We start from the raw sequence: 86910 nt of genomic DNA, 5'->3' as shown, positions 1-86910 counted from the left end.
ACCGAGTGATCTGGCGGAAAAGCTGACGTGCGAACCGGAAACCGACATTCGCCACTGCGCAGCGAGTCCGGAACTTTGGGCTCGGAGGAGACATTCTCCGCGTCTCAGCACAAAATTGGGGAGCAGATGGCTGCTAAGCGGGACGTAGCGGCCGTCCAGTATTCTCTACTGCATCGACAAAAACGGGAATTTGGGATATCGCCGCACTATGAGGAGTTATATCGTAGACACAGCCGGGACAGTTTTATTCTTCACTGCGATCGCAGCTCTTAGCGAACTTCTTATCGCTGGTATGGACCCCATACAGGTTTTGACCGCGCGAATGATTATGATACCGGTCATGATGATTACGGCGCGGCCCTTTGGACTTTGGCGGGATTGGTTTTTTCTGAAGTTTCGACCGCTACGTAGGATGTCCAATGTCTTCTGTGACATCATCGCTTTCACCACATTTCAAGTGCCAGTCTATATGGCGACCCTTGTGGTGGCAGGCGCGTCCATTTCTGAGATCGGCGCGGCCGTCAGTTCATCTATCGTATTTATGATCCTCCTTAGCCGACCTTTTGGAATTTATCTCGATACCCTGAGAAACCTGGCTGGAACTTCCGTAAAGTAGGGCTCGGACTCGACCTTCGCTGCGGTTTCGGTCATGGGCAGCAATGCGGGACGGAGCGGGCTTTCGCTGCATCGGCGACGAAGGTCCGCTTCAATAGGCCATGCCCAAGCGAACCAGACTGCGTGCAACCGGCGACGTCGTATCAGTCAGGTGAAGAGGAACTGATCCTCCGTAAGGGTGTGCGCGTCGAGTCCGTAGACCGTGAGCGTAGTCACATCGTCGAACTCAAATTCGGTTCGCCCTCGTGAGCCCGATGCGAAGGCTAGTACATCGGTAAAGGTCTCGATGCCCTCGATGTCGAAGGCGATCTGATCGCCTTGCCCAAAGCCGTAGACTCGGTCCCTTCCACCGCCGTTGGCGAAGACCAGCACGTCGTCTCCGCTGCCGAGGAAGATGCGATCGTCACCCGCTCCACCCGCCACGCTGTCATTTCCCAACCCTGCGAAAATGCGGTCGTCGCCAGAGCCTCCGAGCAAGGTATCATCACCGCCTTGGCCGTAGAGCCGGTCGTCGCCTTGCCCACCGACGACGATGTCACCGCCATTCTGCCCAAAGAGCCGATCGTCGTCCGCTCCGCCCGAGAGCAGGTCGTTGCCTTTGCCGCCGTAAAGCGCGTCTTCGCCTCGATCTCCGAAGAGCCGATCATCTCCGTCTTGGCCGAACAACCGATCGCGCCCGCCCTCGCCGCTGATCTCGTCCGCGCCGCCGCGCCCGAACACTATGTCGTCGCCAGCGTCGGCAGCGATCAGGTCGGCGTCATCGTCGCCGAAGATGCGGTCGCGTCCACCCGTGCCTATAGTAGCATCTTCTTCCCGCCCGGCCTCAATGAAGACGCCCGCATCGGCGAAGTTGAACTCCTCAATGGTTAGGAAAACCTCGCCATTCACGTTCGTGAAGGCGAAGAAGCCGTCTGCGTCGAGATCCATTGTGGCTCGGCCGTCGCGCATACCCGGCTCCTGTTCCAAAGAAGCTATCCGATAGGTCAGCGCGAGGGGCATTGTGATGGTCCTATTCGAGGGCTGGAGAAGGCTGATTGGTGAGGAAGCATCGTAGAAGGGCGTCCGTGCGCTGCCGTATATCGCGCCATGCATCCAGATGGAGACGGCGGAACGTGAGCTGCGCTGTGAGGACGTCGCGCGTAACGCGACCCGTGCAGATCGGGACCCGGCCATCTTGACAGTTCGCGAGGAATGTCACCGTCCCGTCTTCGACGGCGACGAGGGTCTGGCCAAGGAGCGCTCCGGGAACGGCTTGTAGGCCGTCAGGCATATCCGTCGCCGAACTGCCGTCTGACGGATCGCCCGTCTTGATGGCCGACGCGGCTGCATCCGGGCCCACCACCGCTGCAAGATGCTCCTCCAGGGGGACGCCGGGCCCGAGAAGGATGGTGCCCCGATCCTCTTGCGGCACCGAGGTCTCGAGCCTGAAGGAGGAGGATGGCCCGTCCGCGAGGTACATCGGTGCGAATGAAGGTATCTCGACGAAAAGGCGCGCCGCTCCATCGGTGCCGTCGCGAGCGTAGCGCTTGCGCTCGAAAGGCCGAATGTATCCCTCGGGCACAGCGACTTGCACATCGGGACCATCGAGAAAACGCTCGAACCCCATAGGAAAGACAAGGATCGGCTCGTCGGAGGTGTGATAAGGGCAAGCCGATGAAGCGATATCCTCGGCGCCGAGGGGCGAGGCCATCAACGACAAGGCCGCAAGTGTGATGTGGATGACCTGTTTACCCAACGCCGGTGTCCTCGATATATCTGCCGGAAATATAAGCCTGACGGATCGCAAGTCGAGGACAAACCTGCACCGGCGCGTATCGGAATCGACTGGTCCAAACCGACCTATTTCCAGGCCACGGCCCGATCGGCTGCGCTCTTACAAAGCCTCTTAGTGGAACATTTAGACCGTTACAACGGGGTCGTTCCAGCGCTTCGAAACGGAACAGATGGCGGGCCTGGGCCCATGTGAAACGTCTGAAGCGGTCGTTCACTCGCTCCGCAGCATTGGTGACTTTGGGCTCGAAGCCGACCTTCGCCGCGCGCTGCACGAACGACCGCTGTCAGCTTAGCGTAGGATTTCACACTCTCCCGCAAACGACCCGAGCAGGGGCACACGGGCCAAAACCGACCGGATCGACGCGGAACTGATTGCGCGTTTCGTGGCTTTCAGACCTGATGCCGGGCGAACCCTCCCACATGGAAAGTTACGTCTTCTCAGAGCCTTGACCTCTAAGCGGGCGCAGCTGGTTAAAACCCGAAAACGCCTTCTTGGGCAGATCAAGGCGCAGGGGAAGCTCGGATCAACCGAGATGTTTGCAGCCATGGACGAAGACTTCAAAGGCTTGCTCGACAGGCAAATTGCCGGGCTCGAAGCTCAGATTGAAGATATCATCGCGGCCGATGCGAGCCTTGCCATGACTGCCGATATCCTGCGTTCCGTTCCTGGAATCGGCCCAGTTGCCAGCACAATGTTAATTGCAGAAATGCCAGAACTCGGTCAGATCAGTGGCGAGCAAGCTGCTGCCCTGACAGGCTTGGCCCCCATTGCACATGACAGCGGGGCGATGCGAGGCAAGCGTGCAATTGGAGGCGGTCGGCGGCTGCTGCGACATGTCATGTTCCAGGCTGCTCTCGTCGCCAGCAATCACAATCCAGTCCTGAAAATCTTCGCCGGTCGTTTGCGGGCCGCAGGAAAGCCACACAAGGTCAGCATTACAGCTGTCGCTCGAAAGCTCGTCACAATCGTCAACGCCCTCTGTAAATCAAGCCAGAAATGGACCGTTCCAGAAAGTTGAAGATACAGTTGCTAGACCGTGTAACCGGAACACCGCTTACCGTGTTTTTCTCCTATTCTGAAAATGAATTAGTCACGTGCTGCAGAGCACAAAACTACAAGACAAGACCTGCAAAAACTTTTGAAAGTGCGATTGCCCAGAAGATGAGCGCCGCGATAGCCCACAGACTCAGTTTTCGGTTCGGACGCTTCGCATTCGAAGCCTTGATGTCAGCTATAACCTTCTTAAATTTTCTTATCAACATAAAATCCTATTGGTGAACTATATAATTGAAATTAATATCCTTTTCCTGTTTGTTAAAATATGTAAACGTTCGCCGCGAAGCCTTCGTTCCCTAAAAAATTCAGCTCAAACGGATTGCTTTCGACGAGTTGCTCAGCGTCTGCAGAGCCCCTTCTTGGGGGTCTGCTCCGGCTCAGTGCCAAATCCTACGTTAAGGAATATTTGTCCTTGACGCTGGCACCCTTTGCGGAATTTACATTGAGACAGGAGCTGAGATGCACGACTTCGCTATCTGAGAGCCTATTTTACATCCGTTTCACAAACCTGCGTTTGTGAAAGCCGCCATTCGCCGCGATGTGCATCAAATCACACAGTGCGGGACTTTGCTGCCGTTCGAGTTTTGGCTGTTAAGGTCCGCTTTATGCGGTTTGCGATAGCCGTCATTCGTCCTTGGGGCTACCTGAGATATTCGCGGTTCCGATTGCGCGACCAAGTTCACCCGAAAGCAGCGGCTTCGAAAGCATTGCGTCCGGACGAATCGCTGCTTTCTCTTCGTCGGTCACTTGGTGCAGGCTCCCGCTCACGATGATGGACGGAATATCCATCTCACGACGAAGCACCAACGCTACATCCTGCCCGCGGCTCCCATCGGCAAGCTGAAGATCGACGATTGCAAGATCAGGAACGGAATCTCGGGCCATCTGGATCGCCTTTGACGCAGTCGCGGCGATGCCGACGACGTCATGTCCCATTTCATCAAGCTGCCCTTCCAGATCAAGCGCGATGAAGATGTTGTCTTCAACCACGAGAACTTTCAGAGTGGCGGTTCCCTCATTCGGGAAAAAGGATTTTTGTCCGCCAACCATTCTTACTCTCTATCTCGATTGTTCCACCCAGTTGCGATGCCATTCCCTCAATCAAACGCTGACCGAGACCTGACGATGGTGGCCTAATGTCCGAACGATCGGTAGCCCGGTTTGTTCCGTCGTCTGCAACCTCAAGAGTGATTAAGTCGTCGCCGTTACGCCGCAGACTGATGGTCACGGTGCCTTCTTCATCTGGTTCAAAGGCGTGCTTGAACGAGTTGGTGACCAGCTCGTTCACCGCCAGAGACAGCGTGACGGCCTTGTCGGTTGCAAGCTGGATTGGATCCACGTCGAGTGTGATCCGGACACCCCCGCCTTCACCTGAAAGCGAAGCGTGAAGGTGCTCTTTCAACCTTTCCAAGTATCTGTCGATCTGGACCGAACTGACGTCTTCGTCCTCGTAGAGCGAGGCATGGATCGCCGCGACGGCGTTCACGCGTGCCGTAGCGGCCTTGAGCGATGCGCGCGCGGCCGCGTCCTTGGTCGCAGATGCCTCCAGGTTAAGAATGCTCGCAACCATCTGGAGAGAGTTCTTCACCCTGTGGTTAACCTCTGCGATCAGCACGTCACGCGCTTGGACCGCCTCGCGCAGGCTCTCTTCGCGTTCGCAGATCGATGTCGCGTCAAGCACGATGCCGACGATCCTGACATGCTGCGTATCCGGATCTCGAACAGATTCGCCGTGCCCAATGGCCCATCGCACGGTTCCGTCGGGGCGCATTATCCGGTAGTCGAGATGCAGGTCCGACCCAATGGTGCGACCGGCGCGCTCAATCTCGGCTATGGTCGCCCCATGGTCATCGGGATGGATGCGGTCAAAGAACTCCTGTGCCGTTGTGACAGTCTCTCCTGGTTCAAAGCCGAACAGGGCATCCAATTGCGGCGAGCGGGTCAGCCTCCCGGAAGCCGGGTCGAACTCGAAGTAGCTGAGCTCCGCACCGCGCATTGCAGCCCTTCGCTTCGCAGCGTCAGCGCGCTCCCCCAGAATGCTCCGCGTAACGTCTTCTGCTGTATGGATCACGTGGGTCACCCGTTCCGGCTCGGATGCGTCGGCGAAGACGGGTGAGGTCAGGATGCGCCAATATCTTGTGCCGTAGCGACCGTCGGCTTGCTGGACATCGTGCTGTCGCAACGGCATTTCCTGTGCCTCTCCAGTCGCGACAACTGCGTCTGTCGAGGCCTGCAATTCCGCCTCGGCGTCCGAGTTCGGATCATCTGGATTAGCTGGGAAGGCCTCGAAAACCCGGTTCCCGATTAGTTCTTCGGGCTGGCGGCCCAGCATGGCGCAATAACGTTGGTTCGCCGCGACGATCCGGAGGTCCGGCGTGAACACCATCTGCGCCGTCGGCGCTGCGTCGAAAAAAATGCCCAGATCGATACCGCTGACTTCATCCATTCTAGTGCCCTCCAGCAGCACGATTTAGCGAGAGCTCAGCACAAATATGCAAGCTTCAGCGTGATGTTGGAAAAACGGATACCAAACAGACTCTTGAGTGAGCAAGACGCATTCTTAGGGCTGCTATATAGCTTTTCGGTTGTCAGTAGCCCTCAAAGATGAGCACTGGTCTTGCTGCGACAAGTTCCAAAGGCCGGTTCAAGGGGTGTCAGCTGAGGTGGCTAATTGGCAGCTGAGGCATGCTCGCGGCTCGGTTGATGTCGGCTTTCAGCGCTTCCAACCCGTTTGTGCTTCGCGCAGCAATTGGGAGGTATGGGCTCACTGCCGACCTTCGCTGCACTTGCAAACGAAATCAGCGTCAAACCGGAGGGCGAGCGGCGGCACTGCGGGACGGAACCGACCTCGAGGCGCTAATTACTTAAAGAGAACGTTGCGATATGAGACGCGTTCGCAACAGTCCCGAATGCGGCATTAGTCACATCGGACATGGTCAATTCGACTTGATCACGGCGCGGTAAATCACGCGTCGCGGTTCCTTGAACGGGCGCACCATCGGCAAACACATCATCGGTGATGATACTGACCGTTTCACGCAAATCATTGTTCAAAACGGCGCTCAAGATAGGTTCCAAATTGTATGTTTGGTATTTAGTCATCTCTTCGGGCAAGGCATCCCAAATGGCGCGCGCGGCAACGGGGTTGGTGAGATAGCTCACATGGTAGGCCGCCCCTTCCTTTCGAACACCAATCGAAAACGGCGCTGTAATGCTAGGCGCGTTCCCGTCATAGGCAACGATGTCGGATTGAACCCGGAAACGGGCGAATGTTTTGAATTCAACAGAATCACAACCGATGAACTCAGCGCCGTCAAACTGGGATTGGACAGCCACCAAAACAGTATCGGCTGTTTCCTTGCATTTCTTCTCGGAGCCGGCTTCCATACCAATCACCAAGGGCGCAGTGACCGCTTCGGCCTCGGTTGCGGCAACAAGGTCGCTGGTAAACAAATCGGTACCAATTTGGGTTTTACAGGCTTCCAACAAGAAGCAAGCAGCAATCAACGCAATTCTTTTCATTCTAATATCTCCGGTAAAAATCAACCTTTGGGTGCAGTAATACAGCGGGGCAAGCACATGTCCAGTAAACAGGAAATCCACCAAAGTAGACCGTCGTACACGGCCCACCACTGAGTGCTTTAGGGCTCGTTCCTGCCATTAGTCGCACTGAGCACTGAGACCTGCTTGGCGGGACGTAGGCGACATTGATGTCGCTTTGTGGAGCGTCCGCTTTTACTCGACCGGTGTTCCAAATACCGCGATTGCAACGCCTAACAGTGCCACACCGCCAAAGAGGGTTGCTTTCGCAAGGTGATTGCCTCGCCATGCACGGATAGCCGCGATGCCGGCCTGTAGAGCATAATAAAGCGCAAAGGCCCGCGAGGCATAGCTGATTATCTCGAAGATATTTGCGGTCCATGTCAGCAAGACCCCAATGCCAACCAGTAGCGCATACGCCACACGCTCCTTAATCGCACCTTTGGAAACCTCGGTAATCAGGCCACCCGACCCGCTGGTGTCCGCAATTGCTGCGCTGAATTGGGCGCTGAGCGCAGCGACAACCAGCAATAGCGGCAAAATCGGTGCGACAATCTGCATCAAATCAATAATCGCCGTCTCGTCTAAAGACAGAGGATCACTTTCGAACGCATAGGTCAGAAGCACAATGTAGATGCAGTAAATGACTGTAGATATCCACTGTGCCAACTGCATCGACTGGATACGCATTCGCGCATCGTAGGTCGATCCAAGGTAGCGTGACGTTTCGAAACCTTGAACAGTTACGATCAAACCCGCCATCAGTGTAAGGCTCGCCCATCCGGTGACCCGCGGCGCATCGAACTGCAATGCACCTCGGCCTGTGGCCTCGCCAAAATGCACCATGAGGCCGAGCAAAAGACCCGCGATGATCATCAGTTTCAGACACACTGAAACCTGCTCCATGCGTTCAAGCGCTGAAAAGCCTCGGGTCAATCCTGTGAAGAGAATCAATGTGAAGACCGCCGTGGTCAGTAACTTCGCGTGAAACTGGTCGTCAAGCTCCGTCAGGCTCACTCCAAATGCACCAAACAGGTTGAGGTAGTAGGCAACAGACACAATGAACGCGAACGCAAGCACGATGGACGCCATGGTTTCAAGTCCGTCGGTCAATCGTGATGCGGCAGGTCTCGTTTCAATGTCGGCAATATTAAATCGGATCGCGCTTCCAAATAGATAGGCCACCATACACAGGCCAACCATGACCAGCGGTGCATACCCCCCGTAACTAACATCAAGGATTGGCCCAAGAACCAGAAAACCGCTACCGATAATCGAAGCCAAAGGCGTTATTGTCGCGCGCCAGACAATAGAATTGGCAACACGGGGCCAAACCAATATCGCCCCAGCGAGCGTGACTGTTGCGAGGATGGCAGCGTTCAGCATGGGCCGACAAAAGCAGATAGGATGGAGCGGAGCAACAGCAGTAATGTCCTGAAAAGTGGACATTCATGCATCATGCAGCATCAGTGGATAAGGGCTCAAAGCCGACCTCGGATGCGGCGCAGCATCATATGGTATGATGTCTTGTCAACGTCGGGTTGTCGATGTGGGAGGGCGTGGTGGATCGGAGGATCCATCATGGAAACATCAAACTTACCGGCCATCCGCGCCTTACGCCCAGCCTGGAACAAAGGCCGGATCGTCGGCCAGAAAAGGCCGCTCAAGCCCAAACACGTCTGGGCGATCAGGGTGCGGCTGGAATTGGCCGAGAACCACCGTGATCTGGCCCTCTTCAATCTTGCCATCGACAGCAAGCTGCGCGGCTGCGATCTGGTGAAAATGAGGGTGGTCGATGTTATGGCATCCGGCCAAATCAAGGAACGCGCGTCGGTTCTTCAGAGCAAGACCCAGAAACCTGTGCGCTTCGAAATCTCCGAAGGCACCCGTGCATCGCTGGCAAGATGGATGCGGGAGCCGCTGATGGTCGGATCCGAATACCTCTGGCCTGGGCGTTTTCACTAACGGCTTCACATCTCTACCCGCCAGTACGCGCGCATTGTGCGTGACTGGGTGACATCCATTGGTCTGGAGGCAAGCGCCTATGGCACGCACTCGATGCGGCGAACGAAAGTCACGCAGATTTACAAGAAAACAGGCAACCTAAGGGCGGTCCAACTGCTGTTGGGTCACACCAAGATGGACAGCACTGTCAGGTACCTCGGCGTCGAGCTTGAAGATGCGCTGGTGATCGCCGAAGCTATCGAAATCTAAACCGCTGGGCCGTCGCCACAGACGGCCCATACCGGCCTTTCGGTACACCATGCGCTGCCGCAGTGCAGCGATCAAGTTTATGAGTTCATATTCGCGGGGTGCCAACGCAACCCCTATTGCCCAGGTGACTAAAATTGAGTGCGAGGAAATGCCTCGAAACGTGCGTTCACCAACCTCAAGAATTGGCCGGCGACGCGTGAAGGCTGACGGGTCGCGGGAAGCAGCAGATCGTAGCGAAAGGGCTGGGCCGGTGACAGTGGTCGCACGACGCAGCGTCCGAGTTCGGCAAAATGTCTCGCAGTCACTGGCTCCACGATCGAAACTCCCGCGCCTGCCGCGACCATCTCGCAAATCGAAGCGGACAATTGCGCTTCGGCGACAATCCGGGGGCGGGCGTCGCGAAGTGATAGAAAGGCATCTGTCTCCGACCGTGTGCCAATTTCTGCCCCAAGTGCGATGAAGGGCCGTTGATCGAAGTCCTTAGGCTCAAGCACGGTTTTTCGTTCAAGCTCATGTCCGGGCGGAAGCACAGCCAGCATTGCCCCCGTAAACAGCGGACGGCGCAGAACGGCGGGATGATCATTATCCAGAGCTGCAAAGCCGAGGTCGAACTGTTGCGAACTGAGATGGCGTAGCACCGCTTGGGAACTGCGCGTGCGTAGTGACACGGCGATGCCCGGCTCTTCGGCGATAAACTCGGCGATAACATCGGGAAGGAACTTCAGCGCGAGGGCCGGCATTCCAGCGATGAGCAAGCTACCTGTCCGGAAATCTCGGATATCTTCGATCACCCGTGAAATTTCCGCCATGCCGACAAAAGATCGCTCGACCTCTTCATAGAGCGCCCGGGCTTCCGGAGTGGGCACGACCTGCCGCCCCTGGCGCTCAAACATACCGAAACCGGCCGCATGCTCCAGATCTGCAATAAGCTTGCTGACAGAGGGCTGTGTCGTCCCAAGCACCTGCGCGGCGGAGGTGACCTTGCCGGTCTCCATCACAGCGCGGAAGGCTTCAATTTGTCGATGTGTGAGCCGGCCGATCATGGTGATATATAACCTCAGAGAATGAATAATGAAAATATTACGATTATTCTTATGTGATCAACCCTGCGATCTTGGACTCGGAGGAATCACATGCAGCACAGCGACCCTGAAATCACAATCGTCGGCGGCGGCCTTGTCGGCCTATCTGTCGCGCTCGGTCTGCTTTCGGCCGGAAGGCGAGTGCGGGTGCTGGACGGTGCTGACGGGGACGCGCGGGCTTCGCAAGGGAACTTCGGGCTTATCTGGGGACAGGGCAAGGGCTGGAATTTCGCGCCCTATGCGAACTGGACGATGGATGCGCTGGCCGCCTGGCCGGGTTTTGCGCGCCAGCTGAAGGAGCTTTCGGGCATTGATGTGGCTTTGGATCAGTCGGGTGGGTATGAGTTCTTTACCGATTCAGCCGAGATGGCCGGTTTTGCAGCGCAGCTTGAACAGCAAGCCGCCCACCTAAACGACCGTGCCAGCTTTGAAATTCTGACCGGAGATGACCTGCGCAGTCAATTGGGGGGCATCGGGCCGAAAGTCGTCGGAGCGAGTTTTTCGCCCCGTGACGGACATGTGAACCCGCTTCGCTTTCTTCGGGCCCTCCGCTGTTCCGTGCATGTCTTGGGCGGATGCGTGACCATGGGCGCGACAGTTTCCACGATCACGCCACAGCCGGACGGTGGCTTCTTGCTTACCTTGGCGAATGGTCAATCCCTTGGGGCCGAGATTGTTGTGCTCTGCGCCGGACTTGGCTCAACCGCTTTGGCCAGGGGGCTCGGGTTTGAGACTCAGGTAAGGCCGCAACGTGGCGAGCTCCTGATTACCGAAAAACTTGGTGATCGGTTGCCGTTCCTTTCCAGCACCATCCGTCAGGTCGACGAAGGTGGTATCCAGATCGGTGGCACCAAGGCGGAAACAGGGATGGACGACAGCGAGAGCCTTGACGTCATGGCAGGCCTCGCGCGCCATGCGGTGACCGTGTTCCCCGCGCTTGAAGGCGTGCGGGTCGTCCGCGCTTGGGGCGCGCTGCGGGTAATGTCTCCTGACGGCTACCCCGTCTATGCCAAGTCTGCGGCGCACCCTGGCGCCTTTCTTGTGACCTGTCACAGCGGTGTCACGCTCGCACCTCTGCACGCCAGCGTCCTTGCCGAATGGATTCTGAACACATCTCCCACCCCTGATATGGAGGCTTTCGATGAGCGTCGCTTCGCGCTTTCGCACGCTGCCTGACACGGGAGACTGCGTGCAATTTTACCTTGACGATCTGCCGGTCACGGCCCCCGCCGGTGTGACGCTGGCGGCAGCGCTGTTGGCGCATTCGGGAGATTGGACGCGGCAAACCGCACAGGGCGCGCCGCGCACGGCGTTTTGCATGATGGGCATCTGTTTCGACTGCCTCGTGAACGTTAATGGCACGCCTAATACCCAGGCATGCATGACGCCGGTGCGCGAAGGGATGGTAGTGCGGCGCCAGTTGGGTCTGCGCAGCCTGAACGGCGGCCAACATGACTGATGTGGACCTCATCGTCATCGGGGCCGGACCGGCGGGCATGTCAGCGGCCGCTGTGGCGGCGCGCAGCGGACTTCGGGTGCTGATGCTGGATGAACAGCCGCAGGCCGGCGGGCAAATTTACCGCCACGTCGCGCAGAACCAGGGCCGCCGTAGTTGGCTCGGCACGGCCTATGCGCAGGGGGCGGGCCTTGTTGAGGCGCTTGAACATCCGAACATCAAGTTGCTGTCAGGCGCGACCGTTTGGAAGGTGGACAAGGGGCCGCGGGTTACGTGGTCGCGCGGCGGGGCGAGCCAGACATCCTCGGCGGCTCATGTGCTACTTGCGACCGGCGCGCAGGAACGTCCGGTGCCCTTTCCGGGCTGGACGCTTCCGGGCGTCATGCCCGCTGGTGCAGCACAGATCTTGATGAAAACCGCCGGCATGCTCCCCCAAAATGCCGTGCTCGCAGGCTCGGGACCGTTGCTCTACCTCGTCGCGGCACAGATGATTGACGCCGGCTGCGCGCCGCAGGCGCTTGTCGAAACACAGACCACCCGCGGACTCCTCGGCGCGATGCGGCATTTGCCCCGGGCGATGTTCGGGGCGGCGACCCTGCTGAAGGGACTGGGCCTGATCGCGAAGATCCGCCGGGCGGGCGTGCCGCGCTATACGGCTGCTTCGGACTTCCGAGCTACTGCGGAGAGGAGCGGTGATATCCGCTTTTCCTTCCGCGCCGCGGGAGAGGCACAATCTCTCATCTGCGGCCTGCTGCTGACCCACCAAGGGGTGGTGCCGGGAACGCATATCACGCGGGCGGCGGGTATTTCGCACAGCTGGAACAAGGATCAGGGCGCCTACCAACCCGAATGCGACCGCTGGGGCGCCACCAATCAACCCGGTCTGCATACCGCAGGCGACGGCGCCGGAATCGGAGGGGCGGAAGCCGCCGCGGCGGCGGGTGAACTGACGGCGCTGAACATCCTGCGTCAGCTTGGCAAATGCGACGCCGATGCGCGCGACCAGCGTGCGGCGAGCCCGCGAGCCGCCCTGTTCCGCGCCCGAGCCATCCGCCCGTTTCTTGATGCCGCCTATGCTCCCCCGGCAGAGATCCTCGCCCCGGCAGACGACACGATTGTTTGCCGCTGCGAGGAGGTTTCCGCCGGCGCTGTCCGTCAGGCGATAGGCGAAGGTCCTCACGGGCACCGGCAGATCAAGACCTCTTTGCGTTGCGGCATGGGGCCCTGTCAGGGCCGCATGTGCGACGCCACCCTACGCGGTCTCCTGAGCGTCGAAGCGAAGGGCAACCACCCGATCACGCCGCCGCGCGCGCGCAGCCCGATCAAGCCGATCGCCTTGGGCGAAATGGCCGCACTTTCACCCATCAAGGAGGACCCGGCATGAGCGCTCCCGCCGCCCTGAAAATCAAGGATTTGCACAAGAGCTTCGGCTCCCACGAGGTCATTAAGGGTATCTCGCTCGAGGCACAGAAAGGCGAGGTCATCGCGATCCTCGGTGCCTCTGGTTCAGGAAAGAGCACGTTCCTACGCTGCATTAACCTGCTTGAGACCCCGAATTCCGGTGAGGTCTGGCTGCGCGGCGAACAGATGCGCATGACGAAGAACCGCCGGGGCGAGATCGTCCCGGCAGACCTGCGGCAGGTCGAGGGCATGCGCGCCCGTTTGGCGATGGTATTTCAGGGCTTCAATCTCTGGTCGCATATGACCGTAATGGACAACATCATGGAGGGCCCGCTTTACGTTCAAGGTATCTCGAAAACCGAGGCGCGCGGGAAAGCCGAGGCCCTGCTTGCAAAGGTAGGTCTGTCTGACCGGGCGGACTACTACCCGGCGCATCTTTCCGGTGGCCAGCAGCAACGGGTGGCGATCGCCCGGGCGCTGGCGATGGACCCCGACGTGATGTTATTCGACGAGCCGACCTCGGCCCTGGACCCCGAACTGGTTGGCGAGGTCTTGGGCGTCATGCGGGATCTGGCCGAAGAAGGCCGCACCATGCTTGTGGTGACCCATGAGATGGGCTTTGCCCGCGATGTCTCCACTCGAACCGTGTTCCTGCATCAGGGCGAGGTCTGCGAAGCGGGTCCGCCGGCAGAGCTGTTTTCCAACCCGCAAACCCCCGAGTTTCAAGCGTTCTTGTCACGCATGAACTGACCAACCACAGAGAGGACCAAACCATGTTTCGTAGAACCATCCTGAGCACCGTCGCGGCCGCCGCACTGGCCGCCATCGCCTTACCGCTTGCCGCCCAAGACACGCTGCGCATCGGCGTCGAGGGGGCCTACCCTCCGTTCTCCTCCAAAGAGTCCGATGGCACGCTGGTGGGCTTTGACATCGACATTGCCAAAGCGCTCTGCGTCGAAATGCAGCGCGAATGCGAGCTGGTCGAGCAGGAGTGGGACGGCATGATCCCGGCCCTGAAGGCGCGCAAGTTTGATGCCATCGTCGCCTCCATGTCGATCACCGAAGAGCGCAAGCGCCAGATCGATTTCTCCGAAAAATACTACCAGACCCCGGCGCGACTGGTTGCCCCGAAGGATGCCGGTTTCGAAGGCACTCCCGATGGACTGGCCGGCAAGCGCATCGGTGTCCAGCGCGGTGCCACTCACCAGTGCTACGCCGAGAAGATGTTCCCCGAGGCCGAGATCGTGCTCTATGGCTCTCAGGACGAAGTGTTTCGTGACTTGGCGCTTGGCCGGGTGGATGCACAGCTGTCCGACAGTCTTATCGCGCAGGAAAGCTTCCTGAGTTCCGATGAAGGCTCGGACTACGCCTTTCTCGGCGGCGATCACACCGATGTCGACTGCTACGGTGAAGGCGTTGGCATCGCCGTGCGCAAGGGTGAGGATAAGCTGCGTGAAGACTTCAGCGAGGCCATCACTGCGCTCCGCGAGAACGGCACCTATGCCGAGATAAACGACAAATACTTCCCCTTCGACATCTACGGCGGTCGCCCTGAAGGGCAATGACCTGAAGAACAAGCTTTGCTTTGGGGCGGCAGAGCGCCGCCCTGATGATCCAACGGAGGACACGCGATGAACCTGCTCTTGGACTACCAAGACCAATTGATCGACGGCACGATCATGACCATCAAGCTGGCGTTGACATCGCTGGTGATCGCGCTGATCTTCGGCCTGCTGGGCGCTTGGGCAAAACTCTCATCCAATCGCGCGGCGCAGCGGCTGGCCGGCGCCTATACGACCGTCGTGCGCGGCGTGCCCGATCTGGTGCTGATCTTGCTGGTGTTCTTCGGCGGACAGGTGACCCTTAACAATCTCGGCGCGGCAACCGGGATTTGGGGCTATGTGGAGGTCAGCCAGTTCGCGGCTGGTGCGGGCACCATCGGGGTGATCTTCGGCGCCTATTTCACCGAAACGTTTCGCGGCGCCATCATGGCCATTCCCCGTGGCCAGATCGAGGCGGGGATCAGCTGCGGAATGCGCAGATCGCTGATTTTTCGCCATATCATCTGGCCCCAGATGATCCGCTTTGCACTGCCGGGCTTCACCAACAACTGGTTGGTGCAGCTCAAGACCACGGCGCTGGTGTCGGTCATCGGGCTTCAGGATCTGGTTTACAATGCCTTCACCGCCGGCCGCTCGACCGGCCAGCTTTTCACCTTCATGGCGGCGGCCTTTGTTATCTATCTGCTGCTGACCGGCGTCTCCGATTTAGCTCTGCGCGCGCTGGAGCGTCATTACAACCGTGGCGTGGTGAGGGCGTGATCATGGAAACTGTGCTGACCTATATTCCACTCGATGTTGCCCTCATTGCTGCTAACTTCGACCGCTTCCTCTATGGCGTCTGGGTGACGCTCAATCTGACCTTCTTGTCGCTTGTGCTGGGTGGACTGTTGTCGATCCCTATGGCGATTGCCCGCGCTTCAGGGCATGCGGTCCTTAACCCGCTCGTCCAAGGTTACACCTATGTATTCAGAGGCACGCCGCTTCTGGTGCAGACCTATCTCATATACTACGGCGTCGGGCAGTTCGAGGTGATCCGCCAGAGCTTTCTCTGGGACCCCATCCTGTCGTCGGCTTGGTGGTGCGCACTCATCGCCTTCACGCTCAACACTGCTGCTTACACGACCGAGCTACTGCGCGGCGCCATCGCAGATACGCCCAAGGGCGAGGTCGAGGCAGCCATCGCCACGGGGCATTCCTATCGTTCGCGCATGCGTCGTATCATTCTGCCCTCGGCCTTTCGCCGCGCGATCCCGGCTTATTCAAACGAGGTCATCTTCATGCTGCACGGATCGGTCATTGCCAGCACGATCACGCTTCAAGACATCCTCGGCGTCGGGCGCTGGCTTAACGGGCGCTATTATCTCGCCTACGAAGGCTTCATCACCGCCGCTGTGCTTTATTTCCTGATCGTTCTTTGCATCACATGGATCTTCCGCAGCATCGAACGCCGCTATCTGCGCCATCTAACCCGCCGCGCGACGACTGCTTCATCCGATGCGGTCGCCCTTCCTACAGCTGAAAGAATATGACCATGATCGAACGCCACCAGACCAATCAGCGCATGAGTAGAATCGTCAAGCACAATGGGGTCGTCTATCTCTGCGGACAGGTCGGCGATGGTGCCACCGTTGCCGAGCAGACCGAAGATTGCCTTGGCCGCGTCGATAGGTTGCTCCGCGAAGCAGGTTCTTCGCGTGAGCATATATTGCAGGCGATCGTCTGGCTGGCCGACATGGCTGACTTCGACGAAATGAACGCCGTTTGGGATGCTTGGGTGCCACGAGGATCTGCCCCGGCGCGCGCATGCGGCGAAGCCAAGCTGGCCGATGCAGACCTTAGGGTCGAGATAATCGTCACCGCCGCGGTGATTGAGTCATGACAAGTTTGCATTGTGACATACGCCACGTGCTGCACTAAGAGCCTATATCTAAACAAACTGATACTTGACTAATTGCCAAAGAGCGAACTTGCGGTCGCAGCGAACGACCGCTTTCCGCCGTTCACTTCGGCAAAGTTCATACTCAATCCTCAAATATCTGCGCAATGATTAGAATTTCGGCTGGTGTCACATCGCCGATGACGATGTACGGTCCAAATTCATCCATGCTCAATTCAATTCGGACCCGAAGGGCAGTTGATATCTTTCGCAGCACCGAGTGCTTAGCGTGAAGCTTCAGCCGCGGAGGCGGCCCGCCAGCAACTCGGCTCCGGACATCGTGGTCGTTCATGCCTAGCCTAAGATTTTCCGAACGACTATACGCTGATCCTGACGTGGCCTTCAATCTTCCCGATCCGAGCCTCAGACTCCTGTGAGGTGCTGATCGGGCACCCGCCACCAAGTAGGAGGCTTGGTGTTGCCCACAGGAAGCCAGAATACCTTTAGTAGCTTTCGCAACGTGGCGCGACGATGCCTTAACAGCCTTACAAGGAAATGGTTCAGTTCCAGTTGGATTGAAGGGTGAAGCTTGGGTTCGCGAGTGCAACCCGTGGTGAACAGTATAGTGCATAAAGCACCTCCTTTAGAAAGATTGATTTGAGCTGGGTGTTGTAGCGAATGAGGTTTCTGCCAGCACTCAATGTAATGGAGGCCGGTTGATCGCCTGTTCGACAGAATCCACCATTCTTGCAACTGATCGTAGGCTTATAAGATGCGGAGCTCTGATCGCCTCGATAACCTCCTTCACAGCATCAACAGCTTCGGCAGGTAGGTCTCGTTCGGCGCCCAACCGATCCGCAAATCCAAGCAGATGCTTCACTGAAAGCGACGGGAACTTTAAAGGCGGACAGCGGCTGAGAAACGGTGCTGGCAACCCCTCCACGCTGTTTGCAGTCATGATCCATGTAATCCAGGACATATCAAAGGAGACGCGGAAATATGGGCACGGCCATTGCACGGCGGTAGAGCGCTCCAGAAATGGCAAGAGGCCTTCGGATAAATCAAACCGCTGCCCTCGCAGCGACTCGACCGTACCAGCCTTCTCAACCTCATCGACGACAATGACAGGGTTCGCGACACCGCTGGCTATGATGGATTCCAAAGGCTTTCCCGGCCCGGCGGATCCCCAACCACGCTGGGACCCAGTGACTGAGAATGAAGCGGGTTCAGCGGTAGCTTCAATAACGGACGTCGGCACCATCAGATGCTGCGCTAACGACCGAGCCCAATAGGTTTTCCCAATACCGGGTGGCCCCACTAAGAGCAGAGGTCTCAAACGCGGTGCTAGATCACCGTTGCGCACCGAGGCGCGCATATCCTGCCAAATCGTCTCTGTTGCAGCTGCCATCCAAGGCATTTCGGAATGGATGGCGGAAGCAATTTCGTCTGCACGGTGTTCGGTTTCGACTGAAATAAGCTCTACGCCGTGGCGGAATACTTCCAACCTCTGACGGTCTTTGTCGGTTAGATGATCCATGCCGGATCTACGAAAAACCGCATCTTTGTAGGCGACTACCTTCCGTCGGATATTTATCCGATCTCGATCAGAAACATGATCGTCTCCTTCGAGTTTGCCTCTCTTCTTCCGCAAATTGATCAGGTGACGTTTTAGGCGGGCTTCGATGTCAAAAACTGACGGAGCATCGGGATCAGGGAATCTGACACCGGCAAATCTGATACGGGGCATTTGATGTCCTCTCTAGGTCGGTTCGCCGATAAGTCAGCGACCAACATTCGACAGCGATGGGCTGCCTTGGGTTAAACGAGAAGATCCGGATCTCTGAGAACGTTATGAGAACATAAACTCATCCACGTCAACCACGGCACCCAAGATGCGATGCATCAACAAAAGATGCCGACCCTCTCGGGCCGGCATTTCAAGACATTATAAATTTCAGTAGGTTAGCTAGGAGTGGAAGAAATAGTGTGAGAAAGTGGAAGGCAATTCGGTCAAAATGGCTCTGAATTGCCTGTCATTCCATCAGCAACTGGACTAAGCCATCTAACCACTACACTTACTATGCCCGCAGCTCCCGCAGGTCATGCAGCCCTCGACCATCCGCATGTCGAACTGACCGCAAGACGGGCAGGATTTGCCGCGCGGGGCGTCGAGGCCGACGACCTTCGCCTGCGGGTCGGTCTTCAGACCCATGCCCTCGCCAGCGATGAAGCCGGTGGCGATCATGTGGCGCTCGATCACGCCGCCGATGGCCGCGAGGATCGAGGGGATGTATTTACCCTGCATCCAAGCCCCGCCGCGCGGGTCGAAGACGGCTTTCAGCTCTTCCACCACGAAGGACACGTCGCCGCCGCGGCGGAACACGGCCGAGACCATGCGCGTCAGCGCCACGGTCCAGGCGAAATGCTCCATGTTCTTGGAGTTGATGAAGACCTCAAAGGGGCGACGATGGCCGTTCAGCACGATGTCGTTGATGGTGATGTAGAGCGCGTGCTCGCTATCGGGCCATTTGACCTTGTAGGTGTTGCCCTCCAACTCGGCGGGGCGGTCCAGCGGGTCGGACATATAGACGATCTCGCCGCCTTCGCTGACCTGATCAGGGCTGTCGGCGGGGGCCTTGTCGCTCTTCTCGGAAGAGACGCTCAGAACCGAACCGGTCACGTCGTTGGGGCGATAGGTGGTGCAGCCTTTGCAGCCTGTGTCCCACGCCTGCATGTAGACGTCCTTAAAGGCATCAAAAGAGATGTCCTCGGGGCAGTTGATGGTCTTGGAGATCGAACTGTCGATCCACTTCTGCGCTGCGGCCTGCATCTTGACGTGATCGGCGGGCGGCAGGGTCTGGGCGTTGACGAAATAGTCGGGCAGCGGTGCATCGCCCTTCAGCTCGCGCCACATCTGCACGGCGTAGTCGACGACCTCTTCCTCGGTCCGGCTGCCGTCTTTTTGCAGCACCTTGCGGGTGTAGGCATAGGCAAAGACCGGCTCGATCCCCGAAGACACGTTGCCCGCGTAGAGGCTGATCGTCCCGGTCGGCGCGATGGAGGTCAAAAGCGCGTTGCGGATACCGTGTTCGCGGATCGCTTCGCGCACGTCATCGTCCATCTGCTGCATGGTGCCGGAGGCGAGGAATTTCTCAGCATCGAACAGCGGGAAGGCCCCCTTCTCTTTCGCCAGGTCCACGCTCGCCAGATAGGAGGCGCGGGCGATGGCTTTGAGCCATGCCTCGGTCTGCGCCGCCGCCTCATCAGAGCCATAGCGCAGGCCGACCATCAACAGCGCATCGGCAAGGCCGGTGACACCCAGACCGATGCGGCGCTTGTTCTGCGCCTCGGCAGCCTGTTCGGGCAGCGGGAAGTTCGACACATCGACCACATTGTCCATCATGCGAACGGCGGTGGCGACCAACTCGCTCATCGCGTTTTGGTCGAGATGGGCGTCGTCCTCGAAAGGCTGGGCAACCAGACGGGCAAGGTTGATCGAGCCCAGAAGGCAGGCGCCATAGGGCGGCAGCGGCTGCTCACCACAGGGGTTGGTGGCGGCGATGGTCTCGCAATAGTTCAGGTTGTTCGCGGCGTTGATGCGGTCGATGAAGATCACGCCCGGCTCGGCGTAATCATAGGTCGCCTGCATGATCTTGTTCCACAGATCGCGCGCCTGCACGGTCTTGTAGACCTTGTCGCCAAAGACGAGGTCCCAAGACCCGTCGGCCTTCACGGCCTCCATGAAGGGGTCGGTGACCAGCACGGACATGTTGAACATGCGCAGGCGCGCGGGGTCGGACTTGGCGGCGATGAAATCCTCCACATCCGGATGGTCGCAACGCATGGTCGCCATCATCGCGCCGCGGCGCGAGCCTGCGGACATGATGGTGCGGCACATGGCGTCCCAGACGTCCATGAAGGACAGCGGGCCGGAGGCATCCGCCGAGACGCCCAGCACATCCGCGCCGCGCGGGCGGATGGTGGAGAAGTCATAGCCGATTCCCCCGCCCTGCTGCATGGTCAGCGCGGCCTCTTTCAGCATGTCGAAGATGCCGGACATGCTGTCGGGCACGGTGCCCATGACGAAGCAGTTGAACAGCGTCACGCGGCGCGCGGTGCCGGCGCCTGCGGTGATGCGGCCCGCGGGGAGGTATTTGAAATCCTCCAGCGCGTTGAAAAACTTGTCTTCCCAAACGTCCGCCTTCGATTCGACCTGCGCGAGGTCGCGGGCGATGCGGCGCCATGTGTCCTCCACCGTGACGTCCTTCGGGGTGCCATCGGCCCCTTTAAAACGGTATTTCATATCCCAGATTTGTTCGGCGATCGGGGCGGTAAAGCGGGACATGGGGTAACTCCTGAGGTCAGTGGCAGGGGCTCTTATTAACTAGGCTCCGCCTGAGAGAAAACCGGAAAATTACCCTCCATCATACAAGAATTTGCATGTGATTGAAATCCAACTACCTTATATGGCGTGGACCAAAGGAATCGCTGGGGGGCGATGTGACCGGTAAAACGAACCTAATAAAGCTTTCGGTCGGCACCGAAGGCGTCGAAAGCCTTGCCAAATGGCAGGCGCGCAAGGACGTGCGCACGCATGACGGGCTGCCGCGCCATGTGACCCGCATGTGGCCCAAGCGCGAGGCCGAAATTCTCAACGGCGGCTCGATCTACTGGGTCATCAAGGGCGTGATCCAAGCCCGCCAGCGCATCGTCCGGCTGGAAGAGGTCACCCGCGCCGACGGCATCCGCCGCTGCGCCATCGTGCTCGACCCCGAGATCATCCGCACCCAGAACAGCCTGCGCCGGGCCTTCCAAGGCTGGCGCTACCTCAAGCCCGAGGACGCGCCGCCCGACCTGCCCGAGGGCCGCGAGGCCGAGGCGGAACTGCCCGTGGAATTAAACCGCGCACTGGCCGAGATCGGCGTGCTCTGAGCTTCAGTCGGCGTAGAGCCCCTCGATCTGATCCCCATAGAGTTCGTAGACCTTGGCCCGGCGCACCTTCATCGTCGCGGTCACCTCGCCGTCGTCGTGGTCAAGCTCCTTGCGCATCAGCCAGACCTTCTTGACCTGCTCGACCCGCGCCAAATCGCGGTTTTGCTTGGCCACCTCCGCGTCGATCAATTCCTGCACCTTGGGGTGCTCGGCCAGCGAGCGGAAAGTGGTATAGGCGATCCCCTGCCCCTCGGCCCAGAGCCGGACCGTGTCCATGTCGATCTGCACCAGTGCTGTCACATAGGGCCGCTTGTCGGCCACGGCGACCACCTCCTTGATGAAGGGGCTGGCCTTGATGACATTCTCGATATGCGCAGGCGCGAGGTTCTTGCCCGCCGCGTTGATCATGATGTCCTTCTTGCGGTCGATCAGCGTGATCGAACCGTCGGCTTCCTCGCGGCCCACGTCGCCGGTGTGCAGCCAGCCGTCACGGAGCGTCTCGGCGGTGGCCTTGGGGTTCTTGTAATAGCCCTTGAAGATGGTCCCGCCCGAGAACAGCACCTCGCCATCCTCAGCGATCTTGGTGCGCACCCCGCTGACCGGAAAGCCGATGCGCCCGTCGCATTGGCCCCATGAGCGCTGGATCGTGCCCACGCCCGAGGTTTCGGACATGCCCCAAGCCTCGCGGATATTCACGCCGATGCCGCGCATGAAACCTAAGAGCTCGGCGCTGATCGGCGCGGCGGCGGAGATCGCGAAACTGGTCCGACCGAGGCCGAGATAGCTGCGGATATGACGGTAGATCAGCGCGTCCCAAAAGGCGTGGGCTAACCGGTCCCCGGCGCTCCATTTGTCGCGTCGGATCATGCCGCGCCGCTGCGCGCCCTTCAGCGCCATCAGCGTCATCGGCCCCTTGATCTTACCTGCGGTCTGCGCCTGCACCAGGACGCCCGCCTGCATCTTCTCCCAGATCCGCGGCACGCCGAAGAAGACCTGCGGCGCGATCTCCCGCAGGTCGAGCGTGATGGTCCGAAGGCTCTCGCCGAAGTTCATCACGAATTGCTGCGCCAATCCGTTGATCACCGTCACCGCCTGTTCCGCGATGTGGCACAACGGCAGGTAGCTCAGCACATCCGTCCCGGGCGGGTAGTCCCCGAAAACATCCCGCGCCACACCCACGCCCGCGTGGATGTTGCCATAGGAAATCTCCGCCGCCTTGGGCAGGCCGGTGGAGCCCGAGGTAAAGACCATCATCGCCGTGTCGTCGGGCTCGATCCCCGCTTGCCGCGCCCGCAGGTCGTCGGCGAGACCCGATAGCCGCGCCCGGCCCCGCTCAAGCAGGTCGTCGAAACTGATCAGCCCCAGCAGATCCTCGCCCCGCGTGCCCTTGGGGTTGAAGATCACCAACTGCCGCAGCTGCGGCACCCGGTCACCCAACTCCTTGATCTTGTCGAGCTGTTCCTGATCCTCGATGAAGAGCACCGTGCTGTCCGAGGCGTTGATCAGATGCTCCAGTTCCGCCGCCGGGCTGGTGGGATACATGCCCACGACCACGCCCGCCGCCGCGTTGATGCCGAACTGCGCCTGCACCCATTCGCTGCGGTTCTCGCTCAGGATGCCGACATGATCGCCCGCCTTCAGACCCAGATCGACAAGCCCCGCGGCGGCGGCCTGCATGATCTCCTGCAGCCCGGCCCAGGTGATCTCGTTCCAGATGCCGAATTCCTTTTGCCGCATGGCCACGCCCGTGGGGCGGTTCTGGGCATGGTTGTGCACCATGCGCACCAGCGGCGCGAAATCGCCCTTGAACTCGTCGAATGCCATCTCGGGCCTCCTTAGCTGAGCCAGCGTTTGCGGCGCTTGTAGTGTTTCACGTCACGGAAGGACTGCCGCGCACCGCCCTCTTCGCCCATGCCGAGGTAGAAAGACTGGATGTCCTTGTCGCCGCGCAGTTTTTCGACATCGCCCTCCATCACGATCTGGCCGCTTTCCATGATGTAGCCGTAGTCGGCGACCGAAAACGCCACGCCCGCGTTCTGCTCCACCAGCAGGATCGCGGTGCCGTCCTCTTGGTTCAGCCGCTTGATCGTGTCGAAAATCTCAGCCACCACCTTGGGGGCAAGGCCGAGCGACGGCTCGTCCATCAGGATCAACTCGGGCCGCGCAATCATCGCCCGGCCAAAGGCCAGCATCTGCTGCTCACCGCCTGAAAGATAGCCCGCGATCTGCCGCCGCCGCTCCTTCAGCCGCGGGAAAAACGCATAGACCTTGTCGTAATCGGGTTTCGCCTGCCGCCGGTCCAATGCGTATGAGGCGGCGATCAGATTGTCCTCCACCGTCATCTCGCTGAAGATCCGCCGCCCCTCGCGCACGTGGAACAACCCCTGCTGCACCAATCGGTCCGGCTGGATCGACATGATCGACTGCCCCTTGAAGGAAATCCGCCCCTCGCCGACCTCGCCGTTCTCAAGCGCCAGCAGGTTGCTCGCCGCCTTCAGCGTCGTGGTCTTGCCCGCGCCATTGGTGCCCAAAAGCGTGACGATCTTGCCGTCCGGCACCTCAAGCGACAGCCCGCGCAGCGCCTGCACCGTGTGGTGATACGTCACTTCGATGTTCTCGATGGTCAGCACCGCGGGCCCTCTCTCTTTTTGGCCAAAAAATACTTCGGGGGTCCGGGGGCAGCGCCCCCGAACCTCCTTCGTTTACACCGTGAACCAGTCCGATTTCGGCGTGAACAGCCCGTCCTCGGGGTTGTAGCCATAGACACGGCCGGTCCCGATGGCGTTGTTCTCCATGCTCACCGGCCCGCCAAAGAAGCCGCCCGAATCCCAGTTTGAGATGCCCGAGAGCTTCTCGGCGATATTGTCCGGCGTCAGTTCCAGCCCGGCCTCGGCGGTGTCGCGGAAGGCCTTCATGGCGATTTCCAGCCCGCACATGGTCTGGATCGCCCAAGTCGACATGTAGTTCTCCAGAGGCGTGCCCGCGAACATTTGCTTGCTGAGTTCGGCGTACTGCTGGTAGCGCGGCGCGTCTTCGCGGTCGTAGAAATAGCGGTAAGGCATGACGCCTTCGTAGCCCGCAAGGAAGGGCCCGGCCTCGGCGGTGATGCGGTCGGCGATGAGCTTCTCCATACCCCAGAAGGTGCCCTTGAACTTGACCGGCAGGCCAAATTGCCGCGCGCCGCCGATGAGCTGCGGCCAGACGCCGGTGACATAGCCCTGCAGGATGCAGTGATCCGCGCCGGATTGCGCCAGCTTGGTGACATGGGTGGGAATGTCCGCGCCCTCGGCCTTGGTGCTTTCCTCCAGCACGACCTCGAGGCCAAGCTCCTCGGCGGTCTTGCGGCCGTGTTCGATCGGATCGCGCCCGAACTCGGTGTTGGAGAAGATGAAGGCCACCTTCTGCCCGCCCTCGTTCTTGATGTTCTGCAGCAGGATGTCGAACTGGCTCTGATAGGTCGGCCCCGAGAGATACTGGTAGGGGTGGGTCGCCGGGTCGGCCAGTTCCGAGGCGAAGGACGTGGAGCCCATGATCCGCGCATTCTCGCCCTTCAACTCGGGCGCGATCAGCTTCATCGCGCCGGTGCTGTCGGCGAAATAGCCAATCATGTTCTTGCCTTCCGAGGCCAGCGCGCGCTGGTAGTTATTGAGCGCGTTCTGCGGCACATAGCCGGAATCCTCGGTGACGAAGCGAATGGGCACGCCCGCCACGCCGCCCTCATCGTTAAACAGTTTCGCGGCCATAGCGAAGGCGGGCGCGACGAGTTGCCCCGCCGTGGCGAAGGGCCCGGTGAGCGGCAGCGAGGCGCCGAGCACGTATTCCTTGGGCTGGGCGCGCAGGATCATCGGCGTGCCGATGGCCGCCGTCGCGGCAGCCGTGGTGGCGAGGAAGGATCGGCGGTTCATGGTCATCTGTCTTCTCCCTGATGTGGCCTTTTGATTACCCGCGCGCAAACGGCCAACGGTTTGTGGCGCGCAGGATGCGGTCGACGATCTGGTTGATGCCCAGGGGCTCCTTGAGCAGGAACAACACCAGCAGGACGCCGAAGGCGATCTGCTGAAGGGGCGCGCGCAGCTGCCCCGCCCCGGCGCTGTCCCCGGCGAGCGCGCCGAAGAGCACCTTGATCACCTCGGGCACCATGACGACGATGATAACGCCGAAGACCGGCCCCATCGTGCGCCCCATGCCCCCGATGATCAGCGCCGCCACGAGGTTGAGCGAGAGCGCCAGTTCGAACTGCTCGGGCAGGATACGGGCGTAGAAATAGGCGAAAAGCGCCCCGGCGAGGCCACAGTAGGCCGCCGAGAGAGCAAAGCTCATCAACTTGTAGCGCAGAAGCGAGATGCCGAGGATCTCGGCGGAATAGTCCCGGTCGCGGATCGCGATGAAGGCGCGCCCCACCCGGGTGCGGATGAGGTTCTGCGCCGCCAGCAGCGAGATCAGCCCCACCACGGCGATCAGCCCGAACATCTCGCGCTTGGTGTCGAGCTCCCATCCCAGCAGGTTGGGCACATTGGTGTTAAGCCCAACCATGCCGCCGGTCCATGGCGCGAAGAGGTCTTCCTCGATTAGAAAGATCACGATGAAATTCGCCGCCAGCGTCGCCACGGCGAGGTAAAGCCCCTTGACCCGCAGGCTCGGCAGGCCGACCAGCACGCCCACGGCTGCCGCCAGCGCTACAGCCAAGGGCACCGAGACAAAGGGCATCAGCCCCGCCGGGATCACCCCCGCCCCGAGGTTGCCGAAGATCGTCACCGCATAGGCGCCGATGGCGACGAAGGCGCCATGGCCCAGCGACACCAGACCGGTATAGCCCGTGAGGATGTTGATCCCCACCACGGCGATCAGCAGGATGCCCATCTGGCTCGCGATCAGAATGAGGTAGTCGTTGCCGAACAGCGTGAACAGCACAAGCGCGAGGATCGAGCCGTAGACGAAGGCCTGTTTGTAGCGGTTGTTCAGCACCCGCTCGTCGGCGGCATAGCTGGACTTCAGATTGGCGTTGATCATATCCGCTCGACCTCCTTTTGCCCCATCAGCCCGTGCGGGCGCCAGATCAGCACCACCAGCACGGTGACGTAAGGCACGATCTCGGCCCAGCCGCCGCCCATCTGCCACTGGGTCATCGCCTCCAGCACGCCCACCACCATCGCCGCGATCAGCACGCCCACGTAGCTATCCAGCCCGCCCATCAGCACGATCGCCAGAACCGAGAAGCCAAAAAGCCCGAGGCTCGGCGAGATGCCGTTACGCGTGGCGAGGATCGCGCCCGCGATGGCGCCGGTGGTGCTGGCCAGCACCCAGGCGCGCGAAAAGACCTTGGGCACCCAGATGCCCATGGAATAGGCGGTGGACTGGTCCTCGGCGGTGGCGCGGATGGCGATGCCGCCCTTGGTGAACTTCACGAAGGCGACGATGCCACCAAACAGCAGCAGCGCCACGGCCATATTCACCAGATCGGTACCGAAGAGGAAAATCATCGTGCCGAACAGTTCGAACCGGATCGGCATGTTAGGCGCGATATAGGGCACGCTTGCGGCATCCGCCGTCCAGATCAACTGCGCCGCGCCCGACAGGATTGAGATTAGACCGACCGTCACCATGATCATGGCAAAGATCGACTGCCCCATCAGCGGGCGCATCAACACGCGTTCGATCACCCGACCGAGGATCGCGTTGCAGACCAGCGCCCCCGCCAGTCCCAGCAGAATGCGCGGCAGGTTCGCCACCCAGTCGAGCACCGCCGCCACGGGTGAGAACATCGGCAAATCGCCCCGCATCTCGACCATCCAGCCGGGCTGCCATGAGGCCAGCCAGCCGGGCGCCCAAGGCTGGCCGGGGACGATCACGGCGAAGGTGAAATAGAAATAGGCCCCGAACATGATCAGGTAGCCATGGGCGAAATTCACCACCTTGGTGGCCTTGTAGACGCTCACGATGCCCACGGCGATCAGCGCGTAGATCGCCCCGGCCATCAGCCCGTTGATCGCGAATTGCACGAACTGCCCCATCAAAGCGCCTCCCTTTCCTTACCCTCGGAATTTTTCAAAAATTCCGGCCCGATTTCTTTAAAAGAAATCGGCGTCATGCCGCGGCCCCCAGATAGGCTTCGATCACCGCCGGGTTGTTGGAGACCTCCTCAGGCGTGCCGCTGGCGATCTGCTGGCCGAAGTTCAGCACAACGATGCGGCTACAGATGTCCATCACCATATGCATGTCATGTTCCACCAGCAGGATCGTGGTGCCGAACTGCTCCTGCACATCGAGGATGAAACGCGCCATGTCGGCGGTCTCTTCGCGGTTCATACCGGCCACCGGCTCGTCCAGCAGCAACACGCGCGGGCGCATCGCCAGCGCGCGGCCCAGTTCGACCCGCTTTTGCAGACCATAGGGCAGCATGGTGATGGGATATTTGCGGATGTGGTCGATCTCGAGAAAGTCGATCACCTGCTCCTCGATCTCGCGGCGCAGTTCCAGCTCGGCCTTCTGCGCCGCGCCGAAATAGCGCAGCGCCTGCCAGACATTGGTCTTGAGCCGCGTGTGCCCGCCGAGTTTGATATTGTCGAGCACTGTCATGCCGCGAAACAGCGCGATGTTCTGAAAAGTCCGTGCGAGGCCAAGGCCCGCGCGCTTGTCGGGGCTGAGCGTTGTGATATCCTGACCCTCAAAGGACACGCTGCCCCGGTCAGGCCTATAAAACCCTGAAATCGCATTGAAAAGTGAGGTTTTGCCCGCGCCGTTGGGGCCGATCACCCCGGTGATCTCTCCGGCTTTGGCTTCGAAATTCACCCCCTGCAGCGCCTTGATGCCGCCAAAGGACAGATGCAAATCTTTAACCCTCAGCAATCGCTCACTCCCATGCGGCGACGGCTGCGGCCCCCCGCAAGGGGCGCGTGACATCCGATCATCGACGGATCCTCCCTATGTCCCGACCCCTGCCCCTTTTGGCGGTGCTTGTGGTATCGGCCTGTTGACCCTTTCACCCTATCCGAAGCGCGGCATCTCGCAAGTCTTTCGATAAGACGCGCGGCAAAGCGCCCCCGCGCCGGGAGCGGCTCGGAAGGTGCAATGCCATGGAAGGCAAGGGAAAAACCCGGGGCTGTGACGCTACGTCAGGTCAGCTGTGCGATCAGGGTTTTCAGCGCTTTGCGGCTGTGATCCTCCAGGGGCGCCATGCGCGAGCGCCATAGCGTCGCCTGCGATTGCAGGATCAAACCGTCGCTGAGGATCTTCAGGTGATTGGCGCGCAGGGTTTCCCCGCTGGAGGTGATATCGGCGATGGCCTCCGCGGTCTCGTTCAGCACCGTGCCCTCGGTCGCGCCTTGGCTGTCGACCAGCGCGTAGTCGGCCACGCCATGGGTGCGCAGGAATTCCCGTACCAGCCGGTGATACTTGGTGGCAATGCGCAGACGGAAGCCATGTTCGGCGCGGAAGGCGGCGGCGGCGGCGTCGAGATCATCCAGCGTGTCGACATCGACCCAAGCCTGCGGCACGGCAATGATCAGGTCGGCATGGCCGAAGTTCAACTCTTCCAGCGGCTCGACCAGCTGATCCCAAAGCGCCAGCTTCTCTTGCACCAGATCGGTGCCAGTCACGCCAAGGTGGATCCGCCCCGCCGAGAGTTCGCGCGGGATTTCACCCGCCGAAAGCAGCACGAGCGAGACATCCTCGATCCCCTCGACCTTGCCCGCATATTCGCGGTCGGACCCGGTGCGTTGCAGGCTGACGCCCCGCGCGCCGAACCATTCAAAGGTCTTCTCCATCAGCCGCCCCTTGGACGGCACACCCAGTTTCAGCGTCATTGCCCGGCCTCCAGTTCCAGCATCAGGCCGGGGCGCATCACGCCGCCCACCGCCGGGATTTCATCGCCCTGCCCCAGTCGCCGGGTCAGCGCGTCATAGCGCCCGCCGGTGGCGATGCTGGGCAAATCGGGCCGTGAGGCCGCGCGGAAAGCAAAGACGAAACCGTCGTAATATTCCATCGATGACCGGCCATGGCTGGCCTCAAAGAGCAGCGCGTCGGTGTCGATCCCGCGGGTGCGCATCGCATCGGCGCGGGCCGCAACACGGGCCACAGCATCGCCGATGGCGGGCATGTCCACGGCCAGATCGCGCAGGCGGCTCAGCGCGTTCGGCAGGGTTTCCTTGACCTCCAACAGCGCTTCGAAAAGGTCGACCTGCTGCGCGGAGATCGGCGGCGTCTGCGCATCCTCGCGCAGGGCCGCGACGCGGGCTTCGATCTCGGCGCGGGAGCGCAGCCCCACCATCGGCGCGTCGCATGTCACCTCGGCCTCGGCCAGCAGCGCCTTGCGCCCCGCGGGCACCGGGCTGCGCCCGGCATAACGGTCAAGCAGCGCGCGAAAACGGCGCGGGCGCCAGATGTGACGCATCAACGCCTGTTTGCGCGCGGGCGATGTGCCCAAGCCCTGCACCGCCGCCATCAGCACGCCGATGTCGCCGGTCACCGGGCGCACCGGCAGCCCCTGCATCGCCTCGGCGATCAGGGCGAAAACCTCGGCATCCGCCGCCGCCGGATCGGCGCGGTCGAAAACCTCGAAACCCACTTGAATATACTCATTGGCGCGGTTCGGGTCGTGCTCCTGACGGCGGAAAACCTCGCCTGAATAGGTATAGCGCGCGGGCTCGGCCCCATGGGCCATATGCATCTGCACCACGGGCACGGTGAAATCGGGGCGCAGCATCTGCTCCCCGCGCAGCGCGTCCGAGGTGACATAGGCGCGCGCGCGGATATCCTCGCCATAGAGGTCCAGCAGCGTGTCCGCCGGTTGCAAGATCGGCGGTTCGACCAGAACGGCGCCCTGCCCCTCGAAGATCGCGCGCAGGGAGGCCGCGCGCGCCAGTGTTTCGGAACGTGTGGGCATCAGCTTGTCCGATCCAAAATATCGCGCACCGCTTTGATCAGATCGCCGCGTGGCACCTCATATTGGTTGGGGCGCTCTTTCCACTCGTCATGGCTGGCCTCTTGCGCCAGTTGCGCGCCCAGCACCATGTCCTTGATCTGCACCACGCCGCGGTCCTTCTCGTCACCGCCTTCGATGACGACCACGGGGCTTTGCCGCTTGTCGGCGTATTTCATTTGGTTGCCGAAGTTCTTCGGATTGCCCAGATAAACCTCCGCCCGGATGCCCGCCTGCCGCAGCTCGGCCACCATGGCCTGATAATCGGCCATGCGGTCGCGGTCCATCACGGTAACGACGACGGGGCCTGTCGCTTCGGCCTCAAGCCGCCCCTTGGCGGCCAGCGCGGCGAGAAGACGGTCAACACCGATGGAGACGCCGGTCGCTGGCACTTCCTGCCCGGTGAAACGCTTCACCAGATCGTCATAGCGTCCGCCGCCGGCGACCGAGCCGAAGTTCCGCGCGCGGCCCTTCTCGTCTTTGATCTCGAAGGTCAGTTCGGCCTCGAAGACCGGGCCGGTGTAATAGCCAAGGCCGCGCACGACCGAGGGGTCGATCTCCACCCGGTCGGGGCCATAGCCGCCCGCTGCCAACAGGTCCGAGATGAGTTGCAACTCATCCACGCCCTGCACGCCGACCTCGGAGCCTGCCACCAAGTCGCGCAGCCGCGCCACGGTCTCGGCCCCGGTCTCGCGCTTGGCCTGCATGAAGCCCATCACGACTTCGGCCTGCGCCTCGCCCAGCCCTGCACCTTTGGTGAAATCGCCGCTCTCGTCCTTGCGCCCTTCACCCAAAAGCGCGCGCACGCCCTCCGGCCCCAGCCGGTCGAGCTTGTCGATGGCGCGCAGCACGATACCGCGCTCGGCTTCCTTGTCGTCGCCCGAAAGCCCGGCCACTTCGAGCACGCCGTTGAGCACCTTGCGGTTGTTGACGCGCACCACATAATCGCCGCGTGCGATCCCGACCTCTTCGAGACAATCGGCCAGCATCGCGCAGATCTCCGCATCCGCCGCCACCGAAGGCGCGCCCACGGTATCGGCGTCACACTGGTAGAACTGCCGGAACCGCCCCGGCCCGGGCTTCTCGTTGCGCCAGACCGGGCCCATCGCGTAGCGCCGATAGGGCATCGGCAACTCATTGCGGTGCTGGGCATAGACCCGCGCCAAGGGCGCGGTCAGGTCATAGCGCAGCGCAAGCCAGTCACCGGGCTTGTCACCTTCGGCATCCTCTTGCCAAGCAAAGACACCCTCGTTCGGGCGGTCCACATCGGGCAGGAACTTGCCAAGCGCCTCGACCGTCTCCACGCCCGAGCTTTCCAGCGCGTCGAAACCATAGCGGTGATAGACGGCGGCGATCTTGTTCAGCATCTCGGCCCGATGGGTCACCTCGGTCCCGAAATAATCGCGGAACCCTTTCGGGGTTTGCGCCTTGGGACGGGGGGTTTTCTTGGGCTTTGCCATGGCAAGGATCCTCGGTGCATCAGTTGGCCTCGCGTCTAGCCCAAGCCCCCCGCAAGAGCAAGTAACGCGGCATCCCGCCCCTGTCCCGCGCCGCCGGTCCGTGCTAGATCGCGCAAAAAGGATGCGCGCCATGACTGACCAAAGCCCTGATCACACCCCAGACCAAACAGCCGAGCATATCAGCCGCCTTGAAGAGCAGATCGCCCATCTGACCCGCGCGGTCGACGATATGTCAGAGATTGTCACCCGTCAGGAGGCCGAGATCGTCACCCTGAACCGCCGCGTCCATATGCTAATGCAGCGCGAAGGAGAGCGGGACGCCTCGGGCGGTGGCGCGGTGCTTTTGGGCGATGAGCGCCCCCCGCATTACTGAACGACAGCGCCGCGCACCCGTCAATTGGCTGATTTCATTGCCACGGCGGCGACGGCCCCGTCATGCACCAGCACTTCGGACCAGCGCGCGGTCTGGCCCAAACGCTCATAGGCGCTGACGAAAAAGGTGGTCTTGTCGAGTTTGCCGATCTGCCGCCCGCAGGGTTTCCCGCGCCCCGCACCGCAGACGCGGGCCTTGATCGCCTCATAGGCCGCGTCGGTCTCGGCGGTGGGCAGGTTCTCTCCCCCCGGGCCGTAGTGCAGTTGTTCATAGACCGAAGGTTTGCCGAACAGCACATTGGCCGCCGTCAACTGACGCGCGCAATCATCCGCAAAGCCGGTGATGTAGAAACTGCGCGCCCCGGCGCTGCCGGGCTGCGAATCGAACAACCGGTAGCCCCGCGCCGCAGGTTCCTCGACCAGTTGCCCCAATTCGCTCAGATCCAGATCGCAGACACGGGCCACCTCGCCAAACGGCAGTACGGTGCCGAATGAAACCTCGGAGACCTGCGGGTTCGGCGCTGAGGGAGCCATGGCGCAGGCGGAGAGCAACGTCCCCATAATCAAAAGGCCGATGCGTCGTTTCATGCTCTGCTCCCCATAGCTTGGCAGGCAGGTAGCGCAGCCACCCGCCGCCGTCCACTGGATGCGGCAACGCGGGAGGCCGCCGAGGCGGCGGAGGTCAGATTTCCTCAACCTCCATCACCCCGTCGAGCGAGCGGATCGCGCCCTTGATCTGCGGTGTCACCGGGAACTCGCGCCCCAGATCGACTTCGACCTCACCGGGCAGGCTTGGATCCATCAGGCAGAACTGCACCGGCCCCTTGCCCGCCGCCTTCACTGCCTGACGCGCGCCGTCGAGCACATCGGCCACCGATTGAATGGCCCCCGGCCCGTCGATAAAAACGCGCAACCCCATGCTGCCCGCATCCGCCACCGCCGCGTCGATCGGGCCGATGCCGCGTGCCAAAAGCTTAAGCTGGTCGCTTTCCATCGTGGCCTCCACGGTGACGACGACCTTGGAGCCGACCTCCAGATGATCGCGCGAGGCTTCGAGCACGTCGGAGAAGATCGTCACCTCGTAGCCGCCCGTGGGGTCCGAGAGTTGCGCAAAGGCAAAGCGGTTGCCCCGCGCCGACTTGCGCTCCTGACGGCCCGCCACGACGCCCGCGAGCCGCGCGTTCATCGCGCCGCGGGTGCTGACCTTCTCGTTGAGCTCATCAAGCGTGAGGAAAGGCAGACCGGTCTCCCGCGCCCATTTGCGCTTCAGAGGCGGCATGTAGTCGTCCAGCGGATGGCCCGAGAGGTAGAAGCCCACGGCCTTGAACTCCTCGGCCAGACGCTCCGCCGACTGCCAGTCGTCGCAGGGCAGCATCCGCGGCTCGGGCAGGTCGTCGCCCGCCTCCCCGAAGAGCGAGACCTGATTGCTGGCCTTCTGTTCGTGAATCGCCGCCGAATAGCTCACCAACCCGTCGAGCGATTGGAACACCCGCCGCCGGTTGCTGTCGAGCTGGTCGAACGCGCCAGAGCGCACCAGCATCTCCAAGGGACGTTTGCCCACACGTTTCAGGTCCACCCGACGGGCGAGGTCAAAGAGCGTAGCAAAGGGCTTGTCCACACCATCCACCTTGCGCCCCTCGGTCACCAGCCGCATCGCCTCCAGCCCGACGTTCTTCAGCGCGCCCAGCGCATAGACAAGCGCGCCGTCGACCACTTTGAAAGTGGCATCAGAGCGGTTCACGCAGGGCGGCACCCAAGGCAGTTCGAGATGTTTGCGCACCTCTTCGAAATAGATCGCCAGCTTGTCGGTGAGGTGGATATCGCAGTTCATCACCCCGGCCATGAACTCCACGGGGTGGTTCGCCTTCAGCCATGCGGTCTGGTAGCTGACCACCGCATAGGCCGCGGCGTGGGACTTGTTGAAGCCGTAGTTGGCGAATTTCTCCAAAAGGTCGAAGACCTCCGCCGCCTTCTTCTTGTCGACGCCATTGGCCATCGCGCCTTTTTCGAACTTGGGGCGTTCCTTGGCCATCTCCTCGGCGATCTTCTTACCCATCGCACGGCGCAACAGGTCAGCGCCACCGAGCGAGTAGCCCGCCATGACCTGCGCGATCTGCATCACCTGTTCTTGGTAAACGATGATGCCTTGGGTTTCTTCGAGGATGTAGTCGATGCTGGGATGCACCGATTCAAGCTCGCGCTTGCCGTTCTTGACCTCGCAATAGACCGGGATGTTCTCCATCGGGCCAGGACGATAGAGCGCCACGAGGGCGACGATGTCCTCGATACAGGTGGGCTTCATGCGCTTGAGCGCATCCATCATGCCGCTCGATTCCACCTGAAAGACCGCGACGGTCTTGGCGCTGGAATAAAGATCGTAGGTCGCCTTGTCGTCGAGCGGGATGGTGGCGACGTCGTCGACATGGCCCTCGGGCGGCTCGTAGATCTGGCGCCCGTCCGCGGCGATATGCAGATGCCGCCCGCCCGCCTTGATCTGGTCGAGCGCGTTCTGGATGACGGTGAGGGTCTTCAGGCCGAGAAAGTCGAATTTCACCAGCCCGGCCTGTTCGACCCATTTCATGTTGAACTGCGTCGCCGGCATGTCCGATCGCGGGTCCTGGTAGAGCGGCACCAGCTGATCCAGCGGCCGGTCGCCGATCACCACGCCCGCAGCGTGGGTCGAGGCGTTGCGCAAAAGCCCCTCGACCTGCTGGCCGTAGGTCAGCAGGCGATCCACAACCTCTTCGTTCTTGGCCTCCTCGCGCAGGCGCGGTTCATCCGCCAAGGCTTTCTCGATGGAGACGGGTTTCACCCCCTCCACCGGAATCATCTTGGACAGCCGGTCGACCTGCCCGTAGGGCATCTGCAACACGCGCCCGATGTCGCGCACGGCCGCTTTCGACAAAAGCGCACCAAAGGTGATGATCTGGCCCACCTTGTCGCGGCCATATTTCTCCTGCACGTAGCGGATCACCTCCTCACGGCGGTCCATGCAGAAGTCGATGTCGAAGTCGGGCATCGAGACCCGTTCGGGGTTGAGGAAGCGTTCGAACAGCAGCGAATAGCGCAATGGATCGAGGTCGGTGATGGTCAGCGCATAGGCCACCAGCGAACCCGCACCCGAGCCCCGCCCCGGGCCGACGGGAATGTTGTTATCCTTAGCCCATTGGATGAAGTCGGCAACGATCAGAAAATAGCCGGGGAAGCCCATGCCCTCGATGATGCCAAGCTCGAAATCGAGGCGTTTTTGGTATTCCTCCACGCTTACCGCGTGGGGGATCACCGCCAGACGCGCCTGCAGCCCCTCGTTGGCCATGCGGCGCAGCTCGGCGACCTCGTCGTCGGCGAACTTCGGCAAGATCGGGTCGCGGCGATAGGCCATGAAGGCGCAGCGCTTGGCGATCTCGACGGTGTTGCTCAGCGCCTCGGGCAGGTCGGCAAAGAGGGTCGCCATCTCGGCCTGCGACTTGAAGTAATGCTGCGCGGTCAGACGGCGGCGCGGCTGGCTCTGGTCGACATAGGCGCCTTCGGCGATGCAGATCAGCGCGTCATGCGCCTCGTACATGTCGGGCTTGGGGAAATAGACGTCGTTGGTCGCGACCAGCGGAATGTCCATGGCATAGGCCATCTCGACAAAGCCGCGCTCGGTCAGACGCTCGGCCTCGGGCTGGCCGCCGTCCTCCGGATGGCGCTGCAACTCGACGTAAAGCCGTTCGCCGAAGGCGCGGTGCAGCCGCGCCATCAATGCTTCCGCCGCCGGGCGCTGACCGCCCTGCAACAGCATCCCCACCGGCCCCGAAGGGCCGCCGGTGAGACAGATGAGATCGGCGCTCAGCGCCTCGAGTTCCGCCAGCGTCACCTCCGCCGCTGCCCCGCCCTTGTCGAGGTAGAGGCAGGAGTTCAGCTTCATCAGGTTCTCGTAGCCCAATTCGCTCTGCGCCAGCAGCACCACCGGCGCGGGCGGGCGCGGTTTCTCGCCCGGCTGCACCTCGACATAGGCCACATCGACCTGACAACCGATAATCGGCTGCACGCCCGCCCCGGCCATGGCGACAGAGAACTCGAGCGCGGCGAACATGTTGTTGGTATCGGTCAGCGCCAGCGCGGGCATTTCCGCGTCACGGCACATGCCGGGCAGCTTTTTCAGCCGCAGCGCGCCCTCCAGCAAGGAATACTCGGAATGGCTGCGCAGGTGAATGAATCGCGGAGCATTTGACATGGGCGCAAACTATGCCAGCCACCTGCCCGGCGCCAGCGCCGGATGCGGCGGTGCTGCATTTTTCGCCCAAGGTATTTTTTCTTGCCAAAACGCCCCCCGCCCCGCTAGCCTGACCTCTACCTCGCCCGCGCCCGGTTCTACGCCGCATCGAACCCCGCGCATGTTAACGGGCCACTTTGTACCGCGGCGGATGAGAACCAATGGACATCACTTTTCTTCTCAATGGAGAAGTCGTGTCACTCTCCAACGTGTCCCCGACCACCACCCTGCTTGACTGGCTGCGCGAAGAGCGCGGCCTGACCGGCACCAAGGAAGGCTGCAACGAGGGCGACTGCGGAGCCTGTTCGGTGATGATCACCGACGAGAGCGGTCACCGCGCGCTGAACGGCTGCATCCTGTTCCTGCCGCAGATCAACGGCAAGGCCGTCACCACGGTCGAAGGCATGGCGAGCACCGATGGCGCGCTGCACCCGGTGCAGGAGACGATGGTCGAACACCACGGCAGCCAATGCGGTTTCTGCACGCCGGGTTTCGTGGTTTCCATGGCCACGGCGCATCTCAACGGGGCGCGGAACCATGACGTGCAACTTGCGGGCAACCTCTGCCGCTGCACGGGCTACGCGCCGATCATCCGCGCGGCGGAGGCCGCCGAGGACAAGCCCGTGCCGGAGCATCTGCTGGGCCTCAGATCGAAGCTCAAGCAGGACATCCCCGCCCCTGCCAAGGCCGAGGGCGCGCCCCATGTGCAGCCCGAGAGCAGTGACGAGCTGGCCGCGTGGTACCTCGACCACCCCGAAGCGACGCTGATCGCCGGGGCGACGGACGTGGGGCTCTGGGTGACGAAGGGTTTCCGCGATCTTGGCCCCGTCGCCTTCCTCAACCGCTGCGCCGATCTGCGCGGCATTACGGAGGATGAGACCGGCCTGCGCATCGGGGCGATGACGACCCTGACCGAGGTGGAGGCAAAGCTTTCCCCGCTGTTTCCCAGCTTGGGCGTGATGCTGCGGCGCTACGGCTCGACGCAGGTGCGCAACGCGGCGACGCTGGGCGGCAATATCGCCAACGGCTCGCCCATCGGCGACGGCCCGCCCGCGCTCATTGCGCTTGGTGCCACCCTGCACCTGCGCCGTGGCGATGCGCGCCGCGAACTGCCGCTGGAGGACTTCTTCCTCGACTACGGCAAGCAGGACCGCGCGCCGGGCGAATTTGTCGAAGCCATCACCGTGCCGCGCCAGCACGACACGCTGCGCTGCTACAAGCTGTCCAAACGTTTTGATCAGGACATCTCCGCGGTCTGCGGCTGCATCTCGATCACCGGCAATGGCTCTGAAATCCTCACCGCCCGCGTGGCCTTCGGCGGCATGGCCGCCACCCCGAAACGCGCCGCCGCGGCGGAGGCCGCCCTTGTCGGCCAGCCATGGAACGAAGAGACCATCCGCAAGGCGATGGAGGCGATGACGCAGGACTTCACCCCGCTTTCGGACATGCGCGCCTCCGCCGCCTACCGGATGCAGGCGGCGCAGAACATGCTGCTACGCTATTTCCACGACGCCAATGGCACCCCCACCAATCTGCTGGAGGTCTCGGCATGAGCGTTGCAAAGCCCCTTCCCCATGACGCCGCGAAGCTGCATGTCACCGGCGCCGCGCGTTATGTTGACGACATCCCCACCCCGCGCGGCACGCTGCATCTAGCCTTTGGCCTAAGCCCCGTCGCGGCGGGTGCGTTGACCGGGCTCGACCTCTCCGCCGTGCGCGAGGCTCCCGGCGTCGTCGCGGTGCTGACCGCCGATGACCTCGCGCATGACTGCGACACCTCGCCCTCGAACCATGACGAGCCGCTTCTGGCGACCGATCAGGTGCATTACGCGGGCCAGCCGCTCTATCTGGTGGTGGCCACCAGCCACCTCGCCGCGCGCCGGGCGGCCCAGCTGGGCAAGCCGCAGATCACCCCGCGCGATCCGATCCTGACGGTCGAACAGGCGCTCGCGGCCAACAGCCGTTTCGAGGATGGCCCCCGGATTTACCAGAAGGGCGATGCCGAGGCCGCGCTCTCGAAAGCCAGCCGCCGCCTCTCGGGCCAGATCGAGATGGGCGGGCAGGAGCATTTCTACCTCGAAGGTCAGGCCGCTATGGCGCTGCCGCAGGACAATGGCGACATGCTGGTGCATTCCTCGACCCAGCACCCGACCGAAATTCAGCATAAAGTAGCCCATGCCATTGGCCGTCCGATGCATGCCGTCCGGGTCGAAACCCGACGCATGGGCGGCGGTTTCGGCGGCAAGGAAAGCCAGGGCAACGCGCTGGCGGTGGCCTGTTCGGTCGCCGCGGCAATGACCGGCAAGCCCTGCAAGATGCACTATGACCGCGATGACGACATGATCATCACCGGCAAGCGGCATGACTTTCGTGTCGCGTATGACGTGGGCTTTGACGAGACGGGCCGCATCACCGCGCTGGACGTGACCCATTACACCCGCTGTGGGTGGTCGATGGACCTCAGCCTGCCGGTCGCCGACCGCGCCATGCTGCATGCCGACAACGCCTATCACTTGCGCGACATCCGCATCACCTCGCATCGTTTGCGGACCAATACCGCCAGCGCCACGGCGTTTCGCGGCTTCGGCGGCCCGCAGGGGATCGTCGGCATCGAACGGGTGATGGACCATATCGCGCATGAGCTGGGCCTCGATCCGCTCGCCGTGCGTCGCGCCAACTACTACAGCGACAACGCCCACCGACCGACCGAGGTGGAAAACACCGGCACCGCGATCGACAACCGCACCCCGCCGGATGCCGAGGCCGATCTGTCGTCACGCGGCGCGCCCCCTGCGCCCGGCGCGCAACCGTCGATCCCGGCCACGCCATCCGATGTGCAGACCACACCCTACCAGCAGCCGGTGACCGACTGCATCGTCAACGCGCTGACCGACCGGCTGGTCGAGAGCTGCGATTACGAGGCGCGCCGCGCCGCCATCGCCGAGTGGAACGCCGCAAACCCGCTAATGAAACGCGGCATTGCCATCACGCCGGTGAAATTCGGCATCTCCTTCACGCTCACCCACCTCAATCAGGCGGGCGCGCTGGTGCATGTCTACCAAGACGGCTCGATTCACCTGAACCACGGCGGCACCGAGATGGGGCAAGGGCTGTTCCAGAAGGTGGCGCAGGTCGCCGCCGCGCGCTTCGGCGTCTCGCCCGAGGTGGTCAAGATCACCGCCACGGATACCGCGAAGGTGCCCAATACTTCGGCCACGGCAGCCTCTTCGGGTTCGGACCTCAACGGCATGGCGGCGCAGAACGCCTGCGACACGATCCGCGACCGCATGGCCGCGCATCTGGCCGAACGCTACCAGACCACCCCCGATCAGGTGGTATTCGCCGAAGGCATGGTGCGCATCGCCGGGGAGGAGATTACCTTCGCCGCCGCCGCCGCCTCGGCCTATGAGAACCGCGTGAGCCTTTCCGCCACTGGCTACTACAAGACGCCCGAGATCGAATGGGACCGGATCGCCGGACGCGGGCGACCGTTCTACTATTTCGCCTATGGCGCGGCCTGCACCGAGGTGGTGATCGACACGCTGACCGGCGAAAACCGCATCCTGCGCACCGATATCCTGCATGACGCCGGGGCCTCGCTGAACCCCGCGCTCGACATCGGCCAGATCGAGGGCGGCTACGTGCAGGGCGCGGGCTGGCTCACGACCGAGGAACTAGTCTGGGACGAGAGTGGCACCCTGCGCACCCATGCGCCCTCGACCTACAAGATCCCCGCCTGTTCGGACCGCCCGCCAGTCTTCAACGTGGCGCTCTGGGACCAGCCGAACCCGGCGCAAACGGTCTACCGCTCCAAGGCCGTGGGCGAGCCGCCCTTCATGCTGGGCATCTCGGCCTTCATGGCGCTGTCGGATGCGGTGGCGGCCTGCGGCCCGCATTACGGCGACCTGCAAGCCCCGGCCACCGCCGAGGCCGTGCTCGCCGCCGTTGGACGGGCGCGGAAATGACCGCGATCTTCATCGAGGTCACCGCCACGCGCGGATCGGCCCCGCGGGATGCGGGCACGGCGATGAAGGTCACGTCTGATGCAATCGCGGGCACCATCGGCGGCGGCGCGCTTGAGCATCAGGCCATCGCGCACGCCCGCCAGATGCTGGCCGAGGGGCGGTGCGAAGACAGCCAGACCCTGCCGCTCGGCCCCGGTTTGGGCCAATGCTGCGGCGGCGCGGTCAGCCTGCGCTACACCACGACGCCGCGCCCGCTGGACGCGGCCACCCCCCTGCCCCTTCCGGATGTGCAAAGCGGCGTGCCGCTCTGGCTCTGGGGCGCGGGGCATGTGGGCCGGGCGGTGGTGGCGGCCTGCCCGCCCCGGGCCTTCGATCTGACATGGATCGACAGCGCCCGCGATCGTTTCCCCGACCAGATCCCGCCCCATGTCACCGTCACCCCCGCCGCCGACATGCCGCGGTTGGCCGCCCATGCGCCGCGCGAGGCGCACCACCTGATCTTCACCTATTCCCATGAAATCGACCTCGCACTCTGTGCCGCGCTGCTCAAACGCGGCGCTGCGAGCGTCGGCTTGATCGGCTCTGACACAAAAAAGTCACGGTTTTCCCGCCGCTTGCGTGACATGGGGTTGGATCCCTCTGGCATCACCTGTCCAATTGGCGATAAATCGCTGGGCAAGCTGCCTGCGCAAATTGCCCATGGCGCGCTGATCGCCCTCATCGCCCGGACCCAGACAAAGGTTTCCGCATGACTGTTTCACTTCTCGACCTCACCGGGTTGACCAAGGCCTACCCCGGCGTCGTCGCGAACGATGACGTTTCCCTGCGGATCGCCCCGGGCGAGGTTCACGCCCTGCTGGGCGAGAACGGCGCGGGCAAATCCACTTTGGTCAAAATGATCTACGGGCTGGTCAAACCAGACGCGGGCCAGATGCGGATGCGGGGCGAGAGCTTTGCCCCCACCGACCCCCATGCGGCGCGGCAGGCGGGCGTGGGCATGGTGTTTCAACATTTCTCGCTTTTCGATGCGCTCAGCGTGGCGGAAAACATTGCCCTCGGCATGGAAAACCCGCCGCGAATGCGCGAGCTGAGCCAGCAGATCCGCGATGTTTCGGACACCTATGGCCTGCCGCTTGCGCCGGACCGCACCGTCGGTGACCTTTCGGCGGGGGAGCGTCAGCGGGTTGAGATCATCCGCTGCCTGCTGCAAGAGCCGAAACTGCTGATCATGGACGAGCCGACCTCGGTCCTCACGCCGCAAGAGGTTGAAATCCTGTTCAAGACCCTGCGCAAACTCAGCGCCGAAGGCACTGCGATCCTCTATATCTCCCACAAGCTCGAAGAGATCCGCAGCCTGTGCGACAGCGCCACGATCCTGCGCTTGGGCAAGGTCGTCGGCCATTGCACCCCGCGTGAGACTTCGGCCCGCGACATGGCCGAGATGATGGTGGGCTCCGCGCTGAAAACGCCCACCCGCGACAGCAAGGAACCGGGCGAAGTGGCGCTGACGCTGAACAACCTCTCGGCCCGGTCGGCCCATGCCTTTGGCATGCCGCTGCGGGATATTTCCGTCGAGGTGCGGCGCGGGGAGGTGCTGGGCATCGGCGGCGTCGCGGGCAACGGGCAGGACGAATTGCTCAACGCGCTCTCGGGCGAAACACTGGTCGGCGCGGGCATGATCACCTTTGACGGGCGCGACATTGGCCTGCTCGGCCCCACCGCCCGCCGCGCGCTTGGCGTCCTGACCGCCCCCGAAGAGCGGCTGGGCCATGCCGCCGTGCCGGACATGTCGCTGACGGAAAACGCCATGCTGACCGGGGCCGCCCGTGAGGGGCTGGAGCGCGGCGGCATGCTCGACTGGGGCAAGGCGCGCAGCTTTGCCGAGAAGATCATCAAGACCTTCGACGTGCGCACCCCCGGCCCCGCCAATGCCGCGCGCTCGCTCTCAGGCGGCAACCTGCAGAAATTCGTCATCGGGCGCGAGGTGCTGCAACGGCCCGAGCTTTTGGTGGTGAACCAGCCCACATGGGGGGTTGATGCCTCTGCCGCCGCCGCGATCCGGCAGGCGCTTTTGGATCTCGCCTCGGGCGGAACCGCCGTGATCGTCATCAGCCAAGACCTTGATGAGCTGATGGAGATTTCCGACAATTTCGCCGCCCTGAACGAAGGCCGCCTGTCGCCCTCTCGCCCCGCGCAGGGGCTGACCGTCGAAGAGATCGGCCTGATGATGGGCGGCGCACATGGTATGGAGGTCGCGCATGTCTAAGCCGAGCCTCTCATCTTTCACTCTGACCATTGGGGGTGATCTGTGATCCGCCTTGAAAAGCGTCCGCAGCCCAGCCGGGCCCTCTCGCTGTCGACACCGATCATGGCGGTGCTGGCCACTTTCATCTTCGGCGGGCTTTTGTTCGCGGCCTTGGGCAAAGACCCGATCGAGGCGCTGCAAACGATCTTTTGGCAACCCCTGTTTGGCGATTACGCCTTTTACTACCGCCCCCAACTGCTGATCAAAGGCGCACCCTTGGTGCTGATCGCCATCGGCCTCAGCCTTGGGTTCAAGGCGGGCATCTGGAACATCGGGGCCGAGGGACAGTACATCATGGGCGCCCTCTTTGGCGCGGGCGTGGGGCTGGCTTTCTACCCGCTTGAGGCGTGGTATATCTTCCCGCTGATGGTCCTCGCCGGGGCGCTCGGCGGATGGCTCTGGGCGATGATCCCGGCCCTACTCAAGGTGCGTTTCGGCACCAACGAGATTCTCGTCTCGCTGATGCTGGTCTATGTGGCGGAACAATTCCTTGCCTCCATGTCACTCGGATTGCTGAAAAACCCCGAAGGCTACGGCTTTCCCGGCTCGCGCAACCTGCAACAATACGCTTCTGCCCATAACGCCGAACTCTTCGCAGGCTCTGGGATGCACTGGGGCGTGGTCGCAGCACTGATCGCGGTGATCTTTGCCTATGTCTTGCTGGCGCGGCACCGGCTTGGCTTTGCCATCCGCGTCACCGGAGAGGCGCCGCGCGCGGCGCGTTTCTCGGGCGTGAACCCGGCGCGGCTGGTGCTGTTTTGCCTCGGCACCTCTGGCCTGCTTGCCGGTCTTGCGGGCATGTTCGAGGTCGCTGGCCCCTCAGGGCAGGTCACCATCGACTTCAACGTGGGCTATGGTTTCACCGCCATCATCGTGGCCTTCCTTGGCCGGTTGCACCCGATTGGCATCCTGCTCGCCGGGGCGCTGATGGCGCTCACCTACATCGGCGGGGACATCGCGCAGTCCAACCTTGGCCTGCCCGCCGCCGCCATTCAGGTGTTCCAAGGCATGCTCTTGTTCTTCCTGCTCGCGCTGGACGTTTTCACTCATTACCGGCTGCGCTTTGGCGCGGCGGAGGCTGCCTGATGGATCTTTCCGCAATCAACCCGCTCTTGTTCGTCGCCGGTTTCCTCGTGGCCGCGACGCCGCTGATCTTCGCCGCCATCGGCGAATTGGTGGTCGAGAAATCCGGCGTTCTGAACCTCGGCGTCGAAGGCATGATGATCACCGGCGCGATCTGCGGCTTTGCCACGGCGGTCGAGACCGGTTCGCCGCTTTTGGGCTTCGCCGCCGCCGCCGCGGGCGGTGCCGTGCTCAGCCTGCTCTTCGCCTTCCTGACCCAAGTGGCGCTGGCCAATCAGGTGGCCTCGGGCCTGTCGCTCACGCTCTTCGGTCTCGGCCTCTCGGCCCTGATCGGGCAGAGCTACGTCGGGATCAAGCCGCCGCGGCTGGGTGACATCGACTTCGGCCCGCTGGCCGATATCCCCGTTATTGGGCCGATCCTCTTCACCCATGACATCATCCTCTACCTCGGCATCGCGCTGGTCGCCGGGGTCTGGGCGGTGCTGAAATTCACCCGCGCGGGCCTGATCCTGCGCGCTGTAGGAGAGAGCCACGACGCAGCCCATGCGCTCGGCTACAAGGTCAAGCGCATCCGCACCGCGGCGATCCTCTTTGGCGGCGCCTGCGCGGGCCTGGGCGGGGCCTACATCAGCCTCATTCGCGTGCCGCAATGGACCGAAGGGATGACCGCCGGGATCGGCTGGATCGCCCTCGCCCTCGTCGTCTTCGCCTCATGGAAGCCATGGCGCGCCCTCTTGGGTGCCTATCTTTTCGGCGGCATCACCCAGTTGCAGTTGAACTTGCAAGGCGCGGGCGTTGCCATTCCGGTAGAGTATCTGGCAATGTCGCCGTATATCATCACCATCATCGTTCTGGTGGTGCTGTCGGCGGACAAAAGCGCCGCGCCGGCCTCGCTGGGCCGTACCTTCCACGCCTCGAACTAGGGGCATCACGTCACGCGGCATCGCCCGCACATCAAGCCCCGGCAAAGGGGCACGCAAACAGGGGAAACCTCATGAAACTAACCACCCTTATGACCAGCGCGGCCCTTGCGCTCGGCCTTGCTTCGGGCGCTGTGGCCCAAGACAAGACCAAGGTCGGCTTTGTCTTTGTCGGCCCCGTGGGCGACGGCGGCTGGACCTATGAGCATAACGAAGGCCGTTTGGCCGTCGAAGAAGAGTTCGGCGACAAGGTCGAAACCGTCTTCGTCGAAAGCGTCGCCGAGGGCCCCGATTCCGAACGTGTGATGACGCAGATGGCGCTCGACGGTGCCGACCTGATCTTCACCACCTCCTTTGGCTACATGGACCCCACCATCAATGTCGCCAAGAAATTCCCCGATGTGAAATTCGAGCACGCCACCGGCTACAAACGCGCCGACAACGTCTCGACCTATTCCGCGCGCTTCTACGAAGGCCGCGCCATTCAGGGCCACATCGCGGGCTCCATGACCGAGAGCAACATCATCGGCTACATCGGCTCCTTCCCGATCCCGGAAGTGATCCGCGGCATCAACTCCGCCTATCTCCACGCCAAGAAGGTAAACCCCGACGTTCAGTTCAAAATCGTCTGGGCCTACACGTGGTTTGACCCGGCCAAGGAAGCCGACGCCGCCAAGGTGCTGATCGAACAGGGCGCCGACGTGGTGCTGCAACACACCGATTCCACGGCACCCCAAGCGGCTGCACAGGAAGCGGGCAACGTGATCACCTTTGGCCAAGCCTCCGACATGGCGCAATATGCACCCAAGCCGCGCGTGTCCTCGATCATCGACAACTGGGCGCCCTATTACATCGACCGCGTCAAAGCGGTGATGGACGGCACATGGGAAAGCCAAGACACATGGGACGGCATCGGGCCGGGCATGGTCGGCATTGGTGAGATCACCGACGCCGTGCCCGCAGATGTGAAAGCCGAAGCGCTGGAACTGAAAGAGAAAATTGCATCGGGCGAGTACCACCCCTTCACCGGTCCGATCAACAAACAGGACGGTTCCGCATGGCTGGCCGAAGGCGAGACCGCAGATGACGGCACGCTGGCGGGCATGAACTTCTATGTCGAAGGCATCGAAGGCACCATTCCTGAGTAAGCCGCACTGGCTGACCGACGACAGGGGCGCACGGGCAACCGCGCGCCCCTTTTTCGTCGCCGCACCGGTCGGGGCCCCATGCGTGCGGTCCCCAAGCGCGCCGCCGCCTGCCCCTGCGTAAACCCATTGCGCGCGGGCAGCGCACATGCCACCAATCTGGCATGATACAGATGCTCACCAGCCTTGATGGCACCCCCGCCAGCCGCCTCGCCTTCGGCACCATGCAGTTCGGCGGGCGCGCCGATGCGGCAGCCTCCCGCGCGATGTTCGACGCCTGTATCGAGGCCGGGATCACCCATTTCGACACGGCCCATGTCTATACCGACGGGGCGTCAGAGCGGCTGTTGGGCCAGTTCGTCCAAGACCGCCGCGAAAGCCTGATCGTCGCCACCAAAGCCGCCTATACCGGGGGCGCGGGCCGGGCCAATATCCTCGCCTCTGCCGAGACATCCCGCCAGCGGATGCAGCTTGATACGCTCGATGTGCTCTACCTCCACCGCTTCGATCCCGGCACCCCGCTGACCGAAAGCTTCGCCGCGCTGGCCGACCTGCAAAAACAGGGCCATATCCGCCAAGTGGGCCTGTCGAACTTCGCCGCATGGCAGGTCGTAAAAGCCGCCCATATCGCCGCCGACTTCGGGCTTGAGATCGCGGTGATCCAACCGATGTACAACCTCGTCAAACGTCAGGCCGAGGTCGAGATCCTCCCCATGGCCGACGATCTCGACATCTTGGTCGCCCCCTACTCACCGCTGGGCGGCGGCTTGCTGACCGGGAAATACGCCACAGGCGGCACCGGTCGCCTCAGCGAGGATGACCGCTATGCCGCCCGCTACGGGCAAGAGGTGATGCACGGCGCCGCTGCCGGACTGGCCGCCCTCGCGCGCGATCTCGGCACCCATCCCGCAACCCTCGCCGTCGCATGGGCCGCATCGCATCCTACGAAGCCGACGCCGATCATCTCGGCCCGCTCCTTGGCCCAACTAGAGCCGTCGCTCGCCGCGCTAACCTACCTAATGACGCCGCAGACCTACGCCGCCATCTCGGCCCTGTCGCCGACACCGCCCCCGGCCACCGACCGGCTGGAAGAGCAGGCATGAGCCGCCTACCCTCCAACGCCAGCGTCGCCGAAGACGCAGGCGGCGACCGGCTCTTCGCCCCCGCTGCCGCGCGCAATCTCGACGCGCTTTGCGACCTGCTGGCCGCCCATGCCCCGCCCCGGGGCCGTGCACTGGAAATCGCCAGCGGCACCGGCCAGCATGTCGTGGGCTTCGCCAAACGCTTGCCGGGCCTTAGATGGCAACCCAGCGACATCGACACCGCCCGCCGCGCCAGCATCAACGCCTATGCAGCCGAGGCCGCCTTGCCCAATATCGCCCCCGCCCTGCCGCTCGACGCGACCGCGCCCGGCTGGGCGGGCGACCACGGCCCCTTCGACCTGATCATGCTGGCCAATCTGCTGCATCTGATCTCGCCCCCCGCCACCCGGTGCCTGATCGATGAGACCGCCGCAGCCCTCGCCCCCGGCGGCACGCTGATCCTCTACGGCCCGTTCAAACGCGACGGCCAAACCACCTCCCCCGGCGATACCCGCTTTGACGCACAACTGCGCGCCGCCGACCCCGCGATCGGCTATAAGGACAATACCGAGATGGCCCGCTGGCTCAGCGATGCAGCCCTCAGCCCGATCGACGAAGTGGACATGCCCGCCAACAACCTCGCCTTCATCGCCAGAAAGCCCAGCCCATGATCCTCCGCCGCGCCCTGATCCTCTCGCTCCTCGGCCTCGCCGCCTGCGGCTCCCCCGGCAGCCCGCCCCCGGCCCCGCCCGGCGTGCTCTTCCCCGCCGCCTTCGGCGACAGCGATCCGGTGAGTTTCAATGGCCACACCCCCGCCGCCTACCCCGTGCACGGCATCGACGTGGCCCGTTTCCAAAACGATATCGACTGGAACACCGCCCGCCGCGCCGGAGTGAACTTCGCCTTCATCAAGGCCACCGAAGGCGGCGACCTCAAAGACATCAACTTCGACAGCCACTGGCAAGGCGCGGGCCAAGCCGCCGTGAAACGCGGCGCCTATCATTTCTACTATTTCTGCACCGCGCCCGAAGATCAGGCCCGCTGGTTCATCCGCAACGTGCCCAAGACAGGCGGTATGCTGCCCCCAGTGCTCGATATGGAATGGAACCCCTTCTCCCCCACCTGCGCCCATGTCCGCCCGCCCGCCGCCGACGTCCGCGATCAAATGCGCCGCTGGCTGCGCGTGGTGGAAGCGCATTACGGCCAACGCCCCATCATCTACACCACACCCAAATTCTACCGCGAGAACGACCTTGGCCGCTTCCGGGGATACGACTTCTGGCTGCGCACCACCGCCAAAACCCCGGCCGAGGCCTACCCCGGCCAAGCTTGGCGCTTCTGGCAATACAGCGCCACGGGCATCGTCCCCGGCATCGGCGGCGACGTGGACCTCAACGCCTTCTCAGGCAGCCGCGCCGAGTGGCAAAACTGGGTCGCCACCCGCGCCCTGCGCTAAACCTAAAGGGGGGAGCGCCCCTTCCCTCCTTCATCCTTTCCCAAATACCTCTGCACAACGTCCACCCCAGACGCCACGCCACCCTTCACCCCCGCGCATAATACCGCGCCACAACGAACAGCCCGCCCACCAACAAAAGCGGCAACAAGAATATCCGAAATACATGCACCCCGACCACCGTCAAAAGCGCGCCGATCAACTCATCCGCGCGGCTCCAAAGGTTGCTGGCAAGCTGCCGATACTCCGTCAAACCCGGTTCTTCCTCACCCAAAGCCTCGCTGCCGCCAACATGGGCGGTGATCTCCTCGATCACCTCCATGTTCCGCAGATAGACCCCTTCGGTGAGCGTCCCCGCCAGCGGCTCAGACACAACCAAGGCAAGCGGAAGCGCCAGCCCCAAAAACCCGCCATACCACGCCAACCGCCGGGGCAGCCCGGCATGACCGCGCTTGCTCAAAGCCCAAACCGCCAGCGCGACAGACAACAGCCCCAACCCGATCGCACTCACCGGACCAAGCGCCACGGCGATCACCCCCGTGGCCACCATGACACCGAAAACCAGCCCCGCGATCCGCTCCACCGTGTCGTCAATCGGCTCCAACACCTTTAGTGGCCGCGCCGAGCCGGAGGCGATGAAGGACAGCCCCACCTCGATCTCCTGCGCGGTGGAGAGAAAGGCGTTCAACGTGCGCAGCGTGACATAGGAGGCCGCCGCCGTGGTCGCCACATCCGCGGCATAGCCCTGCGCCGCGCCGACCACGGGATTGTCGCGCAGCAGCGCCGCCGTCAGCGCCAATACGCAAAAGAGTGCAAGCAGCCCGCGCCGGATCAACCGTCCACCCGGATGCGCTGGTTCTTCGGATCATAGGGGCTGTCTTCGACCACCTCGGCCTCCCACAGTTGATCAAGCATCTTTACCTTCAGCCTCGTGCCTACCACCGCATCCTCGGGTTTGACATAGCCCATGCCGATGCTCTTGCCGAAGGCCACGGAATAGCCCCCAGAGGTCAGCCGCCCGGTCCGGGTCTCGCCATTGTAAAGCACCTCACGGCCCCAAGGGTCGGCATCCTCCGGCCCGTCGATCAGCACGGTCACGCATTTCGCGCGGATGCCGTGATCGACCATCGCCTGCTTCCCGTGAAACTCTTTGTTCAGGTCCACGAAGCGCGGCAAATCCGCTTCCAAAGGCGTCGCATCCCGGCCCAACTCATGCCCAAAGGCGCGATAGCTCTTTTCCTGCCTCAGCCAGTTCTGCGCCCGCGCGCCGACCAGCTTCATCCCATGCGGCTTGCCGGCCTTCTCCAACTGGTCGAACAGATGGTTCTGCATCTCGATCGGATGATGCAACTCCCAGCCGAGCTCCCCGGTATAGGCCACCCGGATCGCGCGCACCGGCACCATGCCCAACTCGATGTCGCGCATGGTGAGCCACGGGAACCGCTTGTTGCCCAACACCGTCTCCGGCGCCGCATCCCGCACCAAAGCACCCAAAACATCGCGTGACTTCGGCCCGGCAATCGCGAAAACACCCCACTGCGTGGTCACGTCATGGCACTCAATATAGCCGACCTCGGGCATCTTATCGGCAATCGCCTTGCGCAGATAATCGCTGTCATAGGCCGTCCACGCCCCCGCCGAGACAAGGTAATATTCGTCCTGCGCCAAACGCACGATGGTATATTCCGTCCGCGTCGTTCCCGCCCCGGTCAAGGCATAAGTCAGGTTGATCCGCCCCACCGAAGGCAGCTTGTTGCAGGTAAACCAATCCAGAAACGCCGTTGCCCCCGGCCCGCGGACCAGATGTTTGGTAAAGGCCGTGGCATCAATCAGACCCACACCCTCACGGATGGCTTTCGCCTCTTCCACCGCATATTGCCACCAGCCCCCGCGCCGGAACGAGCGGCTGTCATGATCGCTAAACCCCTCCGGCGTGAAATAATTCGGTCGCTCCCAACCATTCACCTGCCCGAATTGCGCCCCCCGCGCCGCCTGCCGGTCATAGGCGGGCGAGGTGCGCAGCGGACGGCACGCGGGCCGCTCCTCGTCAGGATGGTGCAGGATATAAACGTGGTCGTAGGCTTCCTCATTCTTGCGCGCGGCATATTCCGTGGTCATCCAATCGCCGTAGCGTTTGGGATCGAGGCTCGCCATATCGATCTCGGCCTCGCCCTCCACCATCATCTGCGCCAGATAATAGCCGGTGCCGCCCGCCGCCGTGATCCCAAAGGAAAACCCTTCCGCCAGCCACATATTGCGCAGTCCCGGCGCTGGCCCCACCAAGGGGTTGCCATCGGGCGTGTAGCAAATCGGCCCGTTGAAATCATCCTTCAGCCCGCAATCCTCGGCCGAGGGAATACGGTGGTTCATCGCCATATATTGCTCTTCGATCCGCTCAAGATCGAGCTGAAACAGATCGGCCCGGAAACTATCCGGCACGCCATATTCAAACCGCGCCGGCGCGCCCTTCTCATAGACCCCAAGGATCCAGCCACCACGCTCTTCGCGCACATAGCTCTGCGCATCGGCATCGCGGATCACCGGATGCTCCCCATTGCCCGCCGCCCGGTAATCGACCAAGGCCGGATCGCGGTCCATGACGATGAACTGATGCTCCACGGGAATCGCTGGCATCTTGATGCCCAGCATCCGCGCCGTGCGCTGCGCATGGTTGCCGCTCGCGGTCACCACATGTTCCGCCGTGATGACGATCTGCTCGTCCGACGGGACAAGGTTGCCGCCCTTCTCGACCATCTTGGTGCAGGTCACTTCCCAATGCGTCCCATTCCAATGGAACCCATCCGCCTGCCACTTGCGCTCGATCGCCACACCACGCTGCCGCGCGCCCTTGGCCATCGCCATCGTCACATCGGCGGGGTTAATATAGCCATCAGTCTGATGATAAAGCGCCCCCTTCAAATCCGATGTCTCGATCAGGGGCCACTTCGCCTTGATCTCATCGGGGGTTAACCATTGATAGGGCACACCACAGGTTTCGGCGGTAGAGGCATAGAGCATATACTCATCCATCCGCGCATCCGTCTGGGCCATACGCAGATTGCCCACCACGGCAAAGCCCGCGTTCAACCCCGTCTCCGCCTCCAGCGTCTTATAAAACTCGACCGAATATTGATGAATATGGGTCGTCGCATAAGACATGTTGAACAAGGGCAAAAGCCCCGCCGCATGCCAAGTCGAGCCAGAGGTCAACTCGTCCCGCTCCAAGAGCATCACATCATCCCAACCGGCCTTCGCCAGATGATAGGCGATCGACGTGCCAACCGCCCCGCCCCCGACAACCAATGCTTTGACTTGCGTTTTCATCTGCCAATCCCCCTGCGCTAGGCCCACTCCCGTTGTACGCAGCAGCACCACGCCCCGCAGGCAACAGCCGACCCAACATCGCCAAAAACCGACCTCACCCGCTCCCCCAAAGCGCCACCTCAGCCCCAGCGCGCCCCCTCACCTTCATCCTTTCTCAAATACCCTGCACCACCTCTCCTGCCGCACAACATCAAGGCAGAACACACCGCCCCCCCACCTTCATCCTTTCCCAAATACCCTGCACGACCCCTCCCGCCGCACAACATCAGGGAAAAACACCCAACTCACCCCGGCAAAATCTTCCCCGGGTTCAAAATATTCTGCGGATCCAGCGCCGCCTTTAGGGTCGCCATCACATCCACCGCAGCCCCCAATTCCTTGCGCAGATAGGGCCGCTTGCCCTGCCCGATCCCATGTTCGCCGGTGCAGGTCCCATCCATCGAAATCGCCAGTTCCGCCAACCAGCTGACGAAAGCCTCGCCGCGCGCGACTTCTTCGGGGTCGTCCATGTCGATCAACAAAGACGCATGGAAATTCCCGTCCCCCGCGTGGCCCACGATGGGGGCGATCAACTGCAACTCTTCCGCCCGCGCTTGGGCCGCCACCACGGCATCGGCGAGGCGCGAGATCGGCACGCAGACATCGGTGGCCACCGCCTTGCAGCCCGGTCTCAGCGCCAGCACCGCCCAATAGCCGTCATGGCGGGCCTGCCATAGCTTGCTGCGTTCTTCGGGGGTCGTCGTCGCCGCATAGCCGCTGCCGCCGAACTCTTCCGAGAGCATGCCAAAGGTCTCGGCCTGTTCCACCACGCCCGCCTCGGAGCCGTGGAATTCCAGCAGCAAAAGCGGCGTTTCGGGCAGGGTCAGCTTGGAATAGGCGTTCACGGCCTTGACCACATCGGCGTCCAGAAGCTCGATCCGCGCCACCGGCAGGCCGTATTGGATGACCGCCATCACGGTCTCGCAGGCGGCCTGTACCGTCGGGAAGGAACAGCGGGCCGAGGACATCGCCTCGGGGATGCCTTGCAGGCGCAGGGTGATCTCGGTGATGATCCCAAGCGTCCCTTCCGAGCCCACGAAAAGCCGCGTCAGATCGTAGCCCGCCGAAGATTTCCGCGCACGCCCGCCGGTGCGGATCACCCGGCCATCAGCCAGAACCACCTCAAGGCTCAGAACGTTGTCCTTCATCGTTCCATAGCGCACCGCATTGGTGCCGCTGGCCCGCGTCGCGGTCATCCCCCCGAGCGACGCATTGGCGCCGGGGTCGATCGGAAAGAACAGCCCCTGATCGCGCAGATGGGTGTTGAGCGCCTCGCGGGTCACGCCGGGCTGCACCCGGCAATCCAGATCACCCGCATTGACCTCAAGCACGCGGTCCATCTGCATGACATCGATGCAAATCCCGCCCGCCGGGGCGTTCACATGCCCTTCGAGAGAGGTGCCCGTGCCGAAGGGGATCACCGGCACCCGATGGGCGGCGCAGATACGCACCGCCTGCGCCACCTCTTCGGTCGAGCGCGCCATGACCACCGCGTCGGGCGCCTGCGTGTCGATCCATGTGGTGGTGTGGCCGTGCTGTTCGCGAATGGCTTGGCCGGTCAGCAGATTGTCCCCGAAGGCTTGTTGCAACTCATCCAGCGCGGCGGCGATCCCCACCTCATTTCGCGGCAAATCTGCGATTTTCGTCACGTTCTATCTCCCAATAGCATCCTCACGCCGCAAAATCTTGCGGCGGCATCTTTGTAAATTAATCACACGAAAGGTCCGCGTCGCCGCAGCCGTCCGTGGGTCAGAGCATGGAGGGCACGACCTGATCCGGCGGGCGGTGGCCGTCGTCGAAGGTCTTGATGTTGATCAGGACTTTCTCACCCATCTCAATCCGCCCTTCCAATGTGGCAGAGCCCATATGCGGCAGCAGCACGACGTTCTTTAGCTCGCGCAGGCGCGGATTGATCTCGCGACCATGTTCATAGACGTCCAGCCCCGCGCCCTTGATATCGCCAGATCGCAGCATCCGCGTCAGCGCGTTCTCGTCGATCACCTCCCCTCGGGAAGTGTTCACGATCACCGCGTCGGGCTTCATCAGACCCAAGCGGCGCGCGTTCATCAGATGAAAGGTGCTGGGGGTATGGGGGCAGTTGATGCTGATCACGTCCATCCGGCTGACCATCTGATCAAGGCTCTCCCAATAGGTGGCCTCTAGCTCGCCCTCGATCTCTTCGCGCAGGCGTTTGCGGTTGTGGTAATGCACTTGCATGCCAAAGGCCCGCGCCCGGCGCGCCACGGCCTGACCGATGCGGCCCATGCCCAGAATGCCCAGACGGCGCCCGCCTACGCGGCCCCCCAAGAGCGCCGTGGGCGCCCAGCCGTCCCAATTGCCCGATTGCATCACCGCCATGCCCTCGGGCATGCGGCGGGTCACGGCAAGGATCAGCGCCATGGTCATATCGGCAGTATCGTCGGTCAGCACGCCGGGGGTGTTCGACACCAGCACGCCGCGCTGGCGCGCGGTGGCCACATCAATGTGATCGACCCCGGCCCCGTAGTTGGCGATCAGCTTGAGCCGTTCGCCCGCTTGGGTGATTAGCGGCGCGTCGATCTCATCGGTGATGGTGGGCACCAGCACATCGGCCTGACGCATCGCCGCGCCCAATTCCTCGCGGGTCATCGGCCTGTCATCTTCGCGCAGGGTCACGTCAAACAGCTCTGACAGCCGTGTTTCCACGGCCTCTGGCAACCGTCGCGTCACTACAACACTCAACCGCTTCTTTGACATGCCTGCTCTCCCGGTCTTGGCGTCGCCTCGTTTCGCGGGCATGGTGTCTCATGCAGCGACGAGGCACAAGAACTCGCGCCGGAAAAAGAGCAACAATAACCCGCAGATTTGCACAGCACCGACCCACAGCAGTGAACCGCATAGCAGGCAATTCCATGATAACCGCTTTCTTTCGCAGCGCCCTGATGGTGGGCGCGCTGCTTTTGGCACAGCCGACCTCCGGCTTTGCAGAAGAGGCGCGTGGTCAGGTCACGAACCTGCCCCTGCCCCGTTTCGTTTCGATGAAAGCCTCCGAAGGCAACGTGCGCCGCGGCCCGTCGCTATCGCACCGGATCGACTGGGTCTACAAACGCCGCGACCTGCCACTGAGGATCACCGCCGAACATGGCCACTGGCGCCGGGTCGAAGACCGCGACGGTATGGGCGGCTGGGTCCACTACTCGCTTTTGTCCGGCACCCGCACGGTGCTGGTCGAACAGGACATGCTGCAACTGCGCATCAATCCCGACCCCAAAGCCGCCGTGGTGGCACGGTTGGAACTCGGCGTGGTGGCCCGTCTGGGCGAATGCACGCTGGAATGGTGCGAGCTGCGCTCGGGCGGCTTTACAGGCTGGGCGCCTAAGGTGCGGCTCTGGGGTGTTGGCCCCAAGGAGCTGCGCGAGTAACGCCCGCCCTCGCCACCGCAATTGCATGATCCCGGCGCATGCGCCACTCTGCCCGCGAAATTCAAGCCGGAGAGAGCGCCATGCAAGCCATCACCTATGACCAATTCGGAGCCGCAGCCGACGTGCTGCGCCTGTCGGAGGTCGACAGCCCCGCCCCGCAAGCCGGAGAGGTCTGCGTCGCGCTCAGCCATTCGGGCGTGAACCCGTCGGACGTGAAGGCCCGCGCAGGCACCCGCCCCGGCGTCAGCAAACCGCCCTTCCCGCAGGTCATCCCCCATAGCGACGGCGCGGGAGAGATCGTCGCCGTGGGCGCGGGCGTTGATGCGAGCCGCGTGGGCCAGAAGGTCTGGATCTGGAACGGCCAGTGGCAACGCGGCTTTGGCACGGCGGCCCAGCAGATCACCCTGCCCGCGCATCAAGCCGTGCCCCTGCCCGATGGCGTCTCGTCCGAGGTCGGCGCGCAGCTTGGCATTCCGGGGCTGACCGCCTGCCACGCCGTCTTTGGCGGCGGCGGGGTGGCCGGGGAAACCGTGCTGATCCAAGGCGGGGCAGGCACGGTGGGCTATCTTGCCGTGCAACTGGCCAAATGGGGCGGGGCCAAGGTGATCGCCACCTGTAGCCCCCGCGACAACGATCTGCTGCGCGATGCAGGCGCCGATGCCGTGTTCAACTACGCCGACCCCGATCTCGCCGCCGCCGTGCTCGATGCCAATGGCGGCAAGCCGGTCGACACCATCGTCGAGACGGAGTTCGGCCTGAACATCACCACCGACACCGAGGTCATCGCGCCCAATGGCCGCATCGCCGCCTATGGCTCGGCGGCGGAAATGTCGCCGGTGCTGCCCTTCTATCCGCTGCTGTTCAAAGCGGTCACCATCGACATCATCTTGATCTACCTGCTGCCCGCAGGCCCGCGCGAACAGGCAATCAACCGGTTGCACCACGCGTTGGAGGACGGCGCCCTGCGCTGCCCCGTCGACACGGTCCTGCCGCTTTCTGAGGCCGCCCGCGCCCATGAGTTGGTCGAGGCCGGACAGCGCAGCGGGGCGGTGCTGCTCGATTGTCAGGGGTAACGCGCTAATTGGCCAAGCCACCGCCCCCCTCGCCCGGGGGCGGTGGCCCATCCCGCTGACGGAGTTCCCCCATGCGCCTCACCGCCGCCCTGCCCCGCCTGTTCCTCTGCCTGCTGCTGAGCTGCGCGCTGCCCCTCACCCCGGCCTTTGCGCAGACCAGCGACCAGCCCGAGGGCACCATCGCCGTCGAAGGCGACGCCACGGAGGACGCCGCCATCGCCAAGCGCATCCGCGCCATCCTGCGCGAGCTTGAGGGGTTCGAGAAGGTCCGCGTCTCTGTCGCCTCCGGCATCGTCACGCTGACCGGCACCACGCTCGACACCGCCAGCGCCGCGCGGCTGAACGATTTGGCGGGCCGTGTCGAAGGGGTGGTGGCGATCCGCAACGAGGTGCGCGAAAGCACCGATGTGGCCGAGCGCCTTAACCCCGCCGTGGCGCGTTTTCGCGACCGGATGGCGCAGGCCGTGGCCTTCCTCCCGCTGGCCTTGGTGGCGCTTGGGGTCTTTGGCCTGATCGTCGTCGCCGGGCTGGCGCTGGCGCGGCTGCGCAACCCGTGGGATCGGCTCGCCCCCAACGCGTTCATCGCTGACATTTACCGCCAGATCATCCGGCTGGCCTTTGTCATCGCCGCACTGGTGGTGGCGCTGGATATCCTCGGCGCCACGGCGCTGCTCTCGGGCATCCTTGGCGCGGCGGGGATCGTCGGCCTCGCCATCGGTTTCGCGGTGCGCGACACGGTCGAGAATTTCATCGCCTCTATTATGCTGTCGATCCGCCAGCCCTTTCGCCCTAACGACACGGTCGAGATCGACGGCGACACCGGCAAGGTGATCCGCCTGACGAGCCGTGCCACGATCCTGCTGACCTTTGACGGCAACCACCTGCGCATCCCCAATGCCACCGTTTTTAAAAGCCGGATCACCAACTATTCACGCAACGCTGAGCGGCGGTTCATCTTTACCCTCTCGGTCGCCAGCGACGCCGATCTGGCCCGCGCGCGTGATTTGGCGCTGGAGGTGCTGAACGGTTTGCCCTTCGTTCTGTCCAGCCCCGAAGCCGCCGCTTGGGTGGACGAGGTCGCCGATCACTGGATCAACATGCAATTCGCCGCTTGGATCAATCAAGAAAGCACCGATCTGCTCGCCGCCCGCAGCGAAGCGATTCGCCTGACCCTCTCAGCTTTCGATGCGGCGGGCCTCACCGCGGGGCCACCAGCCTATCAGCTGATCTCTCAAAGCGAATCGCCCTCCGACGCGCCCATCGATTCGCCGCAAACGGCAGCCGCACCCACGAATCCCGCCGCTGTTCAGCCCGTCGAGCCCCAAACCGAGCGGGAATTGACCCGCATCGTCGCGCAGGAACGTGCCGAATTGCCCAGCAAAGACCTGCTCTCTGTTGATGCCGCCGAAGAATAGGCTAATTTCTTTAAAACGGGTCTTGCACCCCGGGCCAGAGAACTTTAGTTAGCGCCCTGTGTTGGGATGTAGCCAAGTGGTAAGGCAACTGTTTTTGGTACAGTGTACCGTAGGTTCGAATCCTACCATCCCAGCCAACACTCTCCCCCGATAGCCCCCCCCCCCCACACACACAGCGCCCGGCCTACGACATCGCGTCGCAGATCAAAGCGCCCTATAGCCTTGCCGCGACAGCCGGGGTATCAGGGCGTATGTCCGCCGTTTCGCGCATATCCTCGCTTCGGGTCAGCCTGACCCTCTTGCTGCTGCTGGCCCTTGCCAGCTTGCCTTTCGCCCATCGGGCGACCGCGCAGGTGCAGCAGGATCCGGCGTTCATCGCCTTTATCCAAGCGGGCGGCACGTTGAGCGATCTTTGCGACGGGCCGGTCGAAGGGCAGAACCATGCGGCTTTGGATTGCGAAGCCTGCCGCATCGTCAATGCGCTGATCTTGCCCAGCCCGGCGGATGTCTTGCTGCCGCGCGCGGCGCCGCACTTTGCCACGCCCCGCCTGACCCGCGCCTTGGGCGCACCACGCAGCCCCGCCGGGGCGCCACCGCCTGTCCGGGGGCCTCCCTTCGTCTGAGCCACCTCCTTTTTTTGCACATCTCAGACAATGGAACATGACAATGAAATCTTTCTATACCGCAGCTTTGGCTGCCCTCCTCGCCCTGCCCGCCGCCGCGCATGAGTACACCGCAGGCGCTTTGACCGTCGATCACCCGATGGCTTATGAGACCCCGAAAACCGCCCGCGTGGGCGGCGGCTATCTGACGATCACCAATGGCGGCGACACTGCCGACCGTCTTGTCAGCATCAGCGCTGAGGGCTTTGACGAAGTCTCTCTCCATGAGACGACCACCGATGACATGGGCGTCGCGCGCATGTCGCATGTGGACTTCATCGACCTGCCCGCGGGCGAAACCGTCACCCTCAAGCCCGGGGGGCTGCATGTGATGTTCATGGGTCTCGACGGTGACCCTTTTGAGGAAGGCGAGAAAATCCCCGCCACCCTGACCTTTGAAAAGGCCGGGACCTTGGATGTGACGTTCAATGTCGAAAGCCGCCGCGGGCATGACGCGGGCGGCATGGATCACTCCTCGCACGAGCATAAACACTAAGCCCCAGCCCATCGCAGGATGCGCCGCAAGGCGTTGACCGGCCCGCTTCAACACCTCTGCCTCTGGGCGGTGGTGTTGTTGTTTGGGGCGTTCTCGGCGCTCGCGCCCGGAACCATGCCAGAGCGCCAGCAAGGCGCGCTGACCATGGTGCTGTGCACGGGCTACGGGGTGGAGACGGTGACCATCGGGCCGGATGGCGAACCGGTGCAGCCCGAGCACAAGCCCTGCGACTGGAACCAGCACTCCCTCGCGGCCCTACGCAGGGGGCTGGCGGTACAGCCCTTGGCCGTCACCTTTCACCCGGCGCCACCGCTGCCCCCTGCCCCAGCCACACAGCCCAAACCGCGCCGTGCCTCTGTCAAACGCGCAAGGGCGCCGCCACGGGTTCTCTGACCTCCAAACCACATATCAATTCAGTCAGAGGACCAAACACATGGTTTCCATCGATCCTGCAGGCGCGGCAGCCCTGCAAAACGACAACACGCAACGTGCGAACAGCTTTTACCGCGCCGCTTGGCGCTGGCATTTCTATGCCGGGGTCTATGTCATCCCCTTTTTCATCATGCTCGCCCTAACGGGGCTTGTGATGCTCTGGATCGCCTTCATCGGGGGGCGGGACGGAGAGCGGATTGCCGTCACCCCCCAAGACGCGCCCCTCGCCCTCTCCGATCAGGCCGCCGCCGCACAGGTCAGCATCGAAGGCGGCACCCTTGTGCAATATGTCGCCCCCCGCGCCGATGATCTGGCCGCGATCTTTCGGGTGGACGCGCATGACGTAGCGACCATGGTCGCCGTCGATCCCTATACCGCCGAAGTGCTCGCCAGCTTCCCACGCCGCAGCGGCTGGTACGATATGGCCGACAACATCCACGGCAGCCTGCTGCTGGGTGTCACCGGCGACCGCATGATCGAGATCGCGGCATCGCTCGGCATGGTGCTGATCGCGACGGGGCTCTACCTCTGGTGGCCACGCGGGACGGGCTGGCGCGCGGCACTGCTGCCGCGACTGGGCCGTGGGCGGGCCTTGTGGAAATCCCTGCACGGGGCAATCGGGCTTTGGGTGTCGGTCGTGCTGTTCTTCTTCCTGATCTCCGGGCTGTCGTGGGCCGGTATCTGGGGCGAGAAAATGGTGCAGGCTTGGAGCCAGTTCCCGGCGGAGAAATGGGAGGCCCCGCTGTCGGATGACATCCACGCCAGTATGAACCACGGGCCTAAGGAGGTGCCTTGGGCGTTGGAGCAGACCCCGATGCCCGCCTCGGGCAGCGATGCCGGTGTCGCAGGACTGACCGAAGGCACGCCCGCCACGCTCGACACCATTGACGCGCTGGCCCGTCAGATCGGCTTTGACGCGCGCTATCAGATGAACCTGCCGCGCGGCGAGGACGGGGTTTGGACGCTGAGCCGGGATTCGATGAACACCGATGCCGAAGACCCCACCAGCGACCGGACGGTGCATATCGACCGGCACACGGGCAAGATCCTCGCCGATGTGCGCTATGAGGATTATTCGCTGGCAGGCAAGGCGATGGCCGTGGGCATCGCGCTGCATATGGGCACCCTGGGTTGGCCGAGCGTTTTGGCCAATACGCTGTTTTGCCTGTCGGTGATCTTTCTTTGCGTCTCCGGCGTGGTGATGTGGTGGAAACGCCGCCCGGCAAATCCTGCCGGTTGGCTCTCTGCCCCGCCCGCGCCGCGCAATATGACGCTGTGGAAAGGCGCGGTTGTGGTCGGTCTGGCCGTGGCGCTGGCCTTTCCCATGGCGGGGGTCACTCTGCTGGCCGTAGGGCTGCTGGATTGGCTCCTGCTGCGCCGCGTGCCCGCGCTCAAGCGCATGGTCTCCTAAGATGCCGCCCGCCCCTTTGCGGGGGCGGGCACCCTCGCGGCGTTCAGGCCGTGTGCTGTTTGATCAGCTCTTTGTACAGCGCTTGGATGCGTTTGGTGACAGGGCGCTCGCCCGTGCCGATAGGTTTGCCGTCAATCTCGGCCACCGGGGTTTGCGCACCAAAGGTGCCGGTGAGGAAAGCCTCATCCGCGCCGTAAGCCTCGTAGAGCGAGAAGTTCTTTTCCTTCATCGGGATGCCATTCGCGTGGCAGAGGTCGATGACCTTTTGCCGCGTCACGCCGTTCATGCAGTAGTCGCCCGTGGAGGTCCAAACCTCGCCCCGGCGCACGATGAAGAAGTTACAGGCATTGGTGGTGTTCACGAAACCATGCGGGTCGAGCATCAGCGCCTCATCCGCGCCTGCCGCCTCGGCCTGAAGGCAGGCGATGATGCAGTTGAGCTTGGAATGACTGTTGAGCTTCGGGTCTTGGCTGTGCGGCAGGCCCCGGACCTGCGGGACGGAGGCGAGCCGGATGCCCTTGGATTGCAGCCGGTCGACGGGTTTGGAATGCTCCATGATAATCACCAGCGTCGGCCCGGTGGTGCTGAGCGAGGGGTGCTGGAAGGGTTTGTCCTTGATCCCGCGGGTCAGCATCAGGCGGCAGTGCACGTCATCATGCATGTCGTTCGCCTCTGCCGTGCGGCGCAGGGCGTCGGCGATGCCGGCCTTGTCCATCCCCACATCGAGCGAGATCGCTTTGCAGGAGTTGAAGAAGCGGTCCATATGCTCATCGAAGAAGGCCCATGTGCCGTTGTAGAGGCGCATGCCTTCCCAAATGCCATCGCCCAGCATGAAGCCCGCGTCATAGACCGAGACTTTGGCTGCGTCGCGGTGCACGATGTCGCCATTGACGTAGATCTTGATGTCGCGGTTGCGGGCGTCTTCGTCGGCGGCGTGGGTGGTGGTGTGTTCGGTCATGGTGGAGTCCGTTGGTGAGGGCGGTTGGCGCTATTGATACGCAAATGATGCGCTCTTACCACCCCGGCCCGGAACTGAGTGTTTGGCGCCCGGCCCTCCCCCGGTATTGACTACCACCCCAAGACCGGAATCAAGCCGCAGGCGCCGGGCCATCGCCTGCCCGCCCGGACGGGTAGGCGATTTGGTGAGGCTAGGCCCGCCCTGGCGAGGTCTTATCACGGTTGAGCCATAAAGCGGCATGAACCGCCGTTTGGATCGCCGACCCGCGGGCAGGCGCTGGCCCTTGTGTTATACCCGCCAGCTCAACACGCGCCGCTCCACCGCCGCCACAGCCGCAGACACCGCCACCCCCAGTAGCGACAAGATCACCACGCCCGCAAACAGCCGCTCCAAGTCATAAAGACTCCCCGCCTGCAGGATATACGCCCCAATCCCATATTCCGCGCCCAGCATCTCTGCCGCCACCAGCAGGATAATCGCGATCGTCAGCGAAATCCGCAGTCCCGAAAGGATCCCCGGCATCGCACCGGGCACCACGATCTTGGACACGATCGACCACCAGCCAAGCCCGAAACTCTGTCCCATGCGGATCAGCACCCGGTCCACATTGTCCACCGCCGCATAGGTCGCCACCACCGTGGGCGTGAAGGTGCCAAAGGCGATCAGCGCGTATTTGCTGGCCTCATCAATGCCGAACCAGATGACGAAAAGCGGCAACAGCGCGATCTTGGGGATCGGAAAAATCGCGGCCACCAGCGGCACCAACCCGGCGCGGACCAAAGAGAACAACCCGATCAACACGCCAATGCCGATGCCCAATGAGGCACCGATCAGCGCGCCCACCGCCAAACGGGTCAGCGAGGGGCTGAGGTGTTTGAACAGCATCCCCGACTGGTAAAGCTCTTGAAAGGTCAGCAAGACATCGCTGGGCCGCGGCAGGGTCAGGGGGGAGATGAAACCGCTGCGCGTGCCCCATTCCGCCAGCAGGATCAGCACCACGAAAACCGCAAGCCCCACGCCGCGCCGCGTGCCGGGCTGGAAGCCACCGCCGCGAAAAGTGACCTCGCGGGCATTCACATCCGTCATTTCAGCCATCGATCAACTCCGCATCCGCCGCCGCGGCCTCATCACGCATCAAGCCCCAAAGGTGCTGCTGCTGCGCCTCCAAACCCGGGTCGCCGTGGCGCCGCTCGGCCAGTGGCATGTCCAACTCCACCACCTCACGCAGCTCACCCGGACGGCGCGACAGGACGACGATCTTATGCCCCAGCCGCACGGCCTCGGCGAGGTTGTGGGTCACATAGACCGCCGTGAAAGGCTGCCGCGTCCAGAGCGCTACAAGGTCATCCATCAGCAATTCGCGGGTCTGGCTATCAAGCGCGCTCAGCGGCTCATCCATCAGCATCACGGCGGGGTTCACCGCCAGCGCCCGGGCAATCGCCACCCGCTGCTTCATCCCGCCCGACAACTGCTTGGGCAGCGCATCGGCGAAATCGGTCAACTTGGTCCGCGCCAAGACATCGGCGATGATTGCCTCGCGCTGCGCCTTGCCCAGCCCATGCCCCTCCAGCACCAGCGCCACATTGCCGCGCACGCTGCGCCAAGGCAGCAGGGCGAAGTCCTGAAAAATATAGGTCAGCGGGTTCAGACAGCCCTCGGGCGCATCGCCCATTTGCAACACCCGGCCTTCGCTGGGGCGCTCCAACCCGCCCAGCATCCGCAGCAGAGTGGATTTGCCACAGCCCGACGGGCCAACGATGCAGACGATCTGGCCAGAAGGAATGTCGAGCGTGATGTCACGCAGCACTTGGGTATCGCCATAGTAATGGCTGACGGAGGAAAGCTTGAGGTCCATGCCGCCCTTTTTCAGCAAAAACGCACCGCGCGCAATGTGCGATCCGCAAGAGGGCGCGACCGCCCTGCCCCGCGGGGTCGGCTAAGAGGACGGCTCCCCCTTGCCGCGCAGCCCGTCCACCGCGATCCCGGCGGTGAAGCCATGCACCAAGGTCGACAGAAGGATGGCAAAACCCACCATCGCCCACAGCGGCTCCTCGTCCAGAAACTCGACCTTCCCCGCCGCATAGGCAAGGTAATAGATCGACCCGATCCCCCGTATCCCATAGAGCGCGATAACCCAGCGGGGGCGCGTCTCAAGCGGCGTGCCCATAAGCGACAGCCACCCCGCCAAGGGGCGCACGACAAAGATCAGCGCCAGCACGATCACCGCGCCTGCAAGGGTCAGATCGCTCAGCAATGCAGGCAGCACCGCGCCGATCGCCACCAGCAAAAGCGCCGTCAGCGCGTGTTCGACAGCGGCGGTGAAGTCATGCAAACGGCGGTGGAATGCGTGATCCGCCTCGACCCGCCGGATCACCAGACCGGCCATCGCCACGGCGATAAAGCCATAGCCCTCGGCCAATTCGGTGGTGCCATAGCACAACAGCACCCCCGCCAAGGCCACCACGCCTGAGGAGGTTTCGGCCAGCACCGCATTGCGCGGCACCGCGAAGAGAACCTGCCCCAAGGCCCAGCCCCCCGCAGCCCCCATGACGGCCCCCACGGCGATGCGCCAGAAAACGTCACGCGCCAGCCATTCCACGCCCCAAGACGCCGGGGCCAACCCCTCGGCGGCGACCAGAATGCCGAGGTAGACGAAAGGAAAGGCCAAGCCGTCATTGAGTGCCGCCTCGGTGGTCAGGGCGAAACGCACCGGATGCTCGCCACCCTCATGCGGCGGGCCGACCTGCACATCGGCGGCCAATACCGGATCGGTGGGGGCCATCACCGCGCCCAACAGGATCGCGCCCGCAGCGGTCATCCCCGCAAAGGCCCAGCCCATCAGCGCGACCGACAGGATCGTCAACGGCATGGTCAGCGCCAGCAACCGCGCCGTCGGCCCCCAGCGGGACCAATCCGAAAGCCGGTCAATCCTTAGCCCCGTCGCGAAAAGCGCGACGATGACGCAAAGCTCCGAGACGACCTCCCATGGGAAGGGCATCGCGCGGGGGTCGGGGAATGTCGGCATGCCGGGGACAAGGGCGAAAACTGCCATGCCGAGCAGGATCAACAACCCCGAGGCCGCAGGCTCACGACGGCTGAAAAAGCGGGGCAGCCAATGGGCAAGGATGACCACCGCCCCCACGGCCCCCAATGCGAAATGATAGCCGTTCAGGGCGAAAAAACTGCCGTCGCTCACTGCCGATTCCCGTTTTCTGCTCAGGGCTTGGCCCCGTCTCAGCATCATAGGTATCGTGGCGCGGCGGCATTGCCAGTCATGCGTTGCCGAAATCCCCTCGCAGGCCCGAAAGCAAAAGGCGCGCCCGTGGGGAGCGCGCCTTGAGCAGTGTAGCCTTCAAAAGGTCGGGCGTTTAGCTGCCCGCGGTCTCGACATAAGAGGTGTCGATCAGCGTCTCCAAAGTGATGTCGGCATCGACCAACCCCTCGGACTGGAACCACTCCAACTGATCGCGGACCGAGGCGACGTTCAGCTTGGCCCCTTCGTTCAGGCGCATGGTGCCATTGATGATCGAAGGCGCGGCCTTGTCGCGCGGGCGGTCGGTGTAGACATATTTATGGATCAGATCGACCATCTCATCCACGCCCCCATCGCCGCTTTCCTTGGCGATCATCGCCGCGTTGTAATCGGCGACACCTTTGGAATAACCGGCAAGGAAATTCTTGGTCATCTCCTGCTCATCCGTGGCGTTTTTGGTCGAGGTGAAGACCGTGGTCACCTGATAATCCGGCAGATAGGTCGCCACATCGCCGATGATATGCACGGCACCCGACCCGGCCAGCGGCTTGGCGATATGCGGCACGATCGACCATGCGTCGATCTGGCCCGACTTCAGCGCGCCGATCACCGCGCCGACCTTTTGCAGCGGCTTGAACTTGAGGTCGATCCCCTCAGCCGCGGCCATTTTGGAGCCCATGTAGTGAAAGGACGACCCCGCCTGCGTCATGCCAAAGCTCTTGCCGTCCAACATGCCCGGCGCGGTGATGCCCGCCTGATAGGCCGCGTCGGAGACGAGGAATTTCTGCCCGTCGATGCCCTGCTCTTCTTGCAGGCCGCCGCCGATCACCTTGACCGCGCCCTTTTGCGCCAGCGACACCAGCCCGCCGGAAATCGCGGTGATCGCATAGTCCACATCGCCGCTGGCAATCGCCACGGCCATTGGCTGCGCGGCCTCGAAAAAGCGCAGTTCGACATCCAGACCGGCCTCTTTGAAATAGTCCCGTTCAAAGCCGACGAAGCTGCCCGCATGGCTGGTGAAACGCAGCGCGCCCAGGGTGATCTTGCGGTTCTGCGCCAGTGCCGGTGCCGCCAGCCCCACAGCCGTTGCGGCGCCCAAAGTTGCGATGGCCTGACGGCGGGTGAACAGGGTCATGGTCTTACTCCTCCAATTTTGCCGCAGCATGGTCGGCGGCTGCGCAAAAAGTCAAGCGAGAGCAGTGTTTACCGATACAACCAAGGCTAGCATATCATCCCAAAGCGTGGCATCGATTTGTCCATGAAGCTCTTTTCATCCAAGACCCGCCCCATGCATCTCGGCCCCTTCCCGCTGGAACGGCTGCGCCGGTTACAGGCACCGCATGACCGGCTGCCCAAGACGCCCGAGCCGGAACTGCGGTTCGAGCGACCCGAGGCACCGCAGAGCATCTGCAACGCCATGGCGCCCTTTCAGGCCATGATGGACGTGCTGCGCGACGGGCCGGTCAACAGGGCGGGCGCGGTGATCCCCGACAGTCCGCAGGAGCGGGCCAACCATCTGAAATCCTTTGGCTATTACAACGATGCCTCGATGATGGGCGTCTGCGCCCTGCCGCGCGAGGCGCTGCTGCCCCACCCGCGCCGCAGCCAAGGCACCGCCCAATTGGCCGAAGGACTGCGCAGCCGACAGACCAAGACGCTGGCCGCGGGCGTCGATGTCATCATGGCCAACCTGCGCGACGCCGTAGATGCGCCAGAAACCCCGATCGACGGCCATAGTCATGCGCTGGTAATCCTCACCGCCTACCCCCGCGACCCGCGCGAGGGCGAGCCGGGCAGCGATTGGATCATGGGCGCGCAAGCCGAGCGCGCCTGCCTGCGCGGCACCGAGAACGCCACCGTGCTTGCCGAATACATCCGGCAGTTGGGCTTCGCGGCCAAGGTGCATTCGGCCACCACCTCCGACGTGAGCCTCGGGCAACTGGCCGTGGCGGCGGGGTTGGCGGTGATGGAGGACGGCAGCCTGCAAGCGCCATGGATCGGCCCGCGCTTCGGCCTTGCGGTGGTGACGACCGACATGGCCCTCGCGCCCGACATGCCGCTCGCGCCGCTGGCCGAACAGCCGTGGTCGGTGCTGAAGGGGCCGCATTGGCAGTTGGGCACCCACGGCGGCGTCAGCGCCCGCGACGTGGATCCTTACGCCCGGCGCGATTATGCCATGGGACCGCATCCTTTTGAGACGTTGAATAGGGTCGAGGAGCCCACGACCTATATCGACGCCGCCAACGTCCCCCGCGTGCCGAAACGCGGTGACCTTTTCGCGCGTGGCCAGTTCGGCGACATGGGGCCGAAGGTGCAGAACGCCATGAAGGGCGGGCATCACGTGATCAAATCCGCCCCCTCCGCCGCGCAACGCCGCCTGCTGGGCGCGCTGATCCTGTTGCAGGACGGGCCGGTGAACGAAGACGCCCCTGAGGTCGAGGATACCGCCCGCAATGCCGCGAACCTCAAGGCGGCGAGCTATTTCCTCGGCGCGGACGCGGCGGGCTTGTCGGCCTGCCCAGACTGGACATGGTACAGCCATGACGCCACCGGCACCCCCATCACCCCGCCGCATAATCAGGCGCTGAGCCTCATCATCGATCAGGGCTTCGACACGATGGAGGGGTCTTCGGGCGATGACTGGATCGCCGTGTCGCAATCCATGCGCGCCTACCTGCGGTTCTCGATGCTGGGCGGCGTGCTGGCGCAGCACCTGCGCAACCTCGGCCATTCGGCAAAGGCGCATACGGTGATGGACGGCGACGTGCTGCAACCGCCGCTGTTGCTGCTGGCGGGCTTGGGCGAGGTCAGCCGCATCGGTGAGGTGATCCTGAACCCCTTCCTCGGCCCGCGTCTGAAATCTGGCGTGGTCACCACCACCCTGCCTGTCGCCCACGACAAGCCCATCGACTTCGGGCTGCAGAAATTCTGCGAGGCCTGCAACAAATGCGCCCGCGAATGCCCCTCCGGCGCGATCACCGCCGGGCCGAAGAAGATGTTCAACGGCTACGAGATTTGGAAATCCGACAGTCAGAAATGTGCCACCTACCGGATCACCAACCAAGGCGGCGCCATGTGCGGGCGCTGCATGAAGACCTGCCCGTGGAACCTCGAAGGGCTCTTCGCCGAGGCGCCCTTCCGCTGGGCCGCCTCGAACATTCCCGCCGCGGCACCGCTCTTGGCCAAGCTCGACGACAAGGTCGGCAAAGGCCGGCTGAACCCGGTGAAGAAATGGTGGTGGGACATCGAGCGCAAGCCCTCGGGCCAGTTCGATACCCCCGCGCAACCCGTGAACGCGCGCGACCTGCAACCGGAGTTGGACCTTAGGTTTGAAGACCAGACCCTCGCCGTCTACCCCGCCCCGCTGGCCCCGCACCCCTGGCCCTATCCCGACCCGATGAACCGCGAGGCCGGGATCAAGGCCCATGCCGCCCTGATCAGCGCCGATGAACACCGCCGCAAGACGGCGGCGGGCGAGACCGATCACCTGCATCTCTACAAAGTCGGCAGCGATACCCCGGTGCTTGACCTGCGGATCACCGCGGTGGAGGAGCTAAACGCCACCACACGACTTTACGACATCGCCCACCCCGAGGGGCATGACCTGCCCGCATGGACCGCAGGCGCGCATCTCGATCTGGTGGTGGCCCCGGAATACCTGCGCCCCTATTCGCTTTTGGGCGACCCCGAGGACCGCAGCCGTTACCGCATCGCCGTGCTGCGCGAGGAAGCAGGCCGCGGCGGTTCGGCCCTGCTGCACCGGGTGTTCTCCAAAGGGCGGCGCATCTTCGTCGGCAAGCCGGTGAACCATTTCAAACTTATCGAGGACGCCCCCCACAGCCTGCTGATGGGTGGCGGCATCGGCATCACGCCGATGATCGCCTTCGCGCATCGTCTGCATGCGCTCGGGCGGCCTTTCGATCTGCACTACTCTGCCTCGACCCGCGAAGCCGCGGCCTTTGCCAAGGAACTGGCCGCGATGCCATGGGCCGACCGGGTGCATCTGCATATCTCCGCCGAGGGCACCCGCGCCGACCTGCCCGCGATCATGTCCCGCGCGCCCGAAGGCACCCATGTCTATACCTGCGGGGCCGAGCCCTTTATGCAGGCCGTACTGGGTGCCGCCGAAGACGCCGGCATCCCGGAGGACGCCCGGCATCTGGAATATTTCTCGACCCCCGAGGTGCCGGATTACGAAAACCACCCCTTCACGCTAAAGCTCACCTCGGGCCGCGAGATCGAGGTGGGGGCCGAGGAAACCGCCGCCGAGGCGCTTATCGCGGCGGGGGTGCCGGTGGACCTGAAATGCTCCGACGGCATCTGCGGGGTCTGCAAATGCGGGTTGCGCGGCGGCGAGGTGGAGCACCGCGACTTCGTGCTTTCCGCCAAGCAGCGTGAGGGGGCGATCATCCTCTGCCAGTCCCGTGCAACACAGCCCGGCGGGGTGCTGGAGCTCGACCTCTAGCCCTCTTTCCCCGGGGGCGGTCAGCCGTTATGAGGGGCCAACCCTCGTAACAAAGGCTTGCCCCCATGACTTTCGACCGTTCGATCAAGATCGCCCCCTCCATCCTCGCCGCCGATTTCGCCAATTTCGGCGCCGAATGCGAAGCCATCGAAGCCCAAGGCGCCGACTGGGTGCATGTGGATGTGATGGACGGGCATTTCGTGCCCAACATCACCTTCGGCCCCGCCACCTGCGCGGCGATCCGGCCCCATATCAAGGGCGTGATGGACGTGCATCTGATGATCGCCCCGGTCGATCCCTATATCGAAGCCTTCGCCAAGGCGGGCGCCGATTTCATCACCGCCCATGTGGAGGCCACGCCCCATATCCACCGCACCCTGCAAGCGATCCGCGGCGCGGGTGCCAAGGCGGGCGTGGCGCTGAACCCCGGCACGCCGGCAAGCGCCGTGGCCGAGATCCTCGACATGGTCGATCTGGTCTGCGTGATGACCGTGAACCCCGGTTTCGGCGGGCAGAAATTCATCGACATGACCGCCAAGATCCGCGAGTTGCGCACGATGATCGGCGACCGGCCCGTACATATCGAGATCGACGGCGGCGTCGATCCCAAGACCGCGCCGCTGGTGGCGCAGGCCGGGGCCGATGTGCTGGTGGCGGGTTCCGCCGTCTTCAAGGGCGGCTCGGTCAGCGATCCGGCACCCTACGGCGAGAACATCCGCGCGATCCGCGCCGCTGCCGAAGGCACCTACGTCTGATAGAGATGCGGGGCGCTTCTGCGCCCCGCCCTGTCACGCCAGTTGATCGGCAAAGGCTGTCAGCAAGCGGTGCTTCAGAATCTTGCCCGTGGGTGCTGCGGGCAAATCGGTCGCCACGATGATCTGCGACGGGCGTTTGTAGCCCGTGAGCCGTTCCTTGACGAAACCACGCAACTCCTCTGCCGTGACCTCGTCCCCCGGTGCCACCTGCACGAAGGCCAACACCTCTTCGTCGCCCTCGCGCCGCCGTCCGACCACCGCCGATTGCACCACGCGCGGGTGATCGTTCAACGCGGCCTCCACCTCAGGCGGATAGACGTTGAAACCGCCATGGATGATCAGCTCTTTTGAACGTCCGAGGATGTGCAGCCGCCCCTCCTTATCGAGCTTGCCCAGATCGCCGGTGTGTAGCCAGCCCTCGGCGTCGATGGCTTTGTCGGTCTCAGTCGGGTTGCGGTAATAGCCCTTCATCACATGCGGGCCGCGCACCAGCACCTCGCCCTCGCCCGCGCCATTGCCGCCGGGGGCTTGGTCGTCGATCTTGCACTCGGTGCCCGGCGTCACCGGCCCGACGGAGGTATCGGGGGAGCCAAGCGCATTGGTCGTGGCCGAGGCGCCCGAGCAGGTCTCGGTCATGCCGAAACCGTTTTGCAGGGGCAGTTCGTAGAAAGCCTCAGCCTTGCGCTTCCACGCAGGATCAAGCGGTGCACCGCCGGAGGAGACATAGCGTAGGGTCGGGCTTTCCAGTTTCGGCATGCCGCGCTCGCGCGAGTATTGCATGACCAGCGCATGCATCTGCGGCACCGCAGGCAGGATCGTGACATCCTCATGGGTCGCGGCATGGAGTTTCGCGGCGGAAAAGCGGCTCTCCTGCCGCACCTTCGCGCCCGCGCTCACGGCGGCCATCAGGACCGAGACGAGGCCAAAGACATGGGTCATCGGCAAGACGCCATAGACCACATCCCCCGGCACCATCTGACGCAGATCGGCCGAGGCCCGCGCCCCGAAGCGCAGGTTGGAATGGGTCAGCATCACGCCCTTGGGATCGCCCGTGGTGCCGGTGGTATAAAGCAGCACCGCCACGTCATGCAGATCGGCATCCGGGCTGCTGGGCTGTGGCGTGGCCAGATGCAAGCTGCCGAAATCGCCTGCAATCTCGCGTGCGTCCAGCCGCGCTGCATGGGCCGCCGCCTCGGGCGAGACTTCGCAGGTCAGCAGCACCGCCGCCGGGGTGGCGTGGTCGAGAATGCGTTTCACCTCGGCCTCGCTCTGGCGGGCGTTGACGGGGATCGCCACGGCGTCCAACTCCCACGCGGCATAGAGCCCGGCCACGGCGGAAACGCAGTTTTCCACCATCAACAGCACGCGGTCGCCCGCCTGCACCCCCGCGGCCCGCAATTCCGCCGCCAAAGCCCGACGCGCGCGGTCCAGATCGGCAAAGCTCCAAGCCGCACCGCTGGCGTCGCTCAGCGCTGGTGCCTCTGGGCGGGTCGCCAATTGCTCAGCTAGAAAATCCTGTACCCTGGCATTCATGGGTGTCTCCTCCTGCCTAATAGCGGCCCCCTCCTCCGGCAGCCGCCGCCCGGCTAGAACCGGGGCTTTCGTTTCTCCAAAAAGGCCGCGATGCCCTCGGCGGCCTCGTCGCCGCCTGCGGCGCGGGCCATGGCGTTGCGCTCGGCGTCGAGCTGCGCGGCCACGTCGGTCTCATAGGCCTGCCCGACCAAGGCCCGGATCGTGCCTTGCGCCGCGCACGGACCCGCGGCCAGCGTGTCGGCCAGCATCAGCGCCTCGTCGAGCGCGCGACCGTTCGGGCAGATGCGGTTCACCGCGCCCAGTTCGGCAAAGCGCATGGCCATGACCGGGCGGCCCAGCAGGCACATCTCCATCGCCAAGGGGCGCGGCAGGAGCCGTGCGAGTGACGCCGTCAGCCCCGCATCGGGCACAAGCCCGGCCTTGACGTAGGCGGCGGTGAACTGCGCGTCCTCGCAGGCCACGATCATGTCGCAGGCCAGCGCCAGTGACAGGCCCGCGCCCGCGGCACCACCTTCGACGGCGGCAATGACAGGCACCGGGCAGGCGCGGATCGACCGCACCAGATCATGCAGCGCATCGACCCGCTCGCGGCGGACCTCTTCGGTCAGCTTACGGCGTTCGATCAGCACGTTGAGGTCGCCCCCGGCGCAGAAGAACCGCCCCTCGGAGGTCAGGATCACCGTGCGAATGCGCGGCTCCTCGGCCAGTCGCATCGCCTCGGCGATGGCGTCGTAGAGCGCGGGCGTCAGCGCGCCGCGTTTCTCGGCGTTACCGTTCCAGACGATCAGCCGGTCGCCGCGGTCCTCGATCCTTGCGCTCATGTCTTGGCCCTCTTGAATACGCCGGTGGCGCGCGACAGCAGGCGGCCTTCGGCATCGTGAAGCTGTGCCTCGGCGTAGAGAATCTTGAAGCCCCCGCCGGTGACGCGCCCCGTGGCGATGACCTGCCCTTCGCGGACCGCGCCGATGTAATCGGTGGTCAGCGAGAGCGTCAGCATCGGCACGAAAGGTCCGCTCATCGCGCAGTGCCGCGCGCAGGCGAAACCGGCAGCAACGTCAAGCATCAGCGTATGCAGCCCGCCGTGCAGCACGCCCGAGACATTGAGGTGCTGCGGGCCGAGATCAAGCGTCACGCGGGTGCTGCCATCGGGGTTCGACAGGTCGGGGGTAAACCCGATCAGCTGCTGAACCCCGCTGGTCGGTGCATTATGCGGCGGATAGTGCAATGAACCGCTCCAGATGATGGTCAACATCGCCAAAGCGGTGGTCCGCCATGGTGATGCGCTTGGCGATATGCGCCAGTTCGTACTCTTGCGTCATGGCGATGCCGCCATGCATCTGGATCGTGTCCTCCGAGACCAGACGGCCAACGCGGCCCATCAGGTTCTTCGCCGCCGAGACGTGACGCTCGCGGCTGGCGCGATCGTCCTCCAGATGGCCCGCCGCGTTGATCACGGCCGAGCGCGCCTGTTCGAGGTCGATGAGCAGGTCCGCCATGCGATGCGCCAGCGCTTGGAAGCTGCCGATGGGGCGGCCGAACTGCTTGCGGGTGCCGAGGTACTCGCGAGTGAGGTCGCAGGCGGTCTCCATCGCGCCCAGCGTTTCGGCGCAGAGCGCGGCGGTGGCCTTGGCGGTGCGTGTCTCGATGGCGTCAAATGCCTTGCCCGCCGCGCCCAGACGGGCGCTTTCCGGCAGGGTCACGTCATCCAGCGTTACCTCGGCGGCGCGGCCACCTGCAAGCAACGCATAGCCGGTCACCGAGAGCCCCTTGGCATCGGCGGGCACGAGGAAGAGCGAGATGCCGTCGCGGCCCCCCGCCTCACCGCTTTCGCGGGCGGAGACGACGAGTATGTCGGCGGCCTCGGCATTCGCCACCACGGCCTTGCGACCGCTGAGCACGATCTGGTCGCCGTTTTGCGTGGCCGAAGTGGTGACGCGCTCGAGGTCATAGCGGCTGCCCGGTTCGCCATGGGCGAAGGCGAGTTGCCGCGCGCCGCCGATCAGTTGCTCGATATGCTCCTGCTGTTCTTCGGTCCCAAGGTCGGCGATCAGCCCCCCGGCCAGCACGGCACTGTCCAGAAGCGGCTCAACCACCCCGGCGCGGCCCAGTTCTTCGAAGACCACGGCAAGGTCGAAACCCGCGCCGCCGAAACCGCCCTGCTCTTCTGTGAAGAGCGCGCCGATCACGCCCAGTTCAGCCAGACCTTCCCAGATCTCGGTCGAATAGCCGGTCTCGCTTTCAAGGATGCGGTTGCGGGTCTCGGTGTCGTATTTGTCGCGCAGGAAGCGCCGCAGGCTGTCCTGCAGCATCTGGCGTTCTTCGGTCAGGTCGAAATTCATTTGCCACCTCTCAGCATGGTCTTGGCGATGATCTGGCGCTGGATCTCGTTTGAGCCGCCGAAGATCGACAGCTTGCGGTTGTTGAAATATTGCGCGGCCACGGGGCCGGCCTCATGCGGGTCGGGCAGCGCGTCGTTGCTGCCTGCCACCGCTTCCGAGGCAAAGGGCATGGCGTAGACCCCGGCGGCGCGGCGGGCCAGATCGTTGATCTCCTGCCGAATGATCGTGCCTTTGACCTTCAGCATGGAGCTTTCCACGCCCGGCGCCTGCCCTGCAGCGGCTTTCGAGATGATGCGCAAGTTGGTCGTGGCCATCGCCATCAGGTCGATCTCGGCCTGTGCCACGCGGGCGGCGAAATGCGGGTTCTCGATCAACGGACGGCCCCCGGCCATCTCGGATTTGGCGATGCGTTTGACGGCCTGCAGACCGGCCTGAGAGAAGCCCACGCCCGCGATGTTGGTGCGCTCATGGGTCAGCAGGTACTTGGCGTAGGTCCAGCCCTTGTTCTCTTCGCCGACGAGGTTCTCGGCGGGCACTTTCACGTTGTCGAAGAAGACCTCGTTCACCTCGGCGCCGCCATCCAGCAGAATGATCGGGCGCACGGTGATGCCCGGCGTGTCCATGTCGATCAGCAGGAAGGAGATGCCCTCTTGCTGCTTCACCTCCTTGTTCGTCCGCACGAGGCAGAAGATCATGTTGGCGTGCTGGCCCAGCGTGGTCCATGTCTTCTGACCGTTGACGATGTAATGATCGCCGTCCTTCACCGCGGTGGTCTTCAGCGAGGCGAGGTCGGAGCCTGCGCCCGGCTCGGAATAGCCCTGACACCACCAGTCTTCACCCGAAAGGATGCGCGGCAGCCAGTAGTCCTGCTGCTCTTTCGAGCCGAACTTCTGCAGCACTGGCGCCAGCATCGACAGGCCGAAGGGCACGATGCGCGGCGCGTGGTGGGCGGCGGCTTCTTCCTCGAAGATGTGGCGCTGCACGGCGTTCCACGCCGCCCCGCCGAACTCCTTGGGCCAGTTGGTCGCAAGCCAGCCCTGTTCGTTCAGGATCGCGTGCCAGCGCTCATGGTCGTCCTTCGTCAGTTCCTGCCCGCGGCGCACCTTCTCGGAAAGCTCTTTCGGCAGTTTCTCGGCGAGGAATTGACGCACCTCCTCGCGGAAGGCGCGTTCTTCGTCTGTATAGCTCAGGTCCATGTCGGCCCCCTTTAGTAGATTTCGAAGAGGCCAGCCGCCCCCATGCCGCCGCCGATGCACATCGTCACGACGCCCAGTTTCGCGCCGCGGCGGTGGCCTTCGCGCAGGATGTGGCCGGTCATCCGCGCCCCGGTCATGCCGAAGGGATGGCCGATGGCGATCGAGCCGCCGTTCACGTTGCACTTATCGGGGTCGATGCCCAAACGGTCGCGGCAATAGAGTGCCTGACTGGCAAAGGCTTCGTTCAGCTCCCAGATGTCGATGTCATCGACGGTCAGCCCATGACGCTCCAGCAGGCGCGGCACGGCGAAGACCGGGCCGATGCCCATCTCATCGGGCTCGCAGCCCGCGACGGCGAAGCCGCGGAAGGCGCCCATGGCCTGAAGGCCCTGCTGCTCGGCTTGCTTGCTGTCCATCAGCACCAGTGCTGCGGCACCGTCCGACAACTGGCTGGCGTTACCGGCGGTGATGAAGGCCCCCTCGCCGCGCACCGGCGTGAGGCCCGCAAGCCCCTCCATCGTGGTATTGGGGCGGTTGCATTCATCGCGGTCCACGGTGACCTCGCGGGTGGAGATCTCCTTGGTTTCCTTGTCCTGCACGCCCATGGTGGTCTGCATCGGCACGATCTCGTCGTCGAAGAGACCGGCCTCCTGCGCCTTGGCGATGAGCTGCTGGCTGCGCAGACCGTAGGCGTCCTGATCCTCGCGGCTGATGTTGTAGCGTTTGGCCACGATGTCGGCGGTGTCGATCATCGCCATGTAGACCTCGGGCTTGTGCTCTTCCAGCCAAGGCTCCTTGACCGATTTCACATGCGGCTGGATGAGCGAAATGCTCTCGACCCCGCCCGCGACCATCGGGCCTGCGCCCTCCATGCAGATGGCATTGGCGGCCATGGCGACGGTCTGCAAGCCGGATGAGCAGAAGCGGTTCACGGTCACGCCCGAGGCGGTGACCGGCAGGCCCGCGCGCAGGGCGATCTGACGCGCGATGTTCGAGCCGGTGGCCCCTTCGGGGTAGCCGCAGCCGATCATCACGTCCTCGATGGTCGAAGGCTCAACGCCCGACCGTTTCACGGCCTCGGCGACCACATGGCCGCCCATGGTGGCACCGTGGGTCATGTTGAATGACCCGCGGAAGGATTTGGCCAACCCGGTGCGGGCGGCGGAGACGATAACGGCCTGTTTCATTTGGCAGCTTCCTTGTTCAGATCATCAAAGTTTCGGTTGGTTTTGACCAGTTCGGCCAGCAGCGGCGCGGGTTTCCAGAACCACGGGTCCTGTTCGGCGAAACCTTCGATCGCCGAGAGCACGTTGGGCAGTCCTTGAATGTCGGCCCATTTCATCGGGCCGCCCCAGTAGCGCGGGAAACCGTAGCCGAAGAGCAGCGTCATATCCACGTCGAGCGGGCGTTTGGCGATGCCCTCTTCCAGCACCTTGGCGGCCTCGTTGACCATGGCGCACATGTAGCGGCGCACGATCTCGGCATCGGTGAAGTCGCGCGGGGTGATGCCGCGCTCCTTCTGCTCTTCCTCGATCAGGCGGGTGACTTCCGGGTTCGGCGTGCCGCCGCGCTTGCCCTTCTCGTAGATGTAGTAACCCTCGCCGGTCTTCTGGCCGAAGTGGCCCTGTTCGCAAAGCCGGTCGATATAGGTCGGCACGCGCTCCTCGGGGTGGCGTGTCGCGGCCTTGCGCTTGCGCGTGGCCCAGCCGATGTCGAGACCGGCGAGGTCGGCCACGGCGAAGGGGCCCATGGCGAAGCCGAATTTCTCCAGCGCCGCGTCGATTTTGTAGGGGCTGGCGCCGTCCAACACCATATGGTCCGCCGCGGTGCGGTAAGTGGCGAGGATGCGGTTGCCGATGAAACCGTCGCAGACACCCGCGCGGACGCTAACCTTGCCCAGTGCCTTGCCAAGCGCGAAGCCGGTGGCGACCACGTCTTTCGCGGTCTTGTCGGCGACGACCACCTCGAGCAGTTTCATCACATGTGCGGGCGAGAAGAAGTGCAGCCCGATCACGTCCTCGGGGCGTTTGGTGGAGGCGGCGATCTCGTTCACGTCGAGATAGGAGGTGTTGGAGGCCAGCACGCAGCCGGGCTTGCATACCGCGTCGAGCTTGCCGAAGACGTCCTTTTTCACGTCCATATCCTCAAAGACCGCTTCGACCACCAGATCGACATCCCGCAGGCTGTCGTATTCGGTGGAGACGGTCAGCGCCGTGCCGGTCAGCTGGTCGAACTTCGCCTGATCGATCTTGCCGCGCTTCAGCGCGCCGGCGAGGTTGCCAGAGATACGCTCATGCGCGGCCTTGGCGGCCTCTTCCTTCATCTCGATCAGCACGACCGAGAAGCCCGACAGCAGCGCCGCGGTGGCGATGCCCGCCCCCATGGTGCCGCCGCCGATGACGCCGATGGCTTTCAGCTCGCGCGGCTCGACGCCCTTGAGTTCGGGCAGGTTGCTCACGGCCCGCTCGGAGAAAAAGGCGTGGATCATGCCCTGCCGCTGGTCGGTGTTCATCAGTTCCGAGAAGATGCGACGCTCGGCCTTCATGCCCTCCTCGAAGGGTTTTTCGACACCTGCCTGAACGGCGCGCACCGCCTCGGCGGGGGAAATCTGGCCGCGGCCTTTCTTCAGCGTCGCCTCATAGGCGGCATCCCAGTCGATGGGCGCAGGCGCGGGCATCTCGCAGATCGGACGGCGCTCGGCACCGCTGTCGAGCAATTCGCGGACGTAGGCGAGGCCAACCTCCTGCGGATCGCCCTCCTCCACGCGGTCGACGATGCCCATCTCCAGCGCCTGCGGTGCCTTGATGTGGCGGCCCGTGGTGATGGCGTCGAGCGCAGGTTCCACGCCGATCAGACGCGGCAGACGTTGCGTACCACCTGCCCCGGGGATGAGGCCAAGATGCACTTCGGGCAAACCGACACGCGCCGAAGGCTGGGCGATGCGGTAATGCGCCGATAGCGCCACCTCGAGACCGCCCCCGAGGCTCACGCCGTGCATGGAAGCCACGACCAGCAGCGGCGAGGCTTCGATGCGGTTGCAGAGATTAGGCAGATGCGGCTCCATCGGTGGTTTGCCGAACTCGGTAATGTCTGCCCCGGCGATGAAGGCGCGCCCCTCGCCCACGATCATCACTGCGCGCACGCCGTCTTCGGCCTCGGCACGGTCCATGCCATCGGCAAGACCCTGCCGCACGGCTTGGCTCAGCGCGTTGACGGGCGGGTTTTCGATGCGCAGCACGACGATGTCGTCATGGCGGGAATAGGCGATCTTGTCGGTCATTTTAATAACTCCTTTTCTATCCGCGCCGTGACAGGGCGGGTGCCCGTCCGGTGCGTTGTTCGATGCCGCTGACCACGTCGCGCAGGGCTGGCCCCACTTGTGACAGAATGCGGTCGTCGGGCAAGTCCGCCGGCAGCGCGCCGCAGCTAAAGGACACCGGCTCTCCGAACTCACCGGCGTAATAGGGCACGCTGACCGCGTTTACATTGCGGGCATAGCGGGTGTCGGGCGGGGCCAGCACGAAGCCCTGTGCCAGCAGTTGCTCATAGCCCTCACGGCGGAAATCGCGCAGCCGGTCGTCGGGTTCCAGCGCTTCGAAACGGTCTTCGTCAAGGCTGGCCAGCGTGGCCAGACCCGAGGAGGAGCCATAGACCGGAATGCGGTGCCCCGGCTCCAGCCAGATCGTCGAGGCCGTGCGCGGCCGCCAAGTGCGTACCAGCATCATCCGGTCGCCATCGCGCACGGCGATCAGCGCCAGCGTGCGGGTCTCATCCGCCAGTTCCTGCATCGCATCCGACGCCATATCCACGAAACTCACCGCGACAGAGGCGACGGAGCCGAGCGCTATCGCCGCAGGCCCAAGCCGAAACTTGTCGTTGCGCCCGCCATGCGCCAGATACCCCAACTCGCACAGCGTATAGGTCAACCGCGACACGGTGGGTTTCGGCAGCCCCGTCCGCTCGGCGATCTGGGCATGGCTCAGCCCGCTATCGCTTGCGCGAAAGGCCCGCAGAATGCCCAACCCCCGCGCCAGCGTATTGGCGAACTTGCGGTCCGTGACGGTATCGGAAGCCGCCTGATTCATCGCGCCGCCATCGGGATCAGGAGCGAGATCATCGGGAAGGACATGATCAGGATCAGCACGATCACATCGACGCTGAGAAAGCGCGTGATCCCGGCAAAGATTTTGTCGATCGGCGCTTCGCGGCCCACCACGTTGGCGATGACGAAGACGTTCAGACCCACCGGCGGGGTGATCAGGCCGATCTCCAGCAGCTTGATGACCACGACGCCGAACCAGATGAGGTTCAGGTCATAGCTTTCGACCAGCGGGATCATCAGCGGCAGGGTCAGCACCATGATGCCGATGGGATCAAGGAACATGCCCAAAAGCAGGTAGATCAGCGCGATGCAGAGCATCAGGACCACCAGCGACATCTGCGCGTCAGAGACGAAGCCCACGATGGTGCCAGCGACGCCAGTCAGCGCGACGAAGGCCACGAAGATCTTGGCCGAGGCGGCGATGAGGAAGATAGCGGAGGTCTGCACGCAGGTCTCTTTCACCGCAGCCCAAAGACCGGCCCAGTCAAGCTTCTTCTGCACGAAACCGATCAATGTGGCCGAGACGACGCAGACGGCGGCGGCCTCGGTCGCGGTGAAGATGCCGCCGTAGATGCCGCCGATGATGAGCACGAAGAGCAGCAGCGCGGGCCAGCTTTCGAGCGCTGCGGTCCAACGCTCCCCGGCGCTGTAGCGCTGGTCGGTCGAGGGGGCGACCGATGGATCGCGCCAGACCCAGACGGCGATGACCAGCACGAAGCCCATCAGCGTCAGCAGCCCCGGCAGAACACCGGCGAGAAAGAGCGAGGAGATCGAGGTCTCGGTGAAGATGCCGTAGATGATGAACAGCACCGATGGCGGAATGAGCGAGCCCAGCGTGCCACCCGCCGCGACCGAGGCGGTGGCGAGGCGCGGGTCATAGCCCATGCGCAGCATCTCGGGCGTGCAGATCTTGCCCATGGTCGAGGCGCAGGCGATGGACGAGCCGGTGATCGCGGAAAACCCGCCGCAGCCCATGACGGAGGCCATGGCGACCCCGCCCGGCAGCTTGGTCAGCCAGACCTTGGCCGCATGGTAGATTTTCGTCGTGATATCCGCGCGATAAGCGATATGTCCAAGCGCCACGAAGAGTGGGATCATCGACAGATCGTAGGAATGGATAAGGTCGAAGGAGTTCGAGAACACCATCGAGGTGGTCGCCTTGATCGCGCGTTCGGGCATGAAAGTCCCGGTGCGGAAGGCGAAGATAAAGAAGGTGGCGACGGTCGCGACCGAGGCCAGCGTGAAGGCGATCGGCACCCGCAGGGCCAACATGATCAGTACCGCGGCAAAGGCGATCATTCCGATGGTCGAAGCATCCATTAGCGCAAGTCCTCTTCAACCATAAGGTCAGCCGCGTGATGTTGCTCATCCGAGACGACGCCGCCCGCAAGCACGGTGCGCCCGTCGCGCCATGTCAGCTCGGCCAGCCGCAAGAAAGTGGCGATCATCCCGATCAGGAACAACAACCGTCCCGGCCATTTCGGCAGGTTCAGGTCGCCGTAGAAAAAACTGCCCTTCTCCACCACGGAGAGGAATTCGCGCCCGCCGGAATAGATCAGCGGCGCCAGCGCCAGCATCCCGATGGCAGAGCCTGCCACGATCAGCACCGAGCGTGCGCGTTCGGGGAAACGGTCGGTCACGAAGGCGACCGAGACATGCGCACGGGCAGCGGTCGCGGCGGCGAGGGGCAGCAGGATGGCGGCAACCATGAGCTCTCGCACCATGGTCACGCTATCGGGCACCTGACTGGCAAAGAGCGCGCGGGCGATCACGTTGGAGGTGATCAACACCCCCAAGGCAATCACGGCCAAAGCGCCCAGACCCAACAGGATTTTCTCCAGATTTACCAACATATGCTGCCCCTCCCCAGTGTCAGCGATCAGTTACCGGCGGCGTCCCATGGGTAGCCGTTGGCGTCACGCTCTTCGGTGTATTTGGCGATCAGCGCCTTATACTCTTCCAGCAGTTCCTCACCGGGCAGACCGGCGGAGCTTGCCGTTTGCACCCATTCGTCAAGGAACTTCTCACCGGCTTTGACCAGTTTCGCGCGGTCCTCTTCAGGCAGAGTGATGACCTCGACGCCCTGCTCTTTCATGGAGGCGATGGCCTTTTCGTTGGCGGTGGTGATCAGGCGACCGAATTCGTCGGCCATGTCCGCGCCAACCTCGGCCAGCGTGGCCTGCTGCTCTTCCGTCAGGCTGTCGTGCATGTCCTTGTTCATAAAGATGCCAAGACCGCCGACCTGACCCCAATCGAGGATCGTATAGCTGTCCATCACCTCGGCCTGTTTCAGCGCCGCGACGGCATAGCTGTAGCCCTGCGAGCAGTCGATCAGACCGGTGTCGAGCCCTTGGTAGGCGTCATAGATCGACATGTTGACCATGTTCGCGCCCTGCTCGCCGAAGACCTTGCCATAGGCGCCGACGCCGCGGACCTTCTTGCCCGAGATATCGTCGACGGATTTGATCGCGCCGCCCTTGCAGCCGATGTTCACCTGAGAGGTGGTCCAAGTGCCGATGTAGACGAGGTTCTTGTCGGCGAGGTCTTCTTGAATGGCTTCGTTGCTGCGCATCAGCTCATCGGTGGCGCGCATGCCGACCCAAGCGTCGGGGTTGTTCACCGGCAGGTCGGCGATACCGTAGCCCGCCATCTCCTGCGGGTAGTAAACCGCGATGACCGAGCCGGTGTCGGCCACGCCATCGGCCAGCGATTGCACGGCGGCATTGGCTTTGAACAGCGCCCCGCCCCACTGGATGTCGAGGCGCATATCGCCGTCGGACCGTTCGGCGACCTGATCGGCGAACCACTGCAACGCCTGCGCGCGCGCACCGCGGTTCGGCCCGGCTTCCCCATGAATCAACACGGTCTCAGCGCTTACCGCGCCACCAGCCAGCGCCAGAGCTGCGGCGCAGCTCAGGTGTTTGAAAATTGTCATGTCGGCTCCTCCCAGAGACTTGTTTCGCAATGCGAACTGTTGTTTCGCATTTGTCGCAGGTCACGCTAGTCCGCGGACCGAAGGCGATCAAGCGAAACTTCGACCATCGGCAGGGAGAGCGGTTAGGCTATTGAATTTGTTAAGGGAAAATTTCCCGAAGGATGGTGCAGGCGTGGAACAGCCCCACCAGACCCCGGAATCGGCTGCTCGGATCGAACGGCCCGTAGAAAAGGCGGCCACGCCCGCTCAGGACATGGCCGCTGAATTTCAATACCAGTCGCCGAATTTGACCTCGACATCGGTGCCGACGCGTTTGGCGAACTCTTGCGGGTCTTGGGTGCCGCCGTCTTTGCCCCGGAAGTGATAGGGGTAGACGTAAGCGGGCTTGAACTCGGCCACCGCCGAGGCGGCGGCGTTGGAATCCATGGTGAAGGGCAGGTTCATGCAAACGAAAGCCAGCGAGATATCGGTCAGCCCGCGCATCTCGGGCGTGTCTTCGGTATCGCCCGAAATATAGACGCGGAAGCCGTCGAAGCCGAGGATATAGCCGTTGTCGCGCCCTTCGGGGTGGAACTTCTTGCGCTCTTCGGTGGTGTTATAGGCCGGGATCGCGTTGATCGGCAGGCCATTGAACTCGGTATTCTCGCCATTGGCAATTTTGCTGGCCTTGGCGGCAAGCGCTTCGGGCAGCATGTCGAAAACGGCGGGGTTGGTGATGATCTGCACGTCATCGCCCGCCAGCGCGGCAAGCGTATCGGCATTGTAGTGATCGCCATGCTCATGGGTGATGAGGATCAGATCCGCCGCCGGGAAATCGCTGTATTGCGCGGGCTCGCCCACCGGATCGACATAGATCACGCCCTTTGGCGTCTCCAACACGATCGAGGCGTGATCGACGGGGTGCACGGTGATCGGCCCTGCGTCGGTGTCGAATGTATCACCGTTCTGCGTGGCGGCGCGGGCGGCGAAAGGCAGCAGCGTCACGACGCCAGCTGCGGCGGCGGAGGTGGCAAGGAAATGGCGGCGGGTATGGGACATTTCAGGCTCCTGTTGGTTGCTGGAACGGGACATAGCGGCCCCGCCCCGCATTTCAACGCGGCACCCGTTTCGCGGCAAGCCTATGAGGGGCGCAGGCCGAGAATCTCACGCGCTTGTGCAGCCGTGGCAACGGGGCGCTCATATTTCGCGCAGAGTTCCGCCGCGCGCTGGATCAGCGCCGCGTTGGAGGGCGCCAGCGTCTCGCGGTCCAGCCGCACGTTGTCCTCCAGCCCGGCCCGCGTATGCCCACCCGCCGCGATGGCCCATTCGTTCAGCACGATCTGGTTCGGCCCGATCCCGGCGGCACACCACTGCGCTTCGGGCGCCAAGCGGTTGAGCGTCTGGATGTAGAAATCAAAGGTCTCACGGTCCACCGGCATGGCGTTTTTCACGCCCATGACGAATTGCACATAGAGCTGGCCGGGGATGCGCCCGTCACGGTTCATCTCGGCGGCCTTGTGGATGTGGCTGAGATCGAAGGCTTCGATCTCGGGCTTGATCTCATGGGTTTTCATCTCCGAGGCCAGCCAATCGACCAATTCCGGCGGGTTCTCGTAAACCCGCGTCGGGAAGTTGTTGGACCCGACCGAGAGCGACGCCATGTCGGGCCGCAGCGGCAGCATCCCGCCCCGCTCCCGCCCCGCGCCCGAGCGCCCGCCGGTGGAGAACTGGATGATCATGCCCGGGCAATGTTTTTGCACGCCTTCCATCAGTCGCGCGAATTTTTCGGGATCGGAGGACGGAGTTTCATCGTCGTTGCGCACATGGGCGTGGCAGATCGAGGCTCCGGCCTCAAAGGCCGCATGAGTCGACTCGACCTGCTCAGCGATCGAGATCGGCACGGCGGGGTTGGCGGCTTTGGTGGGGACGGAGCCGGTGATGGCGACGCAGAGGATGCAGGGGGTGGTCATGGGTGGGGGTCCTGTGGCGGGGGTGTTTGGGGCGGAAGGTCGCATATGGTGGGGGCGGTGTACATTGGTTAGAGGTGCATTGCGTTCTTAAGGGGACGCCACGCCTGATCCGCTGGGTCAGCTCGCCAGCCTGCAACTTACTATTGAACTGTCAGAACTCATGCAGTTTAAAATTGCGAATGGGAAGAAACAATTAAAAATCAAAAATCGCCGTATCTGGATGCATAAGGGCGTCCTATCACCAGATTTTGAAAGTGAGCACGTTCTCTCAAGCAATCCTTGGCAGTATGTCGAGCTTTGGTTGAAGCGAGACAACAAAATTGAAGCTCTCGCCTATTGGCGGCAAGCGAGACGTTTTGCCGATGCATCGCTGAACCTTGGCCCCGAAGCCGCACCGCTGACTCTCTACTATTGCTATCTCAATGCGACGAAAGCACTTTTGGTAACGAAAGGCGTCGCCGCAAGCGATTCTCATGGCATACATGGCGATCGCCCTGAGGATGCAAAGAACATGCTGGCGAACGAACAAGTCAACTTTAAGTCAGGTGGCATCTTGCCAGGCTTGTGTCGGCACTTTGGCGAGTATGAAGAGAAGGCCAGTTATAACTTGAAGGATATTCTCTGGAATATCCCATTCATTCATAGGTCTTTCAGGCTCACCTTTCGCTCATCGAAAGAGCTTTTTATTCCGCTGGAGAAAGCAAGATACGTTGTAAAACCAAAATCGTCTGAGGCATACTTCGAGGCGGAAGTACTTCCTCGGTTTTCCGATCTACGTTCCCTAACAAGCATTCCAAGTTCGTTTGAGTGCTATGATGAGGGTGACGTCAAAATGGTTAGGCGCAAAAAGCCGTTTCGTTGGTACTCTGGCAAAGCGAAAGCCCCCACAAAGAGACGCGCAATTGAACGGTTGAAGCGCTACCATTCTACAACACGAAGAGCCGTTGTGCATATCAGCGGCAACCATGACCTCTGGTATCTGAAGCGCACCTACGCGACGAATTCTGTCGGACATAGGCATACATTAATCCTAATGTTTGCTGCTATGCATCGCTTAAGCGAGTTGTCTAGATATGATCCTGCCGGTTTCGATAGGCATCTCGCCGGACAAGCGAACTGGTTGCTAACAGAATTCATCGAGAATTCAGCTGATCAATTTGTTGATCAAATCGCAACGGAGATAACTGGCTGCCAATTCTGGCCCCCTAAAGTTCGCTGAAAAATGACAGCTAAAGGGCCTGCATCTCTTGTTTAGGCAAAATGCACTGTTTTTAGAGCTTCAATCGCTCTCTAAGAGCCTTTCCCGGGCCTAGGCCCCGGACCGACGGTCACCCAAACACAACCGAGCGGGAACGCGCATTGCTTCGCAATACGCTGCCTCCCGCGCGCACTGAAAATGGCCAGCTTTTAGCTGTCCATTTTCAGCGCGGAAATAAACGCCTCCTGCGGGATATCGACCTTCCCGAACTGGCGCATCTTCTTCTTACCGGCCTTCTGCTTCTCCAGCAGCTTCTTCTTCCGAGTGGCGTCGCCGCCGTAACACTTCGCCGTCACGTCCTTGCGCATCGCCGAGAGCGTCTCGCGCGCAATCACTTTGCCGCCGATGGCCGCCTGGATCGGGATCTTAAACATGTGGCGCGGGATCAGGTCTTTGAGCTTTTCCACCATCGCCCGGCCGCGCATCTCGGCGCGGTCGCGGTGCACCATGGTCGAAAGCGCATCCACCGGCTCGTCGTTCACGAGGATCTGCATCTTGACCAGATTGTCCTGACGGTAGCCGATCATCTGGTAGTCGAAGCTGGCGTAGCCCTTGGTCACGGACTTCAGCCGGTCGTAGAAATCGAACACCACTTCGTTCAGCGGCAGATCGTAAACCACCATCGCCCGCGAGCCGGCATAGGTCAGGTCTTCCTGAATCCCGCGGCGGTCCTGGCAAAGCTTCAGCACGTCGCCAAGGTAGTCGTCGGGGACGAGGATCGTCGCCTTGATCCGCGGCTCCTCCATGTGATCGACCAGCGTCATGTCGGGCATGTCGGCGGGGTTGTGCAGCTCTTGCATCTCCCCGTCCTTCATGTGGACGTGGTAGATCACCGAAGGCGCGGTGGTGATGAGGTCGATGTCATACTCGCGCTCGAGCCGGTCGCGGATCACCTCGAGGTGCAAAAGGCCAAGGAAGCCGCAGCGGAAGCCGAAGCCAAGCGCGGCGGAAGTCTCCATCTCGTAAGTGAAGGAGGCGTCGTTCAGGGCGAGTTTCTCGATCGCCTCGCGCATGTCCTCGAAATCGTTGGCGTCGACCGGGAAGAGGCCACAGAAGACCACCGGCACCGAGGGTTTGAAGCCCGGCAGCGCGGTTTCGCATTTGCGCTTCTCATGGGTGATCGTGTCGCCGACGCGGGTGTCACGCACCTGTTTGATAGACGCGTTGAGATAGCCGATCTCGCCGGGGCCGAGGCTCTCGACGCCGGTCATCTTGGGCCGGTATACGCCCACATCGTCCACGTCATAGGTGCCGCCGGTCTTAATCATGCGAATGCGGTCGCCCTTTTTCAGGGTGCCGTCGATAATACGGACGATACAGATGACGCCGAGGTATTGGTCATATTTACTGTCCACCAGCATCGCTTTCAGCGGCGCGTCGGGGTCGCCGCCCTTGGGCGCGGGCAGTTTGTTGACGATCGCTTCCAGCACGTCGGGAATGCCGACGC

The 86910-nt window shown here is 62.9% G+C and carries 75 protein-coding genes, 1 tRNA gene and 1 pseudogene (1 of these 77 only partly in view); 34 read left to right on the top strand and 43 right to left on the bottom strand.

The features are described from left to right. The first annotated feature begins 208 nt into the window (after positions 1-208). Positions 209-616 carry an L-alanine exporter AlaE gene (gene alaE, locus ACGYLD_RS10925; RefSeq protein WP_067625235.1) on the top strand — a complete coding sequence of 136 codons (408 nt, stop codon included), beginning with the start codon at positions 209-211 and terminating at the stop codon, positions 614-616. 146 nt (positions 617-762) lie between these two features. Here alaE and ACGYLD_RS10920 read toward each other — a convergent pair whose 3' ends face one another. Together ACGYLD_RS10920 and ACGYLD_RS10915 are read right to left on the bottom strand one after the other, a co-directional pair. Beyond that, positions 763-1614, bottom strand: coding sequence for a calcium-binding protein (locus ACGYLD_RS10920; protein WP_276154170.1), 852 nt, complete (start codon positions 1612-1614; stop codon positions 763-765). Positions 1615-1624: 10 nt separating this feature from the next. Then, positions 1625-2350, bottom strand: a complete 726-nt coding sequence (locus tag ACGYLD_RS10915; RefSeq protein ID WP_276154169.1) for a hypothetical protein — start codon at positions 2348-2350, stop codon at positions 1625-1627. Positions 2351-2687: 337 nt separating this feature from the next. Here ACGYLD_RS10915 and ACGYLD_RS10910 point away from each other — a divergent pair, with 337 nt between their 5' ends. Next, entirely contained in the window at positions 2688-3407 is a 720-nt protein-coding gene (locus ACGYLD_RS10910) for an IS110 family transposase (protein WP_394402544.1), read from the top strand. Between the two features lie 662 nt (positions 3408-4069). Here ACGYLD_RS10910 and ACGYLD_RS10905 read toward each other — a convergent pair. The 4 genes from ACGYLD_RS10905 to ACGYLD_RS10890 form a co-directional block, all read right to left on the bottom strand. Next, the gene (locus ACGYLD_RS10905; protein WP_394402538.1) at positions 4070-4495 is read right to left on the bottom strand and encodes a response regulator; all 426 of its coding nucleotides are present in this window, start codon (positions 4493-4495) and stop codon (positions 4070-4072) included. Further along, complete coding sequence (locus ACGYLD_RS10900; protein ID WP_394402536.1) at positions 4461-5891, bottom strand: sensor histidine kinase; 1431 nt, start codon at positions 5889-5891, stop codon at positions 4461-4463. The genes ACGYLD_RS10905 and ACGYLD_RS10900 overlap by 35 nt, the downstream gene beginning before the upstream one ends. Before the next feature lie 410 nt (positions 5892-6301). Next, positions 6302-7048, bottom strand: coding sequence for a hypothetical protein (locus ACGYLD_RS10895; protein ID WP_271689170.1), 747 nt, complete (start codon positions 7046-7048; stop codon positions 6302-6304). A gap of 132 nt (positions 7049-7180) precedes the next feature. Beyond that, on the bottom strand, positions 7181-8434 hold the full coding sequence (locus tag ACGYLD_RS10890; RefSeq protein WP_394402534.1) for a hypothetical protein: 1254 nt from the start codon (positions 8432-8434) through the stop codon (positions 7181-7183). A 132-nt stretch (positions 8435-8566) separates the two neighbouring features. Between ACGYLD_RS10890 and ACGYLD_RS10885 the strand changes: the two are divergent. Beyond that, positions 8567-9199: pseudogene (locus ACGYLD_RS10885) on the top strand (tyrosine-type recombinase/integrase). A 128-nt stretch (positions 9200-9327) separates the two neighbouring features. Here the strand turns inward: ACGYLD_RS10885 and ACGYLD_RS10880 are convergent. Next, complete coding sequence (locus ACGYLD_RS10880) at positions 9328-10242, bottom strand: LysR substrate-binding domain-containing protein (RefSeq protein ID WP_276155381.1); 915 nt, start codon at positions 10240-10242, stop codon at positions 9328-9330. Positions 10243-10332: 90 nt separating this feature from the next. Here ACGYLD_RS10880 and ACGYLD_RS10875 point away from each other — a divergent pair, with 90 nt between their 5' ends. From ACGYLD_RS10875 to ACGYLD_RS10840, 8 genes are all read left to right on the top strand, one after another. Beyond that, positions 10333-11457: an FAD-binding oxidoreductase gene (locus ACGYLD_RS10875; protein WP_173487991.1), complete on the top strand. Its 1125-nt coding sequence runs from the start codon at positions 10333-10335 to the stop codon at positions 11455-11457. Next, positions 11423-11740: a (2Fe-2S)-binding protein gene (locus ACGYLD_RS10870; protein ID WP_173487992.1), complete on the top strand. Its 318-nt coding sequence runs from the start codon at positions 11423-11425 to the stop codon at positions 11738-11740. Before ACGYLD_RS10875 ends, ACGYLD_RS10870 begins: the two co-directional genes overlap by 35 nt. Further along, entirely contained in the window at positions 11733-13121 is a 1389-nt protein-coding gene (locus ACGYLD_RS10865) for an NAD(P)/FAD-dependent oxidoreductase (protein ID WP_276155383.1), read from the top strand. The genes ACGYLD_RS10870 and ACGYLD_RS10865 overlap by 8 nt, the downstream gene beginning before the upstream one ends. Continuing rightward, the gene (locus ACGYLD_RS10860) at positions 13118-13888 is read left to right on the top strand and encodes an ABC transporter ATP-binding protein (protein ID WP_048531648.1); all 771 of its coding nucleotides are present in this window, start codon (positions 13118-13120) and stop codon (positions 13886-13888) included. Before ACGYLD_RS10865 ends, ACGYLD_RS10860 begins: the two co-directional genes overlap by 4 nt. A gap of 23 nt (positions 13889-13911) precedes the next feature. Then, on the top strand, positions 13912-14703 hold the full coding sequence (locus ACGYLD_RS10855; protein WP_394402531.1) for an ABC transporter substrate-binding protein: 792 nt from the start codon (positions 13912-13914) through the stop codon (positions 14701-14703). Between the two features lie 66 nt (positions 14704-14769). Further along, entirely contained in the window at positions 14770-15459 is a 690-nt protein-coding gene (locus tag ACGYLD_RS10850) for an ABC transporter permease (protein ID WP_276155385.1), read from the top strand. Between the two features lie 2 nt (positions 15460-15461). After that, positions 15462-16229, top strand: coding sequence for an ABC transporter permease (locus ACGYLD_RS10845; RefSeq protein WP_173487995.1), 768 nt, complete (start codon positions 15462-15464; stop codon positions 16227-16229). Between the two features lie 2 nt (positions 16230-16231). Further along, entirely contained in the window at positions 16232-16579 is a 348-nt protein-coding gene (locus tag ACGYLD_RS10840) for a RidA family protein (protein WP_276155386.1), read from the top strand. Between the two features lie 694 nt (positions 16580-17273). Here ACGYLD_RS10840 and ACGYLD_RS10835 read toward each other — a convergent pair. Then, entirely contained in the window at positions 17274-18323 is a 1050-nt protein-coding gene (locus ACGYLD_RS10835) for an AAA family ATPase (RefSeq protein WP_394402528.1), read from the bottom strand. 315 nt (positions 18324-18638) lie between these two features. Continuing rightward, positions 18639-20921, bottom strand: coding sequence for an adenosylcobalamin-dependent ribonucleoside-diphosphate reductase (locus ACGYLD_RS10830; RefSeq protein WP_276154091.1), 2283 nt, complete (start codon positions 20919-20921; stop codon positions 18639-18641). Positions 20922-21076: 155 nt separating this feature from the next. Between ACGYLD_RS10830 and ACGYLD_RS10825 the strand changes: the two genes are divergently transcribed. After that, entirely contained in the window at positions 21077-21508 is a 432-nt protein-coding gene (locus ACGYLD_RS10825; RefSeq protein ID WP_271692180.1) for a DUF1489 family protein, read from the top strand. A gap of 3 nt (positions 21509-21511) precedes the next feature. Here the strand turns inward: ACGYLD_RS10825 and ACGYLD_RS10820 are convergent, their stop codons facing one another. The 9 genes from ACGYLD_RS10820 to hisS form a co-directional block, all read right to left on the bottom strand. Further along, on the bottom strand, positions 21512-23332 hold the full coding sequence (locus ACGYLD_RS10820) for a long-chain fatty acid--CoA ligase (protein ID WP_271692181.1): 1821 nt from the start codon (positions 23330-23332) through the stop codon (positions 21512-21514). Between the two features lie 11 nt (positions 23333-23343). Then, positions 23344-24138: an ABC transporter ATP-binding protein gene (locus ACGYLD_RS10815; protein ID WP_271692182.1), complete on the bottom strand. Its 795-nt coding sequence runs from the start codon at positions 24136-24138 to the stop codon at positions 23344-23346. 72 nt (positions 24139-24210) lie between these two features. Next, positions 24211-25419 carry an ABC transporter substrate-binding protein gene (locus ACGYLD_RS10810; RefSeq protein WP_271692183.1) on the bottom strand — a complete coding sequence of 403 codons (1209 nt, stop codon included), beginning with the start codon at positions 25417-25419 and terminating at the stop codon, positions 24211-24213. Between the two features lie 28 nt (positions 25420-25447). Next, positions 25448-26518 (bottom strand): branched-chain amino acid ABC transporter permease, encoded by a 1071-nt coding sequence (locus tag ACGYLD_RS10805; protein WP_271692184.1) that lies wholly within the window; start codon positions 26516-26518, stop codon positions 25448-25450. After that, on the bottom strand, positions 26515-27519 hold the full coding sequence (locus ACGYLD_RS10800) for a branched-chain amino acid ABC transporter permease (RefSeq protein WP_394402525.1): 1005 nt from the start codon (positions 27517-27519) through the stop codon (positions 26515-26517). The genes ACGYLD_RS10805 and ACGYLD_RS10800 overlap by 4 nt, the downstream gene beginning before the upstream one ends. 73 nt (positions 27520-27592) lie before the next feature. Then, positions 27593-28408: an ABC transporter ATP-binding protein gene (locus ACGYLD_RS10795; protein WP_394402523.1), complete on the bottom strand. Its 816-nt coding sequence runs from the start codon at positions 28406-28408 to the stop codon at positions 27593-27595. Positions 28409-28620: 212 nt separating this feature from the next. Next, complete coding sequence (gene hisG, locus ACGYLD_RS10790) at positions 28621-29310, bottom strand: ATP phosphoribosyltransferase (protein ID WP_067624598.1); 690 nt, start codon at positions 29308-29310, stop codon at positions 28621-28623. Continuing rightward, positions 29307-30389 (bottom strand): ATP phosphoribosyltransferase regulatory subunit, encoded by a 1083-nt coding sequence (locus tag ACGYLD_RS10785; RefSeq protein ID WP_394402521.1) that lies wholly within the window; start codon positions 30387-30389, stop codon positions 29307-29309. Before ACGYLD_RS10785 ends, hisG begins: the two co-directional genes overlap by 4 nt. Continuing rightward, complete coding sequence (gene hisS / locus ACGYLD_RS10780) at positions 30389-31885, bottom strand: histidine--tRNA ligase (RefSeq protein ID WP_271692189.1); 1497 nt, start codon at positions 31883-31885, stop codon at positions 30389-30391. The genes ACGYLD_RS10785 and hisS overlap by 1 nt, the downstream gene beginning before the upstream one ends. A 178-nt stretch (positions 31886-32063) precedes the next feature. On the opposite strand from hisS, the gene ACGYLD_RS10775 reads away from it, so the two are divergent. Then, complete coding sequence (locus ACGYLD_RS10775) at positions 32064-32258, top strand: SlyX family protein (RefSeq protein ID WP_082851915.1); 195 nt, start codon at positions 32064-32066, stop codon at positions 32256-32258. Between the two features lie 20 nt (positions 32259-32278). Here ACGYLD_RS10775 and ACGYLD_RS10770 read toward each other — a convergent pair whose 3' ends face one another. After that, positions 32279-32845 (bottom strand): hypothetical protein, encoded by a 567-nt coding sequence (locus ACGYLD_RS10770; protein ID WP_271692190.1) that lies wholly within the window; start codon positions 32843-32845, stop codon positions 32279-32281. Between the two features lie 94 nt (positions 32846-32939). Continuing rightward, positions 32940-36476: a DNA polymerase III subunit alpha gene (gene dnaE, locus ACGYLD_RS10765; RefSeq protein ID WP_271692191.1), complete on the bottom strand. Its 3537-nt coding sequence runs from the start codon at positions 36474-36476 to the stop codon at positions 32940-32942. A 200-nt stretch (positions 36477-36676) separates the two neighbouring features. On the opposite strand from dnaE, the gene xdhA reads away from it, so the two are divergent. The 10 genes from xdhA (at position 36677) to ACGYLD_RS10715 (ending at position 48470) form a co-directional block, all read left to right on the top strand. Continuing rightward, on the top strand, positions 36677-38068 hold the full coding sequence (gene xdhA / locus ACGYLD_RS10760) for a xanthine dehydrogenase small subunit (RefSeq protein ID WP_271692192.1): 1392 nt from the start codon (positions 36677-36679) through the stop codon (positions 38066-38068). Next, on the top strand, positions 38065-40479 hold the full coding sequence (gene xdhB / locus ACGYLD_RS10755) for a xanthine dehydrogenase molybdopterin binding subunit (RefSeq protein ID WP_271692193.1): 2415 nt from the start codon (positions 38065-38067) through the stop codon (positions 40477-40479). The genes xdhA and xdhB overlap by 4 nt, the downstream gene beginning before the upstream one ends. Next, entirely contained in the window at positions 40476-41231 is a 756-nt protein-coding gene (xdhC, locus tag ACGYLD_RS10750) for a xanthine dehydrogenase accessory protein XdhC (RefSeq protein ID WP_271692194.1), read from the top strand. The genes xdhB and xdhC overlap by 4 nt, the downstream gene beginning before the upstream one ends. After that, a complete protein-coding gene (locus ACGYLD_RS10745; protein WP_271692195.1) occupies positions 41228-42745 on the top strand; it encodes an ABC transporter ATP-binding protein in 1518 nt (505 codons plus the stop codon). The genes xdhC and ACGYLD_RS10745 overlap by 4 nt, the downstream gene beginning before the upstream one ends. 42 nt (positions 42746-42787) lie before the next feature. Continuing rightward, the gene (locus ACGYLD_RS10740) at positions 42788-43870 is read left to right on the top strand and encodes an ABC transporter permease (RefSeq protein ID WP_209217190.1); all 1083 of its coding nucleotides are present in this window, start codon (positions 42788-42790) and stop codon (positions 43868-43870) included. Next, positions 43870-44790 (top strand): ABC transporter permease, encoded by a 921-nt coding sequence (locus ACGYLD_RS10735; RefSeq protein ID WP_067935773.1) that lies wholly within the window; start codon positions 43870-43872, stop codon positions 44788-44790. The genes ACGYLD_RS10740 and ACGYLD_RS10735 overlap by 1 nt, the downstream gene beginning before the upstream one ends. A 71-nt stretch (positions 44791-44861) precedes the next feature. Next, positions 44862-45935: a BMP family ABC transporter substrate-binding protein gene (locus ACGYLD_RS10730; RefSeq protein ID WP_209217188.1), complete on the top strand. Its 1074-nt coding sequence runs from the start codon at positions 44862-44864 to the stop codon at positions 45933-45935. A 161-nt stretch (positions 45936-46096) separates the two neighbouring features. After that, complete coding sequence (locus ACGYLD_RS10725; RefSeq protein ID WP_271692196.1) at positions 46097-47035, top strand: aldo/keto reductase; 939 nt, start codon at positions 46097-46099, stop codon at positions 47033-47035. Further along, positions 47032-47685: a DUF938 domain-containing protein gene (locus tag ACGYLD_RS10720; RefSeq protein ID WP_271692197.1), complete on the top strand. Its 654-nt coding sequence runs from the start codon at positions 47032-47034 to the stop codon at positions 47683-47685. The genes ACGYLD_RS10725 and ACGYLD_RS10720 overlap by 4 nt, the downstream gene beginning before the upstream one ends. Continuing rightward, positions 47682-48470 carry a GH25 family lysozyme gene (locus tag ACGYLD_RS10715; RefSeq protein ID WP_271692198.1) on the top strand — a complete coding sequence of 263 codons (789 nt, stop codon included), beginning with the start codon at positions 47682-47684 and terminating at the stop codon, positions 48468-48470. The genes ACGYLD_RS10720 and ACGYLD_RS10715 overlap by 4 nt, the downstream gene beginning before the upstream one ends. A gap of 85 nt (positions 48471-48555) precedes the next feature. On the opposite strand, the gene ACGYLD_RS10710 is transcribed toward ACGYLD_RS10715, so the two are convergent. The 4 genes from ACGYLD_RS10710 to ACGYLD_RS10695 form a co-directional block, all read right to left on the bottom strand. Next, positions 48556-49266: a hypothetical protein gene (locus ACGYLD_RS10710; RefSeq protein ID WP_394402516.1), complete on the bottom strand. Its 711-nt coding sequence runs from the start codon at positions 49264-49266 to the stop codon at positions 48556-48558. A 32-nt stretch (positions 49267-49298) separates the two neighbouring features. Next, entirely contained in the window at positions 49299-51791 is a 2493-nt protein-coding gene (locus tag ACGYLD_RS10705; RefSeq protein ID WP_271692201.1) for an FAD-dependent oxidoreductase, read from the bottom strand. A gap of 284 nt (positions 51792-52075) precedes the next feature. Beyond that, positions 52076-53479: an FAD-binding oxidoreductase gene (locus tag ACGYLD_RS10700; RefSeq protein WP_271692202.1), complete on the bottom strand. Its 1404-nt coding sequence runs from the start codon at positions 53477-53479 to the stop codon at positions 52076-52078. 100 nt (positions 53480-53579) lie between these two features. Then, positions 53580-54566, bottom strand: a complete 987-nt coding sequence (locus ACGYLD_RS10695) for a D-glycerate dehydrogenase (RefSeq protein ID WP_067262987.1) — start codon at positions 54564-54566, stop codon at positions 53580-53582. A 155-nt stretch (positions 54567-54721) separates the two neighbouring features. On the opposite strand from ACGYLD_RS10695, the gene ACGYLD_RS10690 reads away from it, so the two are divergent. The 8 genes from ACGYLD_RS10690 to ACGYLD_RS10655 all read left to right on the top strand — a co-directional run bounded on the left by ACGYLD_RS10690 (position 54722) and on the right by ACGYLD_RS10655 (position 60720). Continuing rightward, positions 54722-55231 (top strand): SH3 domain-containing protein, encoded by a 510-nt coding sequence (locus tag ACGYLD_RS10690; RefSeq protein WP_394402513.1) that lies wholly within the window; start codon positions 54722-54724, stop codon positions 55229-55231. 80 nt (positions 55232-55311) lie between these two features. After that, positions 55312-56304 carry an NADPH:quinone reductase gene (locus ACGYLD_RS10685; RefSeq protein WP_276154107.1) on the top strand — a complete coding sequence of 331 codons (993 nt, stop codon included), beginning with the start codon at positions 55312-55314 and terminating at the stop codon, positions 56302-56304. A 71-nt stretch (positions 56305-56375) separates the two neighbouring features. Then, complete coding sequence (locus ACGYLD_RS10680) at positions 56376-57719, top strand: mechanosensitive ion channel family protein (protein WP_271692203.1); 1344 nt, start codon at positions 56376-56378, stop codon at positions 57717-57719. Between the two features lie 62 nt (positions 57720-57781). After that, positions 57782-57856: transfer RNA gene (locus tag ACGYLD_RS10675), tRNA-Gln, on the top strand. A gap of 114 nt (positions 57857-57970) precedes the next feature. After that, positions 57971-58342, top strand: coding sequence for a polyketide synthase (locus tag ACGYLD_RS10670; RefSeq protein ID WP_168612332.1), 372 nt, complete (start codon positions 57971-57973; stop codon positions 58340-58342). A gap of 43 nt (positions 58343-58385) precedes the next feature. Next, positions 58386-58877, top strand: a complete 492-nt coding sequence (locus ACGYLD_RS10665; protein ID WP_271692204.1) for a copper chaperone PCu(A)C — start codon at positions 58386-58388, stop codon at positions 58875-58877. Between the two features lie 18 nt (positions 58878-58895). After that, positions 58896-59270, top strand: a complete 375-nt coding sequence (locus ACGYLD_RS10660; RefSeq protein WP_271692205.1) for a hypothetical protein — start codon at positions 58896-58898, stop codon at positions 59268-59270. A gap of 40 nt (positions 59271-59310) precedes the next feature. After that, complete coding sequence (locus tag ACGYLD_RS10655; RefSeq protein ID WP_271692206.1) at positions 59311-60720, top strand: PepSY domain-containing protein; 1410 nt, start codon at positions 59311-59313, stop codon at positions 60718-60720. Between the two features lie 43 nt (positions 60721-60763). Here the strand turns inward: ACGYLD_RS10655 and ACGYLD_RS10650 are convergent, their stop codons facing one another. From ACGYLD_RS10650 to ACGYLD_RS10630, 5 genes are all read right to left on the bottom strand, one after another. Continuing rightward, on the bottom strand, positions 60764-61678 hold the full coding sequence (locus ACGYLD_RS10650) for a D-amino acid aminotransferase (protein ID WP_394402510.1): 915 nt from the start codon (positions 61676-61678) through the stop codon (positions 60764-60766). Between the two features lie 288 nt (positions 61679-61966). Further along, positions 61967-62773, bottom strand: coding sequence for an ABC transporter permease (locus tag ACGYLD_RS10645; protein WP_271692208.1), 807 nt, complete (start codon positions 62771-62773; stop codon positions 61967-61969). Beyond that, a complete protein-coding gene (locus tag ACGYLD_RS10640; protein ID WP_271692209.1) occupies positions 62766-63533 on the bottom strand; it encodes an ABC transporter ATP-binding protein in 768 nt (255 codons plus the stop codon). The genes ACGYLD_RS10645 and ACGYLD_RS10640 overlap by 8 nt, the downstream gene beginning before the upstream one ends. A gap of 81 nt (positions 63534-63614) precedes the next feature. Then, on the bottom strand, positions 63615-64874 hold the full coding sequence (locus ACGYLD_RS10635) for a cation:proton antiporter (protein ID WP_394402508.1): 1260 nt from the start codon (positions 64872-64874) through the stop codon (positions 63615-63617). Between the two features lie 172 nt (positions 64875-65046). Then, positions 65047-66066, bottom strand: coding sequence for an ABC transporter substrate-binding protein (locus tag ACGYLD_RS10630; protein WP_394402506.1), 1020 nt, complete (start codon positions 66064-66066; stop codon positions 65047-65049). 123 nt (positions 66067-66189) lie between these two features. Between ACGYLD_RS10630 and ACGYLD_RS10625 the strand changes: the two genes are divergently transcribed. Together ACGYLD_RS10625 and rpe are read left to right on the top strand one after the other, a co-directional pair. Further along, positions 66190-69396, top strand: a complete 3207-nt coding sequence (locus ACGYLD_RS10625; protein ID WP_394402504.1) for a 4Fe-4S double cluster binding domain-containing protein — start codon at positions 66190-66192, stop codon at positions 69394-69396. Between the two features lie 65 nt (positions 69397-69461). Continuing rightward, on the top strand, positions 69462-70151 hold the full coding sequence (rpe, locus tag ACGYLD_RS10620) for a ribulose-phosphate 3-epimerase (RefSeq protein WP_271692213.1): 690 nt from the start codon (positions 69462-69464) through the stop codon (positions 70149-70151). A 33-nt stretch (positions 70152-70184) separates the two neighbouring features. Here the strand turns inward: rpe and ACGYLD_RS10615 are convergent, their stop codons facing one another. The 13 genes from ACGYLD_RS10615 to ACGYLD_RS10555 all read right to left on the bottom strand — a co-directional run bounded on the left by ACGYLD_RS10615 (position 70185) and on the right by ACGYLD_RS10555 (position 84205). Then, complete coding sequence (locus tag ACGYLD_RS10615; protein ID WP_271692214.1) at positions 70185-71684, bottom strand: class I adenylate-forming enzyme family protein; 1500 nt, start codon at positions 71682-71684, stop codon at positions 70185-70187. A gap of 53 nt (positions 71685-71737) precedes the next feature. After that, positions 71738-72505, bottom strand: coding sequence for an oxepin-CoA hydrolase, alternative type (locus ACGYLD_RS10610; protein ID WP_394402501.1), 768 nt, complete (start codon positions 72503-72505; stop codon positions 71738-71740). Further along, positions 72502-72909: a PaaI family thioesterase gene (locus tag ACGYLD_RS10605; RefSeq protein WP_271692216.1), complete on the bottom strand. Its 408-nt coding sequence runs from the start codon at positions 72907-72909 to the stop codon at positions 72502-72504. The genes ACGYLD_RS10610 and ACGYLD_RS10605 overlap by 4 nt, the downstream gene beginning before the upstream one ends. Next, positions 72890-74023: an acyl-CoA dehydrogenase family protein gene (locus ACGYLD_RS10600; protein WP_394402499.1), complete on the bottom strand. Its 1134-nt coding sequence runs from the start codon at positions 74021-74023 to the stop codon at positions 72890-72892. The genes ACGYLD_RS10605 and ACGYLD_RS10600 overlap by 20 nt, the downstream gene beginning before the upstream one ends. Beyond that, positions 74020-75219 (bottom strand): acyl-CoA dehydrogenase family protein, encoded by a 1200-nt coding sequence (locus ACGYLD_RS10595; RefSeq protein WP_394402497.1) that lies wholly within the window; start codon positions 75217-75219, stop codon positions 74020-74022. The genes ACGYLD_RS10600 and ACGYLD_RS10595 overlap by 4 nt, the downstream gene beginning before the upstream one ends. Before the next feature lie 11 nt (positions 75220-75230). Beyond that, the gene (locus ACGYLD_RS10590) at positions 75231-76406 is read right to left on the bottom strand and encodes an acetyl-CoA C-acyltransferase (protein WP_271692220.1); all 1176 of its coding nucleotides are present in this window, start codon (positions 76404-76406) and stop codon (positions 75231-75233) included. Then, the gene (locus ACGYLD_RS10585) at positions 76403-78499 is read right to left on the bottom strand and encodes a 3-hydroxyacyl-CoA dehydrogenase NAD-binding domain-containing protein (protein ID WP_271692221.1); all 2097 of its coding nucleotides are present in this window, start codon (positions 78497-78499) and stop codon (positions 76403-76405) included. The genes ACGYLD_RS10590 and ACGYLD_RS10585 overlap by 4 nt, the downstream gene beginning before the upstream one ends. 16 nt (positions 78500-78515) lie before the next feature. Next, on the bottom strand, positions 78516-79304 hold the full coding sequence (locus tag ACGYLD_RS10580) for an IclR family transcriptional regulator (protein ID WP_271689045.1): 789 nt from the start codon (positions 79302-79304) through the stop codon (positions 78516-78518). After that, positions 79301-80641: a TRAP transporter large permease gene (locus ACGYLD_RS10575; RefSeq protein WP_394402494.1), complete on the bottom strand. Its 1341-nt coding sequence runs from the start codon at positions 80639-80641 to the stop codon at positions 79301-79303. Before ACGYLD_RS10575 ends, ACGYLD_RS10580 begins: the two co-directional genes overlap by 4 nt. After that, entirely contained in the window at positions 80641-81174 is a 534-nt protein-coding gene (locus tag ACGYLD_RS10570; RefSeq protein ID WP_067267049.1) for a TRAP transporter small permease, read from the bottom strand. The genes ACGYLD_RS10575 and ACGYLD_RS10570 overlap by 1 nt, the downstream gene beginning before the upstream one ends. Positions 81175-81200: 26 nt before the next feature. Then, entirely contained in the window at positions 81201-82256 is a 1056-nt protein-coding gene (locus tag ACGYLD_RS10565; RefSeq protein WP_271692223.1) for a C4-dicarboxylate TRAP transporter substrate-binding protein, read from the bottom strand. A gap of 267 nt (positions 82257-82523) precedes the next feature. Continuing rightward, the gene (locus ACGYLD_RS10560; protein WP_271692225.1) at positions 82524-83294 is read right to left on the bottom strand and encodes an MBL fold metallo-hydrolase; all 771 of its coding nucleotides are present in this window, start codon (positions 83292-83294) and stop codon (positions 82524-82526) included. 80 nt (positions 83295-83374) lie between these two features. Then, entirely contained in the window at positions 83375-84205 is an 831-nt protein-coding gene (locus tag ACGYLD_RS10555) for a 3-keto-5-aminohexanoate cleavage protein (RefSeq protein WP_271692226.1), read from the bottom strand. Positions 84206-84365: 160 nt separating this feature from the next. On the opposite strand from ACGYLD_RS10555, the gene ACGYLD_RS10550 reads away from it, so the two are divergent. Next, entirely contained in the window at positions 84366-85424 is a 1059-nt protein-coding gene (locus tag ACGYLD_RS10550) for a YaaC family protein (protein ID WP_394402492.1), read from the top strand. Positions 85425-85612: 188 nt separating this feature from the next. Here ACGYLD_RS10550 and lepA read toward each other — a convergent pair whose 3' ends face one another. Further along, positions 85613-86910, bottom strand: partial view of a translation elongation factor 4 gene (gene lepA / locus ACGYLD_RS10545; RefSeq protein ID WP_271692230.1) — the 3' portion only. 505 nt of this gene lie beyond the right edge of the window; only the last 1298 of its 1803 coding nucleotides appear in the window; its start codon lies beyond the right edge, outside the window; the stop codon is at positions 85613-85615.

The organism is Sulfitobacter sp. 1A12056 (assembly GCF_043558125.1).
GTDB lineage: Bacteria > Pseudomonadota > Alphaproteobacteria > Rhodobacterales > Rhodobacteraceae > Sulfitobacter > Sulfitobacter faviae.
This window is presented reverse-complemented; position numbering and strand designations above follow the sequence as displayed.

What these genes read in the sequence shown, in the direction of transcription:
- ACGYLD_RS10785 (WP_394402521.1), bottom strand. Translation starts at nt 30,389, where the DNA reads ATGCCCACACGTTCCGAAACACTGGCGCGCGCGGCCTCCCTGCGCGCG.
- ACGYLD_RS10735 (WP_067935773.1), top strand. Translation starts at nt 43,870, where the DNA reads ATGGATCTTTCCGCAATCAACCCGCTCTTGTTCGTCGCCGGTTTCCTC.
- ACGYLD_RS10575 (WP_394402494.1), bottom strand. Translation starts at nt 80,641, where the DNA reads ATGGATGCTTCGACCATCGGAATGATCGCCTTTGCCGCGGTACTGATC.
- ACGYLD_RS10685 (WP_276154107.1), top strand. Translation starts at nt 55,312, where the DNA reads ATGCAAGCCATCACCTATGACCAATTCGGAGCCGCAGCCGACGTGCTG.
- ACGYLD_RS10550 (WP_394402492.1), top strand. Translation starts at nt 84,366, where the DNA reads ATGCAGTTTAAAATTGCGAATGGGAAGAAACAATTAAAAATCAAAAAT.
- ACGYLD_RS10610 (WP_394402501.1), bottom strand. Translation starts at nt 72,505, where the DNA reads ATGAGCGCAAGGATCGAGGACCGCGGCGACCGGCTGATCGTCTGGAAC.
- ACGYLD_RS10770 (WP_271692190.1), bottom strand. Translation starts at nt 32,845, where the DNA reads ATGAAACGACGCATCGGCCTTTTGATTATGGGGACGTTGCTCTCCGCC.
- rpe (WP_271692213.1), top strand. Translation starts at nt 69,462, where the DNA reads ATGACTTTCGACCGTTCGATCAAGATCGCCCCCTCCATCCTCGCCGCC.
- ACGYLD_RS10920 (WP_276154170.1), bottom strand. Translation starts at nt 1,614, where the DNA reads ATGCCCCTCGCGCTGACCTATCGGATAGCTTCTTTGGAACAGGAGCCG.
- ACGYLD_RS10580 (WP_271689045.1), bottom strand. Translation starts at nt 79,304, where the DNA reads ATGAATCAGGCGGCTTCCGATACCGTCACGGACCGCAAGTTCGCCAAT.
- ACGYLD_RS10875 (WP_173487991.1), top strand. Translation starts at nt 10,333, where the DNA reads ATGCAGCACAGCGACCCTGAAATCACAATCGTCGGCGGCGGCCTTGTC.
- ACGYLD_RS10615 (WP_271692214.1), bottom strand. Translation starts at nt 71,684, where the DNA reads ATGAATGCCAGGGTACAGGATTTTCTAGCTGAGCAATTGGCGACCCGC.
- ACGYLD_RS10800 (WP_394402525.1), bottom strand. Translation starts at nt 27,519, where the DNA reads ATGGGGCAGTTCGTGCAATTCGCGATCAACGGGCTGATGGCCGGGGCG.
- xdhC (WP_271692194.1), top strand. Translation starts at nt 40,476, where the DNA reads ATGACCGCGATCTTCATCGAGGTCACCGCCACGCGCGGATCGGCCCCG.
- ACGYLD_RS10840 (WP_276155386.1), top strand. Translation starts at nt 16,232, where the DNA reads ATGATCGAACGCCACCAGACCAATCAGCGCATGAGTAGAATCGTCAAG.
- ACGYLD_RS10820 (WP_271692181.1), bottom strand. Translation starts at nt 23,332, where the DNA reads ATGGCATTCGACGAGTTCAAGGGCGATTTCGCGCCGCTGGTGCGCATG.
- ACGYLD_RS10805 (WP_271692184.1), bottom strand. Translation starts at nt 26,518, where the DNA reads ATGATCAACGCCAATCTGAAGTCCAGCTATGCCGCCGACGAGCGGGTG.
- ACGYLD_RS10680 (WP_271692203.1), top strand. Translation starts at nt 56,376, where the DNA reads ATGCGCCTCACCGCCGCCCTGCCCCGCCTGTTCCTCTGCCTGCTGCTG.
- xdhA (WP_271692192.1), top strand. Translation starts at nt 36,677, where the DNA reads ATGGACATCACTTTTCTTCTCAATGGAGAAGTCGTGTCACTCTCCAAC.
- ACGYLD_RS10570 (WP_067267049.1), bottom strand. Translation starts at nt 81,174, where the DNA reads ATGTTGGTAAATCTGGAGAAAATCCTGTTGGGTCTGGGCGCTTTGGCC.
- alaE (WP_067625235.1), top strand. Translation starts at nt 209, where the DNA reads ATGAGGAGTTATATCGTAGACACAGCCGGGACAGTTTTATTCTTCACT.
- ACGYLD_RS10645 (WP_271692208.1), bottom strand. Translation starts at nt 62,773, where the DNA reads ATGGCTGAAATGACGGATGTGAATGCCCGCGAGGTCACTTTTCGCGGC.
- ACGYLD_RS10670 (WP_168612332.1), top strand. Translation starts at nt 57,971, where the DNA reads ATGTCCGCCGTTTCGCGCATATCCTCGCTTCGGGTCAGCCTGACCCTC.
- ACGYLD_RS10730 (WP_209217188.1), top strand. Translation starts at nt 44,862, where the DNA reads ATGAAACTAACCACCCTTATGACCAGCGCGGCCCTTGCGCTCGGCCTT.
- ACGYLD_RS10640 (WP_271692209.1), bottom strand. Translation starts at nt 63,533, where the DNA reads ATGGACCTCAAGCTTTCCTCCGTCAGCCATTACTATGGCGATACCCAA.
- ACGYLD_RS10555 (WP_271692226.1), bottom strand. Translation starts at nt 84,205, where the DNA reads ATGACCACCCCCTGCATCCTCTGCGTCGCCATCACCGGCTCCGTCCCC.
- ACGYLD_RS10565 (WP_271692223.1), bottom strand. Translation starts at nt 82,256, where the DNA reads ATGACAATTTTCAAACACCTGAGCTGCGCCGCAGCTCTGGCGCTGGCT.
- ACGYLD_RS10830 (WP_276154091.1), bottom strand. Translation starts at nt 20,921, where the DNA reads ATGTCCCGCTTTACCGCCCCGATCGCCGAACAAATCTGGGATATGAAA.
- ACGYLD_RS10890 (WP_394402534.1), bottom strand. Translation starts at nt 8,434, where the DNA reads ATGTCCACTTTTCAGGACATTACTGCTGTTGCTCCGCTCCATCCTATC.
- ACGYLD_RS10665 (WP_271692204.1), top strand. Translation starts at nt 58,386, where the DNA reads ATGAAATCTTTCTATACCGCAGCTTTGGCTGCCCTCCTCGCCCTGCCC.
- ACGYLD_RS10795 (WP_394402523.1), bottom strand. Translation starts at nt 28,408, where the DNA reads ATGTCACGCGCCCCTTGCGGGGGGCCGCAGCCGTCGCCGCATGGGAGT.
- ACGYLD_RS10810 (WP_271692183.1), bottom strand. Translation starts at nt 25,419, where the DNA reads ATGACCATGAACCGCCGATCCTTCCTCGCCACCACGGCTGCCGCGACG.
- ACGYLD_RS10845 (WP_173487995.1), top strand. Translation starts at nt 15,462, where the DNA reads ATGGAAACTGTGCTGACCTATATTCCACTCGATGTTGCCCTCATTGCT.
- ACGYLD_RS10690 (WP_394402513.1), top strand. Translation starts at nt 54,722, where the DNA reads ATGATAACCGCTTTCTTTCGCAGCGCCCTGATGGTGGGCGCGCTGCTT.
- ACGYLD_RS10650 (WP_394402510.1), bottom strand. Translation starts at nt 61,678, where the DNA reads ATGACCGAACACACCACCACCCACGCCGCCGACGAAGACGCCCGCAAC.
- ACGYLD_RS10660 (WP_271692205.1), top strand. Translation starts at nt 58,896, where the DNA reads ATGCGCCGCAAGGCGTTGACCGGCCCGCTTCAACACCTCTGCCTCTGG.
- ACGYLD_RS10695 (WP_067262987.1), bottom strand. Translation starts at nt 54,566, where the DNA reads ATGTCAAAGAAGCGGTTGAGTGTTGTAGTGACGCGACGGTTGCCAGAG.
- ACGYLD_RS10600 (WP_394402499.1), bottom strand. Translation starts at nt 74,023, where the DNA reads ATGAATTTCGACCTGACCGAAGAACGCCAGATGCTGCAGGACAGCCTG.
- ACGYLD_RS10720 (WP_271692197.1), top strand. Translation starts at nt 47,032, where the DNA reads ATGAGCCGCCTACCCTCCAACGCCAGCGTCGCCGAAGACGCAGGCGGC.
- hisS (WP_271692189.1), bottom strand. Translation starts at nt 31,885, where the DNA reads ATGGCAAAGCCCAAGAAAACCCCCCGTCCCAAGGCGCAAACCCCGAAA.
- ACGYLD_RS10850 (WP_276155385.1), top strand. Translation starts at nt 14,770, where the DNA reads ATGAACCTGCTCTTGGACTACCAAGACCAATTGATCGACGGCACGATC.
- ACGYLD_RS10585 (WP_271692221.1), bottom strand. Translation starts at nt 78,499, where the DNA reads ATGACCGACAAGATCGCCTATTCCCGCCATGACGACATCGTCGTGCTG.
- ACGYLD_RS10865 (WP_276155383.1), top strand. Translation starts at nt 11,733, where the DNA reads ATGACTGATGTGGACCTCATCGTCATCGGGGCCGGACCGGCGGGCATG.
- ACGYLD_RS10625 (WP_394402504.1), top strand. Translation starts at nt 66,190, where the DNA reads ATGAAGCTCTTTTCATCCAAGACCCGCCCCATGCATCTCGGCCCCTTC.
- ACGYLD_RS10870 (WP_173487992.1), top strand. Translation starts at nt 11,423, where the DNA reads ATGAGCGTCGCTTCGCGCTTTCGCACGCTGCCTGACACGGGAGACTGC.
- ACGYLD_RS10590 (WP_271692220.1), bottom strand. Translation starts at nt 76,406, where the DNA reads ATGAAACAGGCCGTTATCGTCTCCGCCGCCCGCACCGGGTTGGCCAAA.
- ACGYLD_RS10880 (WP_276155381.1), bottom strand. Translation starts at nt 10,242, where the DNA reads ATGATCGGCCGGCTCACACATCGACAAATTGAAGCCTTCCGCGCTGTG.
- hisG (WP_067624598.1), bottom strand. Translation starts at nt 29,310, where the DNA reads ATGACGCTGAAACTGGGTGTGCCGTCCAAGGGGCGGCTGATGGAGAAG.
- ACGYLD_RS10560 (WP_271692225.1), bottom strand. Translation starts at nt 83,294, where the DNA reads ATGTCCCATACCCGCCGCCATTTCCTTGCCACCTCCGCCGCCGCAGCT.
- xdhB (WP_271692193.1), top strand. Translation starts at nt 38,065, where the DNA reads ATGAGCGTTGCAAAGCCCCTTCCCCATGACGCCGCGAAGCTGCATGTC.
- ACGYLD_RS10655 (WP_271692206.1), top strand. Translation starts at nt 59,311, where the DNA reads ATGGTTTCCATCGATCCTGCAGGCGCGGCAGCCCTGCAAAACGACAAC.
- ACGYLD_RS10835 (WP_394402528.1), bottom strand. Translation starts at nt 18,323, where the DNA reads ATGCCCCGTATCAGATTTGCCGGTGTCAGATTCCCTGATCCCGATGCT.
- ACGYLD_RS10900 (WP_394402536.1), bottom strand. Translation starts at nt 5,891, where the DNA reads ATGGATGAAGTCAGCGGTATCGATCTGGGCATTTTTTTCGACGCAGCG.
- ACGYLD_RS10705 (WP_271692201.1), bottom strand. Translation starts at nt 51,791, where the DNA reads ATGAAAACGCAAGTCAAAGCATTGGTTGTCGGGGGCGGGGCGGTTGGC.
- ACGYLD_RS10905 (WP_394402538.1), bottom strand. Translation starts at nt 4,495, where the DNA reads ATGGTTGGCGGACAAAAATCCTTTTTCCCGAATGAGGGAACCGCCACT.
- ACGYLD_RS10745 (WP_271692195.1), top strand. Translation starts at nt 41,228, where the DNA reads ATGACTGTTTCACTTCTCGACCTCACCGGGTTGACCAAGGCCTACCCC.
- ACGYLD_RS10630 (WP_394402506.1), bottom strand. Translation starts at nt 66,066, where the DNA reads ATGACCCTGTTCACCCGCCGTCAGGCCATCGCAACTTTGGGCGCCGCA.
- ACGYLD_RS10595 (WP_394402497.1), bottom strand. Translation starts at nt 75,219, where the DNA reads ATGGACCTGAGCTATACAGACGAAGAACGCGCCTTCCGCGAGGAGGTG.
- ACGYLD_RS10715 (WP_271692198.1), top strand. Translation starts at nt 47,682, where the DNA reads ATGATCCTCCGCCGCGCCCTGATCCTCTCGCTCCTCGGCCTCGCCGCC.
- dnaE (WP_271692191.1), bottom strand. Translation starts at nt 36,476, where the DNA reads ATGTCAAATGCTCCGCGATTCATTCACCTGCGCAGCCATTCCGAGTAT.
- ACGYLD_RS10860 (WP_048531648.1), top strand. Translation starts at nt 13,118, where the DNA reads ATGAGCGCTCCCGCCGCCCTGAAAATCAAGGATTTGCACAAGAGCTTC.
- ACGYLD_RS10855 (WP_394402531.1), top strand. Translation starts at nt 13,912, where the DNA reads ATGTTTCGTAGAACCATCCTGAGCACCGTCGCGGCCGCCGCACTGGCC.
- ACGYLD_RS10725 (WP_271692196.1), top strand. Translation starts at nt 46,097, where the DNA reads ATGATACAGATGCTCACCAGCCTTGATGGCACCCCCGCCAGCCGCCTC.